Below are 115,343 nucleotides of genomic sequence, written 5' to 3'. Positions count from 1 at the left end.
TGACGCCGGTGCCGCCAAAACCTGCGGGGACGCGACGGCCAGTAAGAGCGCGGCAATTCCTGTTATGTATTTCATCATCAGCTCCTTTATGATCGACCTGGACTAAGATTAGCATTTCTGGTGTAAATAACTGTATTTGCTAATATGATTGAGAATTATCTTCTTATCCCGGTGAAAAATGTGAAGAAAAAGATCTTATTAGGTTTCCTGTGCGTCGTGCTGGCCGGGTGTGATAACGCCAAAGGCCTGGATTCCTTTACGCCGGAAATGGCCAGTTTTTCCAATGAATTTGATTTCGATCCGCTGCGCGGGCCGGTTAAAGATTTCAGCCAGACGCTGCTTAATGACAAAGGTGAAGTCACCAAGCGCGTTGTCGGTACGCTCTCACAGGAAGGGTGCTTCGATACGCTTGAATTGCATGATATTGAAAGCAATACCGGCATGGCGTTGGTCCTGGATGCTAACTATTACCGGGACGCCAAAACGCTGGAAAAACGGATCCGCTTACAGGGTAAATGTCAGTTAGCAGAACTGCCTGCGGCGGGCGTGGTATGGGATACCGACGATAACGGTTTTGTCGTTTCCGCCACGGGAAAAGAGATGAAGGTGCAATATCGCTATGATGCGGAAGGCTACCCGCTGGGTAAAACCACCGTCAATAAGGACAATACCTTGCAGGTTGATGCCAAACCGTCGGTTGACCCGTTAAAGAAGCTGGATTACACCGCGGTAAGTCTGCTCAATAACCATCCGTTAGGTAATGTAAAACAAACGTGCAAGTATGATGACTATGCTAATCCGGTCAACTGCCAGCTTGTTATCGTTGACGAGAGCGTGAAGCCGGCAGTTGAACACCATTACTCGATTGAAAACACCATCGATTACTATTAGTCAGTCTTTACTGAGCGGTAGGTTGCAGCAGGTTAGGACCTGACGTTTTATGTTCTGCCAGATACTGCTGCTGGAAGATACACATGCGGATAGTGTTGCGGTATTGACCGTTGATAAAGAATTCATGAATCAGCTCGCCTTCGACCATAAAGCCGAGTTTACGGTAGATGTGGATGGCTTTTTCGTTCTCTTTATCAACGATCAGATACAGCTTATATAAGTTAAGTACGGTAAAGCCGTAATCCATCGCCAGCTTAGCAGCCCGGGAAGCCAAACCTTTGCCCTGATATTCCGGCGAAATAATGATCTGGAATTCTGCCCGGCGGTGCACATGGTTAATTTCAACCAGCTCCACCAGTCCGGCTTTTTCACCGTCGCATTCCACAACAAAGCGACGTTCGCTTTGGTCGTGGATATGCTTGTCATATAGATCTGACAGCTCAACAAATGCTTCGTAAGGCTCTTCAAACCAGTAACGCATTACGCTGGCGTTGTTATCAAGCTGATGGACAAATCGTAAATCTTCACGCTCCAGCGGGCGCAACTTAACACTGAGGGCGCTAGTCATATCGTATCCTTTCAATATCTTTCAAAGTGCAATCATTATGGGGCAACGGTGCGGCCAGTGCGGCGGTCGAGGCAGCGCAGGGTGTTGGGCTCCCAGTACGCATTAATATTAGCGCTCTGTTCGCACTTATCACGGCTATCGAAAGCTGCGTCGGTTTTGTCCCACTCTTTCTCTGCACGCTTGTTGACCTTCTGGCGTAGCTGACGCGTATCGTTCCATTGTTCCTTTTCCATTGCTGCCTGTTGACGACTTTGCGCACTGTCCCCGGATTCAATGATCAATTTACTGGTTTCAGCAAATGCGGAAGAGGTGTACACAGCCGCAGCCAGCGTCAGCATAGCCGTCAGGCACAGGCGTTTGGTCAGTGTAATATTCATGGTGAATTCCTTTTATGGGAAAGGGAAAAAACAATAAAACAGGGCTAAATTCTACACTATTCTGGCTTGCGGGCATACCCACTCAGCGGAGATGGATACGCTAACGACATTCTGTCGTATCATGGTTAAACCGAAGGTAACTGAATAACATCAATGCTTAAGACCACATTCCTTTTTTTCATCACCGCGTTATGCGAAATCATTGGCTGCTTTTTACCTTGGCTCTGGCTTAAGCGAGGGGCTACGGCCTGGCTGCTGATACCCGCCGGGATGTCACTGGCCTTATTCGTCTGGTTACTGACGCTGCATCCGGCAGCAAGCGGGCGTGTGTACGCGGCCTATGGTGGAGTTTACGTGGTGACAGCGCTGCTTTGGCTACGCATTGTTGACGGCGTAAAACTTAGCCTGTACGACTGGTCAGGCGCGCTGGTGGCATTGTGCGGCATGCTGATTATTGTGGCTGGATGGGGGCGCGCATAGCGCCTTTTTTGTGATCAATCAGCGTTTTTTTGATCTTCATACTTGTATGGTAGTAGCTCAGTTGGGTAAATTTCCTGCATCACAAGAACAAATGCAAGGAATAAGAAATGAAGATTGTTGGGGCTGAAGTGTTTGTCACCTGTCCGGGGCGTAATTTTGTCACGTTGAAAATTACGACAGACGATGGGATCACTGGGCTGGGAGATGCCACTTTAAACGGACGCGAGTTATCCGTAGCGTCCTATCTGAAAGATCATGTTTGTCCGCAGCTGATTGGTCGCGATGCGCACCGAATTGAGGATATCTGGCAGTTTTTCTACAAAGGCGCGTACTGGCGTCGTGGTCCGGTCACCATGTCGGCGATTTCCGCGGTGGATATGGCATTGTGGGACATCAAAGCGAAAGCGGCGAATATGCCGTTGTACCAGCTGCTCGGCGGTGCATCTCGTGAAGGCGTTATGGTTTACTGTCACACCACAGGCCATACCGTTGATGACGTACTCGAAGATTATGCGCGTCATAAAGAGATGGGCTTTAAAGCAATTCGCGTGCAGTGCGGCGTGCCGGGTATGAAAACCACTTACGGTATGTCTAAAGGCAAAGGACTGGCCTACGAACCCGCCACCAAAGGGCAGTGGCCAGAAGAGCAGTTATGGTCAACGGAGAAATACCTCGATTTCACGCCAACACTGTTTGAAGCCGTGCGCGACAAGTTTGGTTTCAACGAACATCTTCTGCACGATATGCACCACCGTCTGACGCCAATTGAAGCGGCCCGTTTCGGCAAAAGCATCGAGCAATACCGTCTGTTCTGGATGGAAGACCCAACCCCGGCTGAAAACCAGGAATGCTTCCGCCTGATCCGCCAGCATACGGTCACGCCGATTGCGGTAGGGGAAGTTTTCAACAGCATCTGGGACTGCAAACAGCTTATCGAAGAGCAACTGATCGACTATATCCGCACCACCATCACCCATGCGGGCGGTATCACTGGCATGCGTCGAATTGCCGATTTTGCGTCGCTGTATCAGGTACGTACCGGTTCGCATGGACCTTCCGATCTGTCTCCAGTATGCATGGCCGCTGCGTTGCACTTTGATCTGTGGGTGCCGAACTTCGGCGTACAGGAATATATGGGGTATTCCGAGCAAATGTTGGAAGTGTTCCCGCACAACTGGACCTTTGATAACGGCTATATGCATCCTGGAGACAAACCAGGTCTTGGGATCGAGTTTGATGAAAAGCTGGCGGCGAAATATCCGTATGACCCTGCATATCTGCCTGTTGCTCGTCTGGAAGATGGCACGTTGTGGAACTGGTAAGGAGTGATTTGCTATGAAAAGTATTGTGATTGAAAAACCGAATACGCTGAATATTGCCGAGCTACCGGTACCAGAACCCTCTGCAGGCGAAGTCAGGGTTAGGGTGAAACTGGCGGGAATTTGTGGTTCTGACAGCCATATTTATCGCGGACACAATCCATTTGCAAAATACCCACGCGTGATTGGCCACGAGTTTTTTGGCGTGATTGATGCGGTAGGTGAAGGTGTTGACCGTTCGCGAATGGGCGAGCGAGTATCAGTTGATCCGGTTATCAGTTGCGGACATTGTTATCCCTGTTCAATTGGTAAACCTAACGTTTGCACATCGCTGGTGGTGCTGGGCGTGCATCGCGATGGCGGTTTTAGCGAGTACGCTGTCGTGCCAGAGAAAAATGCCTGGACGATCCCCGATGCCGTGCCTGATGAGCATGCCGTTATGGTTGAGCCTTTTACCATCGCCGCAAACGTAACCGGGCAAATAAATCCAACAGAAAACGATATTGCGCTGATTTATGGCGCGGGTCCTATGGGGCTGACCACCGTACAGGCGCTTAAACGTGTCTATAAAGTAAAAACCGTGGTGATTGCTGACAGAATCGATGAACGCCTTAGCATGGCGAAGCAGTGCGGTGCAGACTGGGCAGTCAATAATAGTCAGCAATCGTTGCAAGATTTCCTGACGGAAAAAGGGCTAAAACCGACCATCATCGTGGATGCAGCTTGTCATCCATCTATTTTACAGGAGGCTATCACGCTGGCATCGCCAGCCGCGCGGATTGTTCTGATGGGCTTCTCCAACGATCCTTGTCAGATTGTTCAACAAGGCATTACCGGGAAAGAACTTTCAATTTATTCCTCAAGATTAAATGCGAACAAATTCCCGGTTGTTATTGATTGGTTAGTCAACGGACTTGTCGATCCTAACCAACTTATTACCCATACTTTTGACTATCACCACGTTACCGACGCAATTGAATTGTTTGAGAAAGATCAGCAGCACTGCTGCAAAGTTTTACTCACATTCACTGAATAATATAAATAACTGCGAGTAAGTGGTACGCATCTTACCTCTTAGAGATAGCCAATATGAATCAAGAAAAACACGAAAGATCAACGAAGGATCTGGTCAGAGCCGCCGTATCCGGATGGTTAGGTACTGCGCTCGAATTTATGGATTTCCAATTATATTCTCTGGGGGCCGCGCTGGTATTCCATGAGATATTTTTCCCGGAACAGTCTGCAGCGATGGCGCTCATTTTAGCAATGGGTACCTATGGTGCAGGATATATTGCTCGTATCGTCGGAGCATTTATATTTGGCAAAATGGGAGATAGCATTGGGCGTAAAAAGGTGCTGTTTATTACCATCACCATGATGGGGATCTGCACAACATTAATCGGCGTACTGCCAACGTATGCGCAAATCGGTATCTTTGCTCCCGTATTGCTGGTGACGCTGCGTATCGTACAAGGGCTTGGCGCGGGGGCTGAAATCTCGGGCGCAGGGACTATGCTTGCTGAGTATGCGCCAAAAGGCAAACGCGGCATCATTTCCTCGCTTGTCGCCATGGGGACAAACTGTGGAACCCTTAGTGCAACTGCTATCTGGGCTGTGATGTTCTTTGCTCTTGACCGGGAAGAACTGTTAGCCTGGGGCTGGCGAATTCCGTTCCTGGCAAGTGTCGTGGTAATGATTTTTGCCATCTGGTTACGTATGAACCTCAAAGAAAGTCCGGTATTTGAGAAAGTTAATGATGAGGAAAATTCTCCTGCATTAAATAATTCGTCGGAAAATACACTAGGGGCGATGTTTACCAGTAAATCCTTCTGGCTGGCAACCGGTTTACGGTTTGGACAGGCGGGTAACTCTGGGTTAATCCAAACCTTCCTTGCTGGGTATTTAGTGCAGACGTTGTTATTTGATAAATCAATACCCACCGATGCTTTAATGATTAGTTCGGTACTAGGATTTATTACGATACCGCTGCTCGGCTGGTTGTCTGATAAGTTTGGTCGCCGGTTGCCTTATATTATTCTGAATATTTCGGCAATTATTCTGGCTTACCCAATGCTCTCAATCGTCGTGGATAAAACGTATAGTCCGGGCGTTATTATGACGGCACTGATTGTTATTCATAACTTTGCCGTATTGGGATTATTTGCTCTCGAAAATATTACCATGGCTGAAATGTTCGGTGCCCGTAACCGATTCACACGCATGGCGATTTCAAAAGAGGCGGGTGGGCTGGTTGCCGTTGGTTTTGGTCCGGTTCTGGCTGGTATCTTCTGTAACATGACTAACTCCTGGTGGCCAATTCTGGTGATGATAATTGCCTACTCACTGATCGGTTTGGTTTCCGCGCTGCTGATGCCAGAGGTGAAAGACCGCGATCTGAGTGCGCTTGAGGATGCTGCTGAGGTGAGTAAAGCCGATAAGATGCGTTGTTCAGCGACCCAGACAAGCTAATCCACAGCCGCAGCATGAACGGAGGCGTTCGTTCTCCGTTTATGCTGGTACACAGCTTTAAGTGATGTCATACCAATCATTAAAAGCTTAATGCAAATCAAAACATACAACCATACAGGCGTTACTCTGAATCAATCCTGATTTCATTGATAAGTAGGTCATACCATGCAAAACAAGCTCTTAACGGCAAAGGCTGCACTTCCCGACTACGATCGTACAAAACTGGTCCCGCGTATTGTTCATCTGGGGTTTGGCGCATTTCACCGCGCACATCAGGGGGTTTACGCTGACATTCTCGCTGCAGATCACGGCAGTGACTGGGGCTATTGCGAAGTGAACCTGATTGGCGGCGAGCAGCAGATTGCCGATCTGAAACAGCAAGATAACCTGTATACCGTTGCAGAAATGTCCGCAGATGCATGGACTGCAAGAGTCGTGGGCGTGGTGAAAAATGCGCTGCATGCGCAGGTTGATGGGCTGGAAAGCGTGCTGGCTGCGATGAGTGAACCGCAGGTTGCGATTGTTTCCCTGACCATTACCGAGAAAGGGTATTGCCATTCTCCGGCGACCGGTCAATTGATGTTAGACAACCCGATGATTGCCGCCGATCTACAAAATCCAAAACAACCAAAAACTGCGCCAGGCGTTGTGGTTGAGGCGCTTGCACGCCGCAAAGCTGCGGGGTTACCCGCTTTTACCGTGATGTCCTGCGACAACATGCCGGAAAACGGTCATGTGATGCGCAATGTTGTCACCGCGTATGCCCGGGCGGTGGATGCGGAACTGGCTGCGTGGATCGAACAACATGTCACATTCCCGTCGACAATGGTTGACCGCATTGTCCCTGCAGTTACCCAGGATACGCTGGACAAAATTGAACACATTACCGGCGTACGCGACCCGGCAGGCGTGGCATGTGAACCGTTCCGTCAGTGGGTTATAGAAGATAACTTTGTCGCTGGCCGCCCTGAATGGGAGAAGGCGGGAGCGGAGCTGGTTGCTGATGTCATTCCGTTTGAAGAGATGAAACTGCGTATGCTCAACGGCAGCCACTCTTTCCTTGCTTATCTGGGGTATCTGGCGGGATATCAGCACATTAACGATTGCATGGGCGATGAAAATTATCGCCTCGCCGCGCGCGCGCTGATGTTGCAGGAACAAGCGCCCACGTTAAAAGTGAAAGGAGTGGATCTTCCGCACTATGCCGATCTGTTAATTGAGCGCTACAGCAACCCGGCACTGCGTCATCGCACCTGGCAGATCGCGATGGACGGCAGTCAAAAACTGCCGCAGCGTATGCTGGACTCCATTCGCTGGCACATTGTGCACGGTAGCCACTTTGAACTGCTGGCGCTGGGCGTGGCTGGCTGGATGCGTTACGTCGGCGGTGTGGATGATCAGGGCCAGGCGATTGAAATCAGCGATCCGCTGTTACCGGTGATCCAGAAAGCGGTGCATAGCAGTAACGAGGGCGAAGATCGTGTCCAGGCGCTGCTGGCGATCGATGCTATTTTTGGTCGTGAACTGCCGCAGGTAGAATTGTTCAAGAATCAGGTCACACAAGCCTATCTTGCTTTACTGGCTGAAGGGGCGAAAGCAACCGTTGCGAAGTATGCAGCAAAACTGAAGTAACGAGAACATCATTTAAGTCGCCATCTGGCTATAAACGGGCCAGATGGCGCATTGTTTTCTGGCATTCACACCAATTAGTTCATGCCCAAACGAATCAGTTCGAGGGGGGCATATTTACCTTCACACCCTTCGATTTCCACTGTTTTCCCGCGGCGAATTTGCTCCGCGGTCAGGCCATCGGTATCTATCGCTGTAATGCGGCCTGTAAGTCCGGTGTCGCTAATCATGACGCGGCTGCCAGTGGTGATTGCGTTACGGTTACGATCGTATGTTTTCATGGTGTTTTCTCCTTTCCAACTTACCGTCAAAGCCCGTGGGCTCTAGTCCCACGTAACGGGCGCAATATAAATACGCTTCTCGTTAATGATTTTTTTTGTTTTCGATCAAAATCACAGCTTTTTTTATGCAGATGTGCGGGAGAGGAGAAACTCACCTCGGTGTGAGGTGAGCGTAATATTAATCTTCGCTGAACCAGTCGCTATTTTCCTGACGGATTAACTGAACGGACTCACCAATTTCCTGGAGATGCAGCATCATTGCGCGCTCTACGGCATCGCCATCATGTTTCTCAAGTGCGGTAAAAATATCGTGATGCTGACGCAGCAGCATTTCAGGCGGAGAGATATGATCCAGGCTCATATAGCGAACGCGGTCAATCGTGGCCTTAATATTCTCAACGGTGTCCCAGGCGAGCTGGCACTCGGCGATTAAAGCCAGTTTCTGATGAAATTCGTCATCTAGCTGGAAGAAATCATTGATTTGTTTTCGATCAATCGCGATGCGTTGCTGATGCAGATTTTGTTCGAGCTGATAGCACTGTTTATCGGTGATCAGTGATGCGGCGCGGCGGACCACGGCACATTCAATTGCCTGGCGAACAAAACAGCCGTTCTGCACCTGCGACAGCGAAATTTTGTTTACGTAGCTGCCACGCTGCGGGCGGATCTGAATCAGACCGTTCTCTGCCAGTTTGATGAATGCTTCTCGTACCGGCTGGCGTGACACATTAAAGCGTATGGAAACCTCTTTCTCCGACAGCGGCGTACCGGGTGCAATCAGACAGTGCACGATATCACGACGAAGAATACGGTAAATCTGTTGATTTACCGGTTGTGTAGGGTTGAGCTGCGTTTCTACGGTCATTCATTCTTACTTTTTAGAGAGTTAACCCGGAGATCTTATCACTTATTTCAGGCTATCTATACCCGGCGCAAGGCCGGGCAGAGAAATTAGCTCCGATGAATACTCAGTCCGGCAAAAGACTGTGTGACAGGCATCATTTCAAGGGTGTTAATGTTGACATGAGCGGGTAAGGACGCCACCCACCATACCGCTTTTGTAACATCTTGCGGGGTCAGCGCAGTGGTATTTTCGTAGGCTTTTTCAGCTTTAGCGTCATCGCCTTTGAAACGTACGTTAGAGAATTCCGTACCGCCAACCAGACCAGGTTCAATGTCGGTAACGCGAATCGCAGTGCCGTGTAAGTCAGTACGTAAATTCAGGCTAAACTGGCGAACAAACGCTTTGGTCGCACCGTAGACGTTCCCGCCAGCGTATGGCCAACTTCCCGCGGTAGAACCGATATTGATAATATGACCGCGGTTGCGCTCAACCATGCCTGGCAGAACGGCACGGGTCATATAAACCAGGCCTTTGTTGTTGGTGTCGATCATATTTTCCCAGTCTTCAACGCTGGCCTTGTGGGCTGGCTCAAGGCCCAGCGCCAGTCCCGCGTTGTTGACCAGAACATCAATATCGCGCCATTCAGCGGGTAAGGCGTCCAGCATCTCTTCAATTGATGCACGATTACGTACGTCCAGTTGCGCGGTATAGAGGCGGTCACCCAGCTCATCTTTGAGTTCCTGCAGGCGCTCCTGGCGGCGTCCGGTGGCAATAACTTTATGCCCATTCTCAATAAAACGACGCGTAATGCACTCACCAAAACCTGCGGTTGCTCCGGTTACTAAAACGATCATCTCACTGTTCCTCAACGCTTTTTATGTAGTACTACCATAGCACGTCATTTCCGTTCAGAGCTATTCCTGCTTAACGCGATTGCGGTCGATTACCGGGAAGTCTACTCTGGTAAACAAATCGTTTTCAGGAGTGAAAGATGTCGTTAACGAATCCATTTTTACATCACAGCACATTGCCGTATCAGGCACCGCAGTTTGATCAAATCGACGTGCAGCATTATCGTCCAGCGTTTGATGAAGGCGTGCGGCAAAAACGCGCCGAGATCGACGCTATTGTGCAAAACTCACAGGTTCCTGATTTTGCTAATACGTTGCTGGCGCTTGAACAAAGCGGAGTGCTGCTCACGCGTGTGACCAGCGTTTTCTTCGCGATGACGGCGGCGCACACCAACGATGAACTACAGCGCCTTGACGAAGAGTTTTCCGCAGAGCTGGCGAACCTTGCCAATGATATTTATCTCAATGGCGCGCTTTTCGCCCGTGTCGAAGCCGTCTGGCAGAGGCGTGGTACGTTAAGTCTGGATAGCGAATCAATACGTCTGCTGGAGGTTGTGTATCAGCGTTTTGTACTGGCCGGCGCCCGTCTGAACGAGACCGATAAAGCCAAACTTAAAGCGCTCAATACGGAGTCAGCCACGCTGACCAGCCAGTTCAATCAACGGTTGCTGGCAGCAAACACGTCAGGTGCTATGGTGGTGGATGATATCCGGCAGCTGGAGGGGCTGAGCACAGAAGAAATTGCCGTTGCTGCCGAAGCTGCAAGGACGAAAGGGCTTGAAGCGCGTTGGGTTATCCCGCTATTAAACACAACACAGCAACCGGCGCTTGCGGTTTTACGCGATCGTCAGACCCGCGAAAAACTGTTCACCCGCGCATGGATGCGGGCTGAAAATGATGATGGCAACGACACGCGAGCTATTATTCAGCGACTGGTAGCAATCCGGATGCAGCAGGCGCAACTGCTTGGTTTTGCCAATTACGCAGCCTGGAAAATTGCCGACCAGATGGCAAAAACGCCGGAAGCGGCACTGACATTTATGCGATCTATTGTTCCAGCCGCGCGGGCGCGGGCGTTGGATGAGCAGGCTGAAATCCAGAACGTTATCTTTCAAGAACACGAGTCGTTTAGCGCCGAGGCCTGGGACTGGTCGTTTTATGCCGAGCAGGTCCGTCGTGAGAAATATGACCTTGATGAGGCACAGCTCAAACCTTACTTTGCCCTGGATTCGGTGCTGAACGAGGGCGTTTTCTGGACGGCCAATCAACTCTTTGGCATCAAATTCGTTGAGCGATTCGACATTCCGGTTTATCACCCGGATGTTCGGGTATGGGAAATATTCGATCATGATGGCGTAGGGTTGGCGCTATTTTACGGTGATTTCTTTGCCCGGGAATCAAAAAGCGGCGGAGCCTGGATGGGCAATTTTGTTGAGCAATCGCTGCTTAACGAAACCAGACCGGTTATTTACAACGTCTGTAATTATCAAAAACCTGCGCAGGATCAGCCTGCATTGCTGCTGTGGGATGATGTTATTACGCTATTTCATGAATTTGGACATACATTGCACGGTCTGTTCGCCACTCAGCGTTATGCCACGCTTTCTGGAACCAACACTCCGCGTGATTTTGTCGAGTTTCCTTCACAGATCAACGAACATTGGGCGAGCCATCCTCAGGTCTTTGCCCGTTTTGCCCGACATGTTGATACCGGGGAGCAAATGCCGCAGGCATTGCGGGATAAAATGCAGCGGGCCAGTCTGTTTAACAAAGGTTACGACATGACCGAACTGCTCAGCGCTGCATTGCTGGATATGCGCTGGCACTCTCTGGAGTTGAGCGAGTCATCTCATCCGGTCGATCAATTTGAACAGCAGGCGCTGGCGGCGGAAGGTTTGGATCTCAAGGCCGTGCCGCCGCGTTATCGCAGCAGTTATTTTGCCCATATCTTCGGTGGCGGTTATGCCGCAGGTTATTATGCCTATCTGTGGACGCAAATGCTGGCCGATGACGGCTATCAGTGGTTCGTAGAGCAGGGCGGATTAACCCGTGAAAACGGACAGAAATTCCGCGAAGCAATTTTGTCCCGCGGAAACAGCACTGATTTAACTGAACTTTATCGCCAGTGGAGCGGGCGTGAACCGCGCATGGAACCCATGCTGGAACATCGTGGCTTGAGCGCTTAAGACTGGTCAGCCAGAAAATTGAACCGGGCGTGGTGCCCGGTTGTTAGCTGGATTTTTTCTTCAGTAAAATGAATCGTTGTTGGGTATTGATGCCTTGCATCTCATAGAGACGCTCGGGTAGGGAGTGCTGCTGGTGAAAGGTCGGCATTGTTTTCCTGTTCTTACGTTACTTGACTGGTTTGCTTTGGGAAGGAAGGTAGGTATTGCCGCAGTTGGGGCAGACTAACGTTATGTTGTTTTTTATTCTCGACAGGCTGTGCATTGACTGGCGGCAGCAGTGAGGACAGGTACTTTTCACTGGTCGTAAAGTACGCATCTTAATATCTTTGAGTATCGACATATTGATTGTCCTTGTGATGGGGTGCTTACCATACACTATGAAGCAATAAATAGCTCATTTTATAACCATTGCGATGACATGGATTACTGTACGGTTTGCAAGAATCTTATGAGCGGCCAACATGTCTTATAGAAGGTAGTTACGTTTCGTTTAACGTTCATTGGGGTTGTCGATGATAGATTAGCCAACTATCCGTTATCTTCGCAGGGAATTGCCAGGTAGCGTATAAAAGCAAAACACAAATCTATCCATGCAAGCATTTACCGCTGGTTTATCCGGCGGTTTTTTTTTATCTGTACATCAGGGAAAAGGTGCCGGGAGGGGGAATTCAGGTAAAAAAATGGCCCCTTGTGCAGCTACGCAGCAAGGGGCCGGGTCGGTTCAGGACTATCTCCGTTCATCAATCATCCCATCTGTGGCTAAAATACGCGGCCAGGAAACCGGAAAATAAAATAATTCCCAGAACAGCCATAAAAATATTCATATTACCCAGCATAGTAAATGCTCCTTTATTTGTGAGTTTCCTCTCTTACCTTAAGTTCACCTCGCTTATGACTATAGTAGCAATTCAATCTTAAACAAAGGCTGAACTGTGTGATTATTTCGGCGGAAAAGTAAAATTTTGACGTGATTACGTCGGGAAAAATAAATAATAGTGACAAGGCACGGTTATCTGCGAACAAATAACCATGTTTTTATACCGGGGCACGCCGTTATGACCGTGTGTGACAGACACAGATTGTTGCACGTTTATAATGCAGAGTTGTCTCATTGTGGTTCAATGTTTCACGCGATTAATCCTTCTGGCGGCAAAAATTAATACTGATTTTTGTGCCTAAAATTCTAATTCATTGATTTTATATGATGTTTTAATATCTGGCATCGTTTTTGCCTTATCACTTCTGAATACCCTTAATTTGCACCGTTATGTCTGCCCGGCTGCACCGGAGCTTTCAACAAGACTAATTTCAGGAGTGAAACTATGCAGCGTCGTACATTTTTAAAAGCTTTTGCGCTTTCCGCCTCTGTTGTCGCAATGGGAATGAGTTTTAGTGTTCAGGCGGCCGACACTATTAAGGTTGGCATCATGCATTCGTTATCCGGCACCATGGCTATTTCCGAAACGCCGCTGAAAGATGTGGCGTTGATGACTATTAATGAAATCAATGCGCAGGGCGGTGTGTTGGGCAAAAAGCTGGAACCGGTGGTGGTTGACCCGGCTTCGAACTGGCCGTTATTTGCTGAAAAAGCACGTCAGTTACTGAGCCAGGACAAGGTAGCGGCGGTTTTCGGTTGCTGGACATCGGTTTCGCGTAAATCGGTTTTACCGGTATTTGAAGAATTGAACGGTCTGCTGTTTTACCCGGTGCAATATGAAGGTGAGGAGATGTCGCCTAACGTCTTCTATACCGGCGCTGCGCCTAATCAGCAGGCGATCCCGGCGGTTGAGTATCTGATGAGTGAGGACGGCGGCAGCGCTAAGCGCTTCTACCTGCTGGGTACGGACTATGTCTATCCGCGTACGACTAACAAAATTTTACGCGCCTTTTTGCATTCGAAAGGCGTGGCCGATAAAGACATCGAAGAGGTGTATACCCCATTCGGACACAGCGATTACCAGACCATTGTTGCCAGTATTAAAAAATTCGCCGCAGGGGGAAAAACGGCGGTGGTATCGACCATCAACGGGGATTCTAACGTTCCATTCTATAAAGAGTTAGCGAACCAGGGCCTGAAAGCCACGGATGTTCCGGTGGTGGCATTCTCTGTGGGTGAGGAGGAGTTGCGCGGTATCGATACTAAACCGCTGGTGGGCAACCTGGCTGCGTGGAACTACTTTGAGTCCGTAGATAATGCGGCCAACAAGAAGTTCGTCGCGGATTACCGGGCGTATGCTAAAGCGCATAAGCTGCCGAATGCTGATTCGGTGGTGACCAACGACCCTATGGAAGCCACTTATGTTGGCCTGCATATGTGGGCGCAGGCAGTAGAAAAAGCCGGAACTACCGATGTGGATAAAGTCCGGGCGGCTATGGCAGGACAATCATTCGCGGCACCATCAGGATTTACCCTGACCATGGATGCGACCAACCATCACCTGCATAAACCCGTCATGATTGGCGAGATTGAAGGCAACGGCCAGTTTAACGTGGTGTGGCAAACCGAAGCGCCGGTTCGCGCCCAGCCGTGGAGTCCGTATATCGCCGGTAATGATAAAAAATCTGAACAGCCCGTTAAAACCGCCAGCAACTGATCTTACGCCCTCCTGCGGGAGGGCAACGCTTTGGAGAATGCTCATGAAAGCCATGCGCTTTATTCGTGGTGTGTTGTTGCTGACGTGGCTTTTGCCGTGGATAGCGCAGGCCGCAGATGCCGATACCTTTACCGCCGCCAACCGGACTCAGCAGGCCGCCTTGCTAGAACAATGGTCGGTAAAACCCGACGTTCAACGCTTGCCGGTGCTCAAAGCGCTGAGTGATGAGAACCTGCTGACAGATAACGCGAAAAACGCGTTCATCATGAACGGGTCGCACGTACAACCGCTAGGAACGGCGGCAGGTCCGAACGGCGAGCTAAAAAAAATCCGCCTGACTAACCGCCTGCGTAATCTGGTTGCCGGAACCTTGGCCGTCCACCAGCTATTAAGTGACAGCGTCACGCAAAGGAGCGGGGCAGCGCGTACATTACAGCGTGAGGCCCAGCCGGGGATGCTGCCGTTTTTGCAGCAACGACTGGCCCAGGAGCCCGATGCTGACGTGAAATCCTTACTGGCTATTGCACTGGCAAACCTGCAACTGACGAGCACCTCGCCTGAGATCAGACGTCAGGCAATCGAACTGCTAGGGGCGTCGAACGATCCTGAAACCCAGGCACGCCTGCAGCCATTCACCCATGCTGAACATGAACCTGATGCCCGCGTTCGTGCTGCCGCTGACGAAAGCCTGAATGCCATCGCGCATCGCATGAAGGTTGGCGATCTTCTTGGACAGGCATTTATGGGATTGTCGCTGGGCTCCATTTTGCTGCTGGCGGCATTGGGTCTGGCGATAACCTACGGCTTACTTGGCGTCATTAATATGGCGCATGGTGAGATGTTAATGCTCGGCGCTTACGGTACCTGGATGGTGCAACAGCTGATGGGCCAGTTTTTCCCGCAATGGTTGGCCTGGTATCCGGTTATTGCGCTTCCGGTCGCCTTTTTGCTTACCGCTGGGGTTGGAATGCTACTCGAGCGCGGAGTGATCCGCCATTTATACGGGCGTCCGCTCGAAACCCTGCTGGCAACGTGGGGGATCAGTCTGATGCTTATCCAGTTAGTGCGTATGTCCTTCGGCGCGCAAAACCTTGAAGTCGCTAATCCGGAATGGCTTTCCGGGGGCATTCAGGTTTATGCCAATCTGATTTTGCCGTGGAACCGAATTGTGGTGTTTGGCTTTGCCATTCTGGTGCTGTTCTTCACCTGGCTGTTGTTGAATAAAACCCGTCTCGGACTGCGCGTACGTGCGGTGACGCAAAATCGCAATATGGCGGCCTGCTGCGGCGTACCTACCGGACGAGTGGATATGCTGGCCTTTGGTCTTGGTTCAGGGATTGCCGGACTGGGGGGCGTAGCGCTCTCGCAGTTAGGCAACGTAGGACCGGAGCTGGGGCAAAGCTACATTATCGATTCGTTTCTGGTGGTGGTGCTGGGCGGCGTGGGACAACTCGCGGGGAGTGTAGCCGCTGCGTTTGGGCTTGGGATCTTCAACAAAATTCTTGAGCCACAGGTGGGAGCGGTTCTCGGTAAGATTATGATTCTGGTGCTGATTATTTTGTTTATTCAGAAACGTCCTCAGGGGCTGTTCGCGTTGAAAGGGAGGGTTATTGACTGATGACGATGCCAATGACATTAACGCTGGCGCGTAAAGCGCCGCGCGCGACACGCATCCTGGGGCTGGGTTTACTGCTGGCGCTGATTATTCTGCCATTTCTGGCGCTGTTACCTGCGGATCATCCGCTGGCCATATCGGTGTGGACATTGACTCTGGCCGGGAAAATTCTCTGCTATGCCATTGTGGCTGTGGCGCTGGATCTGGTGTGGGGCTATGCGGGAATGCTCTCGCTGGGCCACGGTATTTTCTTTGCGCTGGGGGGATATGCGATGGGAATGTACCTGATACGCCAGGCTTCCGGCGAAGGATTACCGGCCTTTATGTCGTTTCTGTCGTGGACCGAGCTGCCCTGGTTTTGGTGGGGAACGCAACATTTTATCTGGGCGATGTTGCTGGTTGTGCTGGTGCCGGGCCTGCTGGCGCTGGTATTTGGCTGGTTTGCCTTCCGTTCAAAAATCAAAGGGGTTTATTTCTCCATCATGACCCAGGCCCTGACTTTCGCCGGAATGTTACTGTTTTTCCGCAACGAAACCGGCTTTGGGGGAAATAACGGTTTTACCGGCTTTACCACCATTCTGGGATTTCCGGTGACCGCGACCTCAACCCGTATCGCGCTGTTTCTGGCGACGGTCATGCTGCTGGTGCTGGCAATATGGCTGGGACTGGCGCTGGCCCGCAGTAAGTTTGGTCGAATTCTCACCGCCGTGCGCGACGCCGAGAACCGTCTGATGTTCTGTGGTTACGATCCGAAAGGTTTCAAGCTGCTGGTGTGGACGCTTTCCGCCGTGCTGTGCGGCCTGGCGGGGGCGTTGTATGTTCCGCAGGTGGGAATCATTAACCCCAGCGAAATGTCGCCGACCAACTCGATAGAAGCGGCGATTTGGGTTGCCCTCGGCGGGCGTGGAACCCTGATTGGCCCGGTATTTGGCGCCGTACTGGTGAACGGCGCTAAAAGTCTGTTTACCGTCATTATGCCGGAATACTGGCAGCTGTTTCTTGGCCTGATCTTTATTGGCGTTACGTTGTTTTTACCTCGTGGTGTGATGGGGCTGTTTCGCAAGGGAGACAAATAATGCAGCCAGATGAAGGGCTTTTTACTCGCCAGATGCCTGGCGATCGGTTTCGCAACCAAACGGACCCGGTGCTCCAGTTGGAAAAAATTAACGTTAACTTCGATGGCTTCCAGGCGTTAACGGATCTCACGCTCAATATTGGCGTTGGGGAGCTGCGTTGCATCATTGGTCCCAACGGTGCCGGAAAAACGACGCTAATGGATGTTATTACCGGCAAAACCAGACCGCAAAGTGGTCGGGCGATATACGATCAGTCGACCGATTTAACAACGCTGGACCCCATCGCCATTGCACGTCAGGGTATTGGGCGGAAGTTTCAGAAACCCACGGTATTTGAAGCGTTAACGGTGGAGGAGAATCTGGAGCTGGCGCTGAAAAGCGATAAATCTGTCTGGGGCTCTTTACGGGCGCGCCTCACCGGCGAACAACGGGATCGTATAGATGAAATACTGGCGCTGTTGCGGCTGGGCAACGAGCGGGCCCGCCGCGCCGGGCTGCTTTCTCACGGGCAAAAACAGTTTCTCGAAATTGGCATGCTGTTGGTACAGGAGCCGCATTTACTGCTGCTGGATGAACCCGCGGCGGGTATGACGGATGCGGAGACGGAATACACTGCGGAGCTGTTTCGTAAGCTTGCCGGGAAGCACTCGCTGATGGTTGTTGAGCACGATATGGGATTTGTCGAAACCATTGCCGATCGCGTCACGGTCTTACACCAGGGACGCGTTCTGGCTCAGGGAAGTCTGCGCGAAGTGCAGGCCAACGAGCAGGTTATTGAAGTTTATCTCGGGCGTTAAGGAGCACAGATGCTGCAGGTGAAAGAACTGAATCAATATTATGGTGGCAGCCATATTCTGCGAAGTGTGAACTTTGAGGCGCGTATCGGCGAGGTGACATGTCTGCTGGGGCGTAACGGCGTGGGGAAAACGACGCTTCTGAAGTGCCTGATGGGCCTTATTCCTGCCCGCAGTGGGAGTGTGCTCTGGCAGGAGAAAAATGTCACTCACTGGAAGCCGCATCAGCGGGTCAGGGCCGGGGTGGCGTATGTACCACAGGGGCGCGATATTTTCCCGCGTCTGACGGTAGAAGAGAACCTGCTGCTCGGCCTTTCCCGTTTTTCAGCACAGGAGGCCAGACGTGTGCCGGATGATATCTATGCGCTCTTTCCGGTTCTACAGGAGATGAAACATCGGCGGGGCGGAGATTTGTCCGGCGGGCAACAGCAGCAACTGGCGATTGGACGAGCGCTGGCCAGTCGCCCGCAGTTGTTGATCCTCGATGAGCCCACGGAGGGGATCCAGCCGTCAGTGATTAAAGAAATTGGGCAGGTGATTTCTCAACTGGCGCACCGGGGTGACATGGCCATTTTGCTGGTGGAGCAGTTCTATGATTTTGCGCAGCAACTGGCCGACAAATACTTACTCATGTCGCGAGGCAGCATTATTCAAAGCGGTGACGGTAAAAATATGGAATCCGAAGGCGTTCGAGGGCTGGTCGCCATTTGAGATTCGCGACAGAGCAGCTTTGGCTCTGTCGCGATCATCATTAGCAGACCGCCGTCTGGCCCCAGGGTTTGGCGCGCATACCTTTTATCATTAGCGCCCAGGCAAGAACGATCGCCACCATCAGCGCCACAAACAGCGACCACGGTGGCAATGTGGTTAAAATGACGCCGCTGACTAATGGGTTTACCGCTGCGCCCAACCAGCCTAACGACTGGGCGGAAAAATAGCTGGCTTTCATTCCTGCAGGCGCGATGTTGTCGATGAGCATGTATTCACCCGGCGCGTAAATGACCTCACCGATAGTGAAAAAGGCCGCAGAAATGCCCCATAACACCAGGTTGTTGCCGGAGAAAGTGAAGCCAACCAGACCGACCACAAAGAACAGCGTGCCTACAGTCATTAGCGGGCGGATATTGGTGGCGGTGAGCCTGCGCCCGAGGGCATATTGCAGTGATACCACAATGGCGGCGTTAACAGGCAGGACGACTGCCACCACTTTCTCGGCAAAATCGCCGTCTGCAACCACCATAACGTATTGCGAAATACAGGACGCGAAGGCACCACCAACGAATGACGCCAAAAATGCTGACAGCGTAAACCAGAATAATGCTCTGTCGCGTAGCAGTACCGAGGGGGACCAAACTGCGGCGTTCAAACCTTCTGATGCTGCTGGTGAACGTTTTACCCAGGTCTGGATAAACACCAGAGGGAGTGCTGAACATGCAGCAGCGAGCCAGAACGGCAGGTTAATGCTTTGCATCACCAGTAGCGTGCCCAGCGGTGGGCCTACGGTCCAGCCGATGTTCAGCACGGTATAGTTAAGCGAGAAAATTTTTGTCTTGTTGGTCGCAGAGAGATTATCGGCAAACCAGGCTTTCAGCACCGTGGCGAAGACGGAGTAGGCGCAGTTGATCAGGGCAAAGAGCAAAACCACTACCGCTACGTTATGCACCAGTGGAATAGCAATAAAGCCAGAGGCAAAGCCGCAGATAGCCAGCAGCATATAGCGTTTTTTATCAAACTTGTCGGCCAGAATACCAAAGCCAAGGCTGAACACGACGCCAATGGTCAGTGCGACCGTCATCGCATAACCGATCAGGTCGACGCTCAGATTGTACTGTCGGCTGAGGTAGATCGTCATAAAGGGCAGCGTGGCGCCACGCCCAATCGTTAATAACAATGATGACGCGAGTAACGCGAGAGTGGACCTTCTCAGAGAGATATTCATTTTCCTGCCCGACAATGCATGTTGTTATGTTTTTTTTAGATATCAGAAACAAATAGCATGCTAAAAGTGTGATGTACACTCAATAAGTTGTCCGAAAATGCCCTGTGTGGCCTACCTGAATTAATGATCTGTTACGGCACAACGATTTCCGTTACTTTAATTTGTTTACAAAAATTTAATATTCGCAGGGGCGGTGGTATGTCGCGTAAAGACGGGTTATTAGCGTTACTGGTCGTTGTGGTTTGGGGGCTGAACTTTGTCGTCATCAAAGTGGGGCTACACAATATGCCACCCTTAATGCTGGCTGGGTTGCGTTTTTTACTGGTGGCATTTCCGGCGATTTTCTTCGTTGCCCGGCCGAAAATTCCGCTTTCACTGCTGCTCGGCTATGGGCTGACCATCAGTTTTGGGCAGTTCGCGTTTCTCTTTAGCGCCATCAAATTCGGTATGCCTGCCGGGTTAGCTTCTCTGGTATTACAGGCTCAGGCGTTTTTCACCATCATTCTGGGGGCATTCGCCTTTGGTGAACGTCTGCAAGGTAAACAACGGGTAGGGATTGCGCTGGCCATATTTGGCGTGCTGGTGCTGATTGAGGCCAGTCTGAACGGACAGCATGTCGGCATGCTCGGTTTTATGCTGACGCTGGCGGCGGCACTAAGCTGGGCCAGCGGTAATATCTTTAATAAAAAAATCATGCAGCATACGTCACGCCCGGCGGTGATGTCGTTGGTGGTATGGAGTGCGTTGATTCCTGTTGTCCCATTCTTTCTCGCCTCAATACTTCTCGATGGTCCAACGCAAATTATCCAAAGTCTGGTGACGATAGATATGACCACCATTCTGTCACTGGTTTATCTGGCGTTTGTGGCGACCATTGTGGGTTATGGCATCTGGGGATCTTTACTCGGGCGTTATGAAACCTGGCGTGTCGCGCCGTTGTCGCTGTTGGTGCCGGTTGTTGGACTGGCGAGCGCGGCCGTGCTGCTGGATGAAACGCTTACCGGATTACAACTGCTCGGTGCGCTGCTGATCATGGCTGGATTGTACATCAATGTGTTTGGCTTTCGGTTGCGTAAGACTGCGCAGGCGAGAGGGTAAAAAAAAGCCCCGCAGTGACGGGGCAAAAAAATTACAGGTTGCGCATATTGTAATAAGGCACACCTAATTCGTCGGATTTGTCGCTGCCTGCACCCATATGATTAAAATCGAACGGGGACCGATCGTGCGCAGGCGGCATAATCATCGCGTCACGACTGTTTTGTGTGGCAGGCTGCGCGGTCTGTTCCGCCATGCTCTGGCCCGAAACAACATACAGCAGGGCCAGCATCGCATAAGACAGAAGTTTCATGATTTCCTCGGTTACGTCGTTAACTGGCGATTAGCAATTACATTGATTGAGTGGCAGCAAATAGCGTGATTCGCCGTGCATATTCGTCATACGGTATTTATGCGGCGGAACATCAAAATAGTTTTTGAATGTCCGGGTTAGCGTTTGCTGGGACTCAAAACCGTAACGCTCCGCCAGATAAAGGATCGGCTCGTTACTCTCTTTTAATTTTTGCGCTATTTCAGTCATTTTACGGCTACGGATGTATTGACCCAGTGAATGACCGGTTTCTTTTTTAAACATCCGTTGCAGGTGCCATTTGGAGTAACCTGAACGCTCTGACACCTTTTCCAGCGAGAGCGGCGATTCAAGGTTATTTTCGATCCAGTCCAAAATGCTATGAATAGTGATTGTGTCAGTATTGCGTCTGGACATCGTCATACCTCTTTCTGTTTACGGCAGGATTTTCTTAAGCAAATGCTCAAGCGTGGTCACTTCATCCACCGTTAAGTTTTTTGTTAGTTCCTGGTGCAGGTCTTGCCCTACTAATTGATGACACTGCTCGCAAATTGCCGCGCCATGCTCGGTGAGTTTCACCAGCACGCCTCGCTTGTCATGTGGATTCGGAAGCCTTTCTATCCAGCCTTTACAGGCCAGCCTGTCCAGCATCCGCGTCAGGGCGCCGAGATCGACAGACAGCACTTTTTTCAATTCGACAGGGGTAATACACACCGCGCAACGGATGGAGCAGAGCACCTTGAACTGCGATGCCGTGATATCCAGCGGTGACAGATAGTCGTTTAGCAAACGATCTTTTTTCTGATTAACCATGTAGATCAAACGACCCAGTGGGATGATTTCGTTAAACAGATCACTGGTGCTTTTCACAATGGTTGCCCTGGCAAGTAGTTAGTCACGGCTGATATTATTGCTTAGGCAAATATAAGTCAAATGAATGGGTCAGCAAATGCCACGTTTTGCTAAATCATCAGACTCAATTTCTGGCGAGTGGAATTTTAACGGTTTGAAAATTATGGCTTATACGTGCGGATGAAAAATGAATCCTTACACCGCGAAAATGGCTTATCTCCCGGATTTCACCGTATACTTGCCGTTGACGATTAACGCACAGGAAAGATGACATTATGATGGACTTGTTTAAAGCAATAGGACTGGGGCTGGTAGTCCTGTTACCGTTGGCAAACCCGTTAACCACCGTGGCGTTGTTCCTCGGCCTTGCCGGCAACATGAACAGCGCAGAGCGTAACCGTCAGTCACTCATGGCGTCCGTTTACGTGTTTGCCATCATGATGGTGGCGTATTATGCCGGACAACTGGTGATGAATACCTTCGGGATTTCGATTCCCGGGTTACGTATCGCGGGTGGGTTAATCGTTGCGTTTATCGGCTTTCGAATGTTGTTTCCACAGCAGAAGGCACATGACTCTCCGGAAGCGAGAAGCAAATCAGAAGAACTGGAAGATGAACCGACTGCCAATATTGCATTTGTTCCGCTGGCCATGCCAAGCACCGCGGGTCCGGGTACGATTGCAATGATCATCAGCTCGGCATCCACCGTGCGTCATGGGGCTGAGTTTCCGGACTGGGTGATAATGGTCGCACCGCCGATTATTTTTGCGGTGGTCGGGGTTATCCTGTGGGGCTGTTTGCGCAGTTCTGGCGGAATTATGCGCCTGGTCGGTAAAGGTGGTATTGAGGCGATCTCCCGACTGATGGGCTTCCTGCTGGTATGTATGGGCGTGCAGTTTATTATTAACGGCGTGCTGGAAATCATTAAAACTTACGCTTAAAACAACGTGCCCGGTATTGTCTACCGGGCACGCTTTTATGAATGCTGAGGCTGCTCTTCCAGTGATACTGGCCATTTACGGAAGATAATCACCGACCATATGAACGCCACAATCGCAGGCACTGCACCTACGTAACCAATCGTAGACATTGACCAGTGCAGACTCACCTGATTTCCCACCAGCGCGCCAGCGCCTATCCCAATATTAAAGATACCTGAGAAAAGGGCCATTGCGACGTCGGTGGCATCTGGGGCCAGCGCCAGCACTTTCACCTGCATACCCAGGCCTATCAACATAATGGCGATGCCCCAGAATATACTCAGGACGGCCAGATGCATTTCGCTGTCCGCTGCGGGCAGTAACAGCACCAGGCACACCGTCAGCAGGGCAATGGCGCTACTAATCAATACGGAAGCATGTTGATTACCCAGCTTGCCAAAAATGACGCTACCGACAATCCCCGCGCCACCCAGAACCAGCAGCAGGACTGTGGCAAAGTTTGCGCTCAGCCCGGCGACGGTCTGTACAAACGGTTCGATGTAGCTGTAGGCCGTGTAATGCGCGGTGACCACAATCACCGTCAGCAGATACAGGCTCATCAATGCCGGACGGCGGAATAAAACCGGCAGGCTTTTTAATGAACCGGAATGCTCACTGGGTAATTTTGGCAGGAGCTTAATCAAGCAAAGTAGGGTGACTAACGCCCCCATACCGATGGCGAAGAAGGTGGTACGCCAGCCAAAATACTGGCCAACGATGCGCCCGATAGGCAGGCCCAGCACCATCGCCAGCGCGGTGCCGGTCGCAATCAGGCTGAGAGCCTGCGCGCGTTTCCCGGCAGGAGCCAGGCGAATCGCCAGAGATGCGGTGATCGACCAGAAAATAGCGTGGGCAAAAGCAATACCGATACGACTGATTACCAGCACGGTAAAATTCCATGCCAGGAAAGAGAGAACGTGGCTGGCGATAAAAACGACAAACAGGCAGATCAGAAGTTTGCGGCGTTCTACCTGGCTGGTAAGCAGCATGAAAGGCAGCGACATCAGGGCGACAACCCAGGCGTAGATCGTCAGCATGATCCCGACCTGAGCGGTCTGCATATTAAAACTTTGTGCGATGTCGGATAACAAACCGACAGGGACAAACTCAGTGGTATTGAAAATAAAACCGGCAATGGCAAGCGTAACTACCCGAAGCCACGCGACCTTGCGGGAAACAGTGTCTGTTGTCATATCAATTAGGTGGATTAGCTGCGAAAAGGTAAGGCCACGATCTTAAAACTTTTGCTGGCTAAAATACAATCATTTCGTGATGCAGATCTCATTTCATTGACTGGGTGGCAAAATTGACTGCCGAACATTTCGCGTAATTTTAACTGTTTCATTATTAATGAAATTCCGGGCGTGAGAATTCACCCGGAACGCTATTTATGGCGTTGTTTGAGAATCGCGAATTATTCCGTGCTTTTCGACAACTGAGGGTTCAATACCTCAATAAACGCTTCCAGTTGCCTCGTCATTGCCCCTCTGCGCCAGACCAGCCACGTATTCAGCCAGCGCCAGTTTTCGCTTAGCGGCCAGGCGTGGACCTGATGGTGTCCTGGCATGCTCTCCAGCATCGAACGCGGGATCAGCGCGATACCCGCACCGGCAATGACGCAAGCCAGCATGCCGTGATACGACTCCATTTCATGAATGGTGCCAGGCATTGCGCGATCGGCATGAAACCAGCTTTCAAAATGGCGACGATAGGAACAGTTGGCGCGAAAGGCGTAAATGCTGCAACCGTTAACGTCGCTGGCCCGCTGGATAGGGGGATGACCGTGCGGAGTGACTATCATCATCTCTTCACGGTAGACCGGCATTCCTTCAAGACCTGGATGAGTAATTGGGCCGTCGACAAAGGCGGCGTTCAGCGTCCCGTCGAGCACGCCGTCCAGCATCGTGCCTGAAGGACCTGTCGCCAGCGCAAACTGAATTTTGGGGTAACGCTGATTATATTCAGCCAGCGTGGCGGGGATCCGCACAGCGGCAGTACTCTCGAGCGAGCCAAGAGAGAACAACCCCTGCGGTTCATCGCCGGCGACGACCATTCTCGCCTCGTCAACCAGGGCGAGGATCCGCTGGCTGTAGCGTAAAAAATTGTGCCCGGACGGGGAAAGCCGCAAACGCTGATTTTCACGAATAAACAGATCGACGCCAAGGTCGGCTTCAAGCTGGCGAATACGGGTGGTGAGATTGGATGGCACGCGATGCACCTTCGCGGCGGCCTGCGTAATACTGCCTGTCTCCGCGACGGCGTTGAACATTTCCAGTTGCGTCAGATCCATAATGTTCTCTGTTCGTGAATGGTGTGGTTAATATTATTCATTTTTCAGAAAGAGTAAATATGCGCATGATATGACCATACCCTGCGATAAAGAGAGGCACTTATGACTATCACAGCAGCAACACATGCGATTTCCGTTAACCCTACCAACGGTGAAAGGTTGGCGGCAATGCCGTGGGCCAGTACTGAAGAGATTGCACATGCGCTGAGCCTTGCCGCGAATGGCTACAGTGAATGGAAACACACTGCCGTTGAGCACCGTGCGCAAACGCTGCGTCATATCGGGCAGGCTCTGCGTCATCGCGCCGAAGAGATGGCGCAGTGTATCTCACGTGAAATGGGGAAACCCATCAAGCAGGCGCGTGGTGAAGTTGCCAAATCAGCCGCATTGTGTGACTGGTACGCCGAACATGGACCGGCGATGCTCAACCCGGAACCTACGCTGGTGGAGAACAACCAGGCGGTGATTGAGTATCGCCCCGTTGGAACTATTCTGGCGATCATGCCGTGGAACTTCCCGCTCTGGCAGGTACTTCGCGGCGCCATTCCAATTCTGCTGGCCGGAAATGGCTATCTGTTAAAGCATGCGCCAAACGTAACCGGCTGTGCTGCGATTATCGCGCAGGTTTTTGCTGATGCGGGCGTTCCCGCGGGTGTTTATGGTTGGGTGAATGCCGATAACGCCGGGGTAAGTCAGATGATCAATGACCCGCGTATCGCGGCGGTAACGGTGACGGGCAGCGTTCGAGCCGGTGCGGCGATTGGTGCTCAGGCGGGTGCGGCGCTGAAAAAATGCGTGCTTGAACTGGGGGGTTCCGATCCGTTTATTGTTCTTAATGATGCTGACCTCGATCTGGCCGTTAAGGCGGCGGTCGCCGGTCGTTATCAGAATACCGGGCAGGTTTGTGCGGCAGCAAAGCGCTTTATTATCGAAGAAGGAATTGCGGCAGAATTTACGGCTCGTTTTGTGGCGGCCGCGAGCGCGCTCAAAATGGGCGACCCGCTGAACGAAGAAAACGATCTGGGTCCGATGGCAAGATTTGATCTGCGCGATGAGCTGCATCAGCAGGTCGAAGCCTCCCTTGCCGAAGGCGCGCGGTTACTTCTCGGCGGGGAAAAAATCGCGGGTCAGGGCAATTACTATGCCGTGACGGTTCTGGGGGATGTCACCCCGGAGATGACGGCTTTTCGTCAGGAGCTGTTTGGCCCGGTTGCAGCGATTACCGTTGCAAAGAATGCGGAACATGCTTTAGCGCTGGCTAATGACAGTGATTTCGGCTTATCAGCCACGGTGTTCACCGCGGATGAAGCTCTGGCGCAGAAGATGGCGTCACGCCTGGAGTGTGGGGGGGTATTTATCAATGGTTACAGCGCCAGCGATGCCCGCGTTGCATTTGGCGGCGTGAAGAAAAGTGGTTTTGGCCGCGAGCTTTCACACTTTGGTCTGCATGAGTTTTGTAATGTACAGACCGTCTGGAAAAACCGCCTCTGATGGTTTGGGTGCCTCCGACGGGGGCACCGGCCTTAATTCTGCAATGTTTCTGTCTACGGCATGAATCTCACCCGCTCATGCAGACCGTGGGCAGATTCCGCCTTCCGGCCTGACGCTGCGTATTCAGCTCTGTTATACTCGCAGGCCTTTCATACCTGCGAGCAAGGAGCATGTTGTGGCCAGGGCCATGGACAATTCAATTTTAGAGACCATTGTGCAGCAGGTTCGTCCGCTGATTGGTCAGGGTAAAGTCGCTGATTACATTCCTGCCTTAGCTTCTGTCGACGGTTCAAAACTGGGTATCGCTATTTGCACCGTCGATGGACAGCACTATCAGGCGGGGGATGCGCAAGAGCGCTTTTCTATTCAGTCAATTTCAAAGGTGCTCAGTCTGGTCGTGGCGATGCGTCACTATCAGGAAGATGAGATCTGGCAACGTGTCGGCAAGGATCCTTCCGGTCACCCTTTTAACTCCCTGGTGCAGTTGGAAATGGAGCAAGGGATCCCACGCAATCCCTTTATCAACGCCGGGGCGCTGGTGGTTTGCGATATGCTGCAAGGACGTCTGAGCGCACCGCGTCAACGGATGCTGGAAGTGGTACGGGCGCTAAGCGGCGTTTCGGATATCGCCTATGATGCGACGGTGGCGCGTTCTGAGTTTGAGCACTCGGCGCGTAACGCGGCTATTGCCTGGCTAATGAAGTCCTTTGGCAATTTTCACCACGACGTGACCACCGTTTTGCAAAATTACTTTCACTACTGCGCACTGAAAATGAGCTGTGTGGAGCTGGCGCGCACGTTCGTCTTTCTGGCAAATCAGGGACATGCTTTTCATCTTGCTGAGCCCGTGGTGACGCCTATGCAGGCCCGGCAGATCAACGCGCTGATGGCGACCAGTGGCATGTATCAGAACGCAGGGGAATTTGCCTGGCGAGTGGGCTTACCGGCGAAATCTGGTGTGGGGGGCGGTATCGTGGCTATCGTGCCTCACGAGATGGCGATTGCCGTCTGGAGTCCGGAACTGGATGCGGCGGGAAATTCGCTGGCGGGTATCGCCGTGCTGGAGCAATTAACGCAACAACTGGGGCGCTCGGTTTACTGATGAACACGCTCGATCCTCTTTTTGCCCGGCTGGCGAAATCAACGTTTCGCTCGCGGTTTCGCCTTGGTCAGAAAGAAAGGCAGTATTGTCTGGATAAAGGCGCGCCGGTTATCGAACAACACGCCACGGATTTTATTGCCAAACGGCTGGCGCCCGCGTTTCCTGCCAATGACGGTAAGCAGACACCTATGCGCGGGCATCCGGTATTTATCGCTCAACATGCCACGGCGACCTGTTGTCGGGGATGTCTGGCGAAATGGCATGATATCCCTCAGGGTATGGCGTTAAACGATGAACAGCAGCGTTACGTTGTCACGGTTATCTATCACTGGCTAGTGATCCAGATGAACAAGCCATAGATAACATAATCCTATGATATGACTCCTTGTGTTGTGCAATTGTTAAAAGCAGTATGAAGGGGTCATTCTAAGGAGAAAAAAATGGCTTCCTGTAAACCCTGCTTTGTGCTGAGCGCGGCCCAGATTCTGTCGAGAATCGATGAATTCAGCGACATCCTTGAAACATGCGTCAATGATGGCGCCTCTGTCAGCTTTATGCTCCCTTTTAGTGGTGATAAATCACGGCCTTTCTGGATAAGTGTCGCGCAAAGCGTTGACCGTGGAGAAAGGATTGTTCTGGGTACGCAGAACGCACAGGGGATGCTTGTCGGTTCCGTCCAGCTCATTATCGATCAACCCGAAAACCAACCTCATCGTGCTGATGTCGCCAAGCTGCTGGTTCACCCCTCAGCGCGGCGCGGTGGTGTTGCCCGGACGTTGATGAACGAACTCGAAAACTACGCGCGTCAGCAAGGGAAAACGCTGCTGGTGCTTGATACAGCGACGGGGAGTGACGCTGAGTTGTTCTACCACAATTGTGGATGGCAAAAAGTAGGGGTGGTACCGGACTATGCAAAAATGCCTGACGGGAAGCTGACCGGGACCACACTTTTCTACAAAACTCTCTAATTTGTCGCCGGGGATTGATCAAAACAGGGTTTCAATGTATTAAAGTTTGCTAACCTATTGGACCAATTCAATCAGGTTGTATGACTAATTAAAAAGGGAACCCATTGTGCAAACACTAAATCGTCGCGATTTCCCCGGTGCTCAGTATCCTGAACGCATTATTCAGTTTGGTGAAGGAAACTTCCTGCGCGCCTTTGTTGACTGGCAAGTCGATTTGCTGAACGAACATACCGATCTGAACGCGGGTGTAGTCATTGTTCGTCCTATCGAAAGTACCTTCCCGCCATCTCTGAGTACGCAGGATGGTCTCTATACCACCATCATTCGTGGTTTGAATGAGAAGGGCGAGGCCGTAAGCGATGCCCGTTTGATCCGTTCGGTTAACCGTGAAATCAGCGTCTATAGCGAATACGATGAGTTCCTGAAGCTGGCGCATAATCCAGATATGCGTTTTGTGTTCTCCAACACGACTGAAGCGGGCATCAGCTACCACGCGGGCGATAAGTTTGAGGATGCACCGGCGGTGAGTTATCCGGCTAAACTGACCCGACTGTTGTTCGAACGCTTCAGCCATTTTAATGGCGCGTCGGATAAAGGCTGGATTATCATTCCTTGCGAACTGATTGATTACAATGGTGATGCGCTGCGTGAACTGGTCCTGCGCTACGCTCAGGAGTGGGCGCTGCCGGAGGCATTTATTCAGTGGCTGGATCAGGCCAACGCATTTTGCTCCACGCTGGTGGACCGCATTGTTACCGGTTATCCGCGTGACGAAGTGGAGAAACTGGAAGCTGAGTTGGGCTATCACGATGCCTTCCTCGACACTGCAGAACACTTCTATCTGTTCGTTATTCAGGGACCGAAGTCATTAGCTGCAGAACTGCGTCTGGATAAATATCCGCTTAATGTCCTGATTGTTGATGACATCAAACCGTACAAAGAACGGAAAGTGGCGATTCTCAACGGCGCACACACCGCACTGGTTCCCGTTGCCTGGCAGGCAGGGCTGGACACCGTGGGGGAGGCGATGAATGACGCAGAGATTTGCGCCTTCGTTGAAAAAGCGATTTATGAAGAGATCATTCCGGTACTGGATTTACCCCGCGATGAGCTGGCGTCTTTCGCCAGCGCGGTGACCGGTCGATTCTGCAATCCGTACATCAAGCATCAGTTGCTGTCTATTGCCCTGAACGGCATGACTAAATTCCGTACCCGTATTTTGCCGCAGCTGCTGGCAGGGCAACAGACCAGCGGTAAACTGCCGGCGCGCCTGACGTTTGCGCTTGCCGCGCTGATTGCTTTCTATCGTGGAGAGCGTAACGGTGAGGCTTATCCGGTCCAGGATGATGCGCACTGGGTGGCACGTTTTCAACAGCTGTGGTCCCAGCATCATGACCGCCAGATAAGCACCGACGAGTTAGTCAAATCGGTACTGGGCGTTAAAGAACACTGGGAACAGGATCTGACTCAGGTTTCCGGACTCGTGGAGCAGGTTTCAGCCGATCTGGATACCATTCTGGCCAAAGGCATGCGTGAAGCCGTTAAGCCATTGTGCTAAGAAGACAACCCGGCTCAGGCCGGGTTTTTTATAGAACATTCATTAGTTACAACATACTATTGTTTATTAATAACTACACCGTTCTGTAACTCCGGTGCGCGGTGGTTCTGGCAGCACAAAAGTTGTTTAGTTAATGTTGCGATTAACTTGCAACATTGATCATGATCGCGTCTAATGTGATGGATTTCACATTTTCCCGAAGAAAACCATGATCGTTCGCCCCCAACAACACTGGCTACGCCTGATATTCGTTTGGCATGGGTCAGTATTATCCAAAATCTTTTCACGACTGCTGCTAAACTTCCTGCTCTCCATCGCAGTTATTATCATGCTTCCGTGGTATACGATGCTGGGAATCAAATTCACCCTGGCGCCATTCAGCATTCTCGGCGTGGCGATTGCAATCTTTTTAGGTTTTCGCAATAACGCCTGTTATTCACGTTACGTTGAGGCCCGACACCTGTGGGGGCAGTTGATGATTGCTTCCCGATCGCTACTGCGTGAGGTAAAAACCACCTTACCGGACGACGCCGAATTAGGGCAGTTTGTTCGTCTGCAAATCGCGTTTGCCCACTGTTTACGCATGACTTTACGTCGAAAGCCACAGGCAGAGCCGTTGGCGAAGTACCTCAGCGAGAAAGATCTGCAGACGGTATTTGCCTCACAATCTCCAGCAAACCGCATTTTGTTGTTGATGGGAGAGTGGTTGGCCGTGCGCAGGCGTAATGGTCAACTGTCAGACATATTATTTCATAGTTTAAACAATAGGTTAAACGATATGTCTGCGGTACTGGCTGGTTGTGAGCGGATTGCGAATACCCCGGTCCCGTTTGCTTATACTTTGATCCTTCATCGCACGGTATACCTGTTTTGTATCATGCTGCCATTCGCGTTAGTGGTGGATCTGCACTACATGACACCGTTTATCTCGGTGCTTATTTCCTATACTTTTATCTCGCTCGACACGCTTGCAGAAGAGCTTGAAGATCCGTTTGGCACAGAGAACAATGACCTGCCGCTGGATGCGATTTGCAATGCGATCGAAATCGATTTGCTGCAGATGAACGATGAAACAAATGTGCCAGCAAAACACATGCCTGATAAGCATTACCAACTAACTTAGTTACGTTCGTTTTGCCACCAGGCTGGCTGCATATCGGAAAACGAATGAAACTCTGGTGCCAGGTCTTCATCGTTAGGGTCATCAAAAGCCCCGGCTAAAAGTGCAATTACCGGGGCATCATCAATAGCGCCCACGGAACTGCCGCACTGAGGGCAAAAGGCTCGACAACTCGTTTCTGATGAGCGCCAGGTTGTCGGTTTTCCGGCTTTTCCCGTCCATTCCACATTTTTCGCATCAAACTCAATCCAGACGACGGTCGGTGCGCCCGTATGTTTCCGGCATATATCGCAGGAACAGGTGTGGGAATTATTAGGACTGCTGGCCGTGAAGCGGATCGAACCACAAAGACACCCACCAATGTAGACTTTAGACATAACAACTCCCGTCGGAAACACGTGGCAAGACACTAGCAGATGCCTCGCATTGTCACTAGATCCTTATGTTAAAAAGGCGAGGGCGCTCATAGGCGATCCTCTATTCCTGTGATCTATCTGATGATAAATGCTTAATTATTGCGGCGCGCAACAATAAACAATCGGGGAAATGCCAGTAAAATTTTGCCATTTTCCTGCAGTGGATATTGCTCCTGAAGTAGTTCGTGGTAGCGCGCCAGATACTGACGTTGCTCACTTTCTCTCAAATCCTGTAACCAGGGGCGCAGGCCTGTAGAACTTACCCAGTCGATAATTGCTTGATGAGAATCCATAATGTGATAATACGTGGTGCGCCAGATATCCACCTCACAGCCAGTTTCGGTCAAAATATCATAGTAGGCATGTACGCCAGGAAGTGGCGCACGGCCCCGGTCCGGGAACCCCTGTTCATAAGCTACTTCGCGCATCAGAACATGCGTGGGTTCCAGCCAGTTATCCGGCATTTGTACGGCCAGAACGCCGTTGAGACCCAGCAGCGATACCAGGTTAGGCAATAGTTCATAGTGATCGGGTACCCATTGTAAAGACGCATTTGCGTAAAGCAGATCCACAGGATGCTCGGGCTGGAACTGACTGATATCCGCTTCAATAAAATGGCATTGCGGTAATGCGTTGCGCGCTTCATTCAGCATGGCGGGTGAGGAATCAACCCCGGTTATTACAGCCGAAGGCCAGCGCTGATGCAGTAATGCCGTGCTGTTTCCCGGACCACAGCCAAGATCAACAACTGAACGAACACTCTCTAACGCCACTCTGTTGAGTAATTCCGCTGCGGGTCTTGAACGTTCAGTTTCATATTGCAGATAAAGCGAAGGGTTCCAGTCAGCCATGAATGAATTTCCAGTATGAGAGAAAAAGGCAGAAAGGACCGCATAAGTCCTTGCCGGTGAGCCATTTCATTTAGAAGATTATATGATAATGAAGGATAAGGGCAGAAATATGCCAGGAAGACAGATTGGCATGTCTGTGGTTCGCCAGCGTGAACTAAAGTTATCAGTTTTGATGTTCAGTGAGTGATGCGGCACAGGTCGAAAATGGTTAGCGCTGGTAACGGCATTTGAAAAGATGTTTGGCCATAATTATTGAGCAGCACAAGGATTACCATAAAGCATCAGATTCTACCTTACTTAACATCAGTGCGCATAATGTATATTATGTTAAATGCAATTTGGTATTTGATGAATGCTTAGTTCATACCCCTTAGCTGACGCCGTTCCATCAAATCCTTACCCTTCCCTTATCTGCTACGGTAAAAAGTTTTCGTCAGATGACCCCGAATGCAGATTCCTCTTTAGCCATTCTCAGTTTAGCGGTTCCGGTTGGTACACAGTGATGAAAAACGATAAGGTCAGAGCTGTTGTCGCCTTCGAGTCAGGAAGCCAGGAAGCGTTTTTTTTCATTCATGGAAAAGCTCCCCCTGCCAATCCTGACTGAAAACTGCTGGACATGACTGTCTGCCTTGAGCAAAAGCAGACAGTCACTTTGATTTTCTACCGTAAATTTTTTCTTTTTTTATAATCAATGTATCGGGCTAGATATTTTTGTAACAACTTTATAAGTTAAAGATCTGCCGCAATAACAGATTCCTTTATTTATAATTAGAGGTTTGCAACGTTGTGATAGACTTTTTGAACATCATCGTCATCTTCAAGGGCATCAACGAGTCCTGCAAAGATTTCTAAATCTTCTGGTGAAAGTTCAACTTCTGATTGAGCAATCATTTCTAATTCTGTTGTTGAGAATTCAGTAATCCCAGCGGCTTTCAGGGCTGCAATTCCTTTATGAAGGTCTGTAGATTCAGTATAAATAACGATGTTTCCCTCTTCTTCGGTTACATCGCGAACATCTACATCAGCATTAAGCAAAATTTCAAAAATATGGTCAGGATCTGTTCCTGCAAATACAATCACCCCGGTATTGTCAAACATATAGCTGACAGCACCTGCTGCTCCGATATTCCCGCCTTTTTTATTGAAAATTGAGCGGACATTAGCAATCGTACGGTTAACATTTGACGTCAATGTTTCAGCGATAATCAGTGAACCACTTGGACCAAAGCCTTCGTAACGCCCTTGCACGAACGTTTCATCGCTGCCGCCTTTGGCTTTATCAATTGCTTTATCAATAACGTGTTTAGGAACCTGTGCTTGTTTCGCACGTTCAATAACGAATTTTAAAGCTGAGTTTGATTCTGGGTCTGGTTCACCTTGTTTGGCAGCAGCATAGATTTCTACACCGAATTTTGCATATATATTAGACGTTGCACCGTCTTTAGCAGTTTTTTTAGCAACAATATTTGCCCATTTACGTCCCACTGGAATAGTCTCCTCAGAAATTCATTTACATTACATGCAGATTAATAACCTGCAAATTTTTCCGCGATATTATATCATGATATGTAAACTCTCGTCCATGAAAAACAAAATATCCATGTTTTACTAAATGTTACTTTAATTTTATCAATAGTTAACATTATGGATATGTTATTTTCTTTTTTTTTAGATCTTTTGTTTTTTTATTTTAATAGTCGAATGACAGCGATAATATATAAATAAAGAGAAGCTGGAGTAACAATCCAGGTATAAATACCCACTTAAGATTAATGAACGCATCTAATCCAGATCTTTTCTTCAGCAATGTTTGGCTGATGTTTACTTCTTAATCATGAAAGCCTGAGGAACAGATGCCATTGCTGGTCGCCCCGCTTTCTTGTAACCTTCTTCCCGTTGCACTACTGACAAAATCTGGAACCACTGAACTGGACTTCATATGAATGCTCATATTTCTAAAGACCCTTTACATGGCGTAACTCTTGAAATGCAGGTCAATGCACTGGTTGATCGTTATGGTTGGGCTGAGCTGGCGCAACGTATTAATATCAACTGCTTTAAAAATGAGCCGAGCGTTAAATCCAGTCTGAAGTTTCTGCGCCGCACGCCGTGGGCGCGGGCAGAAGTTGAAGCGCTGTACCTGGATTCACTGCATGATCTGGCCTCAAATAACACCACCGAACCGGCGTTCGATCCCTGGGCTAACAGCCGCAACAAGAAGAATTAAGAGCAAAATCTGATGTCAGCATCCGGTTTTATTTCAGCAAATTATCAGAAAAAACTGGCGAATATTCTCGCCCGTTCCCGAGTCAGGCTGCCGCGTACCAACATGAAATGGTTCGCGCTGCTCGTAGGCAGTATGTTGCTACTTGGCAGTTGTTCTTCACAGCCGCCAGGTTCAAAAATCACCCCACTGCCCCCGGTGGGCAAACCGCAGCAGAGCAAGGAGCCGGTGCGCGGTATCTGGTTGGCAACGGTTTCGCGTCTTGACTGGCCGCCGATTTCATCCGTCAACATCAGCTCGCCTGCCGTTCGTATCAGCCAGCAGCAAAAGGCGCTGACGGACAAGCTGGATAACCTGAAACGTCTTGGTATTAACACCGTTTTTTTCCAGGTGAAGCCCGATGCCACTGCGTTGTGGCATTCTACAATCTTGCCGTGGTCAGATACCCTGACCGGTAAGATTGGTCAGGATCCGGGTTACGATCCGTTACGGTTTATGCTCGATGAAGCGCATAAACGCGGAATGAAAGTCCATGCCTGGTTTAACCCCTACCGCGTGTCCGTTAACACTAAACCGGCAACGGTTACCGAATTAAACAACACGCTGTCACAGACGCCTTCCAGCGTTTATGTCCTGCATCGGGACTGGATCCGTACCTCGGGCGAGCGTTTTGTGTTAGATCCCGGTATTCCCGAAGTGCGTGACTGGATAACCAGTATCGTGGCTGAAGTCGTTGAGAATTACCCGGTTAACGGCGTGCAATTCGATGATTACTTCTATACCGAGTCTCCCGGCTCTGCGCTCAACGACAGCCAGACCTTCAGAAGATACGGCCAGGGATTTGTCTCCAAAGCTGACTGGCGGCGCGATAACACGCAACGCCTGATCGCTCAGGTTTCACGAACCATCAAGAAACTCAAACCTGAAGTTGAATTTGGCGTCAGCCCTGCGGGCGTGTGGCGCAACCGTTCGCACGATCCGGCGGGCTCCGACACGCGCGGCGCGGCAGCCTATGATGAATCGTATGCGGACACCCGCCGCTGGGTGCAACAAGGCTTGCTGGACTACATCGCCCCGCAGCTGTACTGGCCTTTTGCCCGCGACGCGGCGCGTTACGATGTGTTGGCAAAATGGTGGGCAGATGTCGTCAAATCAACCAACACCCGCCTGTATATTGGGGTGGCGTTGTACAAAGTCGGTGAGCCGTCGCGAAAAGAACCTGACTGGACGGTCAAAGGCGGTGTGCCGGAGCTGAAAAAACAGCTCGATCTGAACGAGTCTGAACCGCACATTAACGGCACAATATTGTTTCGCGAAGATTACCTTAATCAGCCGCAAACGCAGGAAGCCGTGACCTATATTCGCAGTCGTTGGGGGCGTTAATGGTCGTCCGTATTGGATTTATAACGCAAGAGCGTCCGGTTATACGGACGCTCTTAACCGATCCATCAGGCAACTGAAGGCTCAGGCAATCTGAATGATGAGACCAGCATCGCCAGCTGTTCCGCCTCCTCTTTCAGCGCCTGCGTTCGCGCGGCGGCATCATCTATTAACGAGGCGTTTTGCTGAACGGTGCTGTCCATTTCGGTAACAGCCAGCGTAACTTCGGAAACGCCCTTGCGTTGTTCTTCACCCGCAACGCGTATTTCCCCCATCAACTGACGTACCTGACGTACATTACTGACCAGCTCTCCCAGACGTTCGCCCGCATTGTGAATTTGCTGACTTCCGCTACCTACATGAGAAACGGATTCATCAATCAACGCCTTTATTTCCTGCGCGGCGGTGGCGCTGCGCTGGGCCAACGTGCGCACTTCGGAGGCCACAACGGCAAACCCTCTCCCGGCATCACCTGCTCTGGCTGCTTCAACCGCGGCATTCAGGGCGAGAATATTGGTCTGGAACGCAATGCTGTCGATAACCGCGACAATTTCCACCATTCTGCCGGATGAGGCACTGACGTTATCCATTGTAGAGATAACACCCTGCATAACATCGCCGCAGCGGTTGGCCGTTTGCGCGGTGCTATCAGAGAGCTCATCCGCCAGTTGAGTATTACTGGCATTTTGATGAACGGTCGCATTTAACTGTTCCATCGCCGCCGAACTCTCTTCCAGCGCAGCGGCCTGTTGCGTCACGCGAGATGAAAGTTCCATATTACTGTCTGCCAGGCTGACAGCGTTATTCGCCACCACTACGCTACTGCTTCTGACAGTGATCAGGATGGCTGAGATTTTATCGACGAACAGGTTAAACGCTTCGGCGATAGCGGAAATCTCATCTTTGCCACGCACATCCAGGCGACGGGTAAGATCGCCTTCTCCCTGCGCAATGTCATCGAGAGCCTGACGGGTATCATCGAGACGTGAAATCAGTCGGCGAACCACCAGCCAGGATCCCACCAGCAACAGGGTCATGATCGGGATCAACACTTCCAGCACGTCCTGCATCATCACTTTGGCAAGGCCGACGATACGCGATTCAGGCGTCGCAAGACCAACAACCCAACCGGTATCCGCCATCGGGAACAGCATCACTCGTGAAGCCGAATTCAGGACGTTATCATTTGCAAGCGTAATCGTTTTCACCCCGTCCGCTGGGCGCAGAGATTTCAGACCGTTTTCCACCGGGATAAGCCATTGCGCGCTTTGCGCCAGATCGTTAATGGTTTTATATTTCGCCAGATCGGCCTGCGGGAAATAGAGAATTTGTCCCTGCTTGTCCACCACAAACGCGTAACCACCGGTGCTGTTTCCCTGCTGCTGCATGAAAGTGGCTACGTTATCCAGGCGAATATCGGTGGTGGCGACACCGGCAAACTTGCCCGCCAGTTGATAAGGTACGCTGCACGTCACCATGTTGACGCCTGAACTGGCGTCCTGGTAGACATCAGACCATAAGCAACTGTTTTGTGAATGCCCTTTAGCATGCTGATACCAGTTTTCATTGTGGTATCCGCTTGACCCTTCGACGTTATAGTCGTTGGAATACACCAGTTTACCTTCAGCATTACGCGCCCAGAAAAAGCTTCTTTTCTCCACACCTGCGGTGAAAGCGTCTGGTTCTGGCCAGATGCCGCCGCCGGTAATAATTGAATCTTTATCTTCACCAATCAGATGCGGAACGACGCTTTGATAAAGAGATTCATCATTTGGCAGCACCTCAGCCAGTCGTGACAAGCTAACGGTCTCACCTTCAATTCGGGACAATACGGTACTCAACTGGCGGGTTAAACCTTGCCCTGTTTCTTCGATCAGGGCGGTGTTGATTTCAACGACGCGCGGTTGACCACGCCAGAGCATAATCACCACAATAACAAGGGTCGTGACTGCAAGCAGCAGAATGCCGCCGATGGTTAAACGCGTTGAAATACGAGTAGGATACCAGGCCATACAAACTCCTTCTGCAAAAGGCTAACTTTTATCCAGTATCGGCACAGGCGTTTATATCTTTATAAAGTTTTCTTAAGTATCACAAAATAAATAGGTGACATTGTCACAAATAGCAAAACCCAGCACTTTGGCTGGGTTTTAATAATGACTTAATCTTATTTGGATAATTCTTTTTTGATTTCGTCTTTTATTTTGCTTAATTCGCTCTGCGGATGTTTTTTACAAAGTTCAACGGTCAGAGGAACTGCTGTAGTCACGGTTTCGTTATAGTCTACGTAATCGCCACCCTTGAAATCTTCGTCTTCATTGAGCACCCAGAAAGCCACCGGGGCCATAGTTTGCGGGTTCAAATCAATAAACTCCTGGCAATTCATGCCTTTTGGAGTCACTTCAGTTTTAGCGTTATCAGTTGCTGCATTGACGCTGACACTGGTTAACAGCGCTGCGACCAGAATACCTGCTGTAGAAAGGGAGAATTTATTCATTGTAGTACTCCATTTATAATATAAATAATATCTACACTTGCGCTTCAAACCGTTAATGTAGTTCGCAAAAAATAATACCCCTAACGTCATAAGAATAAAGATTGCCACCATTGATATGGCTGAAATTTATATTTCACATTACTGATTCTGATGTCTGGGCGTAAAACGTGGCCACAATGTGATCGTTCCGACGAAATCAGCAGATTCATACCCTTCTTCCCCTGTCGCTGCACCAAAACTGAACTACGCTGCACAAATGTTGATCATTAGTTAACGGATATGGGCTGATTTTTAACAAAAATGGTCAGCGTGCCGCTGTTACCAACATGGCACGCGTCCTGCATTGTTAATTTGCTAACAGTGAACCGTACTCTGACAAACAATTAACAGCGAGAAGGTAATGACAGCGAAACCGGAGTTATTTACCCGCATAGAGCAGACCTTTAGCCAACTGACGCCCAGCGAAAAGCGCGTGGCCGGGTGGCTGTTAGCCCATGCTGTGCAGATCCCTTTTGAAACCGCGGATGGTATTGCTAAAGCGACCGGAACCAGCGGCATTACCGTTGGACGCTATCTGCGTAAACTGGGTTTTCGCAATCTGGAAGATGCAAAAGCCAGCCTGCGGGAGCTACCCGTCGTCGCCTATCAACCCTGGGGGATGAACGAGCGGCTGGACTCCTGGCACCAACAACAAAGCCTGCCAGATCGCGCGCAGCAGTCGCTGTTACTGGAAATCGACGCCATTACCTATGTCTATCAACTCGCGCAAGGCGAAACGTTTTTACGCATAGCGCAGCGGCTGGCGCATGCGGAAGCCGTGTATATCCTTGGGATCCAGTCCACCCGCGGGATCGCTAACGCCTTTTTCAGTCACCTGGAATACCTGCGGCCTAAAGTCAGCTACTCCGAAGGGCTTTCCGGCAGTTGGGTCGAGTCGCTGAATTCAGGATTCACCCAGCCTTACGTGGTGATCACCGATATGCGCGCCTATTCCGCTATCTCGCGACAATATTGCCGCGTTGCCACAGAACGCTGCATTCCGCTGGCGTTAATCACCGATGTGTGGTGCCCGTGGGCCAGAGACTATTCCATTGACTTACTTCAGGTGAAAACTGACACCGGACATTTCTGGGACTCACTGGCTCCGGTGAGCTGTCTGTTCAACTTATTACTCTCTGCGGTGGTGGCACAACTGGGTGACTCCCTCGCAGAACGCCTGCAAACCAATCGCCAGTTACAACAACAATTTGGTCAATTCGAACAATAAACAGGAAACGTGCTATGTCAGAAACCCCAGAACTGGTCGATCTGTCGGTGATATTCCCGTCGCTGCATATCGATCTTAAATACGCTACGGCAGACAACATTACCGGCGCCCCTATCTACCGGGAAGCTCGTTGCCTGTTGCACACCGACGCGGTCACTGCGCTGGCGAAAAGCATCAGTATTGCGCAACTGGCGGGCCTGAAACTTGTGGTATACGACGCGTATCGCCCGCAGCAGGCGCAGGCGGTGCTGTGGAATGCGTGTCCAGATCCTCAGTATGTTGTTGATGTGGCGATAGGATCCAATCACAGCCGCGGGACGGCCATTGACGTTACGCTAATGGACGATCGTGGCAATCTTCTCGATATGGGCGCGGGCTTTGATGAGATGCACGACCGTTCCCATGCCTGGCACCCTTCTGTTCCTCCGGCTGCGCAGCGCAACCGCCTGCTGCTCAATGCCATTATGTTTGGCGGCGGTTTTGTCGGTATCACCAGCGAGTGGTGGCATTTTGAATTACCTGATTCCGCCCGCTATCCGCTGCTTGACGATCAGATAGATTGTTACACTGTCACACCCATAACAACACAACATTCCCTTTAATTCTGGAGCCTGGTTATGAAGACTACACCTGCGTTAAACGCGTTTTTTCGCCCCGCTCTGATAGCCGTTGCGCTGGCGTTTGCCCTGCCCGCTGCGCAGGCCGCCGTTCCCAAAGATATGCTGGTGATCGGCAAAGCTGCCGATCCGCAGACACTCGATCCCGCCGTGACCATCGATAACAACGACTGGACGGTCACCTATCCCTCTTATCAGCGGCTGGTTCAGTACAAAACGGATGGCGGTAAAGGCTCCACGGAAGTTGAAGGCGATTTGGCCAGCGGCTGGAAGGCCTCTGACGACCAGAAAGAGTGGACGTTTATCCTGAAAAACGATGCCAAATTCGCCGACGGAACGCCGGTGACGGCTGATGCGGTAAAGCAATCTTTTGAACGCCTGCTCAAAATCGGCCAGGGGCCTGCAGAAGCGTTCCCAAAAGATCTGAAGGTCGAGGCTATCGATAACAATACGGTGAAGTTTACCCTCAGCCAGCCATTTGCGCCGTTCCTGTATACGCTGGCCAATGATGGGGCTTCAATTATTAACCCGGCCGTCTTAAAAGAGCATTCCGCAGACGATGCCCGCGGATTCCTGGCGCAGAATACGGCAGGCTCCGGTCCCTTCATGCTCAAAAGCTGGCAAAAGGGACAGCAGTTGGTGCTGGTTCCTAACCCATATTATGCCGGTGCAAAACCTGCGTTTAAGCGGGTTTCGGTAAAAATCATCGGTGAAAGCGCCTCTCGCCGTCTGCAATTGTCGCGGGGTGATATCGACATTGCCGATGCGCTTCCGGTTGACCAGCTTGCCGCCTTAAAACAGGAAGGCAAAGTTAACGTGGCGGATTATCCCTCGTTGCGCGTGACCTATCTGTATCTGAATAACAGTAAAGCGCCGCTCAATCAGGTGGATTTACGCCGCGCCATCTCGTGGGCCACCGATTATAAAGGCATGGTAAACGGGATCCTGAGCGGCAACGGTAAGCAAATGCGAGGTCCGATCCCTGAAGGCATGTGGGGTTTTGACGACAAGGCCATGCAGTACAGTTTCGATGAAGCCAAAGCGAAAGCGGCGTGGGAGAAAGTTGCCACCAAACCTGACAGTCTGAGCTTCCTGTACTCGGATAATGACCCCAACTGGGAACCTATCGCGCTCGCGACCCAGGCAAGCCTTGGCAAACTGGGCATTAAGGTGAAGCTGGAAAAACTGGCGAACGCCACCATGCGTGACCGCGTGGGCAAAGGAGATTACGACATTGCCATTGGCAACTGGAGCCCTGATTTCGCCGATCCGTACATGTTTATGAACTACTGGTTTGAGTCAGATAAGAAAGGCTTGCCGGGTAACCGTTCGTTCTATGAAAACGGTGAGGTCGATAAGCTGCTGCGTAGCGCGCTGGCCACGACCGATCAGGTTGCCAGAACCAATGACTACCAGCAGGCGCAAACTATCGTGATTGATGAAGCCGCCTACGTCTATTTATTCCAGAAAAACTATCAGTTGGCGATGAACAAAGACGTCAAAGGATTTGTATTCAACCCCATGCTGGAACAGGTCTTCAATATCTCCACCATGAGTAAATAAGCCACGTTAATGCGGAGCCGCTCTGGCTCCGCAAGGGGAAGCTAATGACGTTCTGGAGCATTTTACGCCAGCGATGCTGGGGACTTATTCTGGTGGTTATCGGTGTTTGCGTAATCACTTTTATTATTTCGCACCTGATACCTGGCGACCCCGCGCGGTTATTGGCGGGCGATCGCGCCAGCGATGAAATTGTCGAAAATATTCGCCAACAGTTGGGGCTGAACCAACCGCTGTATGTCCAGTTTTTTCGCTATGTCAGCGACATTTTTCACGGCGATTTAGGCACCTCTATTCGCACCGGACGTCCGGTGCTGGATGAGCTGCGCATCTTCTTCCCCGCCACCCTTGAGCTGGCTTTCTGCTCCTTGTTGCTGGCGCTGGTTATCGGTATTCCTTTGGGCATTTTATCTGCGGTCTGGCGCAACCGCTGGCTTGATCACCTCGTTCGCCTGATGGCGATCACCGGTATCTCCACGCCAGCATTCTGGCTGGGGCTGGGGGTTATCGTACTGTTTTATGGTCATCTGCAAATTTTACCCGGCGGTGGACGTTTAGATGACTGGCTGGATCCGCCAACTCACGTCACCGGGTTCTATCTGATTGATGCACTGCTGGAAGGCAATGGCGAAGTCTTTTTCAATGCGCTTCAGCATCTGATCCTGCCATCACTGACGCTGGCCTTTGTGCACCTGGGGATCGTTGCCCGTCAGATTCGCTCCGCCATGCTGGAGCAACTGAGTGAAGATTACATTCGCACCGCTCGCGCCAGTGGGTTGCCGGGCTGGTACATCGTGTTGTGTTACGCGTTGCCAAATGCGCTTATCCCCTCGATAACCGTTCTCGGCCTGGCATTGGGCGATCTGCTCTACGGTGCGGTGCTGACTGAAACGGTCTTCGCCTGGCCGGGAATGGGCGCCTGGGTGGTGACGTCGATTCAGGCGCTCGACTTCCCGGCGGTGATGGGATTTGCCGTGGTGGTCTCTTTCGCCTATGTGCTGGTTAACCTGGTGGTGGATTTACTCTACTTGTGGATCGATCCACGAATTGGACGCGGAGACGCACAATGATGCTCACACAAGAAACGCCAGCCGCGCCTCAGACAACACGCCGTCGCACGGACTGGGCTAAACTGTTCTGGATGATGAAAAGCAGCCCGCTGACGCTGGTTGGCGGGGTCATCATAGTGTTGATACTGCTGCTGATGGTGCTGTCGCCGTGGATAACCCCTCACGACCCTAATGCCATCAATTTGAGTGCACGCCTGCTGCCCCCGTCAGCCGCTCACTGGTTTGGTACCGATGAAGTCGGCCGCGATCTGTTCAGCCGCGTTCTGGTGGGTAGCCAACAATCGGTCGTTGCGGGTCTGGTCGTGGTGGGTATCGCCGGGGGATTGGGTTCGCTGCTGGGCTGTTTGTCTGGCGTCATGGGCGGACGCGCCGATGCAATTATTATGCGAATAATGGACATTATGCTGTCCATTCCCTCGCTGGTGCTGACGATGGCGCTGGCCGCCGCGTTGGGTCCAAGCCTGTTTAACGCCATGCTGGCGATTGCTATCGTACGTATTCCGTTTTATGTGCGCCTCGCACGCGGTCAAACGTTAGTAGTGCGCCAGTTTACCTATGTGCAGGCGGCGCGGACCTACGGCGCATCACGCTGGCATCTGATTAGCTGGCACATTTTACGTAACTCTCTGCCCCCGCTAATTGTGCAAGCGTCGCTGGATATCGGCAGTGCGATCCTGATGGCCGCCACGCTCGGATTTATCGGTCTGGGCGCACAGCAACCCAGCGCTGAATGGGGAGCGATGGTCGCAATAGGCCGTAACTATGTGCTTGATCAGTGGTGGTATTGCGCTTTCCCCGGTGCCGCCATTCTGATTACCGCCGTGGGCTTTAATCTCTTTGGCGATGGTATTCGCGATCTGCTTGACCCGAAAGCCGGAGGAAAACAGTCATGACACAACCCGTGCTGGAAATCGAAGATTTGCATTTGAGTTTTCCCGGCTATAAAGCTGACGTGCATGCGCTTAACCATGTATCGCTGCATATCAACCGCGGAGAAATCGTTGGCGTGGTTGGTGAGTCCGGTTCCGGTAAGTCCGTGACGGCCATGCTCACCATGCGTCTGCTGCCGGAAGGCAGTTATCATATCCACCAGGGACGCGTTTCGCTGCTGGGGGAAGATGTGCTCAATGCCAGCGAGAAGCAAATGCGCCAATGGCGCGGCGCACGCGTAGCGATGATCTTTCAGGAACCCATGACGGCGCTGAATCCGACCCGACGCATCGGTCAGCAAATGGTGGAGGTTATCCGCCATCATCAGGCGTTAAGCCGCACGGATGCCCGTCAGAAAGCCATCGCTTTACTCCAGGAGATGCAAATCCCGGATGCGGCGGAAGTCATGAAGCGTTTCCCGTTTGAGCTTTCCGGCGGGATGCGCCAGCGCGTAATGATAGCGCTGGCCTTTTCGTGTGAACCGGAGCTTATCATTGCCGATGAACCGACCACCGCTCTGGACGTCACGGTGCAACTGCAGGTGCTGCGTTTGCTGAAGTTAAAAGCGCGAGCTAGCGGGACAGCCGTGTTATTTATCAGCCATGATATGGCGGTGGTTTCACAGTTATGCGACCGGTTGTACGTCATGTATGCCGGAAGCGTGATTGAGAGTGGCCCAACGCAAACCGTTATTCAACGCCCGACGCATCCCTATTCCATTGGTCTGCTGAAATGCGCGCCGGAACACGGCGAGCCGCGCGCATTGCTGCCCGCCATTCCCGGCACCGTGCCGAACTTAACCTGCTTACCGACGGGATGTGCGTTTCGCGAGCGCTGCTTTGCCGCTGGCCCCCGTTGTGAAGAAACACCTGCGTTACGCAGTCAGGGAGGCGGGGATCAACAATCTGCCTGCTGGTATCCGCAACTGGAGACAACACATGTCTGATTTTTTACTGGCGCTGCAGAATGTTCATGTCAACTTCCCTGCGCGTAAAAACTGGCTCGGCAAGGTAACGGAACGGGTGCATGCCCTCAATGGTCTGGATTTACAGATCCGTCAGGGGGAAACGCTGGGGATTGTTGGCGAGTCCGGCTGTGGAAAAAGTACGCTGGCGCAACTGCTGATGGGGATGCTGAAACCCAGTCAGGGCAACTATGCGCGCCGTGGTGACAAGCAGCATACCGGTATGCAAATGGTCTTTCAGGATCCCCTTTCATCGCTGGATCCGCGCTTACCGGTATGGCGGATTATCACCGAACCGGTGTGGATCCAAAAACGTCCTGCAGAACGTGAGCGCCGTATGCTTGCTGAAGATTTGGCGCGGCAAGTGGGAATTCGTCCTGAATATCTCGACCGCCTGCCGCATGCGTTTTCGGGTGGACAGCGCCAGCGTATTGCCATCGCCCGGGCGTTGTCATCAGAGCCGGACGTGATTGTGCTTGATGAACCTACTTCGGCGCTGGATATCTCCGTGCAGGCACAAATTCTCAATCTGCTGGTGTCATTGCAGGCGCGCAGAAACCTGACCTACGTGCTGATCTCGCACAACGTGTCGGTGGTCCGCCATATGAGCGACCGCGTGGCGGTGATGTACCTCGGGCAAATTGTTGAGCTGGGCGATGCGCAGCAGGTTCTCACGCAGCCCGCCCATCCCTACACGCGATTATTGCTGGATTCGGTCCCTAAAACGGGAGCACCGCTGGCGGAGGATTTGGTGTTACGGAAAACCGAACTACCGGGGAACCGAACGCTGCCCCAGGGTTGTTTTTTCCGTGACAGATGTCCACTGGCGACCAGCGGCTGTGAGAAGAAACAGGCATTGCTGAAAAGTGATAGCGGTGGTGAAGTTCGCTGCTGGCGGGCGGTAGCATGAGCTGAACGGTTGGCGTATTGCGTGAGAGTCAGGTGCAATACGCCTTTTTCAGTGAATCCACCAGCACTTCAGAAGCGGTAGATAACTTATGATGCGCCGAACGCAAAACGCCGATCCGACGCTGGATCACCGGCGTATCCAGATCGATACAGGTTGCACCCAGCTCTGTCATTTGCGTACGGCACAATGCGGGCACGGCGCTGCCGCCCAGTCCGCTCGCCACCAGGCGACCAACCGTCACCAGTTGATGGCTCTCCAGCGCCACTTCCAGCGTATGCCCACTTTGCACCAGCTGTTCTTCCAGCATCAGGCGCACGGCGGAAGGACGTTGCAGGGTGATAAAATCCAGCGTCAGTAATTCGCGCCACGCAATACGATCCCGACCCGCCAGTTTGCATGTCGGCGGAACAATCGCGATAAAACGATCCACGCCGAGCGGGGTGAAATGCAGATGCCCTGAAGAGTCCGGCTCAAAGGCGATGCCCATCTCCACCCGCCCTTCACTGACCATCTCAATCACTTGTTCGTTAATGACGTCATGTACCGTTACGTTGATCCCGGAGTAGGAATCACGAAACGTTTTCAGTACCGATGGCAGGACGTTAGCGGCGAATGAGGGCATGGCGGCAATAGAAATTTTCCCGCGCTGCAGCGTAAAGCGTTGGCGCATTGCCTCTTCCGTATTCTCCCAGTCCGCCAGCAGCTGTCGCCCCATGTTGAGCAGCGTTTCTCCCTCCTGCGTCAGGGTCACTTTGCGGGTGGTTCTCAACAGTAACGCCCCGCCCAGTGAATCCTCCAGTCCTTTAATCGCCAGGCTTAAAGCGGGTTGCGACATATTCAGTCTTTCACTGGCATGAGCAAAATTCAGAGTGTGAGCTACCGCTAAAAACGCGCGTAACTGTTTGATGCTCATTCCCATTTCGCATTCCTTTAACTTGTTGAATACCTTTAATTAACATTAAATTGATAAAAAAACCCAATGAGTGAGTCACAAATTTAAAATTAACAAATCATTTTTCACCCCCAATGATGTCGGCAAGGACAACAGGAGGGGCAAGTATATGGCTGGATTGGATAAACGGGTTGCCACCTATCAAGAGGCGCTGGAAGGACTGACCGATAACATGACGCTGCTGGCGGGCGGTTTTGGCTTATGTGGGATCCCTGAGAACCTGATTGCCGAAGTACGCCGTCGGGAGGTTCAGGGGCTTACGGTTGTGTCAAACAACTGCGGCGTGGATGGTTTTGGCCTTGGCGTTCTGCTGGAAACGCGCCAGGTACGCAAAGTGGTCGCATCTTATGTAGGTGAAAACGCCCTGTTTGAGCAGCAGGTTCTCAGCGGTGAACTGGAAGCTATCCTGACGCCGCAAGGCACGCTGGCAGAGCAGCTGCGCGCGGGCGGCGCGGGGATCCCGGCATTCTTTACCGCGACCGGATACGGAACCCCGGTCGCGCAAGGGAAAGAGGTTCGCGAGTTTGCCGGACGCCCTTACATCTTAGAGCAGGCGATAACCGGTGATTTTGCGTTGGTTAAAGGCTGGAAAGCCGACTGGTACGGCAACGTTATTTATCGCCACACCGCACAGAATTTTAATCCGCTGATGGCTGCCGCTGGGCGTATTACCGTCGTGGAAGTTGAAGAAATTGTCCCTCCCGGAGAGCTGGACCCCGCCGCAATTCACACCCCCGGAATTTACGTTAACCGCATTATCCAGGGGCAGTTTGAAAAACGTATTGAACAACGCACCCTGCGCCAGAAAGGAGCCTGACCATGTTAACGCGTGAACAAATGGCGATGCGTGTCGCCCGCGAACTGCGAGACGGTTATTACGTCAACCTCGGGATTGGTATTCCTACTCTGGTGGCGAACTACATTCCTGAAGGCATGGACGTAATGCTGCAATCGGAAAACGGCTTGCTGGGGATGGGCCCGTTTCCCACGGAAGACGAAATTGATGCTGACATGATCAACGCCGGGAAACAGACCGTGACGGCGCGCAAAGGCGCGGCAATCTTCGACTCGGCGCAATCCTTCGCCATGATCCGCGGCGGTCACGTCGACCTGACGGTGCTCGGCGCGTTTGAAGTGGATGTTAACGGCAATATCGCCTCATGGATGATCCCCGGAAAAATGGTGAAAGGCATGGGCGGCGCGATGGATTTGGTTGCCGGAGCCGACAACATCATCGTGGTGATGACGCATGCCTCTAAAAGCGGCGAGTCGAAACTGCTTCCCGCCTGCACCCTGCCGCTGACCGGCGTGGCCTGTATTAAACGTGTGCTTACCGATCTGGCGCTGCTGGAGATTGCCGATGGGGCGTTCATTCTGCGCGAGCGAGCGCCGGGCATCAGCGTCGATGAGATAGTCGCCAGAACCGCCGGCAAGCTGATCGTTCCCGAAAATGTCCCCGAAATGCACTTTAGCTGAGGAGCTGACCATGCAGGATGTTGTTATTGTCGCGGCAACGCGCACCCCAATTGGCAGTTTTCATGGCGCGCTGGCGCCGCTTTCCGCGGTTGAACTAGGTTCAGTGGTGATCCGTTCGCTGCTGGAAAAAACCGCCGTGGCACCTGAGCAAATTGATGAAGTGATCTTCGGCCAGGTTCTGACGGCTGGCTGCGGCCAGAACCCTGCCAGGCAAACGGCGTTACGCGCAGGACTGCCGGTCACCACGCCCGCGTTAACCCTGAATCTGGTGTGCGGCTCGGGCATGAAGGCGGTGCATCAGGCGGTCCAGGCGATTCGCTGCGGCGATGCGCAAATTGTGATTGCCGGTGGGCAGGAGAGCATGAGCAATGCGCCCTATTTCCTCGACGGCGCCCGGGCGGGACTGCGGCTCGGTCATGCCAGCATGAAAGACAGCGTGGTGCATGACGGTCTGTGGGATGCGTTTAACGACTATCACATGGGGATTACCGCGGAAAATCTGGCGGATAAGTTCGTGATCGGTCGCGAGCAGCAGGACGCCTTTGCCCTGCGCTCACAGCAAAAAGCGGCCGCCGCCATTGAAGCCGGTCGTTTTAGCGCGGAAATCACGCCAGTCAGCGTCCCGCAGGGCAAAAAACCGCCGCGTGTCGTGGATCGTGACGAACAGCCTCGTCCGGATACGCAGGCCGAAAAGCTGGCGCAGCTCAAACCAGCATTTCGCCCAGGTAACGGCACGGTGACCGCCGGGAATGCCTCTTCAATCAACGATGGCGCCGCCGCGGTGATGTTGATGAGCGCCGCCAAAGCAGCAGAACTCAATCTGCCGGTTCTTGCCAGAGTGGCGGGCTACGCTGTCTCCGGCGTCGACCCTGCGATTATGGGCATTGGGCCGGTAGAGGCATCACTTCAGTGCCTGAAGCGAGCTGGCTGGACGTTGAATGATGTCGATCTCATTGAAGCCAATGAAGCCTTTGCCGCGCAAGCGCTGGCGGTTGGCGAATCCCTGAACTGGGACAGCAATCGGGTGAACGTAAACGGCGGCGCGATTGCGCTGGGCCATCCCATTGGGGCGTCAGGTTGCCGAATTCTGGTGACTTTGCTGCACGAAATGGCCCGCCGTAACGCCGCCAAAGGGCTGGCTACGCTGTGCGTAGGCGGCGGTCAGGGGGTGGCGCTGGCGGTTGAGCGCCCGCAGGAGGTATCTCATGAAAAGTAAGCATATCTGCGTACTGGGCGCGGGGTTAATGGGTGTCGGTATTGCCACCCACTTCGTCCGTTATGGTCACGATGTCTGGCTGTACGACACCGATAGCAACCGTATTGCAGACATTGGCGCAGTTGCCAGCGGTATTCTGGATGAACTGATTGCCACCGAACAGTTTCCTAAAAACGACAAAGAACAGGCTGTGAGTCGTCTGCATGGCACTACCTCGCTGCACGATATTGCCGCGTGCGGGTTACTGATCGAAGCCATCCCAGAGCGACTCGAACTCAAGCACGCGTTGTATGCACAACTGGAAGCACTGATCGCGCCTGAGGCCGTCATTGCCAGTAACACCAGCGGCCTGCCGCCGGATGCGCTGGCAGAAAAGCTCGCCCATCCTGAGCGGTTGTTAATCGCCCATTTCTGGCACCCGCCGCATTTTATTCCACTGGTTGAGATTGTACCCGGCACGGCCACGAAGCCGGAATATCTGCAGGAACTGCAACAGCTGCTGCTTTCGATGCAACTGGAAGCCGTTGTGCTCGACCGCGCCGCGCCGGGGTTTGTCGGTAATCGCCTGCAGTTCGCTCTGCTGCGTGAAGCGTTGCATATCGTAAAAAGCGGGATCGCCAGCGCAGAGGTGGTGGATCAGGTAATGCGCGCCTCGCTCGGTCGTCGCTATGCGATGGTCGGTCCGCTGGAGGCGGCGGATATGACCGGACTTTCTACGGTACAGGACATTTGTCGGCATCTGCTACCGGAGCTGGCAACCGGGAGCGACATGATGTCTCTGGTCGCTGACAAGGTGGCTAACGGTGATACCGGTTTGCGCAGCGGCCAGGGATTTTATCGCTGGGATGATTCGCGCAAGGAATATATCCAGCAACGCAGAGAGCATCAACTGCGCTTTGCCCTGAAACCGTAACTTCTCTTTCTGTACCCCCACTATAACAATGATATTGAGGAGTCATGATGAGTGTATTAATCGCCCTGGCAGCGTTGGGCCTGCTGATGCTGGCAGCCTATCGCGGATATAGCGTCATCCTGTTTGCCCCCATCGCGGCATTAGGTGCTGTATTGCTCACCGAACCCAGCGCCGTCGGCCCTGCCTTCACCGGCCTGTTTATGGAAAAAATGGTCGGTTTTGTGAAGCTTTACTTCCCGGTGTTCTTACTGGGCGCTGTGTTTGGCAAGTTAATCGAGTTATCGGGTTTTTCTCGCTCCATCGTTGCCGCCGCCATCAACATTCTCGGGCGTCGTCACGCCATCCCTGTGATTGTGCTGGTGTGTGCACTGTTGACCTACGGCGGCGTATCGTTGTTCGTGGTGGCATTTGCGGTGTATCCGTTTGCGGCGGAGCTGTTCCGTCAGAGTAATATTCCGAAGCGCCTGATCCCAGCCACCGTTGCGCTGGGCGCGTTTTCCTTCACCATGGACGCTCTGCCAGGCACGCCGCAGATCCAGAACATTATTCCGACCAGCTTCTTTGGAACTAATGCCTGGGCCGCGCCCTGGCTGGGTTTGATCGGCTCTCTGTTTATCATCGTTGTCGGTCTGGTTTATCTCGAGCGCCAGCGTCGTAAAGCGCAGGCAAAGAATGAAGGGTACGGCACTGAACTGTTAAACGAGCCGGAAACGCCGGATAACATTAACCTGCCGAACCCGATAATTGCTATCTCTCCGCTGATCCTGGTTGGCGTTTTTAACCTACTATTTACCAACTGGATCCCGCAATGGTATGGCGCTACGCATCAACTGGAACTTCCGGGCCTTGCCAAACCGATTACCACCGAAGTCGGTAAAATCACCGCTATCTGGGCGGTAGAAGCGGCGCTGATTTCTGGGATCCTGCTGGTGGTGCTCTTCGGCTATCGCAACATTAAAGGTCGCCTGGCGGAAGGAAGCCGAACGGCGGTTGGCGGTGCGATCCTCGCGGCCATGAACACCGCATCAGAATACGGTTTTGGCGCAGTGATCGCCGCCCTGCCAGGTTTCCTCGTGCTGTCAAAAGCGCTGGCGGCCATTCCCGACCCGCTGCTCAATGAGGCTATCAGTATCACTACGCTTGCCGGGATCACCGGTTCAGCGTCTGGCGGGATGAGTATTGCCCTCGCCGCCATGTCTGACACTTTTATTGCCGCCGCCCATGCCGCCAATATTCCCCTCGAGGTCTTCCACCGCGTGGCGTCAATGGCCAGTGGTGGTATGGATACTCTGCCGCATAACGGTGCGGTCATTACCCTGCTGGCCATAACCGGTCTTAGCCATCGTCAGGCGTACGGCGGGATATTCGCCATTACCGTAATTAAAAGTCTGGCCGTGCTGTTTGTTATCGGCGTCTTCTACACCACCGGAATTGTTTAAGGAGAATCATCATGAACTTAACGGGAAAAACCGCTCTGATTACCGGCTCTACCAGCGGTATTGGATTAGGCATCGCACAGGTGCTGGCGCAAGCGGGCGCTACCCTGATCCTTAACGGATTTGGTGATGTGGAAGCCGCCAAAGATGCCATTGCGCAGTATGGTAAAACGCCGGGCTATCATGGCGCGGACCTGAGCGATGAAGCGCAAATTGCCGACATGATGCGCTATGCCGATAGCGAATTTGGCGGGGTGGATATTCTGGTCAACAATGCCGGGATCCAGCATGTTTCACCGGTGGAGACCTTCCCGGTTGATAAATGGAACGCGATTATCGCCATTAACCTCTCTTCTGTCTTTCACACCACGCGCCTGGCGCTCCCCGGCATGCGTACGCGTAACTGGGGACGCATCATCAATATCGCTTCTGTTCATGGCCTGGTGGCCTCAAAAGAGAAATCCGCCTATGTGGCGGCGAAGCACGGCGTGGTGGGGTTAACCAAAACCATTGCGCTGGAAACCGCGCAGACGGGTATTACCTGTAATGCGCTGTGCCCCGGTTGGGTGCTTACGCCGTTGGTCCAGCAGCAAATCGATAAACGTATTGCCGAAGGCGCTGAGCCTGACGCCGCGCGTGACGCCCTGCTGGCGGAAAAACAGCCGTCGCGCGAATTCGTCACGCCGCAACAGTTGGGTGAGCTTGCGCTATTTTTGTGCTCAGACGGGGCGTCGCAGGTGCATGGTGTGGCGTGGAATATGGATGGCGGCTGGGTGGCGCAATAAAGATATCTGGTGCCGGATAAGACCCCGTCGCATCCGGCACACCTTCTTTACGATTTTAACTGATAATCCAGCGTGATTTCCGCGTTCAGTACCTGTGATACCGGGCAGCCGGCTTTTGCTTTCTGGATGATGCCGTCAAACGTGGCGGCATCTATCCCCGGGACGCTCACCTGACTGTGTAGCGCGACTTTGGTGATAGCAAATCCGGCATCCACTTTATCCAGAGAAACATCGGCAGTGGTATCAATGGCATCTGGGGTAAAACCCGCTTCGCCCAGCATGAGCGAAAGCGCCATTGAGAAGCAGGCTGCATGCGCCGCGCCAATCAACTCTTCAGGATTGGTGCCTTTCGCCCCTTCAAATCGGGTATTAAACCCATACGGTTGCTGATTCAACACCCCACTTTCGGTCGATACGGTACCTTTACCGCGCTTAATGTCGCCTTCCCAGTGTGCCTGACCTTTCTTATGGATAGTCATTACCGCTCTCCTGTGTTGTCGTTGGAGTTACAAGTATAGGACGGCTGAGAAAAAGCATGGCACATACGGGATAGTTCTCATTTGCCGCTTAAGCATTGACCTTTCAGCTGAAATGACCGACCATCCAGAAAGCCGCTATTTTTAACATCGGCTTTCTATCAGGTTGTATTTCGTCCGTTCTCATACGGACTCGCCCTTGAAACCAGTAACAGGATTAAGGAGTTAGAATGAAATCGAACCGTCAGGCCCGTCATATTCTCGGACTGGACCACAAAATCTCAAATCAACGCAAAGTCGTGACCGAAGGTGACAAAACCAACGTGGTCAATAATCCTACCGGAAGAAAGCGCCGCGCTGACGGCAAATAGCCTTTCGCACGTCTGACTGAATAACGAGATAAACACCATTGCAACCGCAGTGGTGTTTTTGCTTATAAAACCCCTTAACCCATTCACAATGCTTTATACTTCGGCCGTTTCCCTGGCGGACAGGCCACATACGATCATAAAGAGTGCCAGGGACGGTTATTCAAAAAAGAGTGAGTGACATGGAAAACGAAACTAAAAAACTGCGTTCCCTTTACATCCCCTACGCTGGCCCGGTTCTGCTGGAATTCCCTTTACTGAATAAAGGGAGTGCTTTCAGTGCGGAAGAACGCCGTAACTTCAACCTGCTGGGGTTACTGCCGGAAGTGGTCGAGACGATTGAAGAACAGGCTGAACGCGCCTGGATCCAATATCAGGGATTCAAAACCGAAATCGATAAACATATTTACCTGCGCAACATCCAGGACACCAACGAAACCCTGTTTTACCGGCTAGTGCATAATCACCTTGATGAGATGATGCCGGTTATCTATACCCCAACGGTTGGCGCGGCCTGTGAGCGTTTCTCCGAGATTTATCGTCGCGCGCGCGGCGTGTTTATCTCTTATCAGAACCGCCACAATATGGACGATATCCTGCAAAACGTTCCTAACCACAATATCAAGGTCATCGTTGTCACCGATGGGGAGCGTATTTTGGGTCTTGGCGATCAGGGGATCGGCGGGATGGGTATTCCAATCGGTAAACTGTCGCTGTATACCGCGTGTGGTGGGATCAGCCCGGCCTACACCCTGCCGGTGGTACTGGACGTCGGAACCAACAACCAGCAACTGCTCAACGATCCGCTGTATATGGGCTGGCGTAATCCGCGTATCACCGATGATGAATACTACGAATTTGTCGATGAATTCATCCAGGCCGTGAAGCATCGCTGGCCGGACGTGCTGTTGCAGTTTGAAGACTTTGCACAGAAAAATGCCATGCCGCTGTTGACCCGCTATCGCGATGAAATTTGCTCGTTTAACGACGATATTCAGGGTACCGCTGCGGTGACCGTTGGCACGCTGATTGCGGCCAGCCGTGCGGCCGGTAGCCAGTTAAGCGAACAGAACATTGTCTTCCTCGGGGCAGGTTCCGCCGGTTGCGGAATTGCCGAGCAGATCATCGCGCAAATCCAGCGTGAAGGTTTAAGCGAAGAAGCGGCGCGTCAACGCGTGTTTATGGTCGATCGCTTCGGCCTGTTAACCGATAAGATGCCGAACCTGCTCTCTTTCCAGACCAAACTGGTGCAAAAACGCGAAAATCTGCAGCACTGGGATACGCAAGAAGATGTGCTGTCGTTACTCGATGTGGTACGCAACGTTAAGCCGGACATCCTGATTGGTGTTTCCGGACAGACCGGCCTGTTTACCGAAGAGATCATTCGCGAAATGCATAAGCATTGCCCGCGTCCGATCGTCATGCCGCTGTCTAACCCGACTTCCCGCGTAGAAGCCACGCCACAGGATATTATCGCCTGGACCGAGGGTAACGCGCTGGTTGCGACCGGTAGCCCGTTCGCACCGGTACTGTGGAAAGAGAAAATCTATCCCATTGCCCAATGTAACAACGCCTATATCTTCCCGGGTATTGGTCTGGGGGTAATTGCTTCTGGCGCATCGCGTATCACCGATGAAATGCTGATGTCAGCCAGTGAAACGCTGGCGCAGTATTCACCGCTGGTGCTCAACGGCGAAGGACTGGTGTTACCTGAGCTGAAAGATATTCAGACCGTTTCCCGCGCCATCGCGTTTGCCGTCGGTAAAATGGCCCAGCAGCAAGGCGTGGCGGTGAAAACCTCCGCCGAAGCGCTGCAACAGGCGATTGACGATAATTTCTGGCAGGCAGAATACCGCGACTACCGTCGTACCTCTATTTGACGGTTTGCCCGGCGGCACTCTGCTGCCGGGCGCTCAGAACTTGCGCGACTGCGTGACTTACGATTACACTTTCGCTACCGATTAACATTCTGAAAAACAAAAGGAGGATACTTATGCTGTACTGTGAACGTTTTATCGTTTCACATGCTTTTGGCGATCGCCAGTGCTCAAGCGTTATCGGTATCGTGCTGCGATAACTTCTGCTTGAGCGAAGCTAACTTCTAAATCCCCTTCTCTCGGGCTTACCGGGTTATCGTCAGCGATGTTTGACGAGGCGTTTTTACGCCTGTAACTCTTGAGTAAGCAACAATGAGCACATTACTAACCGCACAATCCTTACACGTTGATACGGCATTCGGCACGCTATTCGACGATCTTTCCTTTACCCTGAAAAAAGGCGACCGCATCGGGCTTATCGGTTACAACGGCTGCGGCAAAAGCACGCTGTTAAAACTGCTCGATGGCACAATTTCGCCGACCAGTGGGGTTATCGCACAGGCAAATCACTGCCATCTCGCCCGTGTAGAACAACATCTGCCTGACGAAATACTGCCGCTCACGCTGCAGGAAGCCGTTCTGGCTCAACTGCCCGAGCATGAACGCGCAGGTCAGCAGTGGCGAGTTGAAGCACTGCTCGCCGAAATGGGGTTCACGCCGGAGAATTTATCTCTAACAGCACACACGCTGAGCGGCGGCCAACACACGCGTCTGTTATTGGCGCGGGCGCTGATGCGAAACCCTGACCTGCTGCTGCTGGATGAACCGGGTAACCACCTGGATCTGCCAACATTACTGTGGCTGGAACAGTTCTTACAAAACTGGTCTGGCAGTTTTGTGGTGGTTTCCCACGACCCGCAGCTGTTAGACGCGGTGACTCACGGAACCTGGATCCTGCGCGATCGAACTCTCCATGCCTTCGATCTGCCCTGTAGCGCGGCGCGTCAGGCTCTGGCAGAAAGAGACATCAGCGATGTTCTGCGCCATAAGGCTGAGCAAAAGGAGATAGACCGGGTGACCGCCAGCGCCAAACGGCTGGCTACCTGGGGGCGGGTCTACGACAACGAAGATCTTTCCCGCAAGGCCAAGCAGATGGAAAAGCAGGTACAGCGCCTGAAAGAGGTACAGACTGAAGTGACGTCAGGAAGTCAGTGGACACTAACATTGCAGGGAGATGCCCTGCGTGCGGATCGTTTGCTGGAGATGACTAATCTGTCCGTGGCCCCTGCTCCCGACGCCGATACGCTGTTTTCCATTGCCGGTCTCCGGTTAAAAAGCGGCGATCGCGTGGCGATTGTCGGGCGCAACGGTTGCGGGAAATCATCATTGTTAAGGCTTATCTGGCAACAGTTTCACTCACAACTGGCATCACCTTCACTGGTGTTGCACCCGCGCGTTACGTTGGGGTATTACGACCAGACGCTGCACCAACTCGCAGATAACGATTCGTTATTTGACGCGCTGGAGCCGTTTGCTCCGCAGCCTGATATCCGCAAAATGGCGCTGATTAGCGCGGGTTTTCCGTGGGTTCGTCACGCGCAGCGGATCAGTTCCCTAAGCGGCGGTGAGCGCTCCCGGCTGCTGTTTGTTGGGCTAACGCTTGCGCGCTACAGCCTGCTGATGCTCGATGAACCGACCAACCATCTGGATCTGGAAGGTAAAGAGGCGTTAGCAGAAACGCTGCAAAGCTATAACGGCGGCGTGTTGTTGGTCAGTCACGACCGTCAGCTTATTAGCCAAAGCTGTAACCGGTTTTGGTTGATCGACAACGGCGAACTCAGTGAATGGCACGATCTGGACGCGGTCAATGCGCGTATTCGGGAAACATCCTCGGAGATAACCGTTCCCAAAACGGTGGTCGATGCGAGAGCCGAAATAAGCGGTGACAGCGATGGATTGCTGGAACAACTTCTTGAGCTGGAGCAGCGTCTGGCTGACGATCTTGCCCGCAAGCCGAAACATCAAAAGCCGCTGTTACAGGCGCAATGGCGTGAGGAGATTGAGCGCCTGAACTCACAACTGGAGTAAACCGTATTGCCGGATGGCAGGCCTACATCAGCAAAATGCGCGTGTAGGGCCGTCATCCGGCTTATCTTTTGTTATTGCGGTTTTTTCTCTTTCCAGGCATCCCAGGCCTGCTTGATCTCTTGCTTTGCCGTAGCGGCGTCATTGAAACCGTTTAATTCGACCTTCTTGCGCCCTTCCGGCAGATCTTTGTATACGCGGAAGAAAGATTCCAGACGTTGAACTTCAATCTTGGGCAGGTCGCTCAACTCTTTGATGTTGTCATAAGTGGGGTCAATTTTGCTGGCCGGAACGGCGACAATTTTATCGTCCTTTTCACCGCCGTCGATCATCTTCAGTACGCCTATAGCCCGCAGCTTAATCAACGTTCCCGGGGCCAGCGGCGCGCGGGTATAAAAGATAACATCCAGCGGGTCGCCGTCACCGGCTAAAGACTGGGTTAGTGAACCGTAGTTGGCGGGATAGGCAACCGGCATTGACTGGAAGCGATCGGCCACGATAAAACCGGTTTTGGCGTCGGTTTCATATTTAATCATTCCACCTGCCGGGATTTCGGTTACGGCATAAAACTCTTCCGGGTTATTTTCCGGCTGAGGAAATTCGAGGATGTTCTGCGCCTGAGCGGACGCACAAAGAAACACGCTGACTGCGAGTAATTTTTTCACCAGATGCATTGTCTTTTAACTCTTCTATTATTGGAAAGACAATACCTTACGTTCAGCAGATGACAAAAACATGACGTTTTTTTGGCAAAAAAATGGCGCTACAGGTGTAGCGCCATTACGATCAGGGCACGTCAGGAGTTAGTTAACCCCTTCCTCGCTCTCTTTTTTCGCTTCTTGTCGTTCAACTTCGCGATACCAGCGTGGGTGATGTTTCTTCGCCCAGCGACGGCTCACTTTCCCTTCGACCATGCCTTTAATCGATCCTTTCACCCAGAATGCCATATACATGTGGATGAGGATGGCGTGCATCAGGATAATCCCCGCAGCCGCATGGATAAGCAGGCTATAGCGCACGACCTGCATCGGGAAGAACTGCGCAAAGTACGGACGCCAGATAATGATGCCGGTGATCAGCAGCACGAAAATCATGCTCATGATCGACCAGAACATCATTTTCTGCCCGGCATTGTACTTACCCACGTCCGCCACTTTGTGTTCATTGCCTTTCAGCACTTCCACAATGTTTTTCAGCCACGGGATATCTTTTTTATCCGGGATGTTGTGGTGAACAAAGCGTACAAACATGAACATCAGCGCCACGAAGATCAGCAGTCCGAAGAACGGGTGCAAAATGCGCCCCATCTGCGGCGTACCGAATGTCTGCGTCAGCCATTGCAGAGTCGGGAAGAAAAACGAAATCCCCGACAACGCCACCAGGAAGAAGCAGATCACCACCGTCCAGTGACAGGCGCGGTCGATAAACTTCGTGCGCACAATCATTTTCGACTTACTCATGATGATCCTCCTCCTCGTCGTCGTCCACTTCCTTATTCGGACCGATACCAATGTAGTGGTAAATCAGTCCGGCGAAGGTGGCGATAAATCCGGCAGCGGCCAGCGGTTTCAGCGCCCCTTTCCACAGATTGATAGAGGTATCGATCTGCGGTTCTTTCGGCAGGCCGTGATACAGCTCCGGCTGGTTGGCATGATGCAGAACGTACATCACGTGCGTACCACCCACACCTTCCGGGTTGTAGAGACCGGCATGTTCATAACCACGTGCTTTCAGTTTTGCCACACGCTGTTCGCCCATTTCCAGCATTTCCTGCTTGGTGCCGAAATGGATTGCCCCGGTCGGACAGGTCTTCACGCAGGCAGGTTCCTGCCCGACGCTGACGCGGTCCACACACAGCGTACATTTATATACGCGGTTATCCTCTTTATTGAGGCGCGGAATATTAAATGGACACCCGGCAATACAGTAGCCGCAGCCAATGCAGTGCTCTGACTGAAAATCAACAATCCCGTTGGCGTACTGGATGATAGCCCCGGCAGATGGGCATGCCTTCAGACAGCCCGGATCTTCACAGTGCATACAGCCGTCTTTACGAATCAACCACTCGAGCTTGCCGTTCTGTTCGGTTTCGGTAAACCGCATCACCGTCCAGGACTTGGCACTAAGATCGGCAGGGTTGTCATACACCCCGACGCAGTGGCCGACTTCATCACGGATATCATTCCACTCTGAACATGCCACCTGACAGGCCTTACAGCCTATGCAGGTGGAAACGTCGATCAGCTTTGCGACCTCAGCTTTGTAATCACGGGCCTGAGGCGGCGGCGTGATGGCGTTTGTTGCGGACCGTTTGATGATGTCCTGCGTTTCCATAGACATATGTTCGCCTCCCTTACGCCTTCTCGATGTTAACTAAAAACGCTTTGTATTCCGGCGTTTGCGAGTTTGCATCACCGACATTCGGCGTCAGGGTGTTGGCGATATAGCCTTTACGCGCGACTCCTTCAAAGCCCCAGTGGATCGGGATCCCAACCGTTTCAACCTGCTGACCGTTGACGTGCAGAGTACGCAGACGACGGGTAACCACGGCAACTGCGCGAATAAATCCACGCTTGCTGCTAACTTTGACGTGATCGCCGTTGGAGATCCCCTTCGCTGCCGCCAGCGTTTCGCTGATTTCCACAAACTGCTCTGGCTGGGCAATCGCATTCAGCAATGCGTGCTTGGTCCAGGTATGGAAATGTTCGGTCAGACGATAGGTCGTCCCGACGTACGGGAAGTCCTGTTTCGTGCCCATGCGTAACTTATCCGCTTCGTACAGACGCGCTGCCGGGTTGGAGATCACGTTCGGATGCAGCGGGTTCGTACCCAGCGGCGTTTCCATCGGCTCGTAGTGTTCCGGGAACGGACCTTCCGCCATCTTATCGATAGCGAACAGACGCCCCAGCCCTTCCGGCTGCATAATAAACGGATTGGTGCCACTGCCCGGTGCTGCGGTGTTGAAGTCCGGGATATCGTTCCCCGTCCACTTCGTGCCGTTCCACTGGATCAGCATGCGTTTGGGATCCCATGGCTTACCTTGCGGGTCCGCCGAAGCGCGGTTATACAACACGCGACGGTTTAACGGCCATGCCCAGGCCCAGCCCAGCGTATTACCGAGACCTGAAGGGTCGGCGTTATCGCGATTGGCCATCTGGTTGCCCTGCTCGGTCCAGCTACCGGTATAAATCCAGCAGGACGATGACGTAGACCCATCATCGCGCAGAAGCGCAAAGCTGCTGAGTAACTGGCCTTTTTTCGCAACCAGCACACCGTTGGCATCATAGAGATCTTCCAGCGCATAGCCGTTGTTCTCTTTTGCCACTTCCTCGGAGTGCGGTTCGTCCGGCTGCTTATAGTTCCAGCTCATTTTCAGCACGGGTTCAACGGCTTTACCACCTTCAGTGCGATACATGTCGCGCAGACGGTGATAAATACCTGCCAGAATTTCGCCGTCGTTGCGGGCTTCACCCGGGGCATCCTGACCTTTCCAGTGCCACTGCAGCCAGCGACCGGAGTTGGCGATGGAGCCGTCCTCTTCCGCAAAGCAGGTGGATGGCAAACGGAAGACTTCGGTCTGAATAGAAGCCGGATCAACGTCGTTTGATTCGCCGTGGTTCTGCCAGAACGTAGAGGTTTCGGTCACCAGCGGATCGATAATCACCAGATACTTCAGTTTGCTCAGGCACTGCACCACTTTGTTTTTGTCCGGGAAGGACGCGACCGGGTTAAAGCCCTGACAGATGTAGCCGGTGACTTTCCCGCTATCCATCATGTTGAAGTATTTGATGACGTCGTAGGACTGATCCCACTTCGGCAACCACTCAAAGCCCCAGTCGTTTTCTTTCTGCGCCGCATTGCCGTAGAAAGATTTCATCAGGCTGACGAAGAATTTCGGGTAGTTGCCCCAGTAGTTCACCTGATCGGCCAACGTCGCTTTTGGCGTGTTAGCGGCCAGATAGGTTTGCAGATCGGCCTGTTTCTCTGACGGCAGCGTCAGGTAGCCTGGCAGACTGGTAGAGAGCAGCCCTAAGTCGGTTAAACCCTGAATGTTGGAGTGACCGCGTAAAGCGTTGACCCCGCCACCTGCCATCCCCATGTTGCCGAGCAGCAACTGGATCATCGCCATGGTACGGATGTTCTGCGCCCCGACGGTATGCTGTGTCCAGCCCAGTGCATACAGGAACGTGGTGGTGCGATCCGCTGCGCTGGTGGAAGCCAGCACTTCGCAAACTTTCAGGAAGTCTTCTTTTGGCGTACCGCAGATGTTTTCCACCACATCCGGCGTGTAGCGGGAAACGTGCTGTTTTAGCAGATTCCAGACACAGCGAGGATGGCTTAACGTTTCATCGCGTTTCGCGTAGCCGTTTTCATCGAACTGGTAGTTCCAGGACGATTTATCGTATTGGCGTTTTTTCGCGTCGTAACCGCTGAACAGGCCGTCTTCAAAAGCAAAATCATCCCGCACCAGCAGGCTGGCGTTGGTGTAATGCTTAACGTATTCAGCGTTGATTTTGTTGTTTTCAATCAGATACAGCAAGACGCCGGACAGGAACGTAATGTCCGTGCCGGAACGAATTGGCGCGTAAATATCCGCTACCGAGGCTGTACGTGTAAAACGGGGGTCAACAACAATTAGCGTGGCATCATTGTTGTTTTTAGCTTCCATCGCCCAGCGGAATCCCACCGGATGTGCTTCAGCGGCGTTACCGCCCATCACCATCACGACGTTGGCGTTTTTAATATCAACCCAGTGGTTGGTCATCGCACCGCGACCAAATGTTGGAGCAAGACTTGCTACCGTTGGTCCGTGTCAGACGCGCGCCTGGTTGTCTACTGCCAGCATGCCGAGTGAGCGCACAAATTTTTGCGTCAGCATGCCGGTTTCATTACTTGCCGCAGATGCGCAGAGCATCCCGGTAGAAAGCCAGCGGTTTACCGTTACGCCCTGCTCATTCTTCTCAATAAAGTTGGCGTCGCGGTCAGTTTTCATCAGCTTCGCGATACGGGTGAAAGCCTCATCCCAGCTGATACGCTGCCATTTGTCGGAGCCTGGAGCGCGATATTCCGGGTAACGCAGACGGTTTTCACTGTGCACGTAATCCAGTAATCCTGCGCCCTTAGGGCATAATGCCCCACGGCTCACCGGATGATCCGGATCCCCTTCAATATGGTAAATCGACTCTTTGGCGTTTTTTGCTCCATCTCCCAGGCTATACATTAATAGCCCGCAACCTACGGAACAGTATGTGCAGGTGTTTCGGATCTCTTTGGCGCGCAACAGCTTATAGTTTCGCGCCTGAGCCAGTGCCATTTTGGGTGCAAAACCCAGAGCGGCTACTGTTGTTCCCGCCATACCGCCCGCGCAGATTTTAAAAAATTGTCTGCGGCTGACGTCCATTGCTTTCCTCTTTTTTGCAGGGATTCGTACAGGAAATCTCTCAAATTGCGCCAGCGCGGCATGATTGAAAGATGACATGTACAACTTCGCGACGAAACTATCAGCTATATCCATATTTTTTTTGCGTCAAATCAATAACGAAACGGTTCCGCTACTAAATAGTGCACTTCGCTTAACCTTTGTACCCATAAGGGAGTAGACAAAAGGGAATTAATTAGCGCGCTACGGTGTAAAGGTGCTATACATTTCAGCTTAATTTTTGCCAGTACCATGGACAGACAATCAGCATGACAAAACAAAAAGCAACGTTAATTGGGCTTATTGCCATCGTGCTCTGGAGCACGATGGTCGGGCTTATTCGTGGGGTAAGCGAAGGACTGGGGCCGGCAGGCGGCGCGGCGATGATTTTTACATTAAGCGGCCTGTTGCTGATATTTACCGTCGGATTCCCAAATATCAGAAAAATTCCTGTGCGATATTTAATCGCCGGTAGCGTGCTTTTTGTTAGCTATGAAATATGCTTAGCGCTGGCCCTGGGCTATGCCGCCACTCGTCACCAGGCTATTGAAGTCGGTATGGTCAATTATCTCTGGCCAAGTCTGACAATATTATTCGCCATCTTATTTAATGGCCAAAAAACAACCTGGTTGGTGATTCCCGGATTAATCATCGCATTGACCGGGGTTTGTTGGGTGTTGGGGGGCGAAAACGGCCTGAATCCTGGAGAAATTATCAGTAATGTTGCCAGCAGTCCGCTTAGCTATTTCCTCGCCTTTCTCGGCGCTTTTATCTGGGCAACGTATTGCACGGTGACCAATAAATATGCAAAAGGTTTTAACGGCATCACCGTGTTCGTTTTACTAACGGCGGCAAGTTTGTGGGTTTACTATTTTATTACGCCTCAACCGGAAATGGTTTTCAGCACTTCGGTGACGATTAAAATGTTCACTGCAGCATTAACGTTAGGATTTGCCTATGCCGCGTGGAATATTGGCATTTTGCATGGCAACGTGACCGTTATGGCCGTCGGGTCTTATTTTACTCCAGTGCTGTCCTCTGCGCTGGCGGCGGTGTTGCTCAGCGCCCCGCTGTCACTATCCTTCTGGCAAGGAGCGCTGATGGTCTGCGCGGGGTCTCTGCTTTGCTGGCTGGCAACGCGCCGTGCCTGAAAAAAAGTCGGGTTTTATCACAAACAAATAAAATCCGGCTATACTTTAGACAATTTAATGAATAATAATTGTTCATTTCACTGCGGTTTATGTTTATATTTTTTTAATTAAATGTTAAATATATGGAAATTAATTAACGCCAGAAAGTATTACTCGGTCATCTATATCTCTTCACATGTATATATTACACCTGCGAAACTAACGCCATTTAAATCATAGTCCGCACAATAGTCCCCCATGTAAATATACCCATTCCGATCTGTCACATATTAAGATTAATACAATCAGCTATATTATGTAGATCTGGATCACACAACTTCAAATATTTCGCAATATTATGAAACTTATTATTGAACTTATACCACTGCGTCATTTAAAAATGGTTTGCCATTGACGAACTCCTTCGTTTAGCAATGGTTTAGGAAACACACCAAGAAATAATTATAAGGATTATTTAGAATGAAACTTAAATTAGTTGCAGTGGCAGTGACTAGCCTGTTGGCGGCAGGTGCGGTAAACGCAGCTGAGGTATATAACAAAGACGCAAACAAACTGGACCTGTACGGTAAAGTTCACGCTCAACACTACTTCTCTAACGATACCAGCAGTGATGGCGACAAAACTTACGCGCGTCTGGGCTTCAAAGGCGAAACTCAGATCAACGACCAACTGGTTGGTTTTGGTCAGTGGGAATATGAATTCAAAGGCAACCGTTCTGAAGATCAGGGTTCCGACAAAGATAAAACCCGTCTGGCATTCGCTGGCCTGAAATTCGCTGAATACGGTTCTTTCGACTACGGTCGTAACTACGGCGTAGCATACGACATCGGCGCATGGACCGACGTTCTGCCAGAGTTCGGTGGCGATACCTGGACCCAGACTGACGTCTTCATGACTGGTCGTACTACTGGCGTTGCAACCTACCGTAACACCGACTTCTTCGGTCTGGTCGAAGGTCTGAACTTTGCCCTGCAGTACCAGGGTAAAAACGATCGTAGCGCCGACAAAGAAGCTAACGGCGACGGCTTCGGTCTGTCAACTACCTATGAGTACGATGGCTTCGGCGTAGGTGCAGCCTATGCGAAATCTGACCGTACTGACTCCCAGAACAACCACAGCGGTCAGTTCAAAGCTGACGGTAAGAACGCTGAAGTTTGGGCTGCTGGCCTGAAATATGATGCGAACAACATCTACCTGGCAACCACCTACTCCGAAACCCGTAACATGACTACCTTTGGTGGTACTGTTAAAGGTACTGAGATCATCGGTATTGCAAATAAAGCACAGAACTTTGAAGCTGTTGCTCAGTACCAGTTCGACTTCGGTCTGCGTCCGTCCGTTGCTTACCTGAAGTCTAAAGGTAAAGACATCAACGGTTACGGCGACCAGGATCTGGTTGAATACGTAGACCTGGGTGCTACCTACTACTTCAACAAAAACATGTCCACCTTCGTTGATTACAAAATCAACCTGCTGGATGCCAACAACTTCACAAGAGCTGCCGGTGTAAGCACTGACAACATCGTTGCTGTTGGTCTGAACTACCAGTTCTAATTTTGTTGTAGTCTGAATACAAAGCCAGTCCTTCCAGGGCTGGCTTTTTCTCTTAATGTAGACTCGGTCATAAGGAGTATGCCGTGCAGACATTCACTGGTCGTTGTCTTTGCGGACAGAGTCATTTTACCGTCGACGTCGAAATGCTGGATGTCTATGCCTGTCATTGTACGCTGTGCCAGAAGTGGTCAGGTGGCATCGCTATGTATCTGGAAGCCAGCGCTCAGCCGCTGATGTCGCCAGATTCAGCAGAACCTTCGCACTTCCCTTCTTCAAATCGTGGTGAACGTTTCTTCTGTTCCGGATGCGGGTGCCCGCTGTGGTTTACCCTAACGGGCAGCGATCGTTATTTTGTGCCGTGGACGCTGCTGGAACTGAATGAGGTGGATCGCCGCCGCCTGGTTTTAGCGGCAGAGATCTATACGGAAACACAGCCTGCGTTCTGGAGGCTGACGGGGCAATACGCTCGACTGAGTGGGAAAGAAGTCGAAGAGATGGATTACCCCTGTCATTTAGCCCATTAGTTATTGACGCTGTACCTTTGCCAGACTGAACCACATTCCTACCGCTAATACGATAAGCATGCTGCCGGCGCTGCTTAAGGCCACGCTGTGCGACCAGGTAAAAGCTTCTTTAGCAGCCGACAGCAACGCCTCACTCAGCGACGACGGGAGCGAGTGCGCCAGCTGCACCGCCTCACCCATTGACGATGAGGCTCGTTCTATCTCCTGTGGGTTAAGTCCGACAGGCGGCAGAATCGAGGCTGAAAAGCTGCGGCTCAACAACAAACCAAAGATAGCGATCCCAAGCCCGGCCCCCAGTTCATAAGCCATTGTCTCGATGGCGCCCGCGGCTGCGGCTTTTTCTGCCGGGGCTGCCGCCATGATAGCCGCCGTTGAGGCCAGCAGCGCACTGGCGGCGCTGAAACCGAGCAAAGCCATTAATATCCAGGCTTGAATCTGCTGAGTACTGAAATCTGTCATCGCCAGGCCGTAAAAACTGACGGCGCTAAGCGCCATACCCGCCGTTGCCACACAACGTAATCCCAGGCGTGACACCAGCATACCGGCAATGGGTCCGCTGAAGCCGCTTGCCAGCATCACCGGCAGCATAAACAATCCCGCCTGATACGGTGTTAAACCATGAACAAACTGTAGCTCCTGAGCCATCAGTAACTCGAAACCCACCAGAGTTATCATGGCGGTCATCGCCATCACAACGCCGCTTAAGATGATGCGATGCGTGAACAGCCGCATATCTATCATCGGGCGGGAAGCAGCGAGCTGAATGCGGACAAACTGCCACAACAGTAACGCGCCGGTTAACAGCGTCAACGTAATGGCAACGGTCGCCGTATGCCCTTTCAGCGCGGTTTTAGCGCTGTAAACCAGCAGCAGAATGGCGACAATCAGCATTATTGCATGACCGAAATTTAACGATTGATCGCGACGTCCGGCCTGGCGCGGCACTAAGCGTGCGGTTAAGGCCATTACCACCAGGACAATCGGCACATTAATTAAGAACACGGATCCCCAGTAGAAGTGTTCCAGCAGCATTCCACCAACCAGTGGGCCAAATGCCGCACCGCCGGAACCCACGGCAGCCCAGACACCGAGCGCCATATTGCGATGCCGTTGCTCAGCGAATGTGGCGCGAATACCCGCAAGCGTTGCCGGAACAATCATCGCCGCCCCAATAGCCAATACAGCCCGAGTGGCAATCAGCCAACCCGCGCTGTGGGCAAAGGCAGCGGCCAGCGATGCGAGACCAAATAATCCGCCCCCTAACAGCAGCAGACGTTTAAAGCCAATACGATCGCCCAGCGCGCCCATTGGCAATACCATTCCGGCCATTACCAGAGAATAAATATCAATGATCCACAGCAGCTCGTTACCACTGGCACCCAGCGTCATACTCAGCGTGGGCGCGGCAACGTGCAGCACCGTTGCATCAATCGCAACAGGGATGTAGACCAGTACAATAATGACTAACGTTAACCACTGACGAAACATAAAACTCCCTAACGAAACTAAAACTGGACACGTGTCCAGCTTTAGCGATCCTACGGAAATTTGAACGTATGTCCAACTTTTTGTTAGACTGCGTGCTATACGGGTACAGGAGGAAAGATGAGCTATCTGAATCGGGACGAACGTCGGGAAGTTATTCTGCAAGCGGCCATGCGTGTCGCGCTTGAGGAAGGATTTACTGCTATGACGGTGCGGCGTATTGCCACGGAAGCTCAGGTGTCCACCGGGCAGGTACACCATCACTTTACCTCTGCGGGTGAGTTAAAATCCCTCGCGTTTGTGCAACTGATACGGACCCTTCTGGATGCCGAACAGGTCAGTGATAACGCCAGCTTCCGCGAACAACTGCATGCTATGTTGGGCAGCGAAGATGGCGGGTTCGAACCCTACATTAAACTGTGGCGCGAAGCGCAGGTCCTGGCGGATAAAGATCCGGAAATCAAAAGCGCCTACCTGCTAACCATGCGGATGTGGCATGAAGAAACCGCCGCTATCATCACTCAAGGACAGAGTGCAGGTGAATTCTCAGCAATACCGGATGCGGCCGAGGTGGCCTGGCGCTTAATCGCATTGGTTTGCGGTCTGGATGGCATCTATGTCTTAGGCATTGAGGAAATGGCCGACCCTGCATTCGAACGCCATTTGGATCGTATGATTACGTTAGAGTTAGTTAATTGATGTTATAGATGAATTAATAATACATCTTTTATTTTTACAATTGGTAACACTTAAGCAACATGTAATTCCCTCATCACGCCGCGTTATTGCGCTTTTTTATCTATTCTTTCAGTCAATATTCCCAAAACTTTTCAATAGTTTCTAAAAAGAACTCGCGCGGCGCTGTGTGCGTTTATTTCTTTTTCATGAACGGCATGGGCATGGAGAATAATATGTCAGCATCAAATGAGAAAAATAATCGTTATCTTTTAACTGACTGGAAACCGGAGAACCCCGCCTTTTGGGAAAACAAAGGTAAGCATATTGCACGCAGAAACCTCTGGATATCAGTAAGTTGTCTGTTGCTGGCGTTCTGCGTCTGGATGTTGTTTAGCGCCGTGGCCGTCAATCTGAATAAAATTGGGTTTAATTTCACCACTGACCAACTGTTTTTATTAACGGCATTGCCTTCTCTTTCTGGCGCAATATTGCGTGTCCCCTACTCCTTTATGGTACCTATATTTGGTGGGCGCCGGTGGACCATTTTTAGCACGATTATTCTGGTTATTCCCTGCGTCTGGCTCGGTTTTGCCGTGCAAAATAACGCTACTCCGTTTGGCGTATTTATTATCATTGCGCTGATGTGTGGTTTTGCTGGCGCAAACTTTGCCTCCAGCATGGGTAATATCAGCTTTTTCTTCCCCAAAGCGAAACAAGGCAGCGCATTAGGCGTTAACGGTGGTCTCGGCAACCTTGGCGTCAGCGTGATGCAGTTGATCGCGCCGCTGGTGATCTTTCTGCCTATCTTTACCTTTTTGGGCGTACAGGGCGTACCGCAAGCCGACGGCTCGTTATTGTCGCTGGCCAATGCCGCATGGATTTGGGTTCCGTTACTGCTGATAGCCACCTTAGCAGCAGGCATGGGAATGAACGATATTGCCAGTTCGAAGGCCTCAATTGCTTCCCAGTTGCCGGTCCTCAAGCGTTTTCATCTGTGGTTATTAAGCCTGCTGTATCTCGCCACCTTCGGTTCATTTATCGGCTTTTCGGCAGGCTTTGCCATGCTGGCGAAAACTCAGTTCCCGGACGTGAATATCCTGCAACTGGCGTTCTTCGGCCCCTTCATCGGCGCTCTTGCGCGATCGGCAGGTGGGGTGATCTCTGACAAATTCGGTGGTGTGCGCGTCACGTTAATTAACTTCATCTTTATGGCGCTGTTTAGCGCCCTGCTGTTTCTCACCCTGCCAGGGTCAGGCGAAGGAAACTTTGTCGCCTTCTACCTGGTGTTTATGGGCTTGTTCCTGACTGCGGGTCTGGGAAGCGGCTCAACCTTCCAGATGATCGCGGTGATCTTTCGCAAAATCACCATATACCGGGTGAAGCTGCACGGTGGTACTGAAGAACAGGCCCAACGTGAGGCGGTAACCGATACCGCTGCCGCGCTGGGATTCATCTCTGCTATTGGCGCTGTGGGGGGCTTCTTCATCCCCAAAGCGTTTGGTTCATCGCTGGCGCTGACCGGCTCTCCGGTGGGCGCAATGAAAATATTCCTCGTGTTTTACATCGTCTGCGTGCTGGTGACCTGGCTGGTCTATGGCCGTAAATCACAAAAAAAATAACAAAATGGATACCGCAGGATCGGACAGTTCGATAGGCCGGATAAGGCGTTAACCGCCATCCGGCCTACCGTTCGATTCACCGTCGGCAATATTCTCAAAGCAGGAGTTATGTCATGAGTAAACTGTTCGATCGCTTTCGCTACTTTAAACAAAAGGGCGATACGTTTGCCGATGGGCACGGGCAAGTGATGCACACCAACCGGGACTGGGAAGACAGCTATCGTCAGCGCTGGCAGTTCGACAAAATTGTGCGTTCTACCCACGGCGTTAACTGTACCGGCTCATGCAGTTGGAAAATCTACGTCAAAAACGGACTGGTGACCTGGGAAACGCAGCAAACCGACTACCCGCGTACCCGCCCTGACCTGCCAAATCATGAACCCCGTGGCTGCCCGCGCGGTGCCAGCTACTCCTGGTATCTTTACAGCGCCAACCGTCTGAAGTATCCCCTGGTGCGTAAACGTCTGATCGAACTGTGGCGCGACGCCCTGTCCCGCCAGCCCGATCCGGTGCTGGCCTGGGAATCCATTATGAACGACCCGCAAAAATGCCAGAGCTACAAGCAGGTACGCGGGCGCGGTGGTTTTATCCGTTCCAACTGGAAAGAGCTTAATCAGCTCATTGCTGCCGCCAACGTCTGGACGGTGAAAACCTATGGCCCGGATCGCGTGGCCGGGTTCTCCCCGATCCCTGCTATGTCGATGGTCTCCTATGCCGCAGGCACACGTTATCTTTCGCTACTGGGCGGAACCTGCCTGAGCTTCTATGACTGGTACTGCGACTTACCGCCTGCATCACCGATGACCTGGGGCGAACAGACCGATGTTCCAGAATCCGCCGACTGGTATAACTCCAGCTACATCATCGCCTGGGGGTCAAACGTGCCGCAGACCCGTACCCCGGATGCGCACTTTTTTACTGAAGTACGCTACAAAGGCACCAAGACGATTGCCATTACGCCGGATTACTCGGAAGTCGCCAAACTGTGCGACCAGTGGCTGGCCCCCAAGCAAGGGACAGACAGCGCGTTGGCGATGGCGATGGGCCACGTGATTCTGAAAGAATTCCACCTCGACAATCCAAGCGATTACTTCATCAATTACTGTCGTCGCTATACCGATATGCCGATGCTGGTTTTGCTGGATGCCCGGGAAGATGGCAGCTACGTTCCAGGGCGCATGATGCGCGCCTCAGACCTTGTCGATGGTCTGGGCGAAAGTAACAATCCGGAGTGGAAAACCGTGGCCTTTAACACTGCTGGCGAACTGGTGGTCCCGAACGGGTCTATCGGTTTTCGCTGGGGCGAGAAAGGTAAATGGAACCTGGAGCCACTGGCGGCTGGCGCTGAAACAGAACTTTCCCTCTCGCTGCTCGGTCAGCATGATGAAGTGACCGGCGTGGCATTCCCCTACTTTGGCGGCAACGAAAACCCGCATTTTCGCAGCGTGAAACAGGAACCCGTGCTGATTCGTCAACTGCCGGTAAAACATCTTACCCTCGCCGACGGCAGCCGTTGCCCGGTGGTGAGCGTCTATGATCTGGTGCTGGCGAATTACGGCCTCGACCGTGGTCTGGATGACGCTCATAGCGCGCAAGATTACAGCGAAGTGAAAGCCTACACCCCGGCCTGGGGAGAGCAAATTACCGGTGTCCCTCGTCGTCATATCGAACAAATCGCCCGTGAGTTTGCCGATACGGCGCACAAAACCCATGGCCGTTCGATGATTATCCTCGGGGCTGGCGTCAACCACTGGTATCACATGGATATGAACTACCGTGGAATGATTAACATCCTCGTGTTCTGCGGTTGTGTGGGACAAAGCGGCGGCGGCTGGGCGCACTATGTGGGTCAGGAGAAACTGCGTCCGCAAACTGGTTGGTTGCCGCTGGCCTTTGCGCTGGACTGGAACCGCCCGCCGCGTCAGATGAACAGCACCTCGTTTTTCTACAATCACTCCAGCCAGTGGCGTTATGAAAAACTCACCGCTCAGGAACTCCTCTCTCCGCTGGCTGACGCGTCGAAGTTTAGCGGACATTTGATCGACTTTAACGTACGTGCAGAAAGAATGGGCTGGCTGCCGTCCGCGCCGCAACTCAACCTCAACCCTCTGAGCGTCAAAGCAAAGGCAGAACAAGCGGGAGTGTCGCCTGCACAATACACAGCACAGGCGCTGAAATCGGGTGAAATTCGTTTTGCCTGCGAGCAGCCGGATAGTGGTAACAACCATCCGCGTAATCTCTTCGTCTGGCGCTCTAACCTGCTCGGCTCCTCCGGTAAAGGGCATGAATACATGCTCAAGTATCTGCTGGGTACCGAAAGCGGGATCCAGGGGGAAGCGTTCGGTTCAAGCGAAGGTATTAAACCTGAAGAGGTGGAATGGCAGTCCGCGGCGATAGAGGGCAAGCTTGATCTGCTGGTAACGCTCGATTTCCGTATGTCGAGTACCTGCCTGTTCTCCGATGTCGTTTTGCCGACCGCCACCTGGTATGAAAAAGACGATATGAACACCTCGGATATGCATCCGTTTATTCACCCGCTGTCGGCGGCGGTCGATCCTGCGTGGGAATCGAAGAGCGACTGGGAAATTTATAAAGGCATCGCCAAAGTCTTCTCTGAGGTTTGCGTCGGGCACCTTGGGCAAGAAACGGATGTGGTATTGCAGCCGCTGCAACACGACTCCCCGGCAGAACTGGCGCAGCCGTTTGACATTCAGGACTGGCGTAAAGGCGAATGCGATCTCCTCCCGGGGAAAACGGCGCCCAATATTGCCGTTGTGGAGCGTGACTATCCCGCCACCTACGAACGCTTCACTTCGCTCGGTCCGCTAATGGACAAGCTCGGTAACGGCGGGAAAGGTATTACGTGGAATACCCAAGCGGAGGTCGATTTCCTCGGCAAGCTGAACTACACCAAACGCGAAGGTCCGGCGAAAGGCCGACCACTGATAGACACCGCGCTGGACGCGTCTGAGGTGATCCTCGCCCTGGCACCGGAAACGAACGGTCAGGTGGCGGTGAAAGCCTGGGAAGCGCTGGGAGCGATGACCGGACGCGACCATACGCATCTGGCGTTGAACAAAGAAGACGAGAAAATCCGTTTTCGCGATATTCAGGCGCAGCCGCGCAAAATCATCTCCAGCCCCACCTGGTCCGGGCTGGAAAGTGAACATGTCTCCTATAACGCAGGCTATACCAACGTCCACGAGCTGATCCCGTGGCGCACCCTGTCCGGTCGCCAACAGTTGTACCAGGATCACGCGTGGATGCGAGCGTTTGGTGAAAGTCTGGTGGCATATCGTCCGCCTATCGATACCCGTAGCGTCAGCAATATGCGCGAAGTTCCGCCTAACGGCTTCCCGGAAAAAGCGCTCAACTTCCTGACTCCGCATCAGAAATGGGGGATCCATTCTACCTACAGCGAAAACCTGCTGATGCTGACGCTGTCGCGCGGTGGCCCCATTGTCTGGATCAGTGAAACCGATGCTAAAGAGCTGGGCATTGAGGATAACGACTGGATTGAAGCCTTTAACGCCAACGGCGCGCTCACCGCACGGGCTGTGGTAAGTCAGCGCGTGCCGCCGGGAATGACCATGATGTATCACGCTCAGGAGCGAATCATGAATATCCCAGGCTCGGAAGTCACCGGTATGCGCGGCGGGATCCATAACTCAGTCACCCGCGTCTGCCCGAAACCCACGCACATGATCGGCGGCTATGCGCAACTGGCATACAGCTTCAACTATTACGGCACGGTCGGCTCTAATCGCGATGAGTTCATCATGATTAGAAAAATGAAAAATATTAACTGGCTGGATGATGAAGGTCGCGATCAGGTACAGGAGGCGAAAAAATGAAAATACGCTCACAGGTAGGCATGGTTCTTAATCTGGATAAGTGCATCGGCTGCCACACCTGCTCCGTCACCTGTAAAAACGTCTGGACCGGACGTGAAGGGATGGAATATGCGTGGTTTAACAACGTTGAGACCAAGCCAGGCATTGGCTATCCGAAAAACTGGGAAGATCAGGAAGAGTGGCAAGGCGGCTGGGTTCGCGATGTTAACGGGAAGATAAGGCCGCGCCTGGGCGGCAAGATGGGCGTTATCACCAAAATTTTTGCTAACCCGGTGATCCCGCAAATCGATGATTATTACGAACCCTTTACCTACGATTATCAGCATCTGCATAGCGCGCCGGAAAGCAAGAATCAGCCCACCGCACGTCCGCGTTCACTGATAGATGGCAAACGGATGGACAAGATTATCTGGGGCCCTAACTGGGAAGAGTTGCTCGGCGGTGAGTTCTCAAAACGTGCCCGCGACCGTAACTTTGAGAAAATGCAAAAGGAGATGTACGGGCAATTCGAAAACACCTTCATGATGTATTTACCGCGCCTGTGCGAACACTGCCTGAACCCTAGCTGTGTCGCCACCTGCCCGAGCGGAGCCATCTATAAGCGTGAAGAAGACGGCATCGTGTTGATCGACCAGGATAAATGTCGCGGCTGGCGCTTGTGCATCAGCGGTTGTCCGTACAAAAAAATCTACTTTAACTGGAAGAGCGGTAAATCAGAGAAGTGCATTTTCTGCTACCCGCGTATTGAGTCCGGCCAGCCGACGGTATGTTCGGAAACCTGCGTGGGACGCATCCGCTATCTTGGCGTATTGCTGTATGACGCCGACCGCATCGAAGAAGCAGCCAGCACCGAGCATGAGACCGATCTCTACGAGCGTCAGTGCGATGTGTTCCTCAATCCGCACGACCCGGCGGTCATTGAAGAGGCGTTAAAACAAGGTATTCCGCACAACGTCATCGAAGCGGCCCAACGTTCGCCCGTTTACAAGATGGCGATGGACTGGAAGCTGGCGCTGCCGCTGCACCCGGAATACCGCACCCTGCCGATGGTCTGGTATGTACCGCCGTTGTCGCCGATTCAGTCGGTCGCTGACGCGGGGGGACTGCCGCACAATGGCAACATTCTGCCAGCGGTTGAATCACTGCGAATTCCGGTTCAGTACCTTGCCAACATGCTTAGCGCGGGCGATACCGGTCCGGTACTGCGGGCGCTAAAACGAATGATGGCCATGCGCCATTATATGCGTTCGCAAACCGTAGAAGGCGTTACGGACACCCGCGCGATTGAGGAAGTGGGTCTGACAGTTGAGCAGGTTGAAGAGATGTATCGCTATCTGGCCATCGCCAACTATGAAGACCGCTTCGTGATCCCGACCAGCCACCGTGAAATGGCGCGTGATGCGTTCCCGGAGAAAAACGGTTGCGGATTTACCTTTGGCGACGGCTGCCATGGTTCAGATACCAAATTCAACCTGTTTAACAGCAGTCGTATTGACGCCATCGACATCACCGAAGTGCGCGATAACGCGGAGGGTGAATAATGCAAATCCTGAAGGTTATCGGCCTGCTGATGGAATATCCCGACGAGTTGCTGTGGGAGTGTAAAGACGAGGCGCTGGCGCTTGTGGCCAGCGATGCCCCAATGCTTACCGAATTTAGCCAGGGGCTGCTCAATGCGCCATTACTGGATAAACAAGCCGAATGGTGTGAGATATTTGACCGGGGCCGGGCCACCTCTCTGCTGCTGTTTGAGCACGTGCACGCCGAGTCTCGCGATCGGGGCCAGGCGATGGTTGATCTGTTGGCGCAGTACGAAAAGGTCGGACTGCAGCTCGACTGCCGCGAACTGCCGGATCATCTGCCGCTGTATCTTGAGTACTTAAGCGTGTTGCCGGAAGCGGAGGCCAAAGAAGGATTGCAGAACGTCGCACCGATTCTGGCGCTGCTTGGTGGGCGTTTGAAACAGCGTGATACGCCGTGGTATCAACTGTTTGACGCCCTGCTACTGCTTGCCGGAAGCCCTCTTTCAAGTGACAGTGTCACTAAACAGGTTGGCACGGAAACCCGCGACGATACCCGACAGGCGCTGGATGCCGTCTGGGAAGAGGAACAGGTGAAGTTTATCGAGGATAACGCCACCGCCTGTGACAGTTCACCGTTACAAAACTATCAACGACGCTTTAGCCAGGACGTGGCACCTCAGTATGTCGACGTCAGCGCGGGAGGCCCGAAATGATACAGTACCTGAACGTCTTTTTTTACGATATCTACCCGTACCTCTGTGGCACGGTGTTTATCCTCGGCAGTTGGCTACGCTATGACTACGGGCAATACACCTGGCGGGCCTCTTCCAGCCAGATGCTGGACAAACGCGGCATGGTGTTATGGTCAAACCTGTTCCACATCGGCATTCTGGGGATCTTTTTCGGGCACTTGTTTGGCATGTTAACCCCGCACTGGATGTATGCCTGGTTCCTGCCGATTGCGGTGAAGCAGCAGATGGCGATGATCGCCGGTGGGCTCTGTGGCGTGCTGACGCTGGTCGGTGGCGCTGGCTTGCTGGTACGTCGTTTGACCAATCCGCGCATTCGTGCAACCTCCTCCACTGCCGATATCCTGATCCTCTGCGTTCTGCTGATTCAGTGTATCCTCGGCTTAACCACCATCCCATTCTCTGCGCAGCATCCTGACGGCAGTGAAATGCTGAAACTGGTAGGTTGGGCGCAGTCGGTGGTGACTTTCCAGGGCGGCGCGTCTGCGCATCTGGATGGCGTGGCGTTGATTTTCCGTGTGCATCTGGTTTTGGGGATGACTATCTTCCTGCTGTTCCCGTTCACGCGCCTGGTTCACGTGTGGAGCGCGCCGTTTGAGTACTTTACCCGCCGCTATCAAATAGTGCGTTCACGCCGATAAATCCGCATTGAAATGTCGGGTGACGACACGCCTTATCCGGCCTACAACCAGGCACCGTAGGCCGGATAAGATAGCGGTCATCGCCATCCGGCATTTTGCACGTTATGATGCTTCTCCATTCCAGGGAGAACGTTAATGAAACCACAGGTTTACCACGTCGATGCCTTTACCTCGGTACCCTTTCGCGGCAATTCAGCAGGTGTGGTTTTGCATGCTGACGGACTGAGCGAAGCGCAGATGCAACTCATTGCTCGCGAGCTGCGTCATTCGGAAACCGCTTTCCTGCTGACCAGCGACGACAGCGATGTTCGCATCCGCTATTTCACGCCGACGGTCGAAGTTCCTATCTGTGGGCATGCTACCGTCGCTGCACATTATGTGCGGGCAAACGTGCTTGGCTTGGGCAACAGTACAGTCTGGCAAACCTCGCTGGCTGGTCGTCATCGGGTGGATATCGAAGCTACCGGGAATGACTATCGTATTAGCCTTGAACAAGGCGTACCCGGATTTGAACCTCCGCTGGAAGGGGTTATTCGTAGTGCGATTATCGAGGCCCTACACCTGAGCGAAGACGATATGCTGGCAGGCTTGCCGATTCAGGTTGCTACCACCGGGCATTCGAAAGTGATGATTCCGCTCAAGCCCGAGGTGGACCTCGACGCCCTTTCCCCTGATTTGCAGGCTTTGACAGCCATCAGCCAACAAATTGGCTGTAACGGCTTCTTTCCTTTTCAAATCCGCCCGGGCGAAAACGCCACCGATGGCCGCATGTTTTCGCCTGCAATTGGGATTGTGGAAGACCCGGTTACCGGCAATGCCAACGGTCCAATGGGCGCGTGGTTGGTTCACCATGGGCTGATGGCACATGATGGGAAAACGTTACGTGTTCAGGGACATCAGGGCCGTGCGCTCGGGCGCGACGGTATTGTTGATGTGACGGTGACTATCCGTGATAACCAGCCAGAAAAAGTCACCATTACCGGTTCGGCGGTGATCCTGTTTCACGCAGAATGGGCGATAGATTTTTAATTGTTCCCGTAGGCCGGATAAGGCGATTACGCCAATCCGGCACTAATCCCGATGCCCCTATTTCCCCGCGTCCGGATGCGTATCAAACGCCGCCATTACCGTCGCCAGCTCATCCTGGGTAAACCCATGCTTCACGTCATCCACGCCCAGGCCAAACCGCTCCTGCAACAAGGCATACAGACTGGGAACGTCAGGTAGATTAATCTGTTCTACCGCGTGTCCATCCTGATAATGGGTGAAATGAAAATTGGTTAACGTTAATTTCCCGCCGTCGGGCAGATGACGACACATCAACAGATGATGGCGAAAATGCGATTGCGGCCAGTGAGCGGACCAGAAGTTGCCTATCAGATAATCGCTCTGATGCTGTACGACCAGGTCGAAACGGTACATTGATTGCCAGTGTTCGTGATGACGGAACTGCAGGATCCAGTCTTCACCTTCCTTAATCAGCCGATATTCGCCGTGTGGTGTCTTCTGCTCAATGTTCGCCTGCAGACGAATCGGTGCCGTCAGCGTTTGCCCGCCGAAGCCAACGTCGGCGATCCACTGCTCTCCCTGCAACTCAACCAGCAACAGACGATGCGTGCGCGGTGGCAGGCTTGACGGGTTCGCCAGTACCACACGTCCGAGCAGACTGCGTACGGTAAAACCGATTTCGCGTAGCGCTCGCTCAAATACTCCGTTCTGTTCAAAACAATAGCCGCCGCGACGCGCCGTCACCAGCTTCTCTTCCAAAGACAAATCGTCAAGCTGCATCTCTCTTGGAAGCAATACATCCAGGTTTTCAAAAGGTATGGCGGCGTTGTGCAGTAAATGCAGCGCCCGTAAGGTTTCAATGTTGACCCTGGCCAAATCTGACCAGCCAATACGGGCAAAATAAGCGGTTAAAAAAGGCGTCATACGGAGTTCCTGTTCGATTAATGCAGTACTTATAACGCATTTTTAATTTTGCGCCGTCGATTTTGTGCGTTGTTCCTCCTGGCGAGGCGACAAAATCGCTAATACCGTTAATATCTATGTTTATTGTGGTGTGTTATCTCTCAGCCAAGGAGCATCCATGAGCCATTTTCGTCCGATCGAATTAAAACATGCCAGTCGGTTGCTAAATCACGGCCCAACGATATTAATCACCAGCCGGGATGAGCATACCGAGCGGCGAAATGTGATGGCTGCCGCGTGGTCAATGCCCGTGGAGTTTGAACCACCGCGGATCGCGATTGTTGTCGACAAGACCGCCTGGTCACGTGAGCTCATTGAACGTAGCGGCAAATTCGGCATCGTTATTCCGGGCGTTACCGCCGCCAACTGGACCTGGGCCGTAGGCAGCGTTTCCGGTCGGGTGGAAGATAAATTCAACTGCTACGGCATTCCCGTGGTGCAGGGACCGGTACTGGGTTTACCGCTGATTGAAGCCAAATGTCTGGCCTGGATGGAGTGTCGCCTGTTGCCTGCCACTGCGGCACAGGAAAAATATGACACGCTGTTTGGTGAAGTGGTCTCGGCTGCCGCTGATGAGCGAGCCTTCGTGGAAGGACGCTGGCAGTTTGATGATGGCAAGCTCAATACCCTGCATCACCTTGGGGCCGGAACGTTTGTCTCCAGTGGAAAACTCATAACAGCAGCTGAATAATGGCACGACAAAACGGGCGGATTTTCCGCCCGTTTTTTCTTACATGCTGTAGCCGGGTTTTTTAATCAACCTGGCCATCTGCGGCGCAATCTCCGCATCCCACACGCCCTGCCACGCCTCGGGCTCAATTTCATTAAGCGCCACACTCACTGAACTGTCTTTGCTTTGCAAATGACGAATAATGACGTCGGTAATATCCGCCGCCAGCGCGGATTTTTGTTCGTCGTTCAGGTCGCGAGGAAAACATTTGATATCGACGTGCGGCATAGCAGATTCCTTATTGTTTTGGGATGCAGGTAACTTATGCGGATTCTCGTTCCACCAGGTGAAATCCCACATCAATGATATCGTCTTCACGCGGAATTTGTTCGATACGATCGGCAAGCAGAGAGGCGGCGCGTTGTCCAATAGCCCGTCTGTCGACGCTGACGGTGGTGATGGCAGGTCGGTTACTGGCGGCAAAGTCGAGATCGCCAAAACCGATTACCGCTAATTCCTGCGGCACGCGTAGACCACGGCTTTCGGCTTCCATGATCGCCCCCTGAGCTAACGTATCTGAGCTACAGACGATGACATCAAACGCGCGTTCAGCCAATAGCTGTGCCAACCCGCTACGCCCCAATGCCAGAGAGGCAGGAAGCGGGACATCCACCTGTGCGCCAGCCGCGATACCATGACGACTCAGCGCATCGCACAGTCCTTGTTTACGCTGGCCTGCCCGGCGATCGGCGGTCCATAGCAAACCAGGACGGCGATACCCTTTGTCCAGCAAATAGTCTGCTACCGCCTGCCCGACTTTTTCATGCGAAAACCCCACCAGCATATCGATGGGCGTTGGCGTTAAATCCCATATTTCCACGACCGGGATGGCCGCATTAAGAATCACCTTTTTCAGCTCGGCGGTATGATGGATACCGGTGAGCACTACACCATCCGGGCGACGAGAAAGCAGCGTTGCCACCAGCTCAGCCTCTGTTTTCGGCGTATAACCCGACACGCAGAGCAAGATGTGGTATCCGCGTTCAGCCAGTTCATCGCTTAATGACTGGATGGTATCGACAAACATATTGTTGTTAATTTGTGGGACAACCACAGCGATAAGCTTACTGCGACGCGACGCCAGCCCCCCGGCCAGCGCGTTGGGAATATAGCCAGTGGCGCGTACCGCCTGCATCACTTTTTCTACTGTTCTCGGGCGCACCAGTTGCGGGGTATTCAACGCCCTGCTCACCGTCATGGGCGACAATCCCGCGGTACGGGCAACATCTTCCAGCGTGGGTGCGCGCGGAGGTCTGGGATTTTTCACTGTCGATGCCCTTGTCAAAAATCGCTGATTTATCTTGGCATTATTCATCATGATTTCGGCTATTGCCAGCGCCCCTCTACGATAACGCTGAGAAAACAGCAGCTTAGTTAATTAGCGCCATCTAAAATGATAGCGCCATCATAATGACTTGTGCATTTACCCATAAAGTATTGGAATGTGATGCTGTTTACAAGTTACTGCCCTTTTGTCTCAGTATTTGTGAGCGATTGTTCAAAACGCATTCAATTCGCTGGCGCAATGATTGCGCTAACACTAAAAATGTTAGCGCAATCATTTGTTATCACCAGGAGAGATTAAAATGTCATTAAGTGCGAATTCCGATGCCGTAACGTATGCCAAATCAGCCAATGCAAAAACCGCGGCTGAAACCGGCGACCGTATCGAGTGGGTTAAGCTGTCCCTGGCTTTCCTTCCTTTGGCAACACCCGTGAGCGATGCCAAAGTGCTGACCGGTCGCCAGAAACCCCTAACCGAAGTCGCCATTATTATCGCGGAGATCCGCAGTCGCGACGGGTTTGAAGGCGTTGGATTTAGTTACTCCAAGCGGGCTGGCGGCCAGGGAATCTATGCTCATGCCAAAGAAATTGCCGATAACCTGTTAGGCGAAGATCCAAACGATATCGACAAGATCTACACCAAGCTGCTGTGGGCTGGAGCTTCCGTAGGGCGCAGCGGCATGGCGGTTCAGGCTATCTCCCCTATCGATATTGCCTTGTGGGATATGAAGGCCAAGCGTGCAGGGTTGCCGCTGGCAAAACTATTGGGTGCACACCGGGACTCCGTGCAGTGTTACAACACCTCCGGCGGATTCCTGCATACGCCGCTGGATCAGGTGCTCAAAAACGTCGTTATTTCCCGTGAAAACGGCATTGGCGGCATCAAACTCAAGGTTGGTCAGCCAAACTGCGCCGAGGATATTCGCCGCTTAACCGCGGTGCGTGAAGCGCTGGGCGATGACTTCCCGCTGATGGTCGATGCCAATCAGCAGTGGGATCGAGAAACCGCCATTCGTATGGGGCGAAAAATGGAGCAGTTCAATCTGATCTGGATTGAAGAGCCGCTGGATGCCTACGATGTGGAAGGTCACGCCCAACTGGCCGCCGCGCTTGATACCCCGATTGCTACCGGTGAAATGCTGACCAGCTTCCGCGAACATGAACAGTTGATCCTCGGTAATGCCAGTGATTTTGTGCAGCCCGATGCACCGCGTGTGGGGGGAATTTCACCGTTTCTGAAAATTATGGACCTGGCAGCAAAACACGGTCGCAAACTGGCTCCGCACTTTGCCATGGAAGTTCACCTGCATCTGTCCGCCGCTTACCCGCTTGAGCCATGGTTGGAACATTTCGAATGGCTGAACCCGTTATTTAATGAACAGCTTGAGCTGCGCGATGGGCGGATGTGGGTTTCCGACCGTCACGGCCTGGGGTTCAGCATCAGCGAGCAGACACGTCGCTGGACGCAATTAACCTGCGAGTTTGGTAAACGTCCTTAATTTATTTGGCGGGTAAGTAATACCCGCCCTCTTCCCTACAGAAACGCTCTCAACCTTATGAAAGGAGTGGGTGATGAACACAATAATAAAGCGCACAAAAGTGCGTTACGGTATTTTGATATTTCTGTTTCTTGCCACCGTATTTAATTACGCCGATCGCGCGACGTTATCTGTCGTAGCTCCGATTATGAGCAAAGAATTAGGTTTTGATCCCGAAGCAATGGGACTGGCCTTTTCTGCCTTCGGTATTTCTTATGTCATTATGCAATTGCCTGGAGGCTGGCTACTTGATCGCTACGGTTCTCGTCTGGTATACGGCTGCGCCCTGATTGGCTGGTCACTGGTGACCATGTTTCAGGGCACCATTTATTTGTACGCCAGTCCACTTGTGGTATTGATTATCTTACGTTTACTGATGGGTGCCATTGAGGCTCCGGCCTTTCCTGCCAACAGCCGATTAAGCGTACAGTGGTTTCCTAATAATGAACGAGGCTTTGTCACCTCAGTTTACCAGGCCGCGCAATATATCTCGTTAGGGGTAATTACACCGTTAATGACGATTATTTTGCATAATCTCAGCTGGCACTTTGTTTTTTATTACATCGGGGCGATTGGCGTTATTCTTGGCATCTTCTGGCTGGTAAAAGTCAGAGATCCTATGCATCATCCGAAGGTAAACCAGCAGGAAATTGACTATATCCGGGAAGGCGGTGGCGAACCGTCGCTGGGAAATAAAAAAGAGCCACAGAAGATTACCTTTGCGCAAATAAAAAGCGTCTGCGTCAACCGCATGATGATTGGCGTTTACATCGGGCAGTTCTGCGTGACGTCAATCACCTGGTTCTTCCTGACCTGGTTTCCTACCTATCTGTATCAGGCTAAAGGAATGTCGATCCTTAAAGTGGGGTTTGTCGCCAGTATTCCTGCTATTGCCGGTTTTATCGGTGGATTGTTAGGGGGCGTTTTTTCAGACTGGCTATTAAAACGCGGCTACAGCCTGACGGTTGCTCGTAAGCTACCCGTTATCTGCGGAATGTTACTTTCCTGTGTCATCGTTATCGCTAACTACACCTCGTCAGAATTTGTGGTTATCGCGGCGATGAGTCTGGCATTTTTCGCCAAAGGCTTTGGCAATCTGGGATGGTGCGTACTTAGCGATACTTCACCAAAAGAAGTGCTCGGCATTGCTGGCGGCGTATTCAATATGTGCGGCAATATGGCGAGTATTATCACGCCGCTGGTGATTGGCGTCATTCTGGCGAATACCCAGTCATTCGATTACGCCATTCTGTACGTCGGTTCGATGGGGCTGATTGGCCTGATTTCTTATCTGTTTATCGTGGGGCCACTGGATCGTATTACGCTGAGCCCGTCCGTCGCGTAATGTAAGCTTATGGCGATAGTTCGCCCGCTGTTCCGGGATTTGCACTCCTGCGGAACAGCGTTTTTTTATTCAAATAATCTTATTACTTTTCAGTACAGTACGCAGTCGCGGGTGCTGGCAAACCGCGTCAGCGATAGCGCTGATATTGGGCGTGTTGTCCTGAAACCAGTCATGCCCCGGCCCCCAGGTGCGCATAACGGCAATATAAACGTCCAGCAGTGTTAGCTGATCGCCAAACGCGTACGGCTCAGCGCTTAGCTGGCCGTTCAGCCACATATAAAGCGATTTGCGGTACTCAATACAGTTCTTTTTCAACTGCGCCGCGGCGTCTGGTACCCAGCGTTGTGGATAATCGGCATAGGTAAACGTTGGATAGACATTTGCCACCAGCCATATCAACAGACGCTGAAACTGCTGGCGCTCAGCGTGCCCAACGGGTGGCGCAAGTTCAGGACAACGATCGAGGATCATCAGGGCGATCGCCGCCGTTTCCGTCATCACGTTACCATTTTCCAGTATCAGTGTGGGCACCTGGCACAACGGATTCATTTTTTTTAGCAACTCCCGCGAAGGCCCGTCGCGGTCAAAACCATCAACATCAATAAAGCTGTAAGGGATCTCCGCCAGTGTGAGCATCACTTCACTGATGGCCGATCCCCAGCCCGGCACCCCATAGACCCTAATCATGCTGCAACCCCCCAAAGTTAAAACCCTAAGTGTAGAGCAGCATTCGTCAGTCTATGCAGACCTGCCTATCTTTCCCTGCAAGTTCACAGCACTTTCGACAAGAACTGCTGGGTGCGCGTGTGGCGTGGATGATTCAGCACCTGCTCGCTGCTGCCCTGTTCGACGATTTTGCCATCGACCATAAACACCACCTGATCCGCCACTTCCCGGGCGAACCCAATCTCGTGCGTCACCACAACCAGCGTGGTTCCCGACTGCGCCAGTGCTTTGATGACATCCAGAACTTCGCCTACCAGTTCAGGATCCAGCGCTGAAGTGGGTTCATCAAACAGCATAACGCGTGGATTTAGCGCCAGCGCACGGGCTATAGCGATACGCTGCTGCTGACCGCCGGAGAGATGACGCGACCAGGCATCGGCTTTATTACGCAAGCCAACGGCATCAAGCAGAGTTAATGCCCGCTCGGTGGCGGCTTTACGCGATGCCAGACCGTGCGCAATGGGCGCTTCAATCAAATTCTCCAGCACCGTTAAGTGCGGGAACAGATTAAAATTCTGGAACACATAGCCGACGTTAACGCGCTGGCGCAAAATTTCCGCCTCTTTCAGCTCATACAGCTTGTCTCCCTGCCGACGATAACCAATGTAATCGCCATCGATTTGAATAAACCCTTCATCGACGCGCTCCAGATGGTTGATCGTCCGCAAGAGTGTGGATTTCCCTGAACCGGACGGGCCAAGAATAACCGTTACCGTTCCGGGAGGGATCTCCAGCGACACATTATCCAGCGCTTTGTGGCGACCGAAATATTTGCTGACGCCGGTAATGGAAATATGGCCTTCAGGCGAGTGGGACATGGACGGCCTCCTGCTGCGGACGTTGACGGTTGCGTTTTTCTGCACGGCTCACCCGGGCGGTATTGATTGCGGAACGTCGCTCGCTGCGGGCCAGCGCGCGTTCGACCAGGTGCTGAATTAACGACAGGACGCTGGTGATCACCAGATACCACACCGCACCCACCATCAGCAGCGGGATCACTTCCTGCGTGCGGTTGTAGATCATCTGGATGGTGTAGAACAGCTCTGGCATTGCCAGCACGTATACCATCGCCGTCCCTTTCGCCAGACTGATGATTTCATTGAAGCCAGCAGGCAAAATGGTGCGCAGCGCCTGCGGCAGAATAATCCGCAGCGTACGTCGCCATGCGGGTAAGCCCAGCGCTGCCGCTGCCTCGTACTGGCCGTGGTCAACCCCTAAAAATCCACCACGAATAATTTCAGCGGTATAGGCGCTTTGCACCAGCGTCAGGCCAACCACCGCGGTGGAAAACTGGCCGAGCACATTGATGGTTTCAAAACTGCCCCATTGAATGGGAGTAAACGGAATACCAATCGCCAGCGTGTCGTACAAATAGGAGAAGTTGTACAAAACGATGAGCACCACAATCAGCGGTAACGAACGAAACAGCCAGATGTATCCCCATGCCAGGCCGTTCAGCAACCAGGAAGATGAAAGCCGTGCCAGCGCCAGCAGACCACCGATGATAATACTCAACAGCGTACCGATAAGCGTCAGTAGCAGAGTTTGCCCAAGGCCGGACAAGATAACCGGATCAAAGAACCAACGGGCAAACACGCCCCATTCCCAGCGCGGATTAAACGCCACGGACTGGATAATCACCGCCAGGACAAACAAGGCAATGACTGCTCCTGCGGTGCGCATCGGATAGCGCGCCGGTACGACTTTAATACTCTCCGTCGTTTTCATCTTCTCTCCTCAGGCTATTCTGGCCTGACCGGCGATGGTCAACAGTTTGGTAAAGCGCAGCCGGCCATCAAACGGTGGCAGGCTGTACTCTTCGGGATCGCGCGCTGTATCAAATTGCGGATCGTAGCCCTGGCTTAAATAAAGTCGCACGGCCTCCGGCTGGCGAAATCCCGTGGTCAGATAAATCCGGCTGTAGCCCGCCAGCAGCGCCCTGCGTTCCAGCTCCTGCACCACGCGCGCCGCCAGCCCCTGCTGACGCAGGCTGCTTTTCGTCCAGATGCGCTTAATCTCGGCGGTGTCTTTGTCGTAAGGTTTGTAGGCCCCGGTGGCGATAATCTCGCCGCTGCGCTCCAGTACCACGAAAAGTCCCTGCGGTGCCAGATACCATTCGGTCAGCTCCACTTCAGCGTCGCGAGAAAAATAATCGCCATAACGAGCGGCATATTCACCGAACAGACCGTTCAAAATTGGCTGCAGCTCGCTGGCTTCAGGTGAGACCACGCGAAATTGATCGCTCACGATGACCTCCTTAGTCGCCTAAACCGGCCGGGTTGATTTCAGATTGCGGAATACGTTCCACCCCTTCTCCCCAGCGGTTCAGCACCTTGTCATAGTCGCCGTTGCCAATTACGCCGTTGAGGGCGGTTTGTACCGGCAGAACCAGACCGCTGTCCTTTTTCAGCGTCACAGCGATGTGTGCCGCTTTTGGCCAACCGCCATCAACGCTGCCCACCCGTTGCGTTTTACCGTTGAGTGCAGCTTTCCACGCGCCGATAACGTTAGGACCGAAGTAAGCATCGGCGCGGCCTGACTGCAGAGCCAGGGTTTGCGCGGCATCATCTTTGGTATACACCGGCGTAAACGGCTGCAACCCTTTCTTCACGTTCTCATCGTTCCAGGCGAGCAGGATGGCTTCCTGATTTGTCCCCGAACCGACGATGATACGCAGACCGGCGATATCTTCTGCCTGCTCGATTTTCTTCAGCTTACTGCCGGTTTTGACGTAGAAGCCAAGGGAGTCCTTACGATACGTCGCGAAATCGAATTTCTCTTTGCGGGCTTTGGTGACGGTAATATTGCTGATCGCGGCATCATATTTGCCGGACGTGACGCCCAGCGGCCAGTCTTCCCATGACGTGGGCACGACGTTGAGTTCCAGCCCCAGACTGTCAGCCACCAGACGAGCGATGTCCGCCTCGCTGCCGATCAGTGTCTTATTGTCATCGGCAAAGACGGTCAGCGGCGGCTGGCTTAGCCCGGCAATCGCCACGGTGAATTTACCCGGTACGGCCAGGTGCAGGTTCGCGGGCAACTGCGCAATCGCCTGCGGATTTTTTGCCGTATTAATTGGCGTTTTATTGGCTTCCAGGCTTACGCCCGTACCGTTAATAGTCACATCATTTGCCCAGACGTTAGCGCTGAAAGCCAGTGACAGCGCGAGGAAAACTGATTTTTTCTGCATTGCGTTTTTCTCTTATTGTGTGAATTGGTTTGCAGGTGTCGCGAGTCCCAGGCTTGCGCGCAGGGTCGTACCGGGATATTCATGGCGGAACAGGCCACGCGCCTGAAGCACGGGGACAACCTGTTCGACAAAACGCGGGAAGGTATCTGGCGTTCCCCCCTGGATGATAAAACCGTCTGCGGCTTTTTCGTCGAACCACTGCTGAAGACCATCGGCAACCTGTTGCGGCGTACCGCTGAAACGTGGGCGTGGACTGGCCGCTTCCAGAGCAACCTGGCGTAGCGTTAAGCCACGCTCACGCGCGTTGCGTTTGATCTCATCAGTCGTACTGCGAAAGCTGTTTTGTCCAAGGGAACCCAGATCCGGGAACGGTGCGTCCAGTGGATATTGGGCGAAATCATGATGTTCAAAATAGCGGCCCAGGTAGTTCAGCGCGTCGGTAATAGAGACCAGCGCAGCGGTAGTCTGATACTGCTGCTCAACATCCTCTGCGCTGTCGCCAACAATCACGCTGACGCCCTGGAATATATGCAGTTGTTCGGGATGTCGCCCGGCGTAGGCCAACTGGCTTTTTACATCCTGATAGAACTCTTTGGCCTCCGCCAGCGACTCCTGATGGGTAAAAATAGCATCGGCATGCTGCGCCGCTAATTTCTTACCATCCTGTGAAGCGCCCGCCTGGAATATAATCGGACGGCCTTGTGGCGTGCGCCCAATATTTAACGGCCCTGCGACCTGAAAATAATCTCCATGATGGTTAAGCGTGTGCAGTTTTTGCGGATTAAAAAATTCTCCGCTTGCCTTATTACGGGTAAAAGCATCATCTTCCCAGGAATCCCACAGTCCTTTCACCACCTGTAAATATTCATCGGCGATACGATAACGCAAGGCATGTTCTGGATGCTGGGCACGGGAATAGTTCTTTGCCGAACCCTCCAAAGGTGATGTGACCACGTTCCATCCGGCTCGCCCCTGGCTGAGATGATCAAGGCTGGCGAACTGCCGTGCGGTAGTAAACGGCTCGCTGTATGATGTGGATACCGTGCCAACCAATCCCAGATTCTGGGTAATGCTGGCCAAAGCAGATAATACCGTCAGCGGCTCAAAGCGATTTAAAAAGTGTGGGATTGATTTTTCATTAATATACAGACCATCGGCGACAAAAATAAAATCCAGCTTCCCTTTTTCCGCAATAAGCGCCGTCTCTTTGACAAAATCAAAATTAATACTGGCATCGGCCTGTGCCGCCGGATGACGCCATGCGGACATATTTCCCGCTGCGCCATGCAGAATAGTGCCGAGCCGTAGTTGCCGATTTTCAGCCATAATAACCCCTACCCAACAGGTAAACTTAAAGATGTGCGAATGCCGTTTTTGCTAGCTGTGCAAAGTAATGCGCGGCAGGTTCAATTAAACGTTCGTCCGGATTAAAGCCCGGGTGATGTAATCCGTATTCACTGGCGCTGCCAATACTGACAAATGCGCCAGGCGTATTTTGCAGATAGACAGCAAAATCTTCGCCGCCCATATGCAGGTCGGCATGGTGGGTGGTGTAGCCTGATTGTTTCGCCACGGCGGTGGCGATATCGGCCCAACGTGCATCGTTTACCAACGCGGTCGGCCCCGCATGCCAGATAACGTCGATTTGTGCGCCAAAGGCGTGGGCAAAACCGGCGGCGATGTCATTAACCCGTGCTTTAACCTGCTGCTGCACCGAAGTCCGGTGCGTTCTGAGCGTCCCTTCCAGCTCAACGGATTCTGGCAACACGTTCCATGTATTTCCTCCCTGAATACGGGTCACGCTAAGCACCACTGAATCCAGTGTGTTAACGTCGCGACTGGCAACGCTTTGCAACACCGTGACCAGTTGGCTGGCGAGCAGGATGGCATCTCTGCCTTCATGCGGACGCGCCGCATGTGCGCCCTTGCCATTAATACGCAGCACGAAGCGATCGACGTTGGCATAGAACGCACCGCCGCGTGTGGCAAATTCCCCCACCGGTAAACCTGGCTCATTGTGCATGCCAAAAATAGCCGCAACGTTGTGCAGCGCACCGGCGCGGATCAGCGTTTTTGCGCCACCGAAACTCTCTTCAGCGGGCTGAAACAAAATACGTACGCGCCCCGGTAAGTGTGTTTCCTGTTGTTTAAGCAGCAGCGCGGCGCCCAGCATGACGCTGGTGTGAACGTCATGTCCGCAGGCATGCATCACTCCCGGTGTGAGGGAGCGAAACGGCACATCGGCGCTTTCTTCTATCGGTAGCGCATCGATATCCGCTCGCAGCGCGATGACATCTTCTCCCTGCCCGATTTCCGCGACCAGACCGGTTTTCAGGTCGAACGGTAAAATCTCGACGTCCGCTGCGTGCAGCCAGGCGTGAATGCGCGCCGTCGTTGCCACCTCTTGCAGGGAAAGTTCCGGGTGCTGGTGTAATTCACGACGCCAGTTGATAAGCGTTGAGGCCAGAGTCATCAGAGCACCTCCACGGCGTTATGGGCTTGCGCCAACAACCGCAGCGATGTCAGACGCGCGTGACCTTCCGCCACTGGCGTGTCGATAATGAACTCATCAATGCCAAATTGCGTATGCAGGGCATTCAGCTTCGCCATCACCTCCTGAGCCGTGCCGTGTAACAACGCCTGCTCACGACGCGCGATTTTGCGTGGCGGACTGCCGGCCTGCGCGGCGAATGCCAGCGCCTGCTCTTCGCTGGCTACCGTGACACGTTGACCATTCTCCAGCTCCACGCCCCAGATTTGCACGTTTTCCGCAAGCTGCGAGGCGGTATCGTTACTGTCAGCCACAATCACTTGTACGGCAACTATCGTCGGACGTGCGCTGTGGGTCTGCCAGAAGGACAAAACGTCACGCAATAACGCGCGGTCACCGTTGAGGTGTGCCGCGAAGATAAAATGCCAATTGAATTGCGCTGCTAACTGTGCGCTTTGCACACTGGCTCCCAGGACAAATCCTTCCGGCGGTATCGGTGGGATTGGCGTCGGAAATACCGTTTCCCCGCTTTCCGTGCCGCTCAGCGTCAGCCAGTCGTTAAGCTGCGAAAGTTGGTCGGCAAAACTGCCTTTTTCATCCTGATGCACTCCTTGCTGTAGTGCCTGAGTCGACAGTGGTAAGCCGCCAGGGGCTTTCCCTACGCCGAGATCGACACGCCCGGGTGCCAGCGAGGCCAGAAGATTGAAGTTTTCCGCCACTTTGTACGGGCTGTAATGTTGCAGCATCACGCCACCGGAGCCTACGCGAATACGCTGGGTTTGCCCGAGGATCCATGCAATCACCAGCTCCGGTGATGGGCTGGCCAGCTGTGGCGTATTATGGTGTTCCGCGATCCAGAAACGATGGTATCCCCACTCTTCTGCCCGCTGCGCCAGACGTAACGTCCGGGCAAGCGCCATCGCGGCGGTTTCACCTTCCCCGAGGGGGCTTTTATCCAGAATACTCAGGCGATATGACATGTTACGGGCCTATGCTTGTTAACATGTCATTATTATTAAATTATCAGATAACCATGCAGAAACATTTAATTCACATTTGCTCAGCTAAAAAGTAGATAACCAGCCCTGACGCTGTCAGGGATAAAATTCGGATCGCCTTGTACTGGTCGGAACACGAAACTGAAAACACGCGGAATGTATGGCCTACAAAATATAATAGGGTCGTTGGTCTCACGGGAATAACATCCAAATCATTTCATGCCAGTTTTCTTTTTGCGAAAACGTTTTTTAACGCGATTTACGTTAAGTCAGGTTAAATGACTTAAAACGTTATGCGGTTGTATAAAATGTTTCAGTTTTATGACCCTGAATGAATATTCCACAGAGATTTTTTAATTTAAATACTTCCACAGAAATGATGATTAGTAGAGAATGCAGCGTTTCTTATTAAAACGGTTTAAAACGGCTTTTTAATATTCCTCCCGATTTTATTGCGGGAATTTTTGTATGGATTATACATATCATTATGGGGCCTCTATGAAAAGTAACATGCCCGTTACACAAATTGAGCACGCACTTAACGACAAAGCGACGCTGCTTTCAACGACGGATAAAGAAAGTCATATTACCTACGCTAACTCTGCTTTTATCGATGCCAGCGGATTTAACGAAGATCAATTAATGGGCGAAGCGCATAATATTATTCGCCATCCTGACATGCCTCCCGCTGCATTCGCCGATATGTGGTACACGCTACAGCAGGGAGACAGCTGGACGGGTATGGTGAAAAACCGCCGCCAAAATGGTGACCATTACTGGGTTCGCGCCAACGTTACGCCGGTCTGGCACAATGAAAAACTCACCGGTTACATCTCAGTGCGTACCGTTCCTTCGCGTGATGAAATAACTCACAGCGAAAGTTTATACCAAAAAATGAATAGTCAGCAGTTTAAAGGCTTTCGACTTTTTAAAGGGATTATCATTCGTCGCGGCTTATTGGCATGGACCTCCATGTTTAAATGGCTGAATATCAGCCAGCGCGTCAATTATTCTTTAGGGGTGACGGCCCTGCTCGCTTTGCTATTTATCTTCGCACCGTTTAATCCATTTATTCAGTCGGGTGGCTTGCTGGTGTTATTTCTGGCACTGGCTATTTACCTTAAGTATCAAATTTGTCAGCCAGTTAATACGCTCCTGACGCAAATGAAGAAAGTGGTATCCGGACGTAAACCTGATAACTGTCATTTAAATCGGGTGGATGAGATCGGAATGCTAATGCGACTGGTTAATCAGTCCGGGCTTAATCTGAATTCTCTGGTCGATGACGTCAGTACGCAAATTTCCGGTATTCGCGCTATCAGTCAGCGGGTGTCAAAAGAAGGTACGGCGCTGCATCAGCGTTCAGAAGAAACCTCTGCCAACCTGCAACAAACCGCTGCGGCCATTGAAGAAATTGGTAGCGCGGTACAACAAACCGCTGAGACGGCGGCACATACCATGACCATGGCCGATAAAACCAGCGCCAACGCTGCAGAAGGCGGCGATATCATGAAACAAACTATCGCCATGATGCAGGCGATATCGCGTGACAACGGGCAGATCGTTGACATCATTGGCGTGATCGACAGCATCGCCTTTCAGACCAATATTCTGGCGCTCAATGCCGCGGTTGAAGCCGCGCGAGCCGGGGAATCCGGGCGTGGCTTCGCCGTTGTCGCGGCAGAAGTCCGCAATCTGGCCCAACACTCGGCGTCTGCGGCAAAAGAGATCAAACAGCTTATTGAGAAGAACGTCGCCAATGTTAATAGCGGCGTCAAAATGGTGGAGCAAACGGAAACGCATCTCACCGGGATGATTGGGGATGTACTGCAGATGTCGATGATGATCAAAGACATTAGTCTGGCCACGCGTGAGCAAACCCAGGCTTTGGATCTGATTAACGATTCAATTTCACGCGTTGGCACCATGACACACAATAATGCCGAGATGGTGGAGCGCGTCACCGACGCCACCGCCGATCTGACCCAGCGTTCATCACGCTTACAGCAGGCCGTTCAGGTCTTTGGCGTATCGGCATAACGTTACGGCGCTTATTGGGTGAATGTCTCGATAAGCGCACTCCTCTACATGGGGCTCTACGCCGGAACCGCCGAAATTTCCGGTCCGTTGCTTTTAGTGATCTTTCGGTACCTCAATGACTCCATCAGCAATGCCCTGAGCCAGCCTTTCCATCCATTTTGCAAAGCGAAATATCCAGGGTATTGCAGGCATCTGGACTTTTGAAGCGCTGTCCATCCCCCGTTTAAAGGCATCCATATAGTCATAACAGCCCGCAATAATTGAGTATCATCATTATCATGAACTATCTTCGCCAACTGCCGTTGTTCAGAAGTTAAGTCGACCATTTTCTTTCCTCCTTTGGTGCCCCTCGTCATCAGGCACAACAACGATCGTTCCATGAGTCTCGATAGATAATATTACCCTCCGTATACTTCCAGGTAATCGCCTCATAACGCAACTCGAGCGTTTCAAGGTGAGTACTACTCATACCGTTAGGTGACAGGTATGGCGCAACCGTTGTGAACTTGACGTTTTCCAGAATGATATTGAAATACTCCGCCTCGATGCCCGATTCCAGGATACGGTACATCTTGATTGTCGCCTTCTTCATGGTTCGGCCTTCACAGACAGCGCGGTACAGGAGCGGTGTTGTCTGATCAAATTCCTTCACTATCGTGATCGGGCTATGAACGCGCGTCCCTGTAAGTTTGCCCCAATTGGGGTCTACTGGAATGGTTACGCCGTGCGAAAATGATTTTAATTCGATGGAACCCAAACGCAGGGGCATTAAACAACTGCCAACAATCGGCGCTCCATTTTCATCTTCAAGCCATAAATGAGCGGGAGTAGACATATAATTTCCTTATCAGTGATGATTTAAGTAACTGTGATATTAACGCTGTCACCATTTACAGTAACGCGTGAAAATAACAATCATAACTATGGCGAATACGCCTGTAGGCCAGACAGGGCTGTCAGGGAAAAAATATCCCTGGAGCAATGCGAAAATAATCGTAAAAATTACAGGTCCGTACAGCGATGATAAAAACCTGAGCTGCCACAGTAGAAATTTCTTTAGTGATCGAATCATGGTTATCTGATCATCCGGGTGATGATATTTGCTATACCGGAATCAGATGACCATTGCGCTTCAAGTGCGCCCGCGCGCTCAAATACCGGTTCAATCAGGAAATACATCATATCCAGTTGTTGCATGTAAAGTGCAGAGTAATAAGCTGGATACTGGACGTGTAGACGACGAGCACTATCCGCCGCTTTCTGAACCAAGCCGTACGTGGCCACAACCCCCGCAGTCGTACCCGCTGCACGTCCCGTAAGAGCACTGAGTTGCATACTTAGATGCAATCCGATACGGACGCTGGTAGCGACCGCTAAAGCGTACCCCGCACCGGTAAGGGTGCTGGACGCGATATGAACATTTACAGCCATAAGTGCTTTTTTAATATGCTCTAATTGGGCATTAGTTTTGTATTTGAATACTTCTTCAAAGTAGACACGAAGCATTTCATAGACAACGTCACCATGCTGGATAATGCGAATAACAGCATTCCTGAAGCGCAGATCCTCCGTTTTTTGCTGCTGGCAAATATCATTATATTCATCGGTAAAGCAGGACGTGTAATACAGCAGACGGGTAGCGCCCTTTCCCAAGTTTTCAACTTGATTTGTAACCTGCTGACCGACGGCAGAAACTGCATGATCGAGCTTTAATGCAAGGATCCTGTTAGCCTGTAGATAACTGATGACTTCATTGTTGTTGTACATAACCGCTCATTACATCCAGTTTTTCATTACTTTTCTCGGGAAAGCGTCCGATAAAAGGATTCGTCAGCACATAAAAAATGCCTGATCCAGCCTGCGGGCACATTGTTCTGGACCTTATCACACGCGAAAAAAGCAATCTTGATCGCATCGTCGCCACGCCTGGGCTGAAGGAAATGACGTAGGGAACGCTGATCCGCAAGTTATGTACATATACAACGGCCAACCCGACAAGACAGGCGATATTTGAATACGATCGGCTGGTTCGCAGTATTTACACGCTGAAGTATCTGCGTGACCCGAAGTTGGAACGCAATATCCGTCGCTCCCAGAATCGCGTTTAATCTTATCACCAGTTACGTGCATCAGTCGCCAAAGTCGGCGGTAAGAAAGAGTTAACAGGGAAAAATGATACTGAAACGGACATCAGTACCCAGTGTGGGCGATTGATCTCCAATGCGATCATTTATTACAACTCCGTGTTCCTGTCACGTTTGCTGGAGAGACTGGAAGCCGAAGATAATACCAAAGGCGTCGAGGCGCTGCCCGGATATCACAGATGGCCTGACAGCACATTTTACTGAACGGGCATTACACCTTCCAGAGCAGCAATGAACTTATCGATCTGGATACTCTTGTTGCCGGACTTAAACTGGGTTTCGGCGGTTCCGGCGTAGAACCTCTACAGGTATAAACGCCCTTCTCTTTTATTGGCTGAATCGAGGCCACACCGCGCCAGTACCGGCTGCATAAAAATGCTGAATTCTTGTTACCGGGGCTTTGCGGAACCAATCAATTGAATGTAGGATGCTCGGCCGGCAGTTTTCCCCCGTAACACAATGAAGGGTAAGGCTGTTTTCGCCGCAGCAGGTGCGGCAAAAAGGATGTTGTATTTTTGTCAGGTCAACAGGAATCGTAATGAACACAAACAACACGCAAGCCGCGGAACAACATGCGGCGAAACGACGCTGGTTGAATGCTCACGAAGAGGGGTATCACAAAGCGATGGGCAATCGACAGGTACAAATGATCGCCATTGGCGGCGCAATTGGTACCGGGTTGTTTTTAGGGGCAGGCGCGCGCCTGCAGATGGCCGGCCCGGCTTTGGCGCTGGTCTATCTGGTATGCGGTATTTTTTCGTTTTTTATACTGCGCGCGCTCGGCGAACTGGTTTTACATCGCCCTTCCAGCGGAAGCTTCGTTTCCTACGCCCGTGAATTTTTAGGTGAGAAAGCCGCCTATGTGGCTGGCTGGATGTACTTCATCAACTGGGCGATGACCGGCATTGTCGATATCACCGCGGTGGCGTTGTATATGCACTACTGGGGCGCATTTGGCGACGTGCCGCAGTGGGTGTTCGCCCTCGGCGCGCTGGCTATTGTCGGCACCATGAACATGATTGGCGTGAAATGGTTCGCGGAGATGGAGTTTTGGTTTGCGCTGGTTAAGGTACTTGCAATTGTGATCTTCCTGGTGGTGGGTACCGTTTTTTTAGGTACCGGAAAGCCGCTGGATGGTAACGCCACGGGTTTTCACCTGATTACCGACAACGGCGGCTTCTTCCCGCATGGCCTGCTGCCTGCGCTGGTACTGGTACAGGGTGTGGTTTTCGCCTTTGCCTCTATTGAACTGGTGGGTACCGCCGCCGGTGAGTGCAAAGATCCGCAAACGATGGTGCCGAAAGCAATCAATAGCGTTATCTGGCGTATTGGTCTGTTCTATGTGGGTTCTGTTGTGCTGCTGGTTCTGCTACTGCCCTGGAACGCCTATCAGGCGGGGCAAAGCCCGTTTGTTACCTTCTTTTCCAAACTGGGCGTGCCGTACATTGGCAGTATCATGAATATTGTGGTGCTCACCGCGGCGCTTTCCAGCCTTAACTCAGGGTTGTACTGCACCGGGCGTATTTTACGCTCCATGTCGATGGGCGGTTCGGCACCGAAATTCATGGCTAAAATGAGCCGTCAACAGGTGCCATGGGCCGGGATCCTCGCCACGCTGGTCGTGTATGTCGTCGGGGTATTCCTGAACTATCTGGTGCCGTCACAGGTGTTTGAGATCGTGTTGAACTTCGCGTCACTGGGCATTATTGCGTCGTGGGGATTTATCATGGTCTGTCAGATGCGTCTGCGCCGGGCCATAAAAGAAGGTAAAACGGCAGACGTCAGCTTTAAACTGCTGGGCGCACCGTTTACCTCGTGGTTAACGCTGCTGTTCCTGCTGAGCGTACTGGTATTGATGGCGTTTGACTATCCAAACGGCACCTATACCATCGCGTCATTACCGCTGATTGCCATCCTGCTGGTCGCGGGCTGGTTCGGCGTGCGTAAACGCGTTGCAGAGATCCACCGCACCGCGCCATAACGGCAGAAGGCCTGACAGGTTAATCCTTCAGGCCTTCTTTTTTAGTTCGCTTCAATCAACTGCGCTACGTCGTTGCTGTTAATTTCCCGCGCATTCCCATTCTGATCGGTATAGCTGGTCATTCCCGTGTCTTTATCCAGTTTTGGCTTACCCTGGGTGGTGATGGTTTGTCCGCTTTTGGTCGTCATAACGTAATCGGTGGTGCATCCTGCCAATGTAAACAGCATTACGCCTGCACAAAGACAGATAAATGGCTTTTTCATGGTATTCCCGTGTTATTCAGTTAGCCGTTGAGGGCGTAGTGTAAGTCCCTGAAGTGGGTCAGGCTACTGGCCGGGTGTAACGAGGCGTATCGGGGGATTTAGAGAAGTGACAGGAGGGGTTTCCCCCTCCGGTTAATTACAGCGCAATACGAATAACATCGTCCGGCTGGGTGGCTTCCTGCTCGCGGGTGGACTTCTGTTTCACGCTAACGTACAGGGTTTTACCGTCGGCGGAGAGCGCCAGGCTATTCGGGAATGTTGGGGTCTCGAACGTTTTAACGACTTTATAGCTTTTCGCGTCGATCACGCTCACTTTGCCGGCCTGACGATGGGTCACGTAGGCCTCGTTACGCGCCGGGTTAAACAACACGGCCAGGGATTCCGGCGCGGCGACTTTTGCCAGGACGTTGCCATTACGGGTGTCGATTACCAGCACTTCCGCCGCTTTAGAGTCGGTGACAAAGGCGCGGTTGCCCGCCGTGTCCAGGCTCAGGTTGATGAAGAAATGCTCTTTTCCATCATCCAGCAGCTTTTTACGGCTGAGAATTTTGTTGGTGGTGGTATCGATGGTGATGAATTCACCGTCCGCATTGGCGGTGTACAGGCGTTTAGCCTTGCTGTCGACAGCCAGAGCGGTGCTCATTTTGCCGGTATTTTGAATGGTGTCCTTCAATTTAATGGCATCACCGTCCACCACCCAAATCACGCTCTCTTTACCAATACCGCTAATGTATACCGTGTTGGTGGCGTCATCGGCGACCAGCTCACGCGGCTGCAGTGGGCGAACGTCTTCAGAACGCTTACGCGCATCCAGCACCAGACGTCCTTTCACCGCGCCCGTTTTAGCATCCATTGCCGTCACCGCGCTGTTTACTGTGTTGCCGAACCACAGCGTTTGCGTGGCGTTGTTGATGGTGGCGCCAAACGGTTTGAGATCGTTATGAATAACCTGAGTCACTTCGAGGGTGACCGGGTCAAGACGGTAAACCACCCCGCCGGTATCCAGTTTGCGGCTCTGCGAAGTCGCCAGCCACAGCGCGTTCTCTTGCTGGCTGTACGCCATTTCATAGGCGCCTTTGCCCACGGCTTTGCGCAGCAGTTCTTCTGCAGCCTGCGTAGTAAAAGATGATGCAACAAGCAGTGAACCTAACAGTAAAGAACCACGCAGACGCGGCGAAAACAGATGACGTAAAGACATGACGACTCCCTTTGATAAATTCGTTTGTTACTGCTTCACATAGCTTCAATGAGCAAAATCATGGTTTTGCCTTTTTTAGGAATGAGAATAGTAATCATTATTCATCTCAAAGTGGAGCACTTCTTCACATATTGACTACAATCGTTGTCATTGCCCGAAAAATTAGCGCAATTCAGCAGCGCTAAAATTCATCTTTTATAAAAAAATTCACGCGCTTATCGCTGGTGTTTCGGCGTAAGCATCATTAACTGGCCTTGTTCATGACGATTTTTGCATCCCGCTACACTGCACTTCCTGTTTCTTTACTGCCTGTCTTCCTCTCGCCTTATGCCGTGGCAGAAAGTGAGATAAACGATCAAACGCTGATCGTTAGCGCGACACCACAGTCCATTTCTGAACTGGACACCCCTGCCGCCGTCAGCGTCGTTGACGGAGAAGATATGCGTCTGGCAACGCCGCGAATTAACCTGTCTGAATCCCTGACCAGCGTCCCTGGGCTACAGGTGCAAAATCGGCAAAACTACGCCCAGGATCTCCAGTTGTCGATTCGCGGATTTGGTTCGCGAACCACTTATGGCATCCGCGGCATTCGTTTGTATGTCGACGGGATCCCGGCAACCATGCCGGATGGGCAGGGTCAAACATCCAATGTTGATATCAGCAGCGTACAAAATATTGAGGTTTTACGCGGCCCCTTCTCTGCTCTGTATGGCAATGCATCTGGTGGAGTGATAAATGTCAGCACTGAAACGGGAAATGAGCCGCCAACCATTGAAGCCAGCAGTTATTACGGCAGTTTTGGCAGTTGGCGCTACGGGTTAAAAGCAACGGGCGCACTGGGCGATGGTACACAGCGAGGGGATGTGGATTACACCGTTTCAACAACCCGGTTTACCACCCATGGTTATCGCGATCGCAGCAGCGCACAAAAAAATCTGGCCAATGCCAAACTGGGCGTGCGCATGGACGATACGAGCAAACTAACCCTGATTTTCAATAGCGTAGAGAGTAAAGCTGACGATCCTGGTGGTCTTACCGAGTCGGAGTGGCAGGCCAATCCGCAGCAATCTCCCCGCGCTGAGCAATACAACACGCGAAAAACCATCAAGCAGACCCAGGCGGGGTTGCGCTATGAACGCCAGCTTAGCGCGAAGGATGATATCAGCATCATGACCTATGCGGGGGAGCGTGAAACCACTCAGTATCAGTCGATCCCGATGGCCCCGCAGTTAAAACCCTCTCATGCCGGAGGCGTTATTACCCTGCAACGTCATTATCAAGGGATAGACAACCGCTGGACTCACCGTGGCGAACTGGGCATACCCGTGACCTTCACCACCGGTCTGAATTACGAAAACCTGAGCGAAAGCCGTAAAGGCTACAACAACTTTCGCCTTGATGATGGCGTGCCAGAATATGGTCAGAAAGGCGACTTACGACGTAACGAACGTAACCTGATGTGGAATGTCGATCCCTATCTGCAAACCCAGTGGCAATTAACGCAGAAACTCTCGCTGGATGCCGGGGTTCGCTACAGTTCGGTGTGGTTTGATTCTAACGATCGCTATATTACGCCTGGTAACGCAGATGACAGCGGTGACGTCAGCTATCACCAGTGGTTACCTGCCGGATCGTTAAAATACGCCATCACCGATGCCTGGAACGTCTACCTGGCCGCGGGACGCGGGTTCGAAACGCCCACCATCAACGAGTTGTCTTATCGCTCCGACGGCCAAAGTGGGATGAATTTTGACCTACAGCCTTCCACAAACGATACCGTGGAAATCGGCAGTAAAACGCGTATCGGCGATGGGCTGTTTACCGCAGCGCTATTCCAGACCGATACCGATGACGAGATCGTGGTTGACAGCAGTAGCAGCGGGCGGACAACCTACAAAAACGCTGGAAAAACTCGCCGTCAGGGAGGTGAGTTATCCTGGGACCAACGCTTTGCCGCAAGCTGGCGCGTAAAAGCTGCATGGACCTGGCTGGATGCGACCTACCGCAGCAACGTCTGTGGCGATCAAAACTGCAACGGCAACCGCCTGCCTGGCATTGCGCAAAACATGGGATTTGCTTCGCTGGGCTACGTGCCTGATGAAGGTTGGTATGCGGGAACTGATGTTCGTTATATGAGCAACATTATGGCCAATGATGAAAATACGGCGCAAGCCCCGTCCTATACCGTAGTGGGTTTAAATACCGGCTATAAATTTTATTACCGCAGTCTGATGATCGACCTGTTCGGTCGGGTGGATAATCTGTTTGATAAGTCCTACGTCGGTTCGGTGATAGTGAATGAGGCAAATGGTCGATATTACGAACCGGCGCCAGGACGAAACTATGGCGTAGGGATTAATCTGGCCTGGCGTTTTGAGTAACACTGGTGGGAATGACTCCCGCCATCCGTTTTACGCATCGTCTGCAAGACGAATCACCACTTTACCGAAGTTTTTGCCCGTCAGCAGGCCGATAAAGGTCTGCGGCGCATTTTCCAGACCGTCGGTGATTTGCTCGCGGTAATGGATTTTGCCCTCTTTAACCCAGCGCCCCATCTCCCGCTGAAACTCCTGAATACGGTGACCATAATCCTGACCAATGATAAAGCCCTGCATCCGGATACGCTTTTTCAGTAGCGTTGCCATCAGCAAAGGTAATCTATCGGGTCCGCCTGGAAGCGATGTGGCGTTGTAACCGCTGACCAGTCCGCACAGCGGAATGCGCGCAGAGGTATTGAGCAATGGCAAAACGGCGTCAAATACCTTGCCGCCAACGTTTTCGTAGTAAATATCGATCCCCTGCGGACAGGCTTTTGCCAGCTGTTGCGCAAAATCTTGTGCATGGTGATCGAGGCAGAGATCAAAGCCTAATACCTCGGTGGCATGTCGGCATTTCTCTGCCCCGCCTGCAACCCCGATCACCCGGCAGCCTTTGAGCTTACCAATCTGCCCTACCGTTGCGCCAACCGGGCCGGTGGCGGCGGCCACAACCAGCGTTTCCCCCGCTTTTGGCTGACCGATATCCAGCAGCCCCATATAAGCAGTAAATCCTGGCATCCCCATCACTCCCAGCGCCCAGGAGGGATGTTCGGGATTATCGCCAAGCTTCACCAGCCCGTTACCGTCGGAGATGTCATAGTCCTGCCAGCCGCTGTAGCTCAGCACCCACTCGCCAGGCTGGTAATCAGGATGGTTGGAGGACACCACGCGACTCACGGTCCCGCCAACCATCACGCCGCCAATCTCTACCGGCGGGGAGTAAGACGGCTCATCGCTCATGCGTCCACGCATGTAGGGATCGAGGGAAAGAAAAATGGTGCGCAGCAAAACCTGGCCTTCACCCGGCGTTGCCACCTCATCGTCTTCAAGACGGAAGTTTTCCGGGACCGGCGCGCCATGCGGGCGGGAAGCCAGTACCCAGCGGCGATTGCGATTAGTCTGTTGACCCATGATGTGCTCCTCTGCTTTTGGCATGATTCCATCAATAGTAGCAGCCTGTGTCCGCCAGTTAGCTGACGACATGATTTAACCGCACAACCAGGTAAACGCAGGGGTGTGCGGTTTCATTGATAAACCGACAATCATTCGGTGGGCCAAGCTCCAGGCAATCGCCAGCCCGCATTTCATGACGCACGTCCCCTTCCACAAAGACCAATTCCCCCTGCTGTAGCCAGATAAGTTGTCTTGCCTGCACGTAGGAAGAGGCTGGCATCGGGATATCGCTTCCGGCAGGCAATTCTATCTGCACCAGATCAATAGGCAGATCGCTGCGCGGTGAAACGTGGCGGCGCAGATAGTGGCTTTGCGGGTCGTGCCAGACAGGCTGATCAGCGAAGCGCAGCAGCTTGCCCTCCTGCATTTCGGCCCGCGCCATCAGCATAGACATGCTGATACCAAAGGCACCGGAGAGCCTGCCCAGCAGCGTGGCCGTAGGGCTGCTCTCACCGCGCTCTATTTTATGGATCATCGCCCGCGACACGCCTGCGCGTTCAGCGAGTTCCGTCAGAGACCAGCCGCGAGATTCCCGCTCAATGCGAATTCTTGCACCGATCCGTTGATTTATGCTGTCTTCAATAGTATTCATATTGTAATACTATAGTGAACAATCCCTGAGGTTCAACATGTCCATTCGATTTGCCAGCAAAGAAGATTGTGCCGCCATTGCAGAAATCTACAACCACGCGGTACTGCATACGGCGGCTATCTGGAACGATCAAACGGTCGATGCCGAAAACCGTATCTCATGGTATCAAGCCCGCCAGTTGATGGGCTATCCGGTGCTGGTGAGTGAAGAGAATGGCGTGATTACAGGGTACGCCTCCTTTGGCGACTGGCGTAACTTTGATGGATTCCGTCATACCGTTGAACATTCGGTATATGTCCATCCTGCTCATCAGGGTAAAGGCCTGGGACGAGCGCTGCTCAGCAGGTTAATAGAAGAAGCCCGCGCGTGCGGCAAGCATGTGATGGTTGCGGGCATTGAGTCTCAGAATCAGGCGTCGCTGCATCTGCACAGCATGCTGGGTTTTAAAACCACCGCGCAAATGCCACAGGTTGGCACGAAATTTGGGCGCTGGCTGGATCTGACTTTTATGCAGTTGCAGTTAGACGATCGCCGCGAACCGGATGCCAGCAGATGAACCAGACGCTAACCCTCTCCTTTCTGATTGCCGCAGGTATTGGTCTGGTGGTGCAAAATACCTTGATGGTACGCATCACGCAGACGTCCTCGACGATTCTCATCGCCATGTTACTTAACTCGCTGGTCGGGATCGTGCTGTTTGTCAGCATACTGTGGTTTAAGCAAGGTATGGCGGGGTTTGGGGAACTGGTTTCCAGCGTGCGCTGGTGGACGCTAATCCCTGGCTTGCTGGGATCGTTCTTTGTTTTTGCCAGCATCAGTGGATACCAAAATGTGGGTGCAGCAACCACTATCGCGGTGCTGGTGGCCAGCCAGTTAATCGGCGGACTGGTGCTGGATATTCTGCGCAGTCATGGCGTACCGCTGCGGGCGTTGGTGGGACCGGTCTGCGGCGCGGTGCTGCTGGTCGTTGGGGCCTGGCTGGTGGCGAGACGTTCGTTTTAATTGCGCTTATCCGGCCTGAACATGCAGGCCGGATAAGGTGTTACTTCGCCATCTGGCCACAACGAATTAAAGGATTGTGCCGCCTTTGGTCAACTGTTCGCGACGGGTTTCCATATCCTCTTTATGCTGACGGCCATGATGTGCGATAGCCGTACGCAAACGCTGTTGCTGGGTGTAACGTTCTTCCCGGCTCAGCACGACATCATCGCTGAGTTCAATCAGCAATTCATTCATATGCGTAATGACGCTCTCTTCAATGGCGGCATCAACACGTGCGCTGACCTCATCCAGATGCGACATAACCTCTCCTTAACTCATTAATTTAATTTTGCTTTTGAAAAATCGCTGCCCATCAGGCTAACGCTGTATCCGCTGACGTTGCTGCGCGTCGCGTAAAACGTTTTCCCGTTTGCCAACGCGATCCACGGAGCCTGTTGGTAGAAAATCTCTTGCGACTGCTGGTAAAGCGCGGCGCGTTCTTCCGGTTTACTCACCAGTTTCGCCTTTTGAACCAGCGAATTATACTCTTTATCGCACCAGCGCGCGGCGTTAGATCCGGTTTTAATGCTGTCACAACCCAGCAGTACATCGGCGAAGTTATCCGGATCGCCGTTGTCTGACATCCAACCGAACAACGCGGTGTCATGCTCACCTTTACGCATTCCGGAGAGATATTCGCCCCACTCGTACGACACAATTTTCGCCTTCACGCCAACCTTCGCCCAGTCGCTTTGGATCATCTCGGCAATCCGTCGGGAGTTCGGGTTGTATGGGCGCTGAACCGGCATTGACCACAGCGTCGCTTCAAAGCCGTTTTCCAGTCCCGCCTGTTTCAGCAGATCTTTCGCTTTTTGCGGGTCATAAGCGTAATCCTGCAGATCTTTATTGAATCCCAACATATTCGGCGGAATTGGCGATTTTGCCACCGTACCGGAACCTAAAAAGACGGCGTTAATAATGGCCTTTTTGTCTGTCGCGTAGTTAAGCGCCTGACGCACCAGCACGTTATCAAACGGTTTTTTCTCGGTATTAAACGCCAGATAGCCGACGTTCAGCGCTTCAACCGAATGCAGCGTCAAATCTTTATTCTTCTTAATCTCGTCAAACTGTACGGGCGCAGGTGCCGGAATTATCTGGCATTCATTGGTTTGCAGTTTCGCCAATCGGGTCTGAACGTTTGGCGTGATTGAGAAGATCAGGTGCTTCGTGGGGACGGCGCCGTCCCAGTAGTTGGGGTTGGCGAGATAGCGGATTTGCGAATCCTGCTTGTACTGCTGCAACACGTATGGCCCGGTGCCAATTGGCCAGTTATCGACGTTTTCCGGGGTGCCTTTTTTCAGCATCACGTCGGCATATTCCGCAGAGAGGATGGAGGCAAAATCCATTCCCCAGTCGGCAAGAAACGCGGCATTAGGTTCATTAAGGATAAACTGAACGTGATAATCATCGACCTTCTTCACTTCTTTAATCAGTTTATCCAGACCGACATCGTTGAAGTATTCGTAGCTTCCCTGAGAAATTTTGTGGTACGGATGAGCGGCATCTTTCTGTCGTAATACCGAGAAAACCACGTCATCAGCGTTGAAGTCACGGGTTGGTTTGAAGAATTTATTACTGTTGAATTTCACGCCCTGACGCAGGGTAAAAGTGTAGGTCTTACCGTCCGGCGAAATCGTCCAGTCCGTTGCCAGAGACGGAACTGGCGTATTTTTTACCGGATCAAAATTGATGAGTCGGTTGTAGAGCACCTGTGAGCTGGCCACAAACGATGGACCGGAACTGGCGATTTGCGGGTTAAATGACTCTGGCGACGCTTCTGAGCAGTAAATGAGAGTGTCAGTATTGGCCGCGAACGCCGCGCCTGATGGTAAGACGGCGCTGAGCGCCAGCGCGAGTAACGTTTTCCTTGCAATCATGGTTATAAGCCTTCTTATTTTATTATTAACCGGGATATCAGAGCATAGCTGACAAAAACTGACCAATAACGAATCACTATCAGGTTATTCTAATCCGGTGTATTTCGCTGAATAATTCATCACCCTAAGCGAATTAATTTCCCTTAAGTCTTTTTCAAAACGTCAAGATTTTTCCCGGCACTCTATGCCATGAAAATTCGCCCCTTTTTGCCTCTCTTCCACCGTTTGCTCGTTTTTATAAAACGTAAAGTAGATACGTGAAGAAGTCTAAGGGGTAACAACGTGGCAAAAACTCTCTTGCGCAGCGGCAATTTGGATGACTATCAGGCCGTGGGCGGCGGTGGTCAGGCCGTGTTTGATTCAGCATTGCAAATTCGTGAAACGCTTCGCCTGCGTAAACAGCAGGCGATGGTGGATTGTCTGGCGATCCCACAAATTAACGACAACGGCGATCGCGTTGACTGGTATTCGCCGATTGAAGGGAAAGCCGTTGCATGGAAAGCCGCTGATGAAGAGGCCCGTTTTCGTGCGCTGCGCTATCTGGGAAGCACGCTGGAAAATGCGGCGGCGCTGAGCCGTAAAAGTCTGCAATCGGGTAAAACCTCCCTGCAACTGTTTGGCTCACTGCTGGAAAAAGCCATCCAGTTTCCTGGTGAGAATCACGTGTTTCTGGTTGAAGGTAAACCCGTTATTACGTTCTGGGGTTTCGTCAATCTGAATGAAAATCCTCGCGACGATGTGCTCGATTGCCTGCGCCTTGCCGATATTCCTCCGGTCGTCACCGTAGCAGAGCCTGAGCCGGAAGAAGAAATCACTGCCCAAATCACCTTCGCCGAGGCCGAGGCGCCTTTGTTGACTCCAGTCGTTGAGCTACCTAAACCGGCTGAACCTGAACATGAACTACAACCCCCGGTCGTTGTTAACGAACCTGAAGTCTCGCCGCCGCTCGCACAGAAGAAACCCGCACGTCGCCTGCCGCTGTGGAGCCTGCCCGTTGCCGCGGTGATCATTGCAGCCATGGTTGGGCCGCTGCTGTGGAAGCAACAGCCCACCCCGCCCGTACCCGCTGTTCCCCCTGCAGACGTCGCTAAGTCAGATATAGCACCGCTGCCAGAACTGACATCTGCACTGCCGCTGCATCGGGCTGAAGTGGTTCCGGTCGCCAAAAAAGAAAAACCTGTCGAGGGACCGGTCGTGATCGCCGCGATTCCGAAAGATGCGCTGGTGATGGATGCCAACCAGATGAAGGCAGGAACGACGCGTTTTCTCAACGGTAACTGGCGCGTAATGGTTGATGTTAAAGATCCGGTTAGCGGTAAAGCGCCGTCGCTGCGCTATCAGATCCAGGCCAATAAAGGCACGGCGCGCGTGGTTCATGGCGACAATATTGTTTGTCGTGCCGAGATTTTCTCCGGTTTGCATCAGTCAGGTGAATTAATGATTAAGAGTCGCGGGAATGCCCGTTGTACGGACGGGTCACGTTATCCGATGCCGGAAATTACCTGCAAAGCGGGAACCAATGACGTCGCTGCCTGTACCGCACGTTATGACGATCACGCGGAAATCCCTCTGACGATCAAAAAGATAGGTGCCTGATTTTATGTTGGTGAATCTGTGTGACTACAAACAGAGCGTGACGCTCATCGCCAATAGCGGTGTGCAATTTCTGGATTTTGGCCTGACGCCGCAGGAATCTGCGCATCATGGTCGCTTTGTGCGCAAAACGGCAAACGGTCCCCTGCTGCGGCTGGATTTCGATCTGACAACCGGACGTTATACCTTACCTGGCAGCACTGGCGGTCAGCCCGAAGTGGTGAAGCCGGAAAGCACCCAGAAGCTGCATTATTCGCTGGACGTGCTCGACGGTGTCTGGCTGCCGCTGCCGTTCCTGCGCTTTAATCCGCCGCGTACGTTCGTTGAAGGCCCGGATAACTGGGCGCGCGTACAGGTGCGAAAGCTGGGGCAACCTGACAGCGCGGGCAACACCCACCGCGTCACCGTGGCGCTGGACAGCCAGCTCACTGAAAATGCCCCTGCGGCGTTAACCCCCAACGAAAATGACCTGCTGAACGGTACGCGATTTGCGCTGGCCTGGCATGACAACGAAATTGCCGATTTCCTCGACCAGACCTGGATTGACGGTTGGTTGCGCGAATCCTTTATGCATCATGTCACACAGCATGAGAACCGCTCAGAACAAGAGATCCAGCAGGCGCTGCGTAACTTTGAATATCAGGCGCACTGGCTGAATGTGCTAACCCTGTTAGGCGAGCAGCTTTCCGTTCCGGAAGTGAAACTGGTCACGCATACCCTCAGCACGCCCGCCATTCCCGTTGATCTTATCCTGGATATCGGTAACACCCATACCTGTGGCGTCCTGATTGAAGATCACGGGGATGCCAATGACGGACTGCGCCAGACAGCCGAATTGCAGGTGCGTTCGTTAAGCGAGCCACAGTTTCTCAACGATCCGTTGTTCACCAGCCGACTGGAGTTTTCCGAAGCGCGTTTTGGTAAGCAGCACTTTTCCGTGGAGAGCGGTCGTGATGATGCCTTTATCTGGCCGTCGATTGTCCGCGTTGGCGATGAAGCCCGAAAGCTGGCGATGCAGCGCATGGGCACTGAAGGCAGCAGTGGGATCTCCAGCCCGCGCCGTTATCTGTGGGACGAAACGCCGGTGTTGCATGACTGGCGCTTTAGCCAGATGAATGGCAAAACCCAGCGCGAACCACTGGCTACCGCCTTCCCACTGATGAACCTGATGAACGATGACGGGCAACCGCTGTTCAGCCTGCCGCAGGATGATCGTCTGCCGGTATTCTCACCGCAATACAGCCGCAGTACGCTGATGACGCATATGTTGTGCGAAATACTGGCCCAGGCGCTGGGGCAAATTAACAGCGTGGCGACGCGTTTGCGCCTCGGATTCCCAGCATCTCCTCGTCAGTTGCGTACGCTGATCCTGACCCTGCCGTCGGCGATGCCCAAACAGGAGCGTGAGATTTTCCGCCTGCGCATGTTTGAAGCCATTGCGTTGGTCTGGAAAGCAATGGGCTGGCACCCGCAGGATGAAGACTTCACCACCCGTAAACAGCAGGAAAAGAGCGTGGTTCCCGTACCTGAGATCCAGATGGAATGGGATGAGGCCAGCTGCGGGCAACTGGTGTGGCTGTATAACGAAGCTATCTCTCACTACGATGGTCACACCGAATCGTTCTTTAACGCCCTTGCCCGCCCGGACCGTCTGCCGGAGCCTGGTGAGACTAAAGGTCGTGCGCTGCGCGTGGCATCGATCGACATTGGCGGCGGGACAACGGATATGGCCGTCGTCCATTACCAGCTTGATGACGGCGTGGGTACAAATGTCAAAATTACCCCGCACCTGCTGTTCCGTGAAGGCTTTAAGGTTGCGGGCGATGACATGCTGCTGGACGTGATTCAGCGCTGCGTGTTGCCTGCGCTGCAAACCCGTCTGCAACAGGCTGGCGTGACCGACGCCGCCGCATTGCTGGCTACGCTATTTGGCGATTCCGGGCGCATCGACACCCAGGCGATTTTGCGTCAACAAACGGCGTTACAACTCTTTATGCCGCTCGGTCATGCGGTACTTTCAGCCTGGGAACAAAGTGATATTAACGATCCGGTAGCGGGTCTGCATGCCACCTTTGGCGAACTCCTGAGCCAGCAACCAACGCGCAACGTACTGAATTACATCCAGCAGGCTATCGATCATGCGTTACCTGCGGGATCGCCAGCGTTTGATGTGTTGAGCGTGCCGTTACAGGTGCAGTTCAGGCAGTTACAAGAAGCGTTACTGGCGGGCCAGTTTACCCTGACCTCCCCACTGCACGCGGTCTGTGAGGCTATTTCACACTATCGCTGCGATATTTTATTAGTGACCGGCAGACCCGCCTGTTTGCCGGGCGTACAAGCGTTGATCCGCCATCTGCAGCCCGTTCCGGTTAATCGTATGATCTGGATGGATAACTACCGCGTACATGAGTGGTATCCGTTCAGCCAACAAGGGCGGATTGGTAACCCCAAATCCACCGCAGCAGTTGGTGCCATGTTGTGTAGCCTGGCGCTGGATCTACGCTTGCCGCGTTTCAACTTTAAAGCTGCCGATATCGGCGCTTACTCGACCGTACGTTATCTCGGCGTGTTGGATAATACGGTCAATACGCTGCGTGATGAGAACATCTGGTATCACGATATCGATCTGGATAAGCCCGGCGCGAAGCTGGATGCCCGCCTGCACTTCCCATTGCGCGGCAACGTTACGTTAGGTTTCCGTCAACTGGCCAACAGCCGTTGGCCTGCCACACCGCTGTATACGCTCAGCATAAATTCTGCCGAACTGGCAAAAACCATCGCCGGAGATGGCGTGTTGAATGTACGGCTGCAGCTACGCGGTGGTAGCAAAGAAAGCGGCCCGGAATTTTTCGTACTGAGCGATGCGTGGTTACAGGATGGCACTCCCGTTGCCGCCAATGCCTTAACGTTAAAACTGAATACGCTGGCAGACCGACGCCATAGCGGGAGCCATTACTGGATTGATAGCGGGAGCGTGTACCTGAAATGAGTAAGATGTTAAACACCGCGCAGGCCGCCATCGAGTGGGTAACTGATACCCGTCAGCGTGCGGCGCGTCTTGATGATGAAGCGGATGCCCTGTTGGCACAGCTCACCCTGGCCGCCGTTAATGAGTCTGCATTGAAGACAACCTTTTCATCGCGAGGATGCGTTGGGCTTTACGGACATTCGCAATCGGCAAAAGCGCACCTGCTCACAGCATTGTGCAGCAACGCCAATAGCAAAGTGAATATCGTTACCCCGGATCGCAGCTTTGATTACTTTTCACATATTAATCCTGGTCATGCGCCAACCAATATGGCGATCCGCTTTACGCGTGATGAAAATCCGCTCGATGGTGAATGGCCGTTGCGCCTGCGGCTACTCAGTGAAGCCGAACTGGTACAGCTATTTATTACCCAGTTCTGTGCGCTTGCTGACAACCGCCAGGTCGAGAAATCGATTATTGAGGCGCGCCTGGAAAAATGGCAAACGTTGCGCCAGCGTCATCCGGTGCCGGGCATTACCGCGCATGATGTCGCGGCAATTGGCCGTTTCTGGCGCGCCTGCGTACCGGCCAGACAGCAGCAATTTGACGACGCGCTATGGCATCAGTTTGCCACGCTGCTACCCGCTCTGGATCTGACTACCCGGGCAAACGCCTGGGCGTTACTGTGGGGAGAACAACCAGAGTTGACGCAACAGTGGTTGGCGCTGGCGCATACGCTGCAACAAACCGGGAGCGCGCAAGAACTCGCGGCTCCGCTGAGCCTGCTGGTTGACCATTTTGGTTTACCTGCCGAGAGTTTCCTGACTCAGGTAGCATTGAACGGGAATGAGGCGCAAAGCGATGTGGTGGTTCATCCAATAGAAAATGAACAGTTGCTCAATGCGGTCAGCCTTTCTCAGGCTTCGCTGGCGCTGCTCACGCGCGAGCTGGTCCTGACGGTTGAAGACGCGGTACTGGAGAATGTCGATCTGCTGGATATTCCCCTCGCCCCGGATGTTCATCCCCATCCATTGTGGCAGGCCAAATTAGGCTGGATGCTGGAACATTATCGCCAGCATCTGCAACCGGATGTACTTTTAATCTGTAATGCGGTATCTACCCGCTCCCAGACGCCCGCCATCACCCGCAAGCTGCTGGGCTGGGTTAACGATACTCAGCCCCTACATGACGCCGCATTGCCGGGAGTGGTCTGGGCCATTACTCCGCAGGATGCGCGGTTTAGCACTCAGCAAAATCTTGATGAATCTGTGCAGCAATTAATGGGCAAGCCCGGACTGCACTGGGGCACGCTGCAGGCGCTGGATAAACACAGCTTACAACGCCTCGTCGAATGGCTGACTCAGGCAACCTCGCCCCAGCAACGCCAGGCGAGATTGACCTCCCTGCGTGAGCAGCACCAGCAGCGCGTACGCGAAACCCTGATCGGCTGGATTAACCCCGTTGAAACCGAATCGGGTAGCAATGAGTCGGTGATCCGCCAGCTCCAGGCCCAGGCGGCAAAACATGGCGAACTCCTGGACGGTTTGCTCCCGCCGATGCGCCTCTTTGAGTCGCTACTGCGTGTTCAGCAGCCGCGCGAGGAACAGGTGAGCGGATTATTTAATGAAGAGATTGACCTGTTTGCCGAGGTGCGTGACACACCGCACTCGCCGGAAAGCAAAGAGACCGGGTATCAGGCGCACAAAATGTGGGTTAACCACGTGCGCCAGTGGTGTCGCGATGAAAATAATGCGCGCCGTTTACGCCTTGAGCCGCGTACGCTAAGGCAGGTTGCCGATATCCTCGTCACCACCAGCTATCGGCTGGAGATGCCGCAACGCTTACAGCGCATTATGCAGCGAGAAAACGTCTGCGCCGCGCAGCTTCACGCCGATATTGGGGATTTTATTACCTGGCTTGGATTTGCCAGCGTGGCAGAGGAACAGCGTCCGGCCAGCAGGATCCAAAAAGGATCGGCTATTTTTAGTGCCCCGGCGCAACAGCCGATGTTACGGTTGACGAAACTGGATGAACAACCTTCGCATGGCGCAAGCCGTTACGTTTACGACTGGCTGGTCGCTTTGTATACCCGCGCCAATGAAAACGTGGGATATCAGCATCCAATGGATGTTTGCGCAGCCGACAAAAAACGATTAGATGCCCTGCTTTCCTCCTGAAACGGCGTTTACGCCGTCATCAGAAGAGAGAAAACATTAACGCGACGGGAAAACTCATCGGCCAGGTCGCCCCGACTAATACCGCGCTGAGAAAACGAATCCGCTTTTTATCGCGGGAAAGAAACCAGGTGATGATTGCCGTGATAGCGGCCATCACCGCATAAAAAACCAGCATTTTTTGGTACAGAGACATGTCAGGCATCCGGGCCGAAAGGTAAAATCGCGCGCAATATGCTCTTTTTCATGACCCACATCAAGTTTTATTAATTATTTTAAGAGAAACGCCGGTAAAACAAGCCGTTTTCATTATGTTCAGAATCCGTACTATTGCGGATAGTTATAACCCGTACTATACCCATAAGGGTTAAAACGAAAGGTGGCACAAATGAATGTTTCCAGTAAAACTGTGGTGCTGATAAATATATTTGCTGCTGTAGGACTTTTCAGTCTGATTTCCGCAAGGTTTGGCTGGTTTGCTTGATGTCGTTCTTCTTGATTAATTGCAGCGTCCGCTGGCAGAGAGACTCTTCTCTCTGCCATTAGTACACGATTTTCCCACTCTCCTGCCACCCGGTAAATTATCCTTAGTATGTAATACCCCTAATCCTTCTGCGGCATTATATTGCCCGCATAACGGCTCGGTGTTGTGCCGGTATGCTGATGGAAAAAAGCGATAAAAGCACTGTCACTGACAAATTCCAGATATTGCGCCACCTGGCTGATCTGCCCCCCGTCAGCCAGCATCTCCATGGCTTTTAATAGTCTAAATTGCTGCCGCCAGCTCTGATAATTCATCCCGGTATCCCTGGTAAATATTCGACTGATCGTCCTCTCGCATGCCCCAACCCGTTGGGATAATTGATTTAGTCGTGGTGGCAATTCGCCCATGCGTACTCCTTCAAGCCACACGTTCAGCCGTGGATCTGAGGGAAACTGCAACGTCCAGTTTTCACTGTGGGCGGCCCGCATTTCCTCACAGAAAACGGTGATAAGACTGGCCTGCTGCGCGGCAGGCATTTCCCATGGCCAGAAAGCCATACGTTCTATTACTTCAAAAAAGAGAGGATTAACGTCGACTATCTGCAGCGGTAATTTAGATAACGGCAATGTAGTTGAAAAATACAACGAACGATAAGCCATCACGCCACGCATTATGGCGCGATGTACCGTACCAGCCGGGATCCAGACCGCGCGCCGTGGCGGTAGCAGACACAGGGCATGCTCCAGCTCAATCGTAATGCTTCCCGCTGCCGAAAAAAGTAGCTGATGACGAAGATGGCTATGCCGGCCGGAATCGTGTACGCCCATCTCGGAGGCAATCCCGATTACCGGTTTATCAAAGCTATCCGCATCGAAATCATCATCCGGGGCAATTTCCATTATCTGTCCGATAGTTGATATTTAAAGTCTTGATAATGGTAATGCGACACCTCCCTTTCAGCAATAATGCCCGCCAGTTTTCTGTCTCTCTGGATATTGCTATGAACACTCTTCGCCGCCCGCCGCTGTGGCTTCTTACTTTGCTGATTATGTTTCCGCAACTGGTGGAAACCATTTATAGCCCGGCATTGCTAGGAATCGCCACGTCTTATCACGTAAGCAGTGAGCGCGCGGCGCAAACACTCTCCGTTTATTTTATTGCCTTCGCCATCGGCGTGGCGATGTGGGGTTGGCTGAGCGACTGCCTCGGTCGACGTTGGGCGATGCTGGCAGGACTTATCTGCTATGGGTCAGGTTGTGCCCTGGCCGTGGTTGCCACTGACTTCAGCGTTTTGCTGCTGGCGCGGATGATCTCAGCCATCGGCGCGGCTGCCGGGTCAGTGGTGGTACAGACCATGTTACGGGACACTTATGAATCAACTGCGCTATCCCGCGTCTTTTCCGTGATGGGCGCTGCGCTGGCATTGAGTCCCGTTTTCGGCCTGCTAAGCGGAGGTTGGTTGGTTAGCCTGTATGGTCATACCGGTGTATTTATTGCCCTTGTGCTGCTGGCGCTGCTACTGCTACTACTGACTGCGACCATGCTGCCAGAAACCCGGCCCGAAAATACGCTCAGCCCCAGCCTTTCTGCACTGCTCTCCAGCATGATGCGTGACCGCGAGCTGTGGAAAAATACCATGCTGGTTGCACTGCTGAACACCATGCTGTTTAGCTATTACAGCCTGGCTCCGTTTCTTTTCGGGCAATTGGGATGGAGTTCCAGAGCCTTTGGCTGGACGGGGGGACTACTTGCGTTTGCTTCGCTGTCGGGCAGCCTGCTGAACCGGAGATTATTGACGACAGACCTGACATCGGAACAGAGGGTACGTTATGCCTGTGCGCTGGCAGCAGCGTCAGGCCTCGCCGCGTGGTGGTTACAGCACTCCGCGTGGATTCTGATACCGGTTTTCGGCGCGGTTATTGCCTATGGCATCGCGATCCCTAATGTGCTGAGTCAGGCCCTACGCCACTATTGTGAACAGGCCGGGGCCGCCGGTGCATTGTTCGGATTAAGCTATTACCTGTTGCTGGGAATGATGCTGGGGGTGGCAGGCATGGTGCAACAATTGGGGCTGGTTCTGAGCGTCTGTGCGCTACTCGCCTGGATTTGCAGCTTGCGCCGCGGATAACCGGATGACGCTCCTGCACCACAAAGCCCTGACATTAATAAGCCGGGGCTTTGTTGTATTAATAGCCTGA

Annotated in this window: 105 protein-coding genes and 3 pseudogenes (1 of these 108 cut by a window edge); 62 read left to right on the top strand and 46 right to left on the bottom strand. The window is 52.4% G+C overall.

The window, feature by feature from the left end:
• Positions 1-78, bottom strand: partial view of a DUF1161 domain-containing protein gene (locus HVZ52_RS11490; protein ID WP_085951053.1) — the beginning only. It extends 231 nt beyond the left edge of the window; 78 of the gene's 309 nt are visible here — the first part of the coding sequence; its start codon is at positions 76-78; the stop codon falls past the left edge of the window.
• 102 nt (positions 79-180) lie between these two features.
• Here HVZ52_RS11490 and HVZ52_RS11485 point away from each other — a divergent pair, with 102 nt between their 5' ends.
• Entirely contained in the window at positions 181-891 is a 711-nt protein-coding gene (locus HVZ52_RS11485) for a YnfC family lipoprotein (protein WP_029139534.1), read from the top strand.
• A gap of 7 nt (positions 892-898) precedes the next feature.
• Here the strand turns inward: HVZ52_RS11485 and speG are convergent, their stop codons facing one another.
• Entirely contained in the window at positions 899-1,459 is a 561-nt protein-coding gene (gene speG, locus HVZ52_RS11480; protein WP_006684613.1) for a spermidine N1-acetyltransferase, read from the bottom strand.
• A 35-nt stretch (positions 1,460-1,494) separates the two neighbouring features.
• On the bottom strand, positions 1,495-1,836 hold the full coding sequence (locus HVZ52_RS11475; protein ID WP_016153054.1) for a DUF1283 family protein: 342 nt from the start codon (positions 1,834-1,836) through the stop codon (positions 1,495-1,497).
• A 153-nt stretch (positions 1,837-1,989) separates the two neighbouring features.
• Between HVZ52_RS11475 and HVZ52_RS11470 the strand changes: the two genes are divergently transcribed.
• The 5 genes from HVZ52_RS11470 (at position 1,990) to HVZ52_RS11450 (ending at position 7,736) form a co-directional block, all read left to right on the top strand.
• Entirely contained in the window at positions 1,990-2,316 is a 327-nt protein-coding gene (locus tag HVZ52_RS11470; RefSeq protein ID WP_016153055.1) for a YnfA family protein, read from the top strand.
• A 107-nt stretch (positions 2,317-2,423) separates the two neighbouring features.
• Positions 2,424-3,638: a starvation-sensing protein RspA gene (gene rspA / locus HVZ52_RS11465; protein WP_016153056.1), complete on the top strand. Its 1,215-nt coding sequence runs from the start codon at positions 2,424-2,426 to the stop codon at positions 3,636-3,638.
• A 13-nt stretch (positions 3,639-3,651) separates the two neighbouring features.
• A complete protein-coding gene (locus HVZ52_RS11460) occupies positions 3,652-4,671 on the top strand; it encodes a Zn-dependent oxidoreductase (RefSeq protein WP_181599259.1) in 1,020 nt (339 codons plus the stop codon).
• A 53-nt stretch (positions 4,672-4,724) separates the two neighbouring features.
• Positions 4,725-6,104 carry an MFS transporter gene (locus HVZ52_RS11455; protein WP_047359036.1) on the top strand — a complete coding sequence of 460 codons (1,380 nt, stop codon included), beginning with the start codon at positions 4,725-4,727 and terminating at the stop codon, positions 6,102-6,104.
• A gap of 165 nt (positions 6,105-6,269) precedes the next feature.
• Positions 6,270-7,736, top strand: coding sequence for a mannitol dehydrogenase family protein (locus tag HVZ52_RS11450; protein ID WP_153690375.1), 1,467 nt, complete (start codon positions 6,270-6,272; stop codon positions 7,734-7,736).
• Between the two features lie 74 nt (positions 7,737-7,810).
• Here HVZ52_RS11450 and ydfZ read toward each other — a convergent pair whose 3' ends face one another.
• From ydfZ to ydfG, 3 genes are all read right to left on the bottom strand, one after another.
• Positions 7,811-8,014, bottom strand: coding sequence for a putative selenium delivery protein YdfZ (gene ydfZ / locus HVZ52_RS11445; protein ID WP_003032393.1), 204 nt, complete (start codon positions 8,012-8,014; stop codon positions 7,811-7,813).
• Positions 8,015-8,192: 178 nt separating this feature from the next.
• The gene (locus HVZ52_RS11440; RefSeq protein WP_181599258.1) at positions 8,193-8,879 is read right to left on the bottom strand and encodes a GntR family transcriptional regulator; all 687 of its coding nucleotides are present in this window, start codon (positions 8,877-8,879) and stop codon (positions 8,193-8,195) included.
• Between the two features lie 86 nt (positions 8,880-8,965).
• A complete protein-coding gene (gene ydfG, locus HVZ52_RS11435; protein ID WP_181599257.1) occupies positions 8,966-9,712 on the bottom strand; it encodes a bifunctional NADP-dependent 3-hydroxy acid dehydrogenase/3-hydroxypropionate dehydrogenase YdfG in 747 nt (248 codons plus the stop codon).
• 137 nt (positions 9,713-9,849) lie between these two features.
• Between ydfG and dcp the strand changes: the two genes are divergently transcribed.
• Positions 9,850-11,895, top strand: a complete 2,046-nt coding sequence (dcp, locus tag HVZ52_RS11430) for a peptidyl-dipeptidase Dcp (protein WP_181599256.1) — start codon at positions 9,850-9,852, stop codon at positions 11,893-11,895.
• 740 nt (positions 11,896-12,635) lie between these two features.
• On the opposite strand, the gene mgtS is transcribed toward dcp, so the two are convergent.
• Positions 12,636-12,731, bottom strand: a complete 96-nt coding sequence (mgtS, locus tag HVZ52_RS11425) for a protein MgtS (protein WP_003032406.1) — start codon at positions 12,729-12,731, stop codon at positions 12,636-12,638.
• A 486-nt stretch (positions 12,732-13,217) separates the two neighbouring features.
• On the opposite strand from mgtS, the gene urtA reads away from it, so the two are divergent.
• Genes urtA through urtE form a run of 5 tightly spaced genes read left to right on the top strand, consistent with a single transcriptional unit; the run spans position 13,218 to position 18,685 of the window.
• On the top strand, positions 13,218-14,489 hold the full coding sequence (gene urtA / locus HVZ52_RS11420; protein WP_016156478.1) for an urea ABC transporter substrate-binding protein: 1,272 nt from the start codon (positions 13,218-13,220) through the stop codon (positions 14,487-14,489).
• A 43-nt stretch (positions 14,490-14,532) separates the two neighbouring features.
• Complete coding sequence (gene urtB, locus HVZ52_RS11415; protein ID WP_053389812.1) at positions 14,533-16,107, top strand: urea ABC transporter permease subunit UrtB; 1,575 nt, start codon at positions 14,533-14,535, stop codon at positions 16,105-16,107.
• Positions 16,107-17,180: an urea ABC transporter permease subunit UrtC gene (gene urtC / locus HVZ52_RS11410; protein WP_181599255.1), complete on the top strand. Its 1,074-nt coding sequence runs from the start codon at positions 16,107-16,109 to the stop codon at positions 17,178-17,180. Before urtB ends, urtC begins: the two co-directional genes overlap by 1 nt.
• The gene (gene urtD / locus HVZ52_RS11405; protein WP_016153067.1) at positions 17,180-17,977 is read left to right on the top strand and encodes an urea ABC transporter ATP-binding protein UrtD; all 798 of its coding nucleotides are present in this window, start codon (positions 17,180-17,182) and stop codon (positions 17,975-17,977) included. The genes urtC and urtD overlap by 1 nt, the downstream gene beginning before the upstream one ends.
• Positions 17,978-17,986: 9 nt before the next feature.
• The gene (gene urtE / locus HVZ52_RS11400; RefSeq protein ID WP_047359041.1) at positions 17,987-18,685 is read left to right on the top strand and encodes an urea ABC transporter ATP-binding subunit UrtE; all 699 of its coding nucleotides are present in this window, start codon (positions 17,987-17,989) and stop codon (positions 18,683-18,685) included.
• Between the two features lie 40 nt (positions 18,686-18,725).
• Here urtE and ydeE read toward each other — a convergent pair whose 3' ends face one another.
• A complete protein-coding gene (ydeE, locus tag HVZ52_RS11395) occupies positions 18,726-19,913 on the bottom strand; it encodes an efflux MFS transporter YdeE (protein WP_131405911.1) in 1,188 nt (395 codons plus the stop codon).
• 198 nt (positions 19,914-20,111) lie between these two features.
• Between ydeE and eamA the strand changes: the two genes are divergently transcribed.
• On the top strand, positions 20,112-21,011 hold the full coding sequence (gene eamA, locus HVZ52_RS11390; protein ID WP_019076776.1) for an O-acetylserine/cysteine exporter: 900 nt from the start codon (positions 20,112-20,114) through the stop codon (positions 21,009-21,011).
• Positions 21,012-21,042: 31 nt separating this feature from the next.
• Here the strand turns inward: eamA and marB are convergent, their stop codons facing one another.
• From marB to marR, 3 genes are read right to left on the bottom strand one after another with little or no spacing between them, the layout of a single operon-like run.
• Entirely contained in the window at positions 21,043-21,261 is a 219-nt protein-coding gene (gene marB / locus HVZ52_RS11385) for a multiple antibiotic resistance protein MarB (protein ID WP_016153071.1), read from the bottom strand.
• Positions 21,262-21,291: 30 nt separating this feature from the next.
• A complete protein-coding gene (marA, locus tag HVZ52_RS11380; RefSeq protein WP_003032424.1) occupies positions 21,292-21,675 on the bottom strand; it encodes an MDR efflux pump AcrAB transcriptional activator MarA in 384 nt (127 codons plus the stop codon).
• Positions 21,676-21,693: 18 nt separating this feature from the next.
• Complete coding sequence (gene marR / locus HVZ52_RS11375; RefSeq protein WP_016153072.1) at positions 21,694-22,128, bottom strand: multiple antibiotic resistance transcriptional regulator MarR; 435 nt, start codon at positions 22,126-22,128, stop codon at positions 21,694-21,696.
• A gap of 257 nt (positions 22,129-22,385) precedes the next feature.
• Here marR and HVZ52_RS11370 point away from each other — a divergent pair, with 257 nt between their 5' ends.
• Positions 22,386-23,051 carry a MarC family NAAT transporter gene (locus HVZ52_RS11370; RefSeq protein ID WP_016153073.1) on the top strand — a complete coding sequence of 222 codons (666 nt, stop codon included), beginning with the start codon at positions 22,386-22,388 and terminating at the stop codon, positions 23,049-23,051.
• A gap of 35 nt (positions 23,052-23,086) precedes the next feature.
• On the opposite strand, the gene HVZ52_RS11365 is transcribed toward HVZ52_RS11370, so the two are convergent.
• Together HVZ52_RS11365 and HVZ52_RS11360 are read right to left on the bottom strand one after the other, a co-directional pair.
• On the bottom strand, positions 23,087-24,283 hold the full coding sequence (locus HVZ52_RS11365; protein ID WP_016156486.1) for a sugar transporter: 1,197 nt from the start codon (positions 24,281-24,283) through the stop codon (positions 23,087-23,089).
• Between the two features lie 221 nt (positions 24,284-24,504).
• Positions 24,505-25,380: a LysR family transcriptional regulator gene (locus tag HVZ52_RS11360; RefSeq protein ID WP_016153075.1), complete on the bottom strand. Its 876-nt coding sequence runs from the start codon at positions 25,378-25,380 to the stop codon at positions 24,505-24,507.
• Between the two features lie 102 nt (positions 25,381-25,482).
• On the opposite strand from HVZ52_RS11360, the gene sad reads away from it, so the two are divergent.
• The 6 genes from sad to HVZ52_RS11330 all read left to right on the top strand — a co-directional run bounded on the left by sad (position 25,483) and on the right by HVZ52_RS11330 (position 31,622).
• The gene (gene sad / locus HVZ52_RS11355) at positions 25,483-26,871 is read left to right on the top strand and encodes a succinate-semialdehyde dehydrogenase (RefSeq protein ID WP_046276382.1); all 1,389 of its coding nucleotides are present in this window, start codon (positions 25,483-25,485) and stop codon (positions 26,869-26,871) included.
• Between the two features lie 175 nt (positions 26,872-27,046).
• Entirely contained in the window at positions 27,047-27,973 is a 927-nt protein-coding gene (gene glsB / locus HVZ52_RS11350; RefSeq protein WP_016153077.1) for a glutaminase B, read from the top strand.
• Positions 27,973-28,332 carry a DUF4186 domain-containing protein gene (locus HVZ52_RS11345; RefSeq protein WP_181599254.1) on the top strand — a complete coding sequence of 120 codons (360 nt, stop codon included), beginning with the start codon at positions 27,973-27,975 and terminating at the stop codon, positions 28,330-28,332. Before glsB ends, HVZ52_RS11345 begins: the two co-directional genes overlap by 1 nt.
• A gap of 81 nt (positions 28,333-28,413) precedes the next feature.
• Positions 28,414-28,941, top strand: coding sequence for a GNAT family N-acetyltransferase (locus tag HVZ52_RS11340; protein WP_181599253.1), 528 nt, complete (start codon positions 28,414-28,416; stop codon positions 28,939-28,941).
• Positions 28,942-29,047: 106 nt separating this feature from the next.
• Complete coding sequence (locus HVZ52_RS11335) at positions 29,048-30,499, top strand: tagaturonate reductase (RefSeq protein WP_181599252.1); 1,452 nt, start codon at positions 29,048-29,050, stop codon at positions 30,497-30,499.
• 208 nt (positions 30,500-30,707) lie between these two features.
• Complete coding sequence (locus HVZ52_RS11330) at positions 30,708-31,622, top strand: bestrophin family protein (RefSeq protein WP_016153081.1); 915 nt, start codon at positions 30,708-30,710, stop codon at positions 31,620-31,622.
• Here HVZ52_RS11330 and HVZ52_RS11325 read toward each other — a convergent pair.
• From HVZ52_RS11325 to HVZ52_RS11315, 3 genes are all read right to left on the bottom strand, one after another.
• Positions 31,619-31,996: a GFA family protein gene (locus HVZ52_RS11325; RefSeq protein WP_047500428.1), complete on the bottom strand. Its 378-nt coding sequence runs from the start codon at positions 31,994-31,996 to the stop codon at positions 31,619-31,621. The genes HVZ52_RS11330 and HVZ52_RS11325 overlap by 4 nt on opposite strands.
• Positions 31,997-32,127: 131 nt before the next feature.
• The gene (gene tam / locus HVZ52_RS11320) at positions 32,128-32,886 is read right to left on the bottom strand and encodes a trans-aconitate 2-methyltransferase (RefSeq protein ID WP_181599251.1); all 759 of its coding nucleotides are present in this window, start codon (positions 32,884-32,886) and stop codon (positions 32,128-32,130) included.
• A 768-nt stretch (positions 32,887-33,654) separates the two neighbouring features.
• On the bottom strand, positions 33,655-34,371 hold the full coding sequence (locus tag HVZ52_RS11315) for a YebC/PmpR family DNA-binding transcriptional regulator (protein ID WP_016153084.1): 717 nt from the start codon (positions 34,369-34,371) through the stop codon (positions 33,655-33,657).
• A gap of 454 nt (positions 34,372-34,825) precedes the next feature.
• Between HVZ52_RS11315 and HVZ52_RS11310 the strand changes: the two genes are divergently transcribed.
• A complete protein-coding gene (locus tag HVZ52_RS11310) occupies positions 34,826-35,113 on the top strand; it encodes a VF530 family protein (protein ID WP_016153085.1) in 288 nt (95 codons plus the stop codon).
• 12 nt (positions 35,114-35,125) lie between these two features.
• Complete coding sequence (locus HVZ52_RS11305; RefSeq protein ID WP_181599250.1) at positions 35,126-36,493, top strand: glycoside hydrolase family 10 protein; 1,368 nt, start codon at positions 35,126-35,128, stop codon at positions 36,491-36,493.
• Between the two features lie 65 nt (positions 36,494-36,558).
• Here the strand turns inward: HVZ52_RS11305 and HVZ52_RS11300 are convergent, their stop codons facing one another.
• Together HVZ52_RS11300 and hdeB are read right to left on the bottom strand one after the other, a co-directional pair.
• Positions 36,559-38,502, bottom strand: a complete 1,944-nt coding sequence (locus tag HVZ52_RS11300; RefSeq protein ID WP_016153087.1) for a methyl-accepting chemotaxis protein — start codon at positions 38,500-38,502, stop codon at positions 36,559-36,561.
• 155 nt (positions 38,503-38,657) lie between these two features.
• Positions 38,658-38,987, bottom strand: coding sequence for an acid-activated periplasmic chaperone HdeB (gene hdeB, locus HVZ52_RS11295; RefSeq protein ID WP_003019999.1), 330 nt, complete (start codon positions 38,985-38,987; stop codon positions 38,658-38,660).
• A 400-nt stretch (positions 38,988-39,387) separates the two neighbouring features.
• Between hdeB and HVZ52_RS11290 the strand changes: the two genes are divergently transcribed.
• The 7 genes from HVZ52_RS11290 to HVZ52_RS11260 are packed head-to-tail and all read left to right on the top strand — an operon-like array spanning position 39,388 to position 46,305.
• Positions 39,388-40,254 (top strand): MurR/RpiR family transcriptional regulator, encoded by an 867-nt coding sequence (locus HVZ52_RS11290; protein WP_016156533.1) that lies wholly within the window; start codon positions 39,388-39,390, stop codon positions 40,252-40,254.
• Positions 40,255-40,268: 14 nt separating this feature from the next.
• Complete coding sequence (ddpX, locus tag HVZ52_RS11285; protein WP_181599249.1) at positions 40,269-40,856, top strand: D-alanyl-D-alanine dipeptidase; 588 nt, start codon at positions 40,269-40,271, stop codon at positions 40,854-40,856.
• A 15-nt stretch (positions 40,857-40,871) separates the two neighbouring features.
• A complete protein-coding gene (locus HVZ52_RS11280; RefSeq protein ID WP_181599248.1) occupies positions 40,872-42,434 on the top strand; it encodes an ABC transporter substrate-binding protein in 1,563 nt (520 codons plus the stop codon).
• 44 nt (positions 42,435-42,478) lie between these two features.
• Positions 42,479-43,501: an ABC transporter permease gene (locus HVZ52_RS11275; RefSeq protein WP_016153091.1), complete on the top strand. Its 1,023-nt coding sequence runs from the start codon at positions 42,479-42,481 to the stop codon at positions 43,499-43,501.
• The gene (gene ddpC / locus HVZ52_RS11270; protein WP_016156536.1) at positions 43,498-44,394 is read left to right on the top strand and encodes a D,D-dipeptide ABC transporter permease; all 897 of its coding nucleotides are present in this window, start codon (positions 43,498-43,500) and stop codon (positions 44,392-44,394) included. The genes HVZ52_RS11275 and ddpC overlap by 4 nt, the downstream gene beginning before the upstream one ends.
• The gene (locus HVZ52_RS11265; RefSeq protein ID WP_016156537.1) at positions 44,391-45,377 is read left to right on the top strand and encodes an ABC transporter ATP-binding protein; all 987 of its coding nucleotides are present in this window, start codon (positions 44,391-44,393) and stop codon (positions 45,375-45,377) included. The genes ddpC and HVZ52_RS11265 overlap by 4 nt, the downstream gene beginning before the upstream one ends.
• Positions 45,370-46,305: an ABC transporter ATP-binding protein gene (locus HVZ52_RS11260; protein WP_016156538.1), complete on the top strand. Its 936-nt coding sequence runs from the start codon at positions 45,370-45,372 to the stop codon at positions 46,303-46,305. Before HVZ52_RS11265 ends, HVZ52_RS11260 begins: the two co-directional genes overlap by 8 nt.
• Before the next feature lie 28 nt (positions 46,306-46,333).
• Here HVZ52_RS11260 and HVZ52_RS11255 read toward each other — a convergent pair whose 3' ends face one another.
• Complete coding sequence (locus HVZ52_RS11255; RefSeq protein ID WP_016153095.1) at positions 46,334-47,224, bottom strand: LysR family transcriptional regulator; 891 nt, start codon at positions 47,222-47,224, stop codon at positions 46,334-46,336.
• A gap of 142 nt (positions 47,225-47,366) precedes the next feature.
• On the opposite strand from HVZ52_RS11255, the gene HVZ52_RS11250 reads away from it, so the two are divergent.
• From HVZ52_RS11250 to HVZ52_RS11225, 6 genes are read left to right on the top strand one after another with little or no spacing between them, the layout of a single operon-like run.
• Entirely contained in the window at positions 47,367-48,074 is a 708-nt protein-coding gene (locus HVZ52_RS11250; RefSeq protein ID WP_016153096.1) for a CoA transferase subunit A, read from the top strand.
• Positions 48,075-48,076: 2 nt separating this feature from the next.
• Complete coding sequence (locus HVZ52_RS11245; protein WP_016153097.1) at positions 48,077-48,733, top strand: CoA transferase subunit B; 657 nt, start codon at positions 48,077-48,079, stop codon at positions 48,731-48,733.
• 10 nt (positions 48,734-48,743) lie between these two features.
• The gene (locus HVZ52_RS11240) at positions 48,744-49,949 is read left to right on the top strand and encodes an acetyl-CoA C-acetyltransferase (protein ID WP_047417444.1); all 1,206 of its coding nucleotides are present in this window, start codon (positions 48,744-48,746) and stop codon (positions 49,947-49,949) included.
• Complete coding sequence (locus HVZ52_RS11235; protein WP_016153099.1) at positions 49,939-50,862, top strand: 3-hydroxyacyl-CoA dehydrogenase family protein; 924 nt, start codon at positions 49,939-49,941, stop codon at positions 50,860-50,862. Before HVZ52_RS11240 ends, HVZ52_RS11235 begins: the two co-directional genes overlap by 11 nt.
• 44 nt (positions 50,863-50,906) lie before the next feature.
• Positions 50,907-52,301 carry a GntP family permease gene (locus HVZ52_RS11230; protein WP_220132812.1) on the top strand — a complete coding sequence of 465 codons (1,395 nt, stop codon included), beginning with the start codon at positions 50,907-50,909 and terminating at the stop codon, positions 52,299-52,301.
• A gap of 11 nt (positions 52,302-52,312) precedes the next feature.
• A complete protein-coding gene (locus HVZ52_RS11225; RefSeq protein WP_181599247.1) occupies positions 52,313-53,083 on the top strand; it encodes a 3-hydroxybutyrate dehydrogenase in 771 nt (256 codons plus the stop codon).
• Positions 53,084-53,130: 47 nt separating this feature from the next.
• On the opposite strand, the gene HVZ52_RS11220 is transcribed toward HVZ52_RS11225, so the two are convergent.
• Entirely contained in the window at positions 53,131-53,562 is a 432-nt protein-coding gene (locus tag HVZ52_RS11220; protein WP_019076792.1) for an OsmC family protein, read from the bottom strand.
• A gap of 227 nt (positions 53,563-53,789) precedes the next feature.
• On the opposite strand from HVZ52_RS11220, the gene sra reads away from it, so the two are divergent.
• From sra to HVZ52_RS11205, 3 genes are all read left to right on the top strand, one after another.
• The gene (gene sra, locus HVZ52_RS11215; RefSeq protein WP_006684530.1) at positions 53,790-53,930 is read left to right on the top strand and encodes a stationary-phase-induced ribosome-associated protein; all 141 of its coding nucleotides are present in this window, start codon (positions 53,790-53,792) and stop codon (positions 53,928-53,930) included.
• Between the two features lie 179 nt (positions 53,931-54,109).
• Positions 54,110-55,807, top strand: coding sequence for a malate dehydrogenase (maeA, locus tag HVZ52_RS11210; RefSeq protein WP_016153104.1), 1,698 nt, complete (start codon positions 54,110-54,112; stop codon positions 55,805-55,807).
• Between the two features lie 309 nt (positions 55,808-56,116).
• Positions 56,117-57,832, top strand: a complete 1,716-nt coding sequence (locus HVZ52_RS11205) for an ABC-F family ATP-binding cassette domain-containing protein (RefSeq protein ID WP_181599246.1) — start codon at positions 56,117-56,119, stop codon at positions 57,830-57,832.
• A 71-nt stretch (positions 57,833-57,903) separates the two neighbouring features.
• Here HVZ52_RS11205 and HVZ52_RS11200 read toward each other — a convergent pair whose 3' ends face one another.
• The 4 genes from HVZ52_RS11200 to fdnG all read right to left on the bottom strand — a co-directional run bounded on the left by HVZ52_RS11200 (position 57,904) and on the right by fdnG (position 63,230).
• A complete protein-coding gene (locus tag HVZ52_RS11200; RefSeq protein ID WP_046276368.1) occupies positions 57,904-58,503 on the bottom strand; it encodes an inorganic diphosphatase in 600 nt (199 codons plus the stop codon).
• A gap of 129 nt (positions 58,504-58,632) precedes the next feature.
• On the bottom strand, positions 58,633-59,289 hold the full coding sequence (gene fdnI, locus HVZ52_RS11195) for a formate dehydrogenase-N subunit gamma (RefSeq protein WP_016153106.1): 657 nt from the start codon (positions 59,287-59,289) through the stop codon (positions 58,633-58,635).
• Positions 59,282-60,169, bottom strand: a complete 888-nt coding sequence (gene fdnH, locus HVZ52_RS11190; protein WP_181599245.1) for a formate dehydrogenase N subunit beta — start codon at positions 60,167-60,169, stop codon at positions 59,282-59,284. Before fdnH ends, fdnI begins: the two co-directional genes overlap by 8 nt.
• 13 nt (positions 60,170-60,182) lie before the next feature.
• The gene (fdnG, locus tag HVZ52_RS11185; RefSeq protein ID WP_094169740.1) at positions 60,183-63,230 is read right to left on the bottom strand and encodes a formate dehydrogenase-N subunit alpha; all 3,048 of its coding nucleotides are present in this window, start codon (positions 63,228-63,230) and stop codon (positions 60,183-60,185) included.
• A 287-nt stretch (positions 63,231-63,517) separates the two neighbouring features.
• Here fdnG and yddG point away from each other — a divergent pair, with 287 nt between their 5' ends.
• From yddG to HVZ52_RS11170, 3 genes are all read left to right on the top strand, one after another.
• Positions 63,518-64,399: an aromatic amino acid efflux DMT transporter YddG gene (gene yddG / locus HVZ52_RS11180; protein WP_016156546.1), complete on the top strand. Its 882-nt coding sequence runs from the start codon at positions 63,518-63,520 to the stop codon at positions 64,397-64,399.
• Between the two features lie 459 nt (positions 64,400-64,858).
• The gene (ompD, locus tag HVZ52_RS11175) at positions 64,859-65,953 is read left to right on the top strand and encodes a porin OmpD (protein WP_019076795.1); all 1,095 of its coding nucleotides are present in this window, start codon (positions 64,859-64,861) and stop codon (positions 65,951-65,953) included.
• A 143-nt stretch (positions 65,954-66,096) separates the two neighbouring features.
• Positions 66,097-66,477: a GFA family protein gene (locus HVZ52_RS11170; protein WP_087121860.1), complete on the top strand. Its 381-nt coding sequence runs from the start codon at positions 66,097-66,099 to the stop codon at positions 66,475-66,477.
• Here HVZ52_RS11170 and HVZ52_RS11165 read toward each other — a convergent pair whose 3' ends face one another.
• Positions 66,478-67,965, bottom strand: coding sequence for an MFS transporter (locus HVZ52_RS11165; protein WP_053389783.1), 1,488 nt, complete (start codon positions 67,963-67,965; stop codon positions 66,478-66,480).
• Positions 67,966-68,082: 117 nt separating this feature from the next.
• On the opposite strand from HVZ52_RS11165, the gene HVZ52_RS11160 reads away from it, so the two are divergent.
• The 7 genes from HVZ52_RS11160 (at position 68,083) to HVZ52_RS11130 (ending at position 78,055) form a co-directional block, all read left to right on the top strand.
• The gene (locus tag HVZ52_RS11160) at positions 68,083-68,661 is read left to right on the top strand and encodes a TetR family transcriptional regulator (protein WP_131379323.1); all 579 of its coding nucleotides are present in this window, start codon (positions 68,083-68,085) and stop codon (positions 68,659-68,661) included.
• A 212-nt stretch (positions 68,662-68,873) separates the two neighbouring features.
• Complete coding sequence (locus HVZ52_RS11155; protein WP_047358146.1) at positions 68,874-70,259, top strand: NarK family nitrate/nitrite MFS transporter; 1,386 nt, start codon at positions 68,874-68,876, stop codon at positions 70,257-70,259.
• Positions 70,260-70,372: 113 nt separating this feature from the next.
• A complete protein-coding gene (locus HVZ52_RS11150) occupies positions 70,373-74,113 on the top strand; it encodes a nitrate reductase subunit alpha (protein ID WP_181599244.1) in 3,741 nt (1,246 codons plus the stop codon).
• On the top strand, positions 74,110-75,654 hold the full coding sequence (gene narH / locus HVZ52_RS11145; RefSeq protein WP_181599243.1) for a nitrate reductase subunit beta: 1,545 nt from the start codon (positions 74,110-74,112) through the stop codon (positions 75,652-75,654). The genes HVZ52_RS11150 and narH overlap by 4 nt, the downstream gene beginning before the upstream one ends.
• Positions 75,654-76,349: a nitrate reductase molybdenum cofactor assembly chaperone gene (gene narW / locus HVZ52_RS11140; RefSeq protein WP_016153117.1), complete on the top strand. Its 696-nt coding sequence runs from the start codon at positions 75,654-75,656 to the stop codon at positions 76,347-76,349. Before narH ends, narW begins: the two co-directional genes overlap by 1 nt.
• On the top strand, positions 76,346-77,026 hold the full coding sequence (narI, locus tag HVZ52_RS11135; protein WP_003833047.1) for a respiratory nitrate reductase subunit gamma: 681 nt from the start codon (positions 76,346-76,348) through the stop codon (positions 77,024-77,026). The genes narW and narI overlap by 4 nt, the downstream gene beginning before the upstream one ends.
• A 135-nt stretch (positions 77,027-77,161) precedes the next feature.
• A complete protein-coding gene (locus HVZ52_RS11130; protein ID WP_016153118.1) occupies positions 77,162-78,055 on the top strand; it encodes a PhzF family isomerase in 894 nt (297 codons plus the stop codon).
• Positions 78,056-78,112: 57 nt separating this feature from the next.
• On the opposite strand, the gene nhoA is transcribed toward HVZ52_RS11130, so the two are convergent.
• Positions 78,113-78,958, bottom strand: coding sequence for an N-hydroxyarylamine O-acetyltransferase (nhoA, locus tag HVZ52_RS11125; protein ID WP_181599242.1), 846 nt, complete (start codon positions 78,956-78,958; stop codon positions 78,113-78,115).
• Between the two features lie 157 nt (positions 78,959-79,115).
• On the opposite strand from nhoA, the gene HVZ52_RS11120 reads away from it, so the two are divergent.
• Positions 79,116-79,688, top strand: a complete 573-nt coding sequence (locus tag HVZ52_RS11120) for a flavin reductase family protein (protein WP_181599241.1) — start codon at positions 79,116-79,118, stop codon at positions 79,686-79,688.
• Between the two features lie 39 nt (positions 79,689-79,727).
• Here HVZ52_RS11120 and pptA read toward each other — a convergent pair whose 3' ends face one another.
• Both pptA and HVZ52_RS11110 read right to left on the bottom strand, forming a co-directional pair.
• Complete coding sequence (pptA, locus tag HVZ52_RS11115; RefSeq protein WP_016156554.1) at positions 79,728-79,955, bottom strand: tautomerase PptA; 228 nt, start codon at positions 79,953-79,955, stop codon at positions 79,728-79,730.
• A 34-nt stretch (positions 79,956-79,989) separates the two neighbouring features.
• Entirely contained in the window at positions 79,990-80,994 is a 1,005-nt protein-coding gene (locus HVZ52_RS11110; RefSeq protein ID WP_181599240.1) for a LacI family DNA-binding transcriptional regulator, read from the bottom strand.
• 319 nt (positions 80,995-81,313) lie between these two features.
• Here HVZ52_RS11110 and HVZ52_RS11105 point away from each other — a divergent pair, with 319 nt between their 5' ends.
• Positions 81,314-82,510, top strand: coding sequence for an L-talarate/galactarate dehydratase (locus HVZ52_RS11105; RefSeq protein ID WP_016153126.1), 1,197 nt, complete (start codon positions 81,314-81,316; stop codon positions 82,508-82,510).
• Between the two features lie 73 nt (positions 82,511-82,583).
• A complete protein-coding gene (locus HVZ52_RS11100; protein WP_016156557.1) occupies positions 82,584-83,894 on the top strand; it encodes an MFS transporter in 1,311 nt (436 codons plus the stop codon).
• A gap of 69 nt (positions 83,895-83,963) precedes the next feature.
• Here the strand turns inward: HVZ52_RS11100 and HVZ52_RS11095 are convergent, their stop codons facing one another.
• From HVZ52_RS11095 to HVZ52_RS11060, 7 genes and pseudogenes are all read right to left on the bottom strand, one after another.
• A complete protein-coding gene (locus HVZ52_RS11095; RefSeq protein ID WP_181599239.1) occupies positions 83,964-84,581 on the bottom strand; it encodes a glutathione S-transferase family protein in 618 nt (205 codons plus the stop codon).
• A gap of 83 nt (positions 84,582-84,664) precedes the next feature.
• A complete protein-coding gene (locus HVZ52_RS11090; RefSeq protein ID WP_016153129.1) occupies positions 84,665-85,438 on the bottom strand; it encodes an amino acid ABC transporter ATP-binding protein in 774 nt (257 codons plus the stop codon).
• A complete protein-coding gene (locus HVZ52_RS11085) occupies positions 85,422-86,348 on the bottom strand; it encodes an amino acid ABC transporter permease (protein ID WP_016153130.1) in 927 nt (308 codons plus the stop codon). The genes HVZ52_RS11090 and HVZ52_RS11085 overlap by 17 nt, the downstream gene beginning before the upstream one ends.
• A gap of 9 nt (positions 86,349-86,357) precedes the next feature.
• Entirely contained in the window at positions 86,358-86,867 is a 510-nt protein-coding gene (locus HVZ52_RS11080) for a GNAT family N-acetyltransferase (protein ID WP_016153131.1), read from the bottom strand.
• A 10-nt stretch (positions 86,868-86,877) separates the two neighbouring features.
• Positions 86,878-89,136: pseudogene (locus HVZ52_RS23020) on the bottom strand (NtaA/DmoA family FMN-dependent monooxygenase).
• 25 nt (positions 89,137-89,161) lie between these two features.
• Positions 89,162-90,283: an amidohydrolase gene (locus HVZ52_RS11065; RefSeq protein WP_075848198.1), complete on the bottom strand. Its 1,122-nt coding sequence runs from the start codon at positions 90,281-90,283 to the stop codon at positions 89,162-89,164.
• A complete protein-coding gene (locus HVZ52_RS11060) occupies positions 90,283-91,281 on the bottom strand; it encodes an MsnO8 family LLM class oxidoreductase (protein ID WP_181599238.1) in 999 nt (332 codons plus the stop codon). Before HVZ52_RS11060 ends, HVZ52_RS11065 begins: the two co-directional genes overlap by 1 nt.
• A 516-nt stretch (positions 91,282-91,797) precedes the next feature.
• On the opposite strand from HVZ52_RS11060, the gene HVZ52_RS11055 reads away from it, so the two are divergent.
• Entirely contained in the window at positions 91,798-93,339 is a 1,542-nt protein-coding gene (locus tag HVZ52_RS11055) for a PAS domain-containing methyl-accepting chemotaxis protein (RefSeq protein ID WP_181599237.1), read from the top strand.
• Between the two features lie 93 nt (positions 93,340-93,432).
• On the opposite strand, the pseudogene HVZ52_RS11050 reads toward HVZ52_RS11055, so the two are convergent.
• The 3 genes and pseudogenes from HVZ52_RS11050 to HVZ52_RS11040 form a co-directional block, all read right to left on the bottom strand.
• Positions 93,433-93,665: pseudogene (locus HVZ52_RS11050) on the bottom strand (hypothetical protein).
• Positions 93,666-93,694: 29 nt separating this feature from the next.
• A complete protein-coding gene (gene tssD / locus HVZ52_RS11045; protein WP_053389794.1) occupies positions 93,695-94,174 on the bottom strand; it encodes a type VI secretion system tube protein TssD in 480 nt (159 codons plus the stop codon).
• A 239-nt stretch (positions 94,175-94,413) separates the two neighbouring features.
• The gene (locus HVZ52_RS11040; protein WP_181599236.1) at positions 94,414-95,106 is read right to left on the bottom strand and encodes a hypothetical protein; all 693 of its coding nucleotides are present in this window, start codon (positions 95,104-95,106) and stop codon (positions 94,414-94,416) included.
• 57 nt (positions 95,107-95,163) lie between these two features.
• On the opposite strand from HVZ52_RS11040, the pseudogene HVZ52_RS11035 reads away from it, so the two are divergent.
• Positions 95,164-95,797, top strand: a pseudogene (locus HVZ52_RS11035) (Tn3 family transposase); the annotation flags it as partial.
• 224 nt (positions 95,798-96,021) lie between these two features.
• Positions 96,022-97,464 carry an L-asparagine permease gene (gene ansP / locus HVZ52_RS11030; protein WP_181599235.1) on the top strand — a complete coding sequence of 481 codons (1,443 nt, stop codon included), beginning with the start codon at positions 96,022-96,024 and terminating at the stop codon, positions 97,462-97,464.
• A 41-nt stretch (positions 97,465-97,505) separates the two neighbouring features.
• Here ansP and HVZ52_RS11025 read toward each other — a convergent pair whose 3' ends face one another.
• Positions 97,506-97,727 carry a YgdI/YgdR family lipoprotein gene (locus tag HVZ52_RS11025; protein WP_046275589.1) on the bottom strand — a complete coding sequence of 74 codons (222 nt, stop codon included), beginning with the start codon at positions 97,725-97,727 and terminating at the stop codon, positions 97,506-97,508.
• Positions 97,728-97,863: 136 nt separating this feature from the next.
• Entirely contained in the window at positions 97,864-98,925 is a 1,062-nt protein-coding gene (locus tag HVZ52_RS11020; RefSeq protein WP_016153137.1) for a YncE family protein, read from the bottom strand.
• 260 nt (positions 98,926-99,185) lie between these two features.
• Between HVZ52_RS11020 and pqqU the strand changes: the two genes are divergently transcribed.
• The gene (gene pqqU, locus HVZ52_RS11015; RefSeq protein ID WP_181599234.1) at positions 99,186-101,306 is read left to right on the top strand and encodes a TonB-dependent receptor PqqU; all 2,121 of its coding nucleotides are present in this window, start codon (positions 99,186-99,188) and stop codon (positions 101,304-101,306) included.
• A 30-nt stretch (positions 101,307-101,336) separates the two neighbouring features.
• On the opposite strand, the gene HVZ52_RS11010 is transcribed toward pqqU, so the two are convergent.
• Together HVZ52_RS11010 and HVZ52_RS11005 are read right to left on the bottom strand one after the other, a co-directional pair.
• Entirely contained in the window at positions 101,337-102,374 is a 1,038-nt protein-coding gene (locus HVZ52_RS11010; protein ID WP_080858791.1) for an NADP-dependent oxidoreductase, read from the bottom strand.
• Positions 102,375-102,432: 58 nt separating this feature from the next.
• Positions 102,433-103,008 carry an XRE family transcriptional regulator gene (locus HVZ52_RS11005; RefSeq protein WP_046275593.1) on the bottom strand — a complete coding sequence of 192 codons (576 nt, stop codon included), beginning with the start codon at positions 103,006-103,008 and terminating at the stop codon, positions 102,433-102,435.
• Positions 103,009-103,045: 37 nt separating this feature from the next.
• Between HVZ52_RS11005 and mddA the strand changes: the two genes are divergently transcribed.
• Together mddA and HVZ52_RS10995 are read left to right on the top strand one after the other, a co-directional pair.
• Positions 103,046-103,564 carry an L-methionine sulfoximine/L-methionine sulfone acetyltransferase gene (mddA, locus tag HVZ52_RS11000; RefSeq protein ID WP_065554430.1) on the top strand — a complete coding sequence of 173 codons (519 nt, stop codon included), beginning with the start codon at positions 103,046-103,048 and terminating at the stop codon, positions 103,562-103,564.
• A complete protein-coding gene (locus HVZ52_RS10995; protein ID WP_016156572.1) occupies positions 103,561-104,010 on the top strand; it encodes a DMT family transporter in 450 nt (149 codons plus the stop codon). The genes mddA and HVZ52_RS10995 overlap by 4 nt, the downstream gene beginning before the upstream one ends.
• Positions 104,011-104,076: 66 nt before the next feature.
• Here HVZ52_RS10995 and HVZ52_RS10990 read toward each other — a convergent pair whose 3' ends face one another.
• Both HVZ52_RS10990 and HVZ52_RS10985 read right to left on the bottom strand, forming a co-directional pair.
• Positions 104,077-104,310, bottom strand: a complete 234-nt coding sequence (locus tag HVZ52_RS10990; RefSeq protein ID WP_016153143.1) for a YdcY family protein — start codon at positions 104,308-104,310, stop codon at positions 104,077-104,079.
• A gap of 17 nt (positions 104,311-104,327) precedes the next feature.
• Complete coding sequence (locus HVZ52_RS10985) at positions 104,328-105,926, bottom strand: ABC transporter substrate-binding protein (protein ID WP_104651604.1); 1,599 nt, start codon at positions 105,924-105,926, stop codon at positions 104,328-104,330.
• A 282-nt stretch (positions 105,927-106,208) separates the two neighbouring features.
• Here HVZ52_RS10985 and HVZ52_RS10980 point away from each other — a divergent pair, with 282 nt between their 5' ends.
• From HVZ52_RS10980 to HVZ52_RS10970, 3 genes are read left to right on the top strand one after another with little or no spacing between them, the layout of a single operon-like run.
• Positions 106,209-107,522: an SrfA family protein gene (locus HVZ52_RS10980; protein ID WP_181599233.1), complete on the top strand. Its 1,314-nt coding sequence runs from the start codon at positions 106,209-106,211 to the stop codon at positions 107,520-107,522.
• Between the two features lie 4 nt (positions 107,523-107,526).
• Entirely contained in the window at positions 107,527-110,508 is a 2,982-nt protein-coding gene (locus tag HVZ52_RS10975) for a virulence factor SrfB (protein WP_181599232.1), read from the top strand.
• Positions 110,505-112,664 carry a virulence factor SrfC family protein gene (locus tag HVZ52_RS10970; protein ID WP_181599231.1) on the top strand — a complete coding sequence of 720 codons (2,160 nt, stop codon included), beginning with the start codon at positions 110,505-110,507 and terminating at the stop codon, positions 112,662-112,664. Before HVZ52_RS10975 ends, HVZ52_RS10970 begins: the two co-directional genes overlap by 4 nt.
• Positions 112,665-112,683: 19 nt before the next feature.
• Here the strand turns inward: HVZ52_RS10970 and HVZ52_RS10965 are convergent, their stop codons facing one another.
• Positions 112,684-112,857: a GhoT/OrtT family toxin gene (locus tag HVZ52_RS10965; protein ID WP_016153148.1), complete on the bottom strand. Its 174-nt coding sequence runs from the start codon at positions 112,855-112,857 to the stop codon at positions 112,684-112,686.
• 192 nt (positions 112,858-113,049) lie between these two features.
• Here HVZ52_RS10965 and yncL point away from each other — a divergent pair, with 192 nt between their 5' ends.
• Positions 113,050-113,145 carry a stress response membrane protein YncL gene (gene yncL, locus HVZ52_RS10960; protein WP_071524268.1) on the top strand — a complete coding sequence of 32 codons (96 nt, stop codon included), beginning with the start codon at positions 113,050-113,052 and terminating at the stop codon, positions 113,143-113,145.
• A gap of 119 nt (positions 113,146-113,264) precedes the next feature.
• On the opposite strand, the gene HVZ52_RS10955 is transcribed toward yncL, so the two are convergent.
• Complete coding sequence (locus HVZ52_RS10955) at positions 113,265-114,044, bottom strand: helix-turn-helix transcriptional regulator (RefSeq protein ID WP_047417382.1); 780 nt, start codon at positions 114,042-114,044, stop codon at positions 113,265-113,267.
• 101 nt (positions 114,045-114,145) lie between these two features.
• On the opposite strand from HVZ52_RS10955, the gene HVZ52_RS10950 reads away from it, so the two are divergent.
• Entirely contained in the window at positions 114,146-115,273 is a 1,128-nt protein-coding gene (locus HVZ52_RS10950; protein ID WP_181599230.1) for a multidrug effflux MFS transporter, read from the top strand.
• Positions 115,274-115,343: the final 70 nt, after the last annotated feature.

This window comes from Citrobacter sp. RHB36-C18, from assembly GCF_013814485.1.
Lineage (GTDB): Bacteria > Pseudomonadota > Gammaproteobacteria > Enterobacterales > Enterobacteriaceae > Citrobacter > Citrobacter braakii.
This window is presented reverse-complemented; position numbering and strand designations above follow the sequence as displayed.

Coding starts and splice junctions, on each gene's coding strand:
- speG (WP_006684613.1), bottom strand. CDS start 1,459: ATGACTAGCGCCCTCAGTGTTAAGTTGCGCCCGCTGGAGCGTGAAGAT.
- HVZ52_RS11475 (WP_016153054.1), bottom strand. CDS start 1,836: ATGAATATTACACTGACCAAACGCCTGTGCCTGACGGCTATGCTGACG.
- HVZ52_RS11470 (WP_016153055.1), top strand. CDS start 1,990: ATGCTTAAGACCACATTCCTTTTTTTCATCACCGCGTTATGCGAAATC.
- rspA (WP_016153056.1), top strand. CDS start 2,424: ATGAAGATTGTTGGGGCTGAAGTGTTTGTCACCTGTCCGGGGCGTAAT.
- HVZ52_RS11460 (WP_181599259.1), top strand. CDS start 3,652: ATGAAAAGTATTGTGATTGAAAAACCGAATACGCTGAATATTGCCGAG.
- HVZ52_RS11455 (WP_047359036.1), top strand. CDS start 4,725: ATGAATCAAGAAAAACACGAAAGATCAACGAAGGATCTGGTCAGAGCC.
- HVZ52_RS11450 (WP_153690375.1), top strand. CDS start 6,270: ATGCAAAACAAGCTCTTAACGGCAAAGGCTGCACTTCCCGACTACGAT.
- ydfZ (WP_003032393.1), bottom strand. CDS start 8,014: ATGAAAACATACGATCGTAACCGTAACGCAATCACCACTGGCAGCCGC.
- HVZ52_RS11440 (WP_181599258.1), bottom strand. CDS start 8,879: ATGACCGTAGAAACGCAGCTCAACCCTACACAACCGGTAAATCAACAG.
- ydfG (WP_181599257.1), bottom strand. CDS start 9,712: ATGATCGTTTTAGTAACCGGAGCAACCGCAGGTTTTGGTGAGTGCATT.
- dcp (WP_181599256.1), top strand. CDS start 9,850: ATGTCGTTAACGAATCCATTTTTACATCACAGCACATTGCCGTATCAG.
- mgtS (WP_003032406.1), bottom strand. CDS start 12,731: ATGCTGGGTAATATGAATATTTTTATGGCTGTTCTGGGAATTATTTTA.
- urtA (WP_016156478.1), top strand. CDS start 13,218: ATGCAGCGTCGTACATTTTTAAAAGCTTTTGCGCTTTCCGCCTCTGTT.
- urtB (WP_053389812.1), top strand. CDS start 14,533: ATGAAAGCCATGCGCTTTATTCGTGGTGTGTTGTTGCTGACGTGGCTT.
- urtC (WP_181599255.1), top strand. CDS start 16,107: ATGACGATGCCAATGACATTAACGCTGGCGCGTAAAGCGCCGCGCGCG.
- urtD (WP_016153067.1), top strand. CDS start 17,180: ATGCAGCCAGATGAAGGGCTTTTTACTCGCCAGATGCCTGGCGATCGG.
- urtE (WP_047359041.1), top strand. CDS start 17,987: ATGCTGCAGGTGAAAGAACTGAATCAATATTATGGTGGCAGCCATATT.
- ydeE (WP_131405911.1), bottom strand. CDS start 19,913: ATGAATATCTCTCTGAGAAGGTCCACTCTCGCGTTACTCGCGTCATCA.
- eamA (WP_019076776.1), top strand. CDS start 20,112: ATGTCGCGTAAAGACGGGTTATTAGCGTTACTGGTCGTTGTGGTTTGG.
- marB (WP_016153071.1), bottom strand. CDS start 21,261: ATGAAACTTCTGTCTTATGCGATGCTGGCCCTGCTGTATGTTGTTTCG.
- marA (WP_003032424.1), bottom strand. CDS start 21,675: ATGTCCAGACGCAATACTGACACAATCACTATTCATAGCATTTTGGAC.
- HVZ52_RS11370 (WP_016153073.1), top strand. CDS start 22,386: ATGATGGACTTGTTTAAAGCAATAGGACTGGGGCTGGTAGTCCTGTTA.
- HVZ52_RS11365 (WP_016156486.1), bottom strand. CDS start 24,283: ATGACAACAGACACTGTTTCCCGCAAGGTCGCGTGGCTTCGGGTAGTT.
- HVZ52_RS11360 (WP_016153075.1), bottom strand. CDS start 25,380: ATGGATCTGACGCAACTGGAAATGTTCAACGCCGTCGCGGAGACAGGC.
- sad (WP_046276382.1), top strand. CDS start 25,483: ATGACTATCACAGCAGCAACACATGCGATTTCCGTTAACCCTACCAAC.
- HVZ52_RS11345 (WP_181599254.1), top strand. CDS start 27,973: ATGAACACGCTCGATCCTCTTTTTGCCCGGCTGGCGAAATCAACGTTT.
- HVZ52_RS11340 (WP_181599253.1), top strand. CDS start 28,414: ATGGCTTCCTGTAAACCCTGCTTTGTGCTGAGCGCGGCCCAGATTCTG.
- HVZ52_RS11330 (WP_016153081.1), top strand. CDS start 30,708: ATGATCGTTCGCCCCCAACAACACTGGCTACGCCTGATATTCGTTTGG.
- HVZ52_RS11325 (WP_047500428.1), bottom strand. CDS start 31,996: ATGTCTAAAGTCTACATTGGTGGGTGTCTTTGTGGTTCGATCCGCTTC.
- tam (WP_181599251.1), bottom strand. CDS start 32,886: ATGGCTGACTGGAACCCTTCGCTTTATCTGCAATATGAAACTGAACGT.
- HVZ52_RS11310 (WP_016153085.1), top strand. CDS start 34,826: ATGAATGCTCATATTTCTAAAGACCCTTTACATGGCGTAACTCTTGAA.
- HVZ52_RS11305 (WP_181599250.1), top strand. CDS start 35,126: ATGTCAGCATCCGGTTTTATTTCAGCAAATTATCAGAAAAAACTGGCG.
- HVZ52_RS11300 (WP_016153087.1), bottom strand. CDS start 38,502: ATGGCCTGGTATCCTACTCGTATTTCAACGCGTTTAACCATCGGCGGC.
- hdeB (WP_003019999.1), bottom strand. CDS start 38,987: ATGAATAAATTCTCCCTTTCTACAGCAGGTATTCTGGTCGCAGCGCTG.
- HVZ52_RS11290 (WP_016156533.1), top strand. CDS start 39,388: ATGACAGCGAAACCGGAGTTATTTACCCGCATAGAGCAGACCTTTAGC.
- ddpX (WP_181599249.1), top strand. CDS start 40,269: ATGTCAGAAACCCCAGAACTGGTCGATCTGTCGGTGATATTCCCGTCG.
- HVZ52_RS11280 (WP_181599248.1), top strand. CDS start 40,872: ATGAAGACTACACCTGCGTTAAACGCGTTTTTTCGCCCCGCTCTGATA.
- HVZ52_RS11275 (WP_016153091.1), top strand. CDS start 42,479: ATGACGTTCTGGAGCATTTTACGCCAGCGATGCTGGGGACTTATTCTG.
- ddpC (WP_016156536.1), top strand. CDS start 43,498: ATGATGCTCACACAAGAAACGCCAGCCGCGCCTCAGACAACACGCCGT.
- HVZ52_RS11265 (WP_016156537.1), top strand. CDS start 44,391: ATGACACAACCCGTGCTGGAAATCGAAGATTTGCATTTGAGTTTTCCC.
- HVZ52_RS11260 (WP_016156538.1), top strand. CDS start 45,370: ATGTCTGATTTTTTACTGGCGCTGCAGAATGTTCATGTCAACTTCCCT.
- HVZ52_RS11255 (WP_016153095.1), bottom strand. CDS start 47,224: ATGGGAATGAGCATCAAACAGTTACGCGCGTTTTTAGCGGTAGCTCAC.
- HVZ52_RS11250 (WP_016153096.1), top strand. CDS start 47,367: ATGGCTGGATTGGATAAACGGGTTGCCACCTATCAAGAGGCGCTGGAA.
- HVZ52_RS11245 (WP_016153097.1), top strand. CDS start 48,077: ATGTTAACGCGTGAACAAATGGCGATGCGTGTCGCCCGCGAACTGCGA.
- HVZ52_RS11240 (WP_047417444.1), top strand. CDS start 48,744: ATGCAGGATGTTGTTATTGTCGCGGCAACGCGCACCCCAATTGGCAGT.
- HVZ52_RS11235 (WP_016153099.1), top strand. CDS start 49,939: ATGAAAAGTAAGCATATCTGCGTACTGGGCGCGGGGTTAATGGGTGTC.
- HVZ52_RS11230 (WP_220132812.1), top strand. CDS start 50,907: ATGATGAGTGTATTAATCGCCCTGGCAGCGTTGGGCCTGCTGATGCTG.
- HVZ52_RS11225 (WP_181599247.1), top strand. CDS start 52,313: ATGAACTTAACGGGAAAAACCGCTCTGATTACCGGCTCTACCAGCGGT.
- HVZ52_RS11220 (WP_019076792.1), bottom strand. CDS start 53,562: ATGACTATCCATAAGAAAGGTCAGGCACACTGGGAAGGCGACATTAAG.
- sra (WP_006684530.1), top strand. CDS start 53,790: ATGAAATCGAACCGTCAGGCCCGTCATATTCTCGGACTGGACCACAAA.
- maeA (WP_016153104.1), top strand. CDS start 54,110: ATGGAAAACGAAACTAAAAAACTGCGTTCCCTTTACATCCCCTACGCT.
- HVZ52_RS11205 (WP_181599246.1), top strand. CDS start 56,117: ATGAGCACATTACTAACCGCACAATCCTTACACGTTGATACGGCATTC.
- HVZ52_RS11200 (WP_046276368.1), bottom strand. CDS start 58,503: ATGCATCTGGTGAAAAAATTACTCGCAGTCAGCGTGTTTCTTTGTGCG.
- fdnI (WP_016153106.1), bottom strand. CDS start 59,289: ATGAGTAAGTCGAAAATGATTGTGCGCACGAAGTTTATCGACCGCGCC.
- fdnH (WP_181599245.1), bottom strand. CDS start 60,169: ATGTCTATGGAAACGCAGGACATCATCAAACGGTCCGCAACAAACGCC.
- yddG (WP_016156546.1), top strand. CDS start 63,518: ATGACAAAACAAAAAGCAACGTTAATTGGGCTTATTGCCATCGTGCTC.
- ompD (WP_019076795.1), top strand. CDS start 64,859: ATGAAACTTAAATTAGTTGCAGTGGCAGTGACTAGCCTGTTGGCGGCA.
- HVZ52_RS11170 (WP_087121860.1), top strand. CDS start 66,097: ATGCTGGATGTCTATGCCTGTCATTGTACGCTGTGCCAGAAGTGGTCA.
- HVZ52_RS11165 (WP_053389783.1), bottom strand. CDS start 67,965: ATGTTTCGTCAGTGGTTAACGTTAGTCATTATTGTACTGGTCTACATC.
- HVZ52_RS11160 (WP_131379323.1), top strand. CDS start 68,083: ATGAGCTATCTGAATCGGGACGAACGTCGGGAAGTTATTCTGCAAGCG.
- HVZ52_RS11155 (WP_047358146.1), top strand. CDS start 68,874: ATGTCAGCATCAAATGAGAAAAATAATCGTTATCTTTTAACTGACTGG.
- HVZ52_RS11150 (WP_181599244.1), top strand. CDS start 70,373: ATGAGTAAACTGTTCGATCGCTTTCGCTACTTTAAACAAAAGGGCGAT.
- narH (WP_181599243.1), top strand. CDS start 74,110: ATGAAAATACGCTCACAGGTAGGCATGGTTCTTAATCTGGATAAGTGC.
- narW (WP_016153117.1), top strand. CDS start 75,654: ATGCAAATCCTGAAGGTTATCGGCCTGCTGATGGAATATCCCGACGAG.
- narI (WP_003833047.1), top strand. CDS start 76,346: ATGATACAGTACCTGAACGTCTTTTTTTACGATATCTACCCGTACCTC.
- HVZ52_RS11130 (WP_016153118.1), top strand. CDS start 77,162: ATGAAACCACAGGTTTACCACGTCGATGCCTTTACCTCGGTACCCTTT.
- nhoA (WP_181599242.1), bottom strand. CDS start 78,958: ATGACGCCTTTTTTAACCGCTTATTTTGCCCGTATTGGCTGGTCAGAT.
- HVZ52_RS11120 (WP_181599241.1), top strand. CDS start 79,116: ATGAGCCATTTTCGTCCGATCGAATTAAAACATGCCAGTCGGTTGCTA.
- pptA (WP_016156554.1), bottom strand. CDS start 79,955: ATGCCGCACGTCGATATCAAATGTTTTCCTCGCGACCTGAACGACGAA.
- HVZ52_RS11105 (WP_016153126.1), top strand. CDS start 81,314: ATGTCATTAAGTGCGAATTCCGATGCCGTAACGTATGCCAAATCAGCC.
- HVZ52_RS11100 (WP_016156557.1), top strand. CDS start 82,584: ATGAACACAATAATAAAGCGCACAAAAGTGCGTTACGGTATTTTGATA.
- HVZ52_RS11095 (WP_181599239.1), bottom strand. CDS start 84,581: ATGATTAGGGTCTATGGGGTGCCGGGCTGGGGATCGGCCATCAGTGAA.
- HVZ52_RS11090 (WP_016153129.1), bottom strand. CDS start 85,438: ATGTCCCACTCGCCTGAAGGCCATATTTCCATTACCGGCGTCAGCAAA.
- HVZ52_RS11085 (WP_016153130.1), bottom strand. CDS start 86,348: ATGAAAACGACGGAGAGTATTAAAGTCGTACCGGCGCGCTATCCGATG.
- HVZ52_RS11065 (WP_075848198.1), bottom strand. CDS start 90,283: ATGACTCTGGCCTCAACGCTTATCAACTGGCGTCGTGAATTACACCAG.
- HVZ52_RS11060 (WP_181599238.1), bottom strand. CDS start 91,281: ATGTCATATCGCCTGAGTATTCTGGATAAAAGCCCCCTCGGGGAAGGT.
- HVZ52_RS11055 (WP_181599237.1), top strand. CDS start 91,798: ATGAAAAGTAACATGCCCGTTACACAAATTGAGCACGCACTTAACGAC.
- tssD (WP_053389794.1), bottom strand. CDS start 94,174: ATGTCTACTCCCGCTCATTTATGGCTTGAAGATGAAAATGGAGCGCCG.
- HVZ52_RS11040 (WP_181599236.1), bottom strand. CDS start 95,106: ATGTACAACAACAATGAAGTCATCAGTTATCTACAGGCTAACAGGATC.
- ansP (WP_181599235.1), top strand. CDS start 96,022: ATGAACACAAACAACACGCAAGCCGCGGAACAACATGCGGCGAAACGA.
- HVZ52_RS11025 (WP_046275589.1), bottom strand. CDS start 97,727: ATGAAAAAGCCATTTATCTGTCTTTGTGCAGGCGTAATGCTGTTTACA.
- HVZ52_RS11020 (WP_016153137.1), bottom strand. CDS start 98,925: ATGTCTTTACGTCATCTGTTTTCGCCGCGTCTGCGTGGTTCTTTACTG.
- pqqU (WP_181599234.1), top strand. CDS start 99,186: ATGACGATTTTTGCATCCCGCTACACTGCACTTCCTGTTTCTTTACTG.
- HVZ52_RS11010 (WP_080858791.1), bottom strand. CDS start 102,374: ATGGGTCAACAGACTAATCGCAATCGCCGCTGGGTACTGGCTTCCCGC.
- HVZ52_RS11005 (WP_046275593.1), bottom strand. CDS start 103,008: ATGAATACTATTGAAGACAGCATAAATCAACGGATCGGTGCAAGAATT.
- mddA (WP_065554430.1), top strand. CDS start 103,046: ATGTCCATTCGATTTGCCAGCAAAGAAGATTGTGCCGCCATTGCAGAA.
- HVZ52_RS10995 (WP_016156572.1), top strand. CDS start 103,561: ATGAACCAGACGCTAACCCTCTCCTTTCTGATTGCCGCAGGTATTGGT.
- HVZ52_RS10990 (WP_016153143.1), bottom strand. CDS start 104,310: ATGTCGCATCTGGATGAGGTCAGCGCACGTGTTGATGCCGCCATTGAA.
- HVZ52_RS10985 (WP_104651604.1), bottom strand. CDS start 105,926: ATGATTGCAAGGAAAACGTTACTCGCGCTGGCGCTCAGCGCCGTCTTA.
- HVZ52_RS10975 (WP_181599232.1), top strand. CDS start 107,527: ATGTTGGTGAATCTGTGTGACTACAAACAGAGCGTGACGCTCATCGCC.
- HVZ52_RS10970 (WP_181599231.1), top strand. CDS start 110,505: ATGAGTAAGATGTTAAACACCGCGCAGGCCGCCATCGAGTGGGTAACT.
- HVZ52_RS10965 (WP_016153148.1), bottom strand. CDS start 112,857: ATGTCTCTGTACCAAAAAATGCTGGTTTTTTATGCGGTGATGGCCGCT.
- yncL (WP_071524268.1), top strand. CDS start 113,050: ATGAATGTTTCCAGTAAAACTGTGGTGCTGATAAATATATTTGCTGCT.
- HVZ52_RS10955 (WP_047417382.1), bottom strand. CDS start 114,044: ATGGAAATTGCCCCGGATGATGATTTCGATGCGGATAGCTTTGATAAA.
- HVZ52_RS10950 (WP_181599230.1), top strand. CDS start 114,146: ATGAACACTCTTCGCCGCCCGCCGCTGTGGCTTCTTACTTTGCTGATT.